This is a genomic window from Variovorax gracilis (genome assembly GCF_030317115.1).
Classification (GTDB): domain Bacteria; phylum Pseudomonadota; class Gammaproteobacteria; order Burkholderiales; family Burkholderiaceae_C; genus Variovorax; species Variovorax gracilis.
In genome coordinates this window covers 1-80,767 of the sequence record NZ_JASZYF010000027.1, presented here as the reverse complement: position 1 = coordinate 80,767, position 80,767 = coordinate 1, and the positions used below count along the sequence as shown (strand labels likewise).

68 protein-coding genes and 3 pseudogenes are annotated in these 80,767 nt (G+C 62.0%); 30 read left to right on the top strand and 41 right to left on the bottom strand.

The window, feature by feature from the left end; all coding sequences use genetic code 11:
• Nucleotides 1–357: 357 nt before the first annotated feature.
• The 7 genes and pseudogenes from QTH97_RS29985 to QTH97_RS29955 form a co-directional block, all read right to left on the bottom strand.
• The gene (locus QTH97_RS29985) at nt 358–516 is read right to left on the bottom strand and encodes a tripartite tricarboxylate transporter substrate-binding protein (protein WP_286572226.1); all 159 of its coding nucleotides are present in this window, start codon (nt 514–516) and stop codon (nt 358–360) included.
• An 86-nt stretch (nt 517–602) separates the two neighbouring features.
• A pseudogene (locus QTH97_RS29980) lies at nt 603–938 on the bottom strand (hypothetical protein); the annotation flags it as partial.
• 94 nt (nt 939–1,032) lie between these two features.
• Nucleotides 1,033–1,992: a Bug family tripartite tricarboxylate transporter substrate binding protein gene (locus QTH97_RS29975; RefSeq protein ID WP_286572225.1), complete on the bottom strand. Its 960-nt coding sequence runs from the start codon at nt 1,990–1,992 to the stop codon at nt 1,033–1,035.
• 51 nt (nt 1,993–2,043) lie between these two features.
• The gene (locus QTH97_RS29970; RefSeq protein ID WP_444813489.1) at nt 2,044–3,009 is read right to left on the bottom strand and encodes a Bug family tripartite tricarboxylate transporter substrate binding protein; all 966 of its coding nucleotides are present in this window, start codon (nt 3,007–3,009) and stop codon (nt 2,044–2,046) included.
• 164 nt (nt 3,010–3,173) lie between these two features.
• A pseudogene (locus QTH97_RS29965) lies at nt 3,174–3,329 on the bottom strand (ABC transporter substrate-binding protein); the annotation flags it as partial.
• 542 nt (nt 3,330–3,871) lie between these two features.
• Entirely contained in the window at nt 3,872–4,510 is a 639-nt protein-coding gene (gene maiA, locus QTH97_RS29960) for a maleylacetoacetate isomerase (RefSeq protein ID WP_286572224.1), read from the bottom strand.
• Between the two features lie 220 nt (nt 4,511–4,730).
• Complete coding sequence (locus QTH97_RS29955; protein ID WP_286572223.1) at nt 4,731–5,648, bottom strand: LysR family transcriptional regulator; 918 nt, start codon at nt 5,646–5,648, stop codon at nt 4,731–4,733.
• Nucleotides 5,649–5,776: 128 nt separating this feature from the next.
• On the opposite strand from QTH97_RS29955, the gene QTH97_RS29950 reads away from it, so the two are divergent.
• The 8 genes from QTH97_RS29950 (at nt 5,777) to QTH97_RS29915 (ending at nt 13,862) form a co-directional block, all read left to right on the top strand.
• On the top strand, nt 5,777–7,042 hold the full coding sequence (locus tag QTH97_RS29950; protein WP_286572222.1) for an aromatic ring-hydroxylating dioxygenase subunit alpha: 1,266 nt from the start codon (nt 5,777–5,779) through the stop codon (nt 7,040–7,042).
• Between the two features lie 4 nt (nt 7,043–7,046).
• Nucleotides 7,047–7,517: an aromatic-ring-hydroxylating dioxygenase subunit beta gene (locus QTH97_RS29945; protein WP_286572220.1), complete on the top strand. Its 471-nt coding sequence runs from the start codon at nt 7,047–7,049 to the stop codon at nt 7,515–7,517.
• A gap of 8 nt (nt 7,518–7,525) precedes the next feature.
• The gene (locus QTH97_RS29940) at nt 7,526–7,843 is read left to right on the top strand and encodes a non-heme iron oxygenase ferredoxin subunit (RefSeq protein ID WP_286572219.1); all 318 of its coding nucleotides are present in this window, start codon (nt 7,526–7,528) and stop codon (nt 7,841–7,843) included.
• Nucleotides 7,844–7,867: 24 nt separating this feature from the next.
• A complete protein-coding gene (locus tag QTH97_RS29935; protein ID WP_286572218.1) occupies nt 7,868–9,133 on the top strand; it encodes an NAD(P)/FAD-dependent oxidoreductase in 1,266 nt (421 codons plus the stop codon).
• 48 nt (nt 9,134–9,181) lie between these two features.
• Nucleotides 9,182–10,564, top strand: a complete 1,383-nt coding sequence (locus QTH97_RS29930) for an MFS transporter (protein ID WP_286572217.1) — start codon at nt 9,182–9,184, stop codon at nt 10,562–10,564.
• 33 nt (nt 10,565–10,597) lie between these two features.
• Nucleotides 10,598–11,305, top strand: coding sequence for a fumarylacetoacetate hydrolase family protein (locus tag QTH97_RS29925; protein ID WP_286572216.1), 708 nt, complete (start codon nt 10,598–10,600; stop codon nt 11,303–11,305).
• A gap of 16 nt (nt 11,306–11,321) precedes the next feature.
• Nucleotides 11,322–12,446 (top strand): cupin domain-containing protein, encoded by a 1,125-nt coding sequence (locus QTH97_RS29920; RefSeq protein ID WP_286572215.1) that lies wholly within the window; start codon nt 11,322–11,324, stop codon nt 12,444–12,446.
• Between the two features lie 63 nt (nt 12,447–12,509).
• Nucleotides 12,510–13,862: an amidohydrolase gene (locus tag QTH97_RS29915; RefSeq protein ID WP_444813491.1), complete on the top strand. Its 1,353-nt coding sequence runs from the start codon at nt 12,510–12,512 to the stop codon at nt 13,860–13,862.
• A 143-nt stretch (nt 13,863–14,005) separates the two neighbouring features.
• Here the strand turns inward: QTH97_RS29915 and QTH97_RS29910 are convergent, their stop codons facing one another.
• The 20 genes and pseudogenes from QTH97_RS29910 to QTH97_RS29820 all read right to left on the bottom strand — a co-directional run bounded on the left by QTH97_RS29910 (nt 14,006) and on the right by QTH97_RS29820 (nt 41,584).
• A complete protein-coding gene (locus QTH97_RS29910) occupies nt 14,006–15,007 on the bottom strand; it encodes a Bug family tripartite tricarboxylate transporter substrate binding protein (protein ID WP_444813488.1) in 1,002 nt (333 codons plus the stop codon).
• Nucleotides 15,008–15,063: 56 nt separating this feature from the next.
• Nucleotides 15,064–17,043, bottom strand: a complete 1,980-nt coding sequence (acs, locus tag QTH97_RS29905; RefSeq protein WP_286572214.1) for an acetate--CoA ligase — start codon at nt 17,041–17,043, stop codon at nt 15,064–15,066.
• Nucleotides 17,044–17,083: 40 nt separating this feature from the next.
• The gene (locus QTH97_RS29900; RefSeq protein WP_286572213.1) at nt 17,084–17,824 is read right to left on the bottom strand and encodes an ABC transporter substrate-binding protein; all 741 of its coding nucleotides are present in this window, start codon (nt 17,822–17,824) and stop codon (nt 17,084–17,086) included.
• 88 nt (nt 17,825–17,912) lie between these two features.
• Entirely contained in the window at nt 17,913–20,564 is a 2,652-nt protein-coding gene (gene acnA, locus QTH97_RS29895; RefSeq protein WP_286572232.1) for an aconitate hydratase AcnA, read from the bottom strand.
• A 45-nt stretch (nt 20,565–20,609) separates the two neighbouring features.
• Entirely contained in the window at nt 20,610–21,929 is a 1,320-nt protein-coding gene (locus tag QTH97_RS29890) for an MFS transporter (protein ID WP_286572212.1), read from the bottom strand.
• A gap of 96 nt (nt 21,930–22,025) precedes the next feature.
• Nucleotides 22,026–23,078 carry a lactonase family protein gene (locus QTH97_RS29885; protein ID WP_286572231.1) on the bottom strand — a complete coding sequence of 351 codons (1,053 nt, stop codon included), beginning with the start codon at nt 23,076–23,078 and terminating at the stop codon, nt 22,026–22,028.
• Between the two features lie 380 nt (nt 23,079–23,458).
• Nucleotides 23,459–24,139 (bottom strand): LysR substrate-binding domain-containing protein, encoded by a 681-nt coding sequence (locus QTH97_RS29880; RefSeq protein ID WP_286572211.1) that lies wholly within the window; start codon nt 24,137–24,139, stop codon nt 23,459–23,461.
• A gap of 36 nt (nt 24,140–24,175) precedes the next feature.
• Nucleotides 24,176–24,334: pseudogene (locus QTH97_RS37065) on the bottom strand (helix-turn-helix domain-containing protein); the annotation flags it as partial.
• Nucleotides 24,335–24,375: 41 nt separating this feature from the next.
• The gene (locus QTH97_RS29875) at nt 24,376–26,331 is read right to left on the bottom strand and encodes an acyl CoA:acetate/3-ketoacid CoA transferase (protein ID WP_286572209.1); all 1,956 of its coding nucleotides are present in this window, start codon (nt 26,329–26,331) and stop codon (nt 24,376–24,378) included.
• The gene (locus tag QTH97_RS29870; RefSeq protein ID WP_286572208.1) at nt 26,328–27,332 is read right to left on the bottom strand and encodes an alpha/beta fold hydrolase; all 1,005 of its coding nucleotides are present in this window, start codon (nt 27,330–27,332) and stop codon (nt 26,328–26,330) included. Before QTH97_RS29870 ends, QTH97_RS29875 begins: the two co-directional genes overlap by 4 nt.
• Nucleotides 27,311–28,414 (bottom strand): class III poly(R)-hydroxyalkanoic acid synthase subunit PhaC, encoded by a 1,104-nt coding sequence (gene phaC, locus QTH97_RS29865; RefSeq protein ID WP_286572207.1) that lies wholly within the window; start codon nt 28,412–28,414, stop codon nt 27,311–27,313. Before phaC ends, QTH97_RS29870 begins: the two co-directional genes overlap by 22 nt.
• A 10-nt stretch (nt 28,415–28,424) precedes the next feature.
• Nucleotides 28,425–29,192: a poly(R)-hydroxyalkanoic acid synthase subunit PhaE gene (locus QTH97_RS29860; RefSeq protein ID WP_286572206.1), complete on the bottom strand. Its 768-nt coding sequence runs from the start codon at nt 29,190–29,192 to the stop codon at nt 28,425–28,427.
• A 65-nt stretch (nt 29,193–29,257) separates the two neighbouring features.
• Nucleotides 29,258–30,385 (bottom strand): zinc-dependent alcohol dehydrogenase family protein, encoded by a 1,128-nt coding sequence (locus tag QTH97_RS29855; RefSeq protein WP_286572205.1) that lies wholly within the window; start codon nt 30,383–30,385, stop codon nt 29,258–29,260.
• Between the two features lie 36 nt (nt 30,386–30,421).
• The gene (locus QTH97_RS29850; RefSeq protein ID WP_286572204.1) at nt 30,422–31,891 is read right to left on the bottom strand and encodes an NAD-dependent succinate-semialdehyde dehydrogenase; all 1,470 of its coding nucleotides are present in this window, start codon (nt 31,889–31,891) and stop codon (nt 30,422–30,424) included.
• Between the two features lie 48 nt (nt 31,892–31,939).
• Nucleotides 31,940–33,571 (bottom strand): acetolactate synthase large subunit, encoded by a 1,632-nt coding sequence (locus tag QTH97_RS29845; RefSeq protein ID WP_286572203.1) that lies wholly within the window; start codon nt 33,569–33,571, stop codon nt 31,940–31,942.
• A gap of 593 nt (nt 33,572–34,164) precedes the next feature.
• Nucleotides 34,165–35,478, bottom strand: coding sequence for a CitMHS family transporter (locus tag QTH97_RS29840; protein ID WP_286572202.1), 1,314 nt, complete (start codon nt 35,476–35,478; stop codon nt 34,165–34,167).
• Nucleotides 35,479–35,644: 166 nt separating this feature from the next.
• Entirely contained in the window at nt 35,645–38,422 is a 2,778-nt protein-coding gene (gene acnA, locus QTH97_RS29835; protein WP_286572201.1) for an aconitate hydratase AcnA, read from the bottom strand.
• Between the two features lie 37 nt (nt 38,423–38,459).
• Nucleotides 38,460–39,425, bottom strand: a complete 966-nt coding sequence (locus QTH97_RS29830; protein WP_444813490.1) for a Bug family tripartite tricarboxylate transporter substrate binding protein — start codon at nt 39,423–39,425, stop codon at nt 38,460–38,462.
• A gap of 205 nt (nt 39,426–39,630) precedes the next feature.
• Nucleotides 39,631–40,512 carry a GntR family transcriptional regulator gene (locus QTH97_RS29825; RefSeq protein ID WP_286572199.1) on the bottom strand — a complete coding sequence of 294 codons (882 nt, stop codon included), beginning with the start codon at nt 40,510–40,512 and terminating at the stop codon, nt 39,631–39,633.
• 88 nt (nt 40,513–40,600) lie between these two features.
• Nucleotides 40,601–41,584 carry a Bug family tripartite tricarboxylate transporter substrate binding protein gene (locus QTH97_RS29820; RefSeq protein WP_286572198.1) on the bottom strand — a complete coding sequence of 328 codons (984 nt, stop codon included), beginning with the start codon at nt 41,582–41,584 and terminating at the stop codon, nt 40,601–40,603.
• A 195-nt stretch (nt 41,585–41,779) separates the two neighbouring features.
• Here QTH97_RS29820 and QTH97_RS29815 point away from each other — a divergent pair, with 195 nt between their 5' ends.
• The 4 genes from QTH97_RS29815 to QTH97_RS29800 all read left to right on the top strand — a co-directional run bounded on the left by QTH97_RS29815 (nt 41,780) and on the right by QTH97_RS29800 (nt 45,703).
• The gene (locus tag QTH97_RS29815; RefSeq protein WP_286572197.1) at nt 41,780–42,766 is read left to right on the top strand and encodes a lactonase family protein; all 987 of its coding nucleotides are present in this window, start codon (nt 41,780–41,782) and stop codon (nt 42,764–42,766) included.
• Complete coding sequence (gene prpF, locus QTH97_RS29810) at nt 42,763–43,959, top strand: 2-methylaconitate cis-trans isomerase PrpF (RefSeq protein ID WP_286572230.1); 1,197 nt, start codon at nt 42,763–42,765, stop codon at nt 43,957–43,959. Before QTH97_RS29815 ends, prpF begins: the two co-directional genes overlap by 4 nt.
• Nucleotides 43,940–44,695 (top strand): ABC transporter substrate-binding protein, encoded by a 756-nt coding sequence (locus QTH97_RS29805; RefSeq protein ID WP_286572196.1) that lies wholly within the window; start codon nt 43,940–43,942, stop codon nt 44,693–44,695. The genes prpF and QTH97_RS29805 overlap by 20 nt, the downstream gene beginning before the upstream one ends.
• A gap of 114 nt (nt 44,696–44,809) precedes the next feature.
• Nucleotides 44,810–45,703 carry an alpha/beta fold hydrolase gene (locus QTH97_RS29800; protein ID WP_286572195.1) on the top strand — a complete coding sequence of 298 codons (894 nt, stop codon included), beginning with the start codon at nt 44,810–44,812 and terminating at the stop codon, nt 45,701–45,703.
• Nucleotides 45,704–46,001: 298 nt separating this feature from the next.
• Here the strand turns inward: QTH97_RS29800 and QTH97_RS29795 are convergent, their stop codons facing one another.
• The 4 genes from QTH97_RS29795 to QTH97_RS29780 all read right to left on the bottom strand — a co-directional run bounded on the left by QTH97_RS29795 (nt 46,002) and on the right by QTH97_RS29780 (nt 51,038).
• The gene (locus QTH97_RS29795; RefSeq protein WP_286572194.1) at nt 46,002–47,486 is read right to left on the bottom strand and encodes an FAD-binding oxidoreductase; all 1,485 of its coding nucleotides are present in this window, start codon (nt 47,484–47,486) and stop codon (nt 46,002–46,004) included.
• Between the two features lie 48 nt (nt 47,487–47,534).
• Nucleotides 47,535–48,458: a LysR family transcriptional regulator gene (locus tag QTH97_RS29790; protein WP_286572193.1), complete on the bottom strand. Its 924-nt coding sequence runs from the start codon at nt 48,456–48,458 to the stop codon at nt 47,535–47,537.
• A gap of 92 nt (nt 48,459–48,550) precedes the next feature.
• The gene (locus QTH97_RS29785) at nt 48,551–50,032 is read right to left on the bottom strand and encodes a sulfatase family protein (protein ID WP_286572192.1); all 1,482 of its coding nucleotides are present in this window, start codon (nt 50,030–50,032) and stop codon (nt 48,551–48,553) included.
• Between the two features lie 34 nt (nt 50,033–50,066).
• Nucleotides 50,067–51,038: a Bug family tripartite tricarboxylate transporter substrate binding protein gene (locus QTH97_RS29780; protein ID WP_286572191.1), complete on the bottom strand. Its 972-nt coding sequence runs from the start codon at nt 51,036–51,038 to the stop codon at nt 50,067–50,069.
• Nucleotides 51,039–51,212: 174 nt separating this feature from the next.
• Here QTH97_RS29780 and QTH97_RS29775 point away from each other — a divergent pair, with 174 nt between their 5' ends.
• A complete protein-coding gene (locus QTH97_RS29775) occupies nt 51,213–51,527 on the top strand; it encodes a LysR substrate-binding domain-containing protein (protein ID WP_286572190.1) in 315 nt (104 codons plus the stop codon).
• Between the two features lie 21 nt (nt 51,528–51,548).
• On the opposite strand, the gene QTH97_RS29770 is transcribed toward QTH97_RS29775, so the two are convergent.
• The 8 genes from QTH97_RS29770 to QTH97_RS29735 all read right to left on the bottom strand — a co-directional run bounded on the left by QTH97_RS29770 (nt 51,549) and on the right by QTH97_RS29735 (nt 59,834).
• Nucleotides 51,549–52,586: an L-idonate 5-dehydrogenase gene (locus QTH97_RS29770; protein WP_286572189.1), complete on the bottom strand. Its 1,038-nt coding sequence runs from the start codon at nt 52,584–52,586 to the stop codon at nt 51,549–51,551.
• Between the two features lie 9 nt (nt 52,587–52,595).
• Nucleotides 52,596–53,876, bottom strand: a complete 1,281-nt coding sequence (locus QTH97_RS29765; protein ID WP_286572188.1) for a TRAP transporter large permease — start codon at nt 53,874–53,876, stop codon at nt 52,596–52,598.
• A complete protein-coding gene (locus tag QTH97_RS29760) occupies nt 53,873–54,460 on the bottom strand; it encodes a TRAP transporter small permease (RefSeq protein WP_286572187.1) in 588 nt (195 codons plus the stop codon). Before QTH97_RS29760 ends, QTH97_RS29765 begins: the two co-directional genes overlap by 4 nt.
• A 92-nt stretch (nt 54,461–54,552) precedes the next feature.
• Complete coding sequence (locus tag QTH97_RS29755; protein WP_286572186.1) at nt 54,553–55,581, bottom strand: TRAP transporter substrate-binding protein; 1,029 nt, start codon at nt 55,579–55,581, stop codon at nt 54,553–54,555.
• A gap of 52 nt (nt 55,582–55,633) precedes the next feature.
• Complete coding sequence (gene dgoD, locus QTH97_RS29750; RefSeq protein ID WP_286572185.1) at nt 55,634–56,782, bottom strand: galactonate dehydratase; 1,149 nt, start codon at nt 56,780–56,782, stop codon at nt 55,634–55,636.
• Between the two features lie 10 nt (nt 56,783–56,792).
• Complete coding sequence (locus QTH97_RS29745) at nt 56,793–58,040, bottom strand: enolase C-terminal domain-like protein (protein WP_286572184.1); 1,248 nt, start codon at nt 58,038–58,040, stop codon at nt 56,793–56,795.
• Nucleotides 58,041–58,047: 7 nt separating this feature from the next.
• A complete protein-coding gene (locus QTH97_RS29740) occupies nt 58,048–59,016 on the bottom strand; it encodes a tripartite tricarboxylate transporter substrate binding protein (RefSeq protein WP_286572183.1) in 969 nt (322 codons plus the stop codon).
• 47 nt (nt 59,017–59,063) lie between these two features.
• Nucleotides 59,064–59,834, bottom strand: coding sequence for an SDR family oxidoreductase (locus QTH97_RS29735; RefSeq protein WP_286572182.1), 771 nt, complete (start codon nt 59,832–59,834; stop codon nt 59,064–59,066).
• Between the two features lie 312 nt (nt 59,835–60,146).
• Here QTH97_RS29735 and QTH97_RS29730 point away from each other — a divergent pair, with 312 nt between their 5' ends.
• Nucleotides 60,147–60,878: a GntR family transcriptional regulator gene (locus tag QTH97_RS29730; RefSeq protein ID WP_286572181.1), complete on the top strand. Its 732-nt coding sequence runs from the start codon at nt 60,147–60,149 to the stop codon at nt 60,876–60,878.
• Between the two features lie 306 nt (nt 60,879–61,184).
• On the opposite strand, the gene QTH97_RS29725 is transcribed toward QTH97_RS29730, so the two are convergent.
• Nucleotides 61,185–62,153, bottom strand: coding sequence for a LysR family transcriptional regulator (locus QTH97_RS29725; protein ID WP_286572179.1), 969 nt, complete (start codon nt 62,151–62,153; stop codon nt 61,185–61,187).
• A 249-nt stretch (nt 62,154–62,402) separates the two neighbouring features.
• On the opposite strand from QTH97_RS29725, the gene QTH97_RS29720 reads away from it, so the two are divergent.
• The 16 genes from QTH97_RS29720 to QTH97_RS29645 all read left to right on the top strand — a co-directional run bounded on the left by QTH97_RS29720 (nt 62,403) and on the right by QTH97_RS29645 (nt 78,353).
• Complete coding sequence (locus QTH97_RS29720) at nt 62,403–63,290, top strand: NAD(P)-dependent oxidoreductase (RefSeq protein ID WP_286572177.1); 888 nt, start codon at nt 62,403–62,405, stop codon at nt 63,288–63,290.
• 88 nt (nt 63,291–63,378) lie between these two features.
• Nucleotides 63,379–64,824: an aldehyde dehydrogenase family protein gene (locus tag QTH97_RS29715; RefSeq protein ID WP_286572175.1), complete on the top strand. Its 1,446-nt coding sequence runs from the start codon at nt 63,379–63,381 to the stop codon at nt 64,822–64,824.
• 10 nt (nt 64,825–64,834) lie between these two features.
• Nucleotides 64,835–65,923 (top strand): glutamate cyclase domain-containing protein, encoded by a 1,089-nt coding sequence (locus QTH97_RS29710; protein WP_286572174.1) that lies wholly within the window; start codon nt 64,835–64,837, stop codon nt 65,921–65,923.
• A gap of 12 nt (nt 65,924–65,935) precedes the next feature.
• Complete coding sequence (locus QTH97_RS29705; protein WP_286572173.1) at nt 65,936–67,219, top strand: aminotransferase class I/II-fold pyridoxal phosphate-dependent enzyme; 1,284 nt, start codon at nt 65,936–65,938, stop codon at nt 67,217–67,219.
• Nucleotides 67,216–68,211, top strand: a complete 996-nt coding sequence (locus QTH97_RS29700) for a glutamate cyclase domain-containing protein (protein WP_286572172.1) — start codon at nt 67,216–67,218, stop codon at nt 68,209–68,211. Before QTH97_RS29705 ends, QTH97_RS29700 begins: the two co-directional genes overlap by 4 nt.
• A 56-nt stretch (nt 68,212–68,267) precedes the next feature.
• Nucleotides 68,268–69,101, top strand: a complete 834-nt coding sequence (locus QTH97_RS29695; protein ID WP_286572171.1) for a transporter substrate-binding domain-containing protein — start codon at nt 68,268–68,270, stop codon at nt 69,099–69,101.
• Between the two features lie 31 nt (nt 69,102–69,132).
• Nucleotides 69,133–69,786, top strand: coding sequence for an amino acid ABC transporter permease (locus QTH97_RS29690; RefSeq protein WP_286572170.1), 654 nt, complete (start codon nt 69,133–69,135; stop codon nt 69,784–69,786).
• A gap of 7 nt (nt 69,787–69,793) precedes the next feature.
• Nucleotides 69,794–70,435, top strand: a complete 642-nt coding sequence (locus QTH97_RS29685) for an amino acid ABC transporter permease (protein ID WP_286572169.1) — start codon at nt 69,794–69,796, stop codon at nt 70,433–70,435.
• 45 nt (nt 70,436–70,480) lie between these two features.
• Nucleotides 70,481–71,257 (top strand): amino acid ABC transporter ATP-binding protein, encoded by a 777-nt coding sequence (locus QTH97_RS29680; protein ID WP_286572168.1) that lies wholly within the window; start codon nt 70,481–70,483, stop codon nt 71,255–71,257.
• A gap of 41 nt (nt 71,258–71,298) precedes the next feature.
• Entirely contained in the window at nt 71,299–72,063 is a 765-nt protein-coding gene (locus QTH97_RS29675) for an amino acid ABC transporter ATP-binding protein (RefSeq protein WP_286572228.1), read from the top strand.
• Nucleotides 72,064–72,114: 51 nt separating this feature from the next.
• Nucleotides 72,115–72,990: a transporter substrate-binding domain-containing protein gene (locus QTH97_RS29670; protein ID WP_353655669.1), complete on the top strand. Its 876-nt coding sequence runs from the start codon at nt 72,115–72,117 to the stop codon at nt 72,988–72,990.
• A gap of 51 nt (nt 72,991–73,041) precedes the next feature.
• Nucleotides 73,042–73,704: an amino acid ABC transporter permease gene (locus tag QTH97_RS29665; RefSeq protein WP_286572167.1), complete on the top strand. Its 663-nt coding sequence runs from the start codon at nt 73,042–73,044 to the stop codon at nt 73,702–73,704.
• A complete protein-coding gene (locus QTH97_RS29660; RefSeq protein ID WP_286572166.1) occupies nt 73,701–74,363 on the top strand; it encodes an amino acid ABC transporter permease in 663 nt (220 codons plus the stop codon). Before QTH97_RS29665 ends, QTH97_RS29660 begins: the two co-directional genes overlap by 4 nt.
• 218 nt (nt 74,364–74,581) lie before the next feature.
• Nucleotides 74,582–75,934 carry an NAD(P)/FAD-dependent oxidoreductase gene (locus QTH97_RS29655; RefSeq protein WP_286572165.1) on the top strand — a complete coding sequence of 451 codons (1,353 nt, stop codon included), beginning with the start codon at nt 74,582–74,584 and terminating at the stop codon, nt 75,932–75,934.
• Between the two features lie 49 nt (nt 75,935–75,983).
• Nucleotides 75,984–77,165, top strand: a complete 1,182-nt coding sequence (locus QTH97_RS29650; RefSeq protein WP_286572164.1) for an aminotransferase class V-fold PLP-dependent enzyme — start codon at nt 75,984–75,986, stop codon at nt 77,163–77,165.
• A 360-nt stretch (nt 77,166–77,525) separates the two neighbouring features.
• Entirely contained in the window at nt 77,526–78,353 is an 828-nt protein-coding gene (locus QTH97_RS29645; protein WP_286572163.1) for a hypothetical protein, read from the top strand.
• Nucleotides 78,354–78,469: 116 nt separating this feature from the next.
• Here QTH97_RS29645 and QTH97_RS29640 read toward each other — a convergent pair whose 3' ends face one another.
• A complete protein-coding gene (locus QTH97_RS29640; RefSeq protein WP_286572162.1) occupies nt 78,470–80,314 on the bottom strand; it encodes a hypothetical protein in 1,845 nt (614 codons plus the stop codon).
• Between the last annotated feature and the right edge of the window lie 453 nt (nt 80,315–80,767).

Genomic DNA, 80,767 nt, shown 5'->3' with positions numbered 1-80,767 from the left:
ATCAAGGCTTTCTGATTGTCGGTGTAGTAGGTTCGCGTTCGGTACTTCATCTGCAACACTCCTTCTGCCTATGCAGTTCTCAGTGTGTTGCATCGACCGGTTGAATCCGCAGGCGCTGACCGGCCGCTCGGTCCGACTCGCAGGATTTCGGATTTAGTTGCGAACGTGGCAGGGCAGTGTTGGCTGCTCTGTGCCCGTTGCAGACATCTGCGTGAGCTTGTTTGACTCGAGCAACCCGGCCAACTCCGGTCGTTGGGCCGCACGAACTAGAAGACTGCTTAAGGCCAGATTGCTGTACTTGAAGTCTCAGCATGGACGCAGCCGGACCTTGACCCGAAGAACGGCGCCGTCTGCGCGCTATTTCTTGACGTCCGCACGATTGATAGCCTTGACGAACTCGCCATGAAGCTTGACGACGATCGCAGGCGGCGTTCCCTTGGGCGCGATGTACCCCGTCCAGTTGGAAACCAGGATCTGCTGGTAGCTTGCGTCGGCGAATTTCGGTACATCCGGCACGGTCGAAAGACGCTTTGTCGAGGTGTCACCGCAGTCGGGCGAAGCTTGCCCGTCTGGATGGAAGGAATCGCGGCGCCCATTTGTTCGAACATCAGATCGACCTGACCCGACAGCAATGCGGTCGAAGCGGGGCCGCCGCCCTTGAACCGCACACCGACCATGTCGATGCCTGCTGCACTCTCGAACAGCTCGGCAGACAAGTGGAGGGCGACGCCAGGCCCGGCGTTAGCAAGCGCGCGGGCCGTGTCTTGGCTGCCGTGACCACTTCCTTTGCGGTCTTGAACGGCTTGTCGGTGGGCGTGGGCAGTACCAAAGGAATCTTTTAGATCAGAACGATGGTCACGAAGCTCTTCGGATCGAAGCTTGGCGGGTGAAGCGGCACTTCCGCATGTGCGGGAGCTATCCGAGGCCGTCGAGCGCATGCCGAAATTTTCCACTCAGCGACAGTGCTTGCGCGAAGCCGATCATTGCACCCGGCTGGGGCTGACTATCGGTGCACCACGGAAGCCCCAAGCTTCAGATCATTCCAGCCTTGGTCATGGTCGCGCGCAAGCTCGCAAATTCGTCTTCAACAAACTTACCGAACTCGTCGGCCGTCAGCAACGCGGGTGTCCAGCCGTTTTGCTCCACGGCCTGCTGCCAGGCGCGTGTCTTTGTCGCCTTGACGATGCCCTCGATGAGCGCCTTGCGTTGATCGGGTGTGATGTCAGGTGCGCCGTGCACGCCACGCCAGTTCCCGATGACGACGTTCAGGCCTTGCTCTTTCAGCGTCGGCGCGTCGATGCCCTTGAGGCGGGCTTCGGAAGTCACCGCAATGGCTCGCATCTTTCCCGCCTTGATGTATTCGCCGAACTCGGTATAGCCGCTGCCGCCCACGGTGACGTTGCCACCGAGGATCGAGGAAACCGCTTCGCCGCCGCCGCGGAAGGCCACGTAGTTGACCTTGGCAGGGTCGACTCCCGCCTCCCGCGCGATCATCACCGCGGCGATGTGCTCGGTCGTACCGCGGGAGCCGCCACCCCACTTCACGCTGCCGGGGTCCTTCTTCATCTGCTCGACCACATCCTTCATCGTCTTGAACGGTGAGGTGGTTGGCAGCACGAAGACCTGGTATTCGCTCATGAGCCGGACCAGCGGCGTGGCGGTTTGCAACAGAGATGCCTGCTTGCTGGCAATGATGCCGCCCACCATGGTCGCACCCGTCATGATGATCGCGTTCGGATCGCGCTTGCTGCTGTTGACGAATTGCGCCAGACCGATGGTGCCGGAAGCGCCGCCCTTGTTCTCGTAACTCACCGACGCAGCGAACCCTGCTTCCTGCATGGCCTTGCCGAGTGCGCGCCCGGTGGCATCCCACCCACCTCCGGGGTTGGCCGGGATCATCGTCTTGATGTCGACTGCTGCCCAGGCTGGAAATGGAAGCGCGCCAGTCGCCGATAACGCTGCGAGGGCTTTCAGAAATGTGATGCGACGCATGTTGATTCCTTGAGTTGATGGGTGCGATGAAAGGGAGCGCTGATCGACTTCTCAGTTTTCGGGGGTGATCTTTGCAGCTTCGACGATGCGCCCGTACTGCACCGACTCGGCCTTGATGAAGGAGCGGAATTGATCGATGGTCATTGGCGCCGGCTCGCCGCCCTGGTCGCTCAGTTTCTTCGCCAGTCCGGGGTCGCGGAGTGCCTGCGTCACGGCAGTGTTGAGCTTCTGTTGCACGTCTGCTGGCGTCTTGGCGGGCGCGAACAAGCCGAACCAGTTGTCCAGGTTGTAGGCTGCCATCGGCTTGTATTCGGCGATCGTCGGTATGTCGGGTGCGAAGCTGGCGCGCTTTGCCGATGTGACGGCCAGAGCCTTCAGGCGCCCGCCCTTGATGAAGGGAGTGGCGCCGGCCATACTGACGAAGCTCAGATCGACATTGCCGCCGGCCACGTCGACCAACTGGCCGGCCGAGCCCTTGTACAGAATGTGATTCATCTGGATGCCCGCCAGCGAATTGAACAATTCGCCGTTCAGATGCTGCGGGTTGCCCACCCCGCTGGTCGCATAAGACAGTTTCCCCGGGTTCTTCTTCGCGTAGGCGATCAGCTCCTCGACGTTCTTGACCGGCAGCGACGGGTTGGCAACCAGGACGTTCGGCACGCGCGTGACCAGCGTGATCGGCGCCAGGTCCTTCTCGGGCGCGTACTGCATGCGGCCCTTGTAGACAAACGGGTTGATCGCTGTTTCACCGGCGGATCCCAGCAGCAGCGTGTAGCCATCGGGTGCGGCCTTGACCACCGCCTGCGCGCCGAGCATGCCGCTGGCGCCCGGCTTGTTGTCGATCACGATCGTCTGCTTGAACGTGGTGCGCAACTGTTCTGCCAGCAGGCGCGCGATGTTGTCGACGCCGCCGCCGGCGGAGAACGGCACCACGATCGTGATCGTCTTGGCCGGGTAATCCTGCGCTGCAGCAATGCCGCCCGCCAGTAAGCTTGCACCCGCGATCAACCCAGACAAGAGCACGCGGCTTGCGCGGAGGGGGGTGGGACGGGATACGGCCGCTTGAAGATGTCGCCGGGCGTGGCCGTCCCTCCAATCACGAGGTCCGGCCGTTGCGGCGACCAGGATGGGCAACGCGTTGCGTCGAATCGTATTCATGTGAGTCTCCGGAAAGTTGTGATTCAAGGAAGGGATGCGGGTGCGACCGACGCACCCTCGATGCCGTGGCGCGCCAGGGCAGCAGCGACAAAGCCGCTCGCCTTCGTTTCCTCGACGTAGGCCCGCAGGAAATCGGCGGCCGCCTCGCCGCGGCTGCGCGGGGTGCCCATGGCTTGCTGGACGGCATTTGTCTCTTCGTTGGTTGCAGTCGGTATGACTCAGACGACTCTTCGGCCGATTGAAACCAATGCTAAGGACGCAGCGCTGCTTTGAAAATTGAACGTTTGCCAAGCGTGCGTTCGCCGAAAGAGAACGCTTCTGCTTCTCTAAGTATTCAAGCGCGCTGCCGGAAAGTGACCCGGTCTTGAATGCACACTCGAGGTCGTCAGCGACGTGGCAACTGCGGTGTTGCCAGATTTTCCGTGCTACGCGGTGCGCACAAAAAAATCCTCGACCTGTGCGAAACCAGCGAGTAAAGGCGCGCAGTCTACATACCGAGACGGTTGGCGGCTGCGAAAGGGAGGCATGAGGGCCACAGGAGCTGCAAGAGCCAGGAAGTGTCAAGGCGAGAGCCATGTTGGGCTTCAGCTGGGGGGCAGTTTGTCGTGTCGCCTGAGATTGATCGAACGCAGGCGATCCCGTCGGCCAGCCGTCGAAGGCTGCGGCGTCGAGGATGTTAGAACTCAAAGCACGGATCCGCGCGAGCGGCGGTCGGCCTGGGTCACGACGCGTCAGGCTGCGCCACTGGTGCAGCACGCTGAAAGGCGTCAAGCTTCCCGCACGCTTCGTCGATGGCGAGCAGACGTGGCCACTGCGCCAGATCCACCTTGAAGCGCCGCGCGCTTTCAATCTGGGGGATGAGATAGGCGTCGGCGAGCGTCGGTGCATCGCCGAAGGAGAAGCCGTGGTCCGAGCCGCGGGCAGACAGCAACGCTTCGAACGCGCTGAAGCCACTGCTGATCCATGTGCTGCACCATTCGTCGATCGCCGCCTGATCAGCCTTGAAGCGATGCCGCAGCGCCTCCAGGATCCGCCGGTTGTTGACCGGATGCACGTCGCATCCAATGATCGCGGCCAGCGCACACGCGTGCGCGCGGTCGATAGGATCTTGCGGCAGCAGCGGCGCCTGCGGGTAGCGCTCCTCAAGCCATTCGATGATGGCGGGCGTTTGAGTCATCGTCACAGCATCGATGTCCAACGCCGGGACGAGTTGCTGGGGATTGATGGACCGATATTCGTCGCGGAGGTGCTCTTCCCGCCGCAGATCGACCGCGACTTGCTCGTAGGTCAGGCCCTTGAGGTTAAGGGCTATGCGAAGCCTGTGGGAGGTACCGCTTCGGAAGAAGCTGTAGAGCTTCATTTGGTGACGTCGTAAGGGATGTTGGGTCTGTGGTCCTAAGCCCACGCGAAGAGATGCTCTTCAAGCGCGACGGGTCGATCCACCGACGCGCGCTGTCAGGTAGCGCAACGACCGATCATTGCACCGCGCAACAGGTAGATCAATCGCATGCGCTGAATACGGCGAATGGATTTCGGCAATGTTCAGGCAGCTCGCAAAGGATGAAGGCGGTGGCGAGCGGCTACTGCTTGTCGGCAATCTCTCCGTGCAACTGAGTGACCAGGGAGCGCAGCCAGACATTCGCAGGATCCTTGTTGTACCGCTCGTGCCAAAAAAGGTTGATCACGATCTCGGGCAACTTGGCGGGGTGGTGAACGTATGACAACCCGAAGGGCTTTACCAACGCTTGTGCGAGGCGCTCAGGTACGGTGGCGACCAGATCGGAATTATGCAGGATATGGCCCACCGCGACGTAGTGCGGCACCGTCAAAACGACCTTGCGAGCAACCTTGTGGCGTCGGAGAAGTTCATCCGCCTGACCATGACCGGTCCCCTCCGAAATCACGACGACGTGCTCGGCCGCCGAGAAGTCGCTCAAGGAAATCCTGGGCTTGTCGAGCGGGTGGCCGAGCCGGAACATGCAGACATATCGCTGCTTGAATAGCCGCCGCTGGAAGTACCCCGCCTTCAATTGCGGCAACAGGCCCATCGCCAGGTTGACGTGGCCTGCTTCCATCTCATCTTGCAGATTGACCGAGGTGTTGCGTACTGTGCTCAGCGAGACGCCTGGCGCCACGCGCGCAAGTTCCTTCATCAGCTTAGGCAGGAAGTAGATCTCGCCGATGTCCGTCATGCCCACGGTAAATGCGCGCGCCGACGTTGCCGGGTCAAACGTGGCGCGCCGGTTGATGGCCGCATGGATGACCTGAAGAGCGCGGCCCGTCGGCTCTGCGAGTTGTTCGGCGAATGGCGTCGGCTCCATCCCCTTTGGCGTTCGCAAGAACAGGGGGTCGTCAGTGAGCTTGCGAAGTCGCGCCAGGGCATTGCTGACCCCGGGCTGGGAAAGACCAAGATTGGTCGCCGTTTTCGAGACGCTCCGGTCGATCAGCAACTGCTGGAACACGACCAGCAGGTTGAGGTCGATTTCATTGAGTTCCATCGCTTCCTCACATTCGCCAAATCAATTCGATCTATTGCCCACATTCTATTGAGCGATTGAGCCATGGCGAGGATCATTCGTTCACCCCACAACACCGGTCGTGAGACAACACGACACAGGAGACAAACATGGATGACGCAACAGCGGTCTTTCCCCAGCAAATCCACTGGGCAGACCAGGGTACGAGCCGCATACCCTTCATGGCCTACACCGAGGCCGACCAGCATCGTCGCGAACTCGAGCGCCTGTTTTACAAAGGCCACTGGTGCTATGTGGGTCTTGAAGCCGAGATTCCGGAAGCCGGCGACTTCAAGCGAACGGTGGTCGGTGAACGCTCAGTCATCATGATCCGCGACGCCGAAGGCGGAATCAACGTGGTCGAAAACGTATGTGCCCATCGTGGCATGCAGTTCTGCCGTGAGCGCCATGGCAACAAGAAGGCGGAAGGGTTCACTTGCCCCTATCACCAGTGGAACTACACGCTCGGCGGTGACCTGCAGGGTGTGCCGTTTCGTCGCGGTGTCAAGCAGGACGGCAAGGTCAACGGCGGCATGCCGGCGGACTTCAAGCCCGCCGACCACGGCCTCAACAAGCTCAAGGTCGCAGTTCGCGGCGGCGTCGTCTTTGCGTCTTTCGATCCCGACGTCGAATCGCTGGAAGAATTCATGGGCCCGACTATCCTGGGCTATTTCGATCGCCTCTTCAACGGCCGCAAGCTGAAGATCCTCGGCTACAACCGCCAGCGCATCCCAGGCAACTGGAAGCTGATGCAGGAGAACATCAAGGATCCCTACCATCCCGGTCTGCTGCACACCTGGTTCGTCACTTTCGGACTCTGGCGCGCCGACAACAAGTCGCAGTTGAAGATGGACGATCACCATCGACACGCCGCGATGGTCTCGACACGCGGCACCAGCGGCAAGGCCGACCAGGTCACGCAGGTCTCGAGCTTCAAGGAAAGCATGCAGCTTAACGACGATCGCTTCCTGGACATCGTGCCGGAGCCCTGGTGGGGCGGCCCGACGGCGGTGATGATGACCCTGTTCCCGAGCGTGATCTTCCAGCAGCAGGTCAACAGCGTCTCGACACGGCACATCCAGCCGAGCGGCCCGGGAGCCTTCGATTTCGTGTGGACGCACTTTGGCTTCGAAGATGACGACGAAGCCATGACGCAGCGTCGCCTGCGCCAGGCCAACCTCTTCGGGCCCGCCGGCTTCGTGTCCGCGGACGACGGCGAAGTGATCGAGCTCTCACAAAAGGGTTTCGAGCAAAAGCCCTTCCATCGCACGCTGGCCGAACTCGGCGGCCGCGAGGTCGCCGACACCGATCACATGGTGACCGAGACCCTGATACGCGGCATGTACGAATACTGGCGCAAGGTCATGGAGGCTTGAGATCATGAACTTCCAGGACCACTTCGAACTGAGCCAGCTTTACGCCAACTATGCCAGCGCCATCAGCGCCGGCGATTGGGATGCATGGCCAGAGTTCTTCACTGAAGACTGCAGCTACCGCTTGCAACCCCGCGAGAATTTCGAGCGCGGCTTTCCACTGGCCACGCTCTCGTTCGAAAGCAAGGGCATGCTCAAGGACCGCGTCTACGGCATTCGCGAAACCCTGTTCCACGACCCGTACTACCAGCGCCACGTGGTGGGTGCGCCGGTCGTCAAGAAAGCCGAGGCCGATCGCTTCGAATGCGAAGCCAACTACGCGGTGTTTCGCACCAAGCTCTCGGAGCTGTCGTCGGTATTTAACGTCGGCCGCTATATCGATGTCGTCGTGCGTACCGAAGCGGGGCTCAAGTTCTCTTCGCGCCAAGTCATCTACGACAGCGAAATGATCCCCAACTCCATCATCTACCCGATCTGAGGCGCACCATGACCGTACTGACCTGGACCGACGCAACGACCGTCGACGAAGTGCCTGCCGACGACGTCATCGGCATGATCGTGGCAGGGAAGGATCTTGCCTTGTACAGCGTCGAGGGTGAGATCTTCGCCACCGACAACATCTGCACGCATGGGCACGCGCGCCTGTGCGAGGGCTTCCTCGAAGGCCATGAAATCGAATGCCCGCTGCACCAGGGCAAGTTCGATGTCCGCAACGGCAAGCCCACTTGTGCCCCGGTGACCGAGGCGATCCGGTCCTACCCCGTGAAGATCGAAGGCGGCCGCGTCTGGCTCGCCCTCGACTGACGCACCGCTCCCAAGGAGAACCCCATGACTGCTGAGCGACATGAGGTCGCGGCCGCCGCATGCGCGGACGCCAGCGCAATCCAGAACATCGTGATCATCGGCGCAGGCCAGGCCGGCGGCTGGGCGGCCCAGACACTACGCGCCGAGGGATTCACCGGCCGGCTGGTGCTGATCGGTGACGAACCGCATCCGCCACACGAACGACCACCGCTGTCCAAGGCCGTTTTGTCGGGCGCGGCACTGCCCGAAACCACCCGCTTGATGAAACCAGAAGTCTTCGAAGCCCTGGGGCTGGACTGGCGGCCCGGTGCGCGGGTGCACCGCATCGATCGCGCCACCAAGCAGGTGTTGCTGGCCGATGGCGAGGGCGTCGCGTACGACAAGTTGATTCTTTGCACCGGAGGTCGTGCCCGCCGGCTCATGCTGCCTGGCTCCGACCAGGTGCCGTTGCACACCTTGCGCACCATCGAGGATGCGCAGGTGCTGGCAGCGGCGCTGGGCACCGGGCGCAGCGTGGTGGTGGTGGGCGGCGGCTGGATCGGCCTGGAGGTGGCCGCCACGGCGCGCCAGCAGGGCGCCGAGGTGGTCGTCGTCGAGACCCAGAGCCGGCTGTGCGAACGGACCGTGCCGGCCGAGATTTCCGAACACCTGCTGGCGTTGCACCGCGCGCAAGGTACACGCGTGCTGCTGGGCGCTGGTGTCAGCGGCTTAGCGCGGGCCGCGGATGGCCGCTCGGAAGTTCTGCTCGCCGACGGCAGCGCGTTGCTTTGCGACACGATCGTGCTGGGCATCGGCCTAGTGCCCAACGACGAACTGGCGCGCGAGGCCGGTCTGGAATGCGAGGGCGGTGTGCTCGTCGATGGCCGTTGCCACACATCCGACCCCGACATCCTGGCTGCGGGCGACGTTGCCGTGGCACCCAACACCTGGGCCGGACGGCGGCTGCGGCTTGAGTCATGGCAAAACGCGCAGGAGCAAGGGATTGCCGCCGCGCGCTCAGCCCTCGGCCACACAGTCGACTACCAGCCGCTGCCCTGGTTCTGGTCCGACCAGTACGGCATGAATCTGCAGATCTACGGCATGCCGGCCGCCGCGCACCGCGTGGTGCGGCGTGTCGACGAGGCGAGCGGCAATTTCGTGCTGTTCTACCTGGCAGGCGACGTGGTGCAGGCTGCCATCGGGCACAACGCGGCGCGCGACCTGCGCTTTGCGCGCCGACTGATCGAACAGCGCAAACCCGTGGATGTCGAGCGGCTCGCCGATCTGGCCACGCCGATGTCCAAGCAGTGACCAAGCGCTGAAAACTGTCCCCCTTCAAGATCCAACGAGACAAATACCATGCGCCAAATCGATGTCCATCAACTCGCGGACGATGCCCGCTTCAATCGCTTCCACGGCCTCGTGCTGTTCTGGTGCGCCCTGATCATCATCTTCGATGGCTACGACCTCGCGGTCGTCGGCATCGCGTTGCCAGCCATCATGAAAGACCTGGGCGTGGACCCCACGCAAGCGGGGTTCATGGTGAGCTCAGCCCTGTTCGGCATGGCGTTCGGCGCCATCTTCCTGGGCACCCTGGCGGACCGCATCGGCCGGCGCTGGTCCATCGTCCTGTGCATCACCTTGTTCAGCGTGTTCACGGCAGCCGCCGCGCTCGCACGGGATCCACTGCTGTTTGCCGCCTCCCGCTTCGTGGCCGGCCTGGGCATCGGAGGCGTCATGCCCAACGTGGTTGCCCACATGACCGAGTACGCGCCCAAGAAGGTGCGCGCCACGCTGGTCACCTTGATGTTCAGCGGTTACGCGGTTGGCGGCATTCTGGCGGCTTTGCTGGGCAAGGGGCTGATCGAGAGCTATGGCTGGCAGTCGGTGTTCTTTGCGGCTGCCGCGCCCGTGCTGCTGATTCCCTTCATCTTGCGGTCATTGCCGGAATCCATGCCTTTCCTTCTGGCCAAGGGACGTCACGAGGAACTCAAGCGCATCGCGGCGCGGATCGAGCCGAGCTACCGACCGCAAGTCAGCGACGAACTCACCGTGCCTGCACGGGACAAGGCGCACGGCGCCCCTACACGGCAATTGTTCGCAGAGGGCCGTGGATTCAGCACCCTCATGTTCTGGACAGCGTTCTTCACATGCCTGTTCATGGTCTACGCACTCAGCTCGTGGCTAACCAGGCTGATGGCCGCCGCCGGCTACAGCCTGGGCTCTGCGTTGACATTCGTGCTGGTGCTCAATGCCGGGGCCATCGTTGGCGCGGTCGGCGGCGGCTGGCTGGCCGACCGGTTCCACATCAAGGCCGTGCTGGCGTTCATGTACGCCCTGGCTGCCGTGTCGATCAGCCTTCTGGGCTTTGCCATGCCGCAGGAACTCCTGTTCATCGTGGTGGCGCTGGCAGGTGCCTCGACCATCGGCACGCAGATCGTGGCCAACGCCTACACCGGGCAGTTCTATCCGATGGCGATCCGCTCCACCGGCTTGGGCTTTGCATTGGGCATCGGTCGCGGCGGCGCGATCCTGGCGCCCATCGTGATCGGCGTGTTGGTCAGCCTGAAGCTGCCGCTGCAGCAGAACTTCTTCGCCATCGCAATTCCGGGCGCCATCGGCATGCTGGCCGTGCTGCTGATCGACCACCGAAAGTCTGCATCGGTGCAGCACGCGACGAGGCTGGCCTTGGCCTCGGAAGCGACCGCGTCGGCCGCACGCAATGCACACACCCACGCCTGATCCCCAACCTGCATCAACCACAAAGAAGACCCCATGACCGATACCACCTATCTCTGGACTCCTCCTGCCGTCAAGTCGCTGCCTGTGCGCGGCAAGACTGAGCGCCTGCCCATCAACCGCCTGTTCTTCGTCGGGCGCAACTACCACGCGCATGCCGTCGAGATGGGCAAGCCTGTCGACAAGAGCGTTGAGCGCCCCTTCTACTTCACCAAGGCGCCGCAGACGCTGGTCGAGTCGGGCGCGACCGTGGCCTATCCGCCAGAGACGAAGAACTATCACCATGAGATGGAACTCGTGCTGGTCATCGGCGCACCTGGATTTCGCGTGTCTCAGGAAGACGCGCACAAACTCGTCTACGGCTACGCGTGCGGCCTGGACATGACGCGTCGCGACCTGCAACTCGTGGCGCGCGACAAGGGCCGCCCCTGGGATCTGGGCAAGGACGTCGAGGAGTCCTCGGTCGTCTCGGAGGTCGTGCGTATGGAGGGCACGGTGCTTGAGAAGGGCGCTCTCGTGATGACAGTGAACGGCCAGCCGCGCCAGAAGTCCGACCTCGACAAGCTCATCTGGAACATCCGCGAAATCATTGCGGACCTGTCACTTTTCTATCATTTGCAGCCGGGCGACCTGATCTTTACCGGCACGCCAGAAGGAGTGGGTCCGCTGCAACCGGGTGACCGCATCGAAGGCAGCGTCGCGGGCGTGGGCGAGATCACGCTCAACATCGGCCCGGCCGAATAGGCGAAGGAGTACACCAATGACCGTCGAAGCCATGCCGTCCCCCGTGCGCCTGAAGGCGGTTGCCGCCAAGGGCCAGCCCGATCCCAGTCCTGCGCTGGAACAGCTCTACCGTGGTTTCGAGAGCGAGCTGCTCGTCCCGCTCTGGACCGAGATCGGCGACCTGATGCCGCAGAACCCGCGCAGCAAGGCCATGCCGCACCTCTGGCGTTGGGATCGGCTGGTGGAACTGGCCAGCGAAGCGGGCCGCATCGTGCCCGTAGGCCGGGGCGGTGAGCGGCGAGCCATCGCGCTCGCCAATCCAGGCCTGGGCGGACGGCCTTTCGCCACGCCCACGCTGTGGGCTGCCATCCAGTACCTGATGCCCGACGAGAACGCACCGGAGCATCGGCACACCCAACACGCCTTTCGCTTCGTGGTCGAGGGAGAGGGCGTTTGGACCGTCGTCAATGGCGATCCGGTGCGGATGTCGCGTGGTGACTTCCTGCCGCAGGCCGGCTGGAACTGGCACGCCCATCACAACGCCGCCAGCGCGCCGATGGCCTGGATCGACGGACTGGACATCCCCTTCTCGTACTACACGGAATCACAGTTCTTCGAGTTCGGGCGCGAGCGAATCGGCACTGTCGAGATGACCACGCCCGAGTATTCCCGCTCCGAGCGTCTGTGGGGGCATCCCGGCTTGCGTCCGCTCTCACAGCCGGATGCTCCTTCTGCCACACCGTTGCTGGCCTATCGATGGGTCGATACCGATCGCGCGCTGGCCGACCAGTTGGCACTGGAAGAGGAAGGCCATGCGGCGACGCTGAGCCCGGGACATGCGGCCGTCCGTTTCACGAACCCCAGCAACGGGCGCGACGTCTTGCCGACCATCCGCACCGAGATGCACCGAATCAAACGCGGCGCCAGCACGTTGACGCAGCGCGAAGTAGGTTCATCGGTGTACCAGGTCTTCGATGGCACTGGCAGCGTGACCGTGGGCGACAAGCAATGGGCAGTACAGCGCGGCGACATGTTCGTCGTTCCCTCATGGGCGCCATTTGGTGTAAAGGCCTCCGACGCGTCGAACCTCGATCTCTTTCGTTTCGGCGACGCACCGATCTTCGAAGCCCTTCACGCCTATCGCGTGCAAACCGATAGGTGAACAAGCGCCAATTTCCGCACAACCCAATCCTCTCGTAGTCAGCAAGGAATCAAGATCATGAACATGAAGAAGCAGGCTCATCGCGGGTGTCTCGATCAGCTATTTCGGCGCATTGTTGCCACGGCCGCATTCTCCGCCATGCCGTTCATAGCGGCAGCGCAGCCGAGCGACATCGCCGCTCGGCTGGGTCCTGACATCGACAGGCAAATCGCGGCCAGCTATGCGGAGTTTGATAGCCTCTACAAGGACATCCATGCCCATCCAGAACTCGCCCTCGAGGAGGTGAACACCGCAAAGAAGCTGGCGACGGCGATGCGTGCGCTTGGGTTTGACGTGACTGAAGGTGTCGCGAAAACCGGTGTCGTCGCGATGATGCGCAATGGTCCCGGACCGACCGTCATGGTGCGCACGGAGCTCGACGCGCTTCCCATGGAGGAAAAAACCGGTTTGCCTTACGCAAGTCGGGTCAAGACTATCTACGCTGGAAAGGAATCATTCGTCGCTCACTCTTGCGGCCACGACATTCACATGGCTGCGTGGATCGGCACCGCAAAGACGCTTGTCGCCATGAAGGATCGATGGCATGGGACGCTGATGTTCATTGCGCAGCCCGCAGAAGAAACGCTCAGCGGTGCGAAGCCGATGCTGGCCGAAGGGCTCTTCGCGCGCTTTGGCAAGCCGGACGTCGCCTTTGCGTTGCACACCTGGCCAATGGCCTATGGCGAGGTTGGCCTGAACTCGGGTCCGATACTCTCCGGAGGCGAGATTTTCGAAGCACGATTCCTTGGCCGGGGCGCTCATGGTTCCGCCCCCGACAAATCCATCGACCCCGTGTTGATCGCGTCTCGCTTCGTCGTGGATGTTCAGGGTGTCATAAGCAGAGAGAAGGATCCGTTCCAATTCGGTGTGTTTTCCATCGGTGCGATTCAGGGCGGAACCGCCCCCAACATCATCCCCGATTCGGTCGAGCTCCGCGGCACCATTCGAACCCTTGACAAGACGGTGCGAACCAAACTGCATGATGGTATCCGGCGGACCGCGAAGGCAACGGCGTTGATGGCGGGCGCTCCCGAACCGGAGGTCAAGATCATTCCCGGCGTGGATTCGGTGGTCAATGACGTTGCCGTGGTGGATCGCACCGAGACTATCTTCAAAAGCGCGTTCGGTTCGGCAAAGGTCAAGCGCATGCCGCCGGCGACCCCCTCCGACGACTTCGCAGAGTTCGTGAGCGCCGGAGTGCCATCGATGTTCTTCTTCATTGGCGTGTTGGACCCGAAGGACGTCGAGGCCTCCCGCCAGCCAGGAGGTAAGCCGCTTCCCAGCAATCACTCGCCGTTTTTTGCGCCAGTTCCCGAGCCATCGATCAAGACAGGCATCAAGGCCATGAGCTTGGCGGTGATGGGGACGATGCAATAGAGCTCACCGTACTCATTCGCCCGACAGACCAATCCCGTTCACACAAGAGCAATGCTCATGGAGCTGTGCAACTTCTTTGCGCATCGCAGTGAAACGTTCAACGCGATCCTGTTTGGCGGGCAACTGAACTGACTTGAAGCTCTTCACTCGATCTTGATGTCCCGTTCCTTTACAAGCTTCGACCACTTCGCGCTTTCGCTTTCGATGAACGTCGCGAATTCCTGTGGGGATCCTCCGCCGAGTTCATTGCTCTGCGACAGGATCCGCTCCTTGACGTCGGCGTGACCGATCGCCTTGACGAACGCGGCATGCAGCTTCGCGACGATGACGGGAGGCGTTCCCTTCGGAGCGACGTAGCCCATCCAGTTCGAAACCTGCACCTGCGGGTAGCCTGCCTCCGCAAATGTGGGGACGTCTGGCATGCTCGAAAGCCTCTTTGCTGAAGTCACGGCCAGGGGGCGAATCTTTCCTGCCTGGATAGAGGGAAGTGCAGCGCCAGTCTGCTCGAACATGAGATCGACCTGACCCGAAAGCAACGCCGTCGCGGCAGGGCCGCCGCCCTTGAAGGGGACGCCGAGCATGTCGATGCCAGCGGCGCTTTCAAAAAGCTCGGCCGACAGGTGGTGTGCGCCACCCGGGCCAGCGTTGGCTATATTGAGGGCGCCCGGCTTGGCCTTGGCGGCCGTGACCACATCCTTGACAGACTTGAATGGTCTGTCCACTGGCGTCGTTAGCACGAGCGGGCTCTTCTCGAGTAGCACGATCGGCACGAAAGCCTTCGGGTCGAAGTTCACTTTCGGATAGATCGAGGGATTCACCGCCAGTGGGCCAAAGCTGCCCATCCCGATCGTGTAGCCGTCGGGCGCGGCGCGCGCCGCCATCTCGGTTCCAATGTTTCCGCTTGCGCCCGGTCTGTTGTCGATGATGACCGGCTTGCCCAGAATCGAGCTGAGCTGGAGCGCGACCAGGCGAGTTTTCACGTCCGTGTTTCCGCCCGCTGCAAAGGGCACGATGATCGTGATTGCTTTCGTAGGGTAGTCGTTGGCCGTGCCCTGTGCTTGCGCCGGCAGGTGCAGTGAGGTTGCGAATGCGATCGCGGATGCCATCGCGGCGCAGGTAGAGATCTTGTGGAAGCGTGTATGCATGATGGGTCTTTGTTGAAGATGAAAAAGTGGGACGGGCCAATGCGACGGCTCGGTGCTCAGTTCGTTCGTGTGAGTTGTTCAATAACGGCGGGGTTCTCAAGCGTCGATATGTCTTGCGTAATCTCCTCACCGCGTGCGATCGAGCGGAGGAGGCGCCGCATGATCTTTCCGCTGCGCGTCTTGGGCAGGTTGTCGCCAAAGCGGATGTCTTTGGGCTTTGCGATCGGCCCGATTTCCTTGCCGACCCAATTTCGAAGGACTGCGGCGAGCCGCTTGGCCTCCTCCCCTTCAGGTCGCGGCCCCTTCAACACGACGAACGCACACACCGCCTCACCGCTGGTTTCATCGGGTCGTCCGACAACGGCCGCCTCCGCGACGTGATCCGTGCACGACACCAGTGCGGACTCGATCTCCATGGTGCCCATTCGATGGCCGCTCACGTTCAACACATCATCGATGCGCCCGCCAATAGTGAAGTAGCCGGTTTGCGCATCGCGACCGGCGCCGTCGCCCGCCAGGTAGTAGCCGCGCAGTTCGGGTGGGTAGTAGCTGGATCGATAGCGCTCTTCGTCATGCCAGACATTGCGAATCATGCTCGGCCACGGCTTCTTGATGACCAGGATGCCGCTCTGGCCATTTGGCACGTCCTCGCCCGTCTCGTCGACGATGGCCGCCATGATTCCTGGAAAAGGCAGCGTGCATGACCCAGGCACCAAAGCAGTCGCGCCAGGCAAGGGCGTGATCATGTGGCCACCCGTCTCCGTTTGCCACCAAGTGTCGACAATGGGACAACGACCGCCTCCCACTTGCTCGTGATACCACTCCCACGCAGCTGGATTGATGGGTTCGCCGACTGAGCCAAGAATTCGCAGACTGCTCAGATCGAACTCTCTTGGGTGCGATGCCGAGATGCCATCGGAAGCCTTGATGAGCGATCGAATTGCCGTCGGCGCCGTGTAGAAAATGGTCACCTGGTGCCTTTCGATCATCTGCCAGAACCGACCCGCGTCCGGGAAGATCGGGATGCCTTCGAATACGACCTGCGTTGCGCCAATCGCCAAGGGCCCGTAGGCAATGTAGGTGTGGCCCGTTACCCAGCCGATGTCTGCGGTGCACCAGAACACATCGTCGGGTTTGAGGTCGAAGGTCCACTTGGTTGTCAGGGCAGCGTGCAACAGATAGCCACCGCTGCTGTGCTGCACACCCTTCGGCTTTCCGGTCGAGCCGGAGGTGTACAGAAGGAAGAGTGGATGTTCCGCAGGAACCCATTCCGGTTCGCAGGCTGATGGTTGACTGCCAGCAAGTTCCTGCATCCAAAGGTCACGCCCTGGCACCATCGCAATGTCGGCGCCAGTTCGCCTTGTGACGACGACTTGCCGAACGCTGTCGCACCCTCCGAGTGCCAATGCCTCGTCGACAATTGCCTTCAAGGGCAGACTCTTCCCGCCGCGCACTTGTTGGTCCGCGGTCAACACCAGAACGGCGCCGGTGTCTGCGATGCGGTCGCGCAGGGACTGGGCAGAGAACCCACCAAAAACCACTGAATGGGTCGCGCCGATCCGCGCGCATGCCTGCATGGCGACAACACCGTCGATGGACATCGACATGTAGATGACGACACGATCACCTTTGCTCACACCGAGCGAGCGCAGCACATTTGAAGCTCTGCAAACGCGCTCGAGAAGCTGTGAATAGGTGACGGTGGTCACCTCGCCTCCGTCTGCCTCGAAGATGATCGCTGTCTTGTCGCCCGAACCTGCTTCAACTTGACGGTCCAGACAGTTGTACGAGACGTTCAGCGTGCCGTCTTCGAACCATTTGAAGAAGGGAGCCTCGCTTGTATCGAGCGTCTTGGTCAACGGCGTCTTCCACGCTACAAACTCTCGCGCAAGTCGCGCCCAGTACCCTTCGTAATCGGCTTCCGCCTCGGCGACAAGCGCTGCATATGCTTCGGGACCCGATACGTGCGCCGTTCGCGTCAGCTCCGCGTTCGGCGCGTAGTGCGTAGCACCTGCGGCTGGGAGAGTAGTCGACATCCAAGGCTCCTTAGTTCGGAAAGAAATCGGGGGATTCGGGCTAACGGGTGACCCCGGGTGCGACCGACGCGCCTTCGATTTGATGGCGACGGAGGGCCTCGGCGACAAATCCACTGGCCTTCATCTCCTCGACGTAGGCGCTCAGATAGGCTGCGGCCTCTTCGCCCCTGCTTCGAGGCGTGCCCATCGCCTGCTGAATGACCATGAAGCGTCCATCGAGCAAGCGCATTCCGCCGACGCGTGCCGCGTCCGCCTGCAATTGCTGCTTGACGCCCGCGGCCACATCCGCGTTCTGCGCCAGGAATGTGTCCACGACCGTGGGGGACGTGGGCGAACGAACGATGTGCGCGTGGTGCAGTTCACGGCTCAGGAACAGGTCGTAGGCGCTGCCTTTGCCGACGACCACGAAGTTGCCGGCATGGTCGACCTCTTCATTGCTTCGGATGGGGGCGTCCTCGCGGACCATGTAGCAGCCCTCGATCAGCACGTAGGGGCCCGTGAACGCAATGTCCACGCCGCGCTGCAGATCGATGGCGAAGAATCCGACATCGGCGCGCTCCGCCGCTACTGCCTCGACCGACTTGCCGGCAGCATCGAAAACGACCAATTCGATGTCGACGCCCAAGCGTTCTGCCAGGCCATGGGCGAGGTCGACGGAGACGCCCGTTGGCGCTCCCGTTGCTGGGTCCTTGTTCGCCAGGATCGGATTGCCGAGGTTGATGGATGCGCGCAGCTTGCCCGTGGGCGCGAACTTCGAGATCAAGGATGGGTCAGAGGTCATGTTCAACGTTGCGTTGGCACTTGCGAAGTGCAGCTATGGAAAAACGCAGTCCCTTCGAGGCGCGACGGCGTGAATGCAGATTCAAAAGTCAGGCGCCAACCGTGGCGCCGGATCCGCGCTCGGTCTGCTCGGCGATGGTCCTCTTGAGGATGGATGGGATCACCCCGCCGTCTCGAAGCAGATCGGCTTCAAGTTGGGTCTCGACAGCAGCGATGGCGTCGAATGCCTCTGTCGCACCTGACGCACGATGGACCGTGACCGGGATTCGGCAGCGCGGAGCGATAGCCGCAGGTTCCGCGTGAACCTCGATGCGATCCCCTGGTTTGAGCTTCAGAGTCTGAGGGCTGATGCCCTCAGGCATCCGCAGCGGCAGGATGCCCATTCCGATCAGATTCGAGCGATGGATGCGTTCGAAGCTCACGGCCAGCACCGCGCGGATGCCAAGCAGTCGCTGACCCTTCGCCGCCCAGTCTCGCGATGAGCCGGTGCCGTATCTCTCACCTGCGACCAGCACGACCGACTCGCCAGCGTCGCGGTACCGTTGCGCAACTTCCCAGATGGGTTGCACATCACCGCTCGGCACGTGCAGGGTATGGGCCACCGGCATGCCAGGCTTCAGCATGTTGACCAGCGCCTTGCTATGGAAGGCGGCACGCATCATGACTTCCCAGTTTCCACGGCGCGACGCGAACACATTCAAGTCATTGCGGTCGTCGCCACGGTCGACCAGGAAATCGGCCACCAGGCTGTCGGGCGGAATCGCGCTGGCCGGCGAGATGTGGTCTGTGGTGATGTCGTCGCCGACCACCAGGAGCGGGTAAGCGCTGTAGGAGCCCAACTGGCTTCCTTCCGAGGCTGACGCAAAGGGCGGGCGGCGCAGGGCTGTCGATTTGGGATCCCACGGGAAAAGGGGGGTGTCTGGCGCCTCGAGCGCATGCCAGAGCGGATTGCCGCTGGCGATCTTGAAGGCCCGGCCGAAATCGGCTGGATCGGCACCGAGCGCAAGGTGTTGTTGCACCTCCTCGCGGGTTGGCCAGAGATCCTTCAGATAGACCTTGCGGCCATCCGGTGTGACCTGGACCGGCTCGCAGCTGAGATCGATCTCGGCGTTGCCTGACAGTCCGAAAGCGATCACCAACGGGGGCGACATCAGGAATCCAAGATCGAGGTCAGGATGCACGCGTCCAGGGAAGTTGCGGTTTCCGGAGAGCGCTGCGACGGCACGCACCCCGCCTGCGGTCATGGCCTCTCGAACCATTTCAGGCAACGGCCCCGGATTGCCGATGCAGGTGGTGCAGCCATAGCCGACGATGTCGAATCCGACTGCCGAGAGATCGTCGGTCAGCCCGGCGCGCTCGAGGTAGCTCGCCGCCGCCGGCGAACCGGGCCCGAGGGACGTCTTCACCCAATGGGGCACCTTGAGCCCAAGCCTGCGCGCCTTTCGCGCGACAAGACCGGCCGCGATGAGCAAGCTCGGATCCGATGTGTTTGTGCAACTCGTGATCGCCGCGATCGCCACCGGGAAACGTGGCATGTCGGGATGCTTGAAGGTCGGAGTGAAATCCAGCGCCCCAAGCGTGCGGCGAGCTTCGGAGAAGTTGAGGAGGTCCTGTGGGCGCTGCGGTCCAGCGATGTGCATGCCGACCGCCGCGAGGTCGACATCGATCGTGCGTGTATAGCGCGGTTCGGCCACCGGATCGAACCACAGCCCGACCCGTCGGGTATATGCCTCTACAAGCTTGATGCCTTTCGCGCCACGGCCTGTTGAGTGCAGATACTCGAGCGTGCTCTGGTCGACGGGAAAATAGCCAGTGGTCGCGCCGTACTCAGGCGCCATGTTGGCCACGACCGATCGTTCGCCCGCGCTTAGAGTCGAGACGCCAGGGCCAAAGAACTCGACGAATTCACCGGAAACGCCGATTGCGCGGAGGCGCTGGGTGACGGTGAGCGCAAGGTCTGTCGCGAGTGAACCCGGCTTCAGTGCACCGGTCAGCCGAACCCCGATCACTTCGGGAACCCGCAGCATCGTCGGCATGCCGAACATCACGGTCTGGGCCTCGAGCCCGCCGACGCCCCAACCGAGCACGCCAATGCCATTGATCATTGGCGTGTGGCTGTCCGTGCCGATCATCATGTCGGGTACGGCCCATAGCGCTCCACCGCGTTCCTGCGTTGTCACAACCGTGGCGAGTTGCTCCAGGTTGATCGTGTGCATGATCCCCGTGCCCGGCGGGTTGACGCGCACGCCTCGCAGAACCTGGGATGCCCACTTCAGGAAGCTGTATCGTTCCTGGTTGCGCCGGATCTCGTGCCGCAGGTTGATTTCCGGCGCGTCGCGCCGGCCAAAAGCCTCCACCGCGAGCGAGTGGTCCACCGACACATCGACCGGTAAGCCGGGATTGAGGACCGATGGGTCGACACCGGCCTCCTGCAGGGCGTTTCGCATCGCCGCGATGTCGACGAGAGCAGGTGTGCTGGTCGTGTCATGCATCAGCACCCGGCCGGGCTGAAACTCGATCTCCGCTTCGCTTGTGCCGGTGTCCAGCCAATTGAAGATCGCATCAACCGCGGCGCGACGCTCTGCACCGCTCATGTTTCGAACCACGTTCTCAAGCAGCAACCGCAGAACGACAGGCAATCGGGTCAATTTGTCGCCGAACAAGGAAGGCAGGTCGACCAGCAGTGCTTGTCGTCCATCGACCTCAATGGCACCGGTCGGAAAGTCTTTGGCGTCGTTCATGATCATGAATGCCTGGTCAGTGGTTCGATGGGGGCGTCTGAAGGTTCAGGCGGCGACTGAGGCGAGGGGTTCTGGTTGATCGTTCTGGACCCGCATGAAGAGCGTCATCAAGAAAGCGATCACCAGCAGACCGGCAAGGAAGGCCAATGCGCCGGTCGCGCTGTTGGACGTGCCCTTGACCACACCGATCATGTAGGGGCCAACGAACCCTCCGAGGTTGCCGATCGAGTTGATGACCGCGATCGACACGGCAGCCGTGGAGCGCGACAGGAACAAGGTGGGGAGCGCCCAGAAGGGAGACTTGAAGGCGTACAAGCCAGACAGCGCGACGCTGATGAGGGCCACCGCAACCGCCGTGTTCTGGGTAAAGCCAGTGCACATCAGGGCCACTGCTGCAATTCCGAGGGGAATCGCCGAATGCAGCTTTCGTTCGTTGCGTTTGTCCGAACTGCGCGACCAGAGCACCATCGCTGCCGTGGCGATGATGTACGGCACCATCGCGATCAGCCCGATCTGCGTGTGGGTCAACGAGCCGGACAGCCCTTTGATGATCTGGGGCATCCAGTAGCCGACACCCAGGCTGCCGCACTGATAGACGAAGTAGATGAAGGACAGGTAAAGCACCTTGCTGTTCTTGATCGCCTGAAACACGCTCAGGTGCTTGACGTTCTTGCGCGACTTGCGATCTCGTTCAAGCTCCGCGACCAGCCAATCCTTCTCCTCTTGGGTCAGGAAGCGTGCGTCCTGCGGCTTGTCGGTCAGCCTGAAGAAGCAGACGACACCAAAGATCACGGCAGGAAGGCCCTCGAGGAACAGCATCCAGCGCCACCCGCTCCAGTTGAGCCAGGTGACGTTGTCCATGATCCAGGTGCTCAGCGGCGCGCCGATGATGTAAGAAACGGGAATCGCGGCGGTGAAGAGAGCAACCGTTGTCGCCAGTTCCTTGGACCGGAACCAATAGGTCAGATAAACGATGATCCCGGGGAAGAACCCTGCCTCGGCCACGCCCAGCAGGAAGCGAAGGATGTAGAGCTGGGTCGAGTTCTGCACGAACGCGGACAGCGTTGCCAGCACGCCCCACGAAATCAGGATGCGAGCAATCCAGACACGCGCGCCGTACTTGTTCAACATCACGTTGCTTGGCACTTCGAACATGAAGTAGCCGATGAAGAAGATGCCCGAGATGAATCCGAAGGACTCGCTGGTCAAGGCGAGTTCCGCGTTCATCTGCAACGCGGCATAACCGATGTTGGCTCGGTCGAGGTACGAGATGATGTAGAGGAAGAAAACGAAAGGGATGATCCGCCAGGTGACCTTGCGGACGATCGCCTTTTCGCGGGCTTCGTCGATGATGGGGGGGTGCATTCGCCTGTCTCCTTGAGCCGGTCAGTGCCGGCAAGTTATCGAAATGGTCGATGCTTCAGGGCCGGGGTGAGTCCTGCCGCGTCGGTGATGAAGGCATCAGCCCGAGAACACCATGCAAACGGGACTGCCACTCTTGACCGATGCTCCCGTGGGAGACAGGCGGCCGGTTGACGCATCCACGGAAAGCGCGACGATGGTGTCGCTGTCTTCGTTCAGTGCGTACATCACGCGCCCATTGGGCGAAAGCGTGAGGAAGCGAGGGGTGCGGCCTTCCGTCAGATCAGCACCCGAAAACTCGAGCAGGCCCGTGCCCGAATCGATGCGAAATACAGCAATGCTGTCGTGCCCCCGATTCGATGAGTAGAGCGTCCGTCCAGCCTTGTCGATCACAATTCCGGCTGCGCGGCTGTTTGCGGTAAAGGTGGATGGAAGCGCCGACAGAATCTGGAGCGCTTCCATGGCGCCCGTGTCGGGATTGAACCGGTAGGTGGTGACGGTCGAATCAAGTTCGTTGACCACGTATGCGTACGGCTTGCTCGGGTGGAAGGCAAGATGCCTGGGACCGGACCCTTCCCTTGCGATCACTTCGGGTGTCGCGGCCGGCGTCAGCACGCCACCTTCGAAGCGGAAGCTGAAGACCCGGTCGAGGCCCTTGTCCGGAACGACGACAAACTTGCCGGTCGGGTCGAACGGGTTGAAGTGCGGCTTCGCTTGCTTTTGCTCGATGCGATGGGGACCGATCGGCCCACTGAGCGCCACGAGTTGTGTGAGAGCACCCAGCGAGCCGTCCGCTGCGACTGGCAGGACGGCGAGGCTGGATCCGATGTGGTTCGTCACCACCAGAAAGCGACCCGTGGGGTCGAGCGCCAAATGGACGGGGTTTTTCCCCTGCGTGCTCTGCTTGTTCAGGAACTTCAGCTGACCGCTGGACTTGTCGACCTTGAAGGAACTGACTTCGCTCTCGTCGCCGTGGACGGTGTAGAGGAACTCGCCGTTCTTGCTGAGTACCAGGAACGAAGGGTTGACCAGATCCTTGACGACTTGCACCTGCTCAAGCGCACCCGTTTGCTGGTCGACGAGAAACACGCTGATGCCGTCACCGCGAGCATTGCGCTCACGGGTGGTGCGGCTACCGACATAGGCATACATAGGTTGACCTCGAGATGTTGACGTTGCGATGCGCCTTTGTGCTTCCTGCGCAGGGGTGTCGGCAGAGAACGCCCCGAGAAGCACCATTCCGCCAAGCGCGACACTGCGCTTGAGCAGATGGCGACGCTCCTCGTCGGCTTGCCCTTCGGCACGGTTGATGGGGAAGCCGCTCATGAGCGAGCGGACCAGAAGGCGTTGAAACTAGCGAAGTGCGCGTAGAGCGCTGTCTGAGCCATGGTTGTCTCCAAGTTCATCGCGCCACTTTCGACGCTGGAGGGATTCTTTGATCCCGATGAACCAATGTTAGGGAGCCACGGCCTCCTTGAAAATTGAACGATTGCCAAGCAAGCGTTCTTCAAGCGAGAACGCTATGCGCGGTTTCAGGCGCTCGCGATCGGTTCGCGCAGGTGCTCGATCAAGGCCCGGGTCGTGAACGGCATGTTGTCCATGTCGCGCACCACGATGACGATCTGGCGCTCCGCCCAGGCATCCTTCAGGCGTACGACAGCCAGGTGGCCCGATTCCGCGTGCGGGGCCAATACTCGTTCAGGCAGGAGAGCGATCCCCAATCCCGCTTCGACGAGCAAGCACATGCATTCGAAGCTGCTGACTTGGATGCTGGGCTCGATCTGCTTGCCCGAGCTCTGCGCAGCCTGCATCATCAGCGTCCAGAGCGAGCTTTCCGCGTGAGGCCCCACAAAATCAAACGCGAGCGCCTCGGAAAACTGAATGGTCTTTCGGCGCGCAAGCGCGTGCGTCTTCGGAACACCGAGCGCGAGCCGATCGCTGTGATACGGCAGTGCGGCCAAGCCCCTCAATGGCGTATGGTTGCCAAGGATCCCGATGTCGGCGGTTCCGTCGGCTACGGCGCGAACAATGGCCGCTCCGGTGCGCTCCTCGATCTGCAGCCGGATCATCGGATAGCGCTTGAGAAACGCGTGGAGCTCGGGGGGCAGAAACTCGACAAGTGCCGACGTGCTCGCGTGAAGGCGAATGACCCCCTTGAGTCCTCCTGCGTATTCGCTGAGCTCGCCGCGCATGCGCTCCATCAGTTGCAGCATCTGCCGCGCGTAGTGGAGCATCGACTGGCCGGCCGGCGTGAGGCTGACTCCACGCGCATGGCGCAGCAGGAGGGATGCACCGGCCAGCTCCTCGAGCTCCGTGATCCGCTTGCTGATGGCGGAAACGGCAAGATGTTGGAGTTCCGCCGCACGCGTCAAGTTGCCAGTCTCCGCGACCGCAACAAAGATCTCCATGCTGGTCAGGTCGTATCGCATCAAGAACCTCTGCTGTTTTTTTAGGCTGCCAGCTTGACAGTTTGAGGGCGACGTCGCAAGAACTCGTTGGCCTCTGCCCTGGTCTCGAAAATGTGCGGAGCAAGGTTTCGCGCCGGTAACGCCGCGCCCAACTTGGCGCGCATGAAGGCGCTGGTGGTGTAGCGTGTTGCCGTGCTGTAGTACCTGGCCTGCAGTCTGCCAACCATCTCGAAATAGGCGTCACTCAATCGCTCATCGAGCCGGAATCCGTCGTAATTGACGACCAGGACGACCTTGTGGCCGATCTGGCTGCAAAGGGTCTCGAACACGCGACGAACGCTATCGATGTCCGCGGTGCTGCGGATCGCCATCCCTTCGAAGTTCGCGAAGAGCGTGTTTCGTTCCGTGTCGTAGCTCAGGCGATCCGAAAGCTCCAGATCCAGCAGAACCTCCGCAAGGCCCATGGTCTTGGCCTGAAAGATGCGCTTATGCATCGTGGTGACCTGCTCGACCACGGGCCGAAACGCCATGTGGGCCAGGATGTCCCTGTCGACATCGATCCCAGGCGCGACCTCGATGAGTTGAAGACCCGCTGGTACCAGCTTGAAGACACATCGCTCCGTCACGTAAAGGACGGACTGGCCTTTCTGCGCCGCAAGTGCGCCGCTGAAGGTGATCTGCTCGACGGAATCCACGAACTTTCGCGTCCTTCCCTCGGTCTCGATGTGCACTTTGTCGCCCGCGACGGAGACGCTGAGTCCACCGGTTGTGAACGTCCCGGCGAACACGAGCCGACGCGCGTTCTGGCTGATGTTGATGAAACCACCCGCTCCCGCAAGACGCGGGCCGAACCTGCTCACATTGACGTTGCCCGCCTTGTCGACCTGCGCCATGCCAAGGCACGCCAGGTCAAGCCCGCCACCATCGTAGAAATCGAACTGCTGGTTCTGGTGCAACAGGGCCTGCGTGTTGACCGCCGCTCCGAAATCCAGCCCTCCCTGCGGCATGCCCCCGATGACGCCGGGCTCCGCGGTCAGCGTCAGGTGGTCCAAGACCCGCTCCTCGGCGGCAACTGCCGCCACCACCTCAGGCACTCCGATACCAAGGTTGATGACGCCTCCGAGAGGAAGCTCAAAGGCGCACCGGCGAGCAATCAGCTTGCGCTCATCCAGCGTCGGAGGCTCGATCTTGTCGACTGGCACCCGGATTTCGCCCGAATAGGCAGCGTTGTAGTCGGTTCCATAGGTCTGCACATGAGACGCGGGCGGTGCGACGACCACGCAGTCCACCAGCACGCCTGGAACAACAACCGACCGCGCGTCAAGTGTGCCCGTTGAGGCGATCCGTTCGACCTGCGCGATCACGAGTCCATTCGCGTTCCTCGCGGCCATGGCTGCCGCCTGTGCGTCGAGCACCAATGCCTCGCGCTCCATGGTGATGTTGCCTGCGGGATCCGCTGTCGTCCCGCGTATCAGCGCGACGTTGACCGGGAAGGTCTTGTAGAAGAGCCATTCCTCGCCATCGATCTCCATGATGCGCACCAGATCCTCGGTGGTGGACGCATTGATCTTTCCGCCGCCATTTCGAGGATCAACGAAGGTGCCCAGACCGACCTTGCTGATGGTGCCGGCCCGGTGGGCCGCTACATCACGGTACAGATGGGAGATGGTGCCGAGTGGCAGGTTGTACGCCTCCATACGGTTCTCCGTCGCCATCCTGGCGAGCTTCGGAACCAGCGACCAATGCCCGCCGATGGCGCGCTTGACGAGCCCTTCGTGTGCGAGGCGATTCAACCCACGATCCTTGCCGTCTCCGGGGGCGGCCGCGAATACGAGCGTGAGGTCGGAAGGCCCTCGAGTCTCTATGAATCGCTGCTCGAGGGCCTCGATCAAGGCGTCGGGAGTGCCGATTCCCACGAAGCCTGAGCAGCTCACCGCATCGCCGTCGCGAATGAGAGCGACAGCCTCTTGCGCACTGACAATCTTGTCTTTGATCATGATGCTCTCGCTAGAGGAAGTCGGACGGAGGAAGTCTTGGCACCAGGAGCAGCCCCTGGACGGCTCGCTGACTTGGATGTCTCTGGGAGCTGCAGGAAATCCTTGATGACCGCGATCTGCTGGTCGTCCATCAGGGCCGGTGCGTGGCCGCACTCAGCAATTTCCACGACGCTGACTCTGCCGAGCTTCGCCGCCGGGCCACGCTCGAGCATCTCATTGGTCGTAGCCGTGGTCAGAAGATCAGAGTCTTCCCCTCGAAGCACGAGCACCGGGCACGTGATCTTTTCCCAGAGATGCCACAGCACGATGTCCATGTAGATCGGGATGGCGAAACGCCGGGCGATGCCGGGATCGAAGTGGAAGCGAAATCCACCGGCTGGATCGCGCGCCGCGCTGTGATGCGCCAGATGCTTCCATTGGGCATCGGTCAGCTGTCCGAACGGTTCATGGATGTCACGAAGGTGGGCTTCGAGTTCTTCAATCGATTCGAAGCGCCAGCGCCTGCTAAGGTAGGCGCCGATCCGTCGCAGGGCTGCAGCCGACACCCTGGCACCAAAGTCGTTCAGGACGAGTCGGCTGATAGGCGAGCCGTGTTCCGCAGCCATGAGCATCCCGAGATGGCCCCCGAGCGAGGTTCCAATCCAATCCACGAGCTCCACGTCCAGCCTGGCGATCAAGGTGGAGAGCGCCCCGGTGTACGCACGATCCGTGTAGTGCGCAGGTGAGGCGAGCCATTCGCTACGACCGCGGCCCGGGAGATCGGGCACGATGACGCGCGCACCTGCCTCGGCAAGAGCGGCCGCGAGAACGTCGAAGTCGCGCCCCATGCGAGATACGCCGTGGACGCAAATCACCGTTCGCGGGGCCTTGGGCGGCCCCCATTCCAAATAGGACAGCCGGCGAAACCCTCCGTGCCCGAGCACCGAAACATGGCCGTGCCTTGGCTCGGCTGCGGTGCTTCGAGTTCGCGCCACTTCGTTCAGTCGCGCTTGCGCAGCCATTCGGAGATGCCCTTGCCAAGCACTCCTTGAGACTTACCGCTCACGAACACGCCGACGTGACCGCCTACCAGGCCGATCTCGCTGTAGTCCTTGCTTCCGATGACGTCGCGCAGCGCCTGCGTGGTCTTTGGCGGAATGATGTGATCGTCCTTCGCGAAGACGTTCAGGACCGGAATCTTGATTTCAGCGAGATCGACGGTCCTCCCGCCGAGCTGAAACTCACCCTTCACCAGTTCGTTGTTCTTGTAGAGGTTTACCAGCAACTGCTTAGCAGCCTCGCCCGGATGGTGCGGCCGATCGGCCAGCCACTTCTCCATGCGGAGGAAGTTGAGCAGCTTCTTTTCGTCGTCGAACGTATCGAGCAGCCCGATGTTGTACTTCGTCATCGTTGCGCCGGGGGTCAGCTGTGCGAAGACATAGCTCATCAATTCGCCGGGTAGATTGCCGTTCGCCTCGATCAGATGGTCGATGTCCTCCGCGCTCATGCCCCGAGTCCAGAGGTTGAGCAGCCCGTGGTTCGCCCGGCCTTCCGCCTGGTCCTGGTGAAAATCGACAGGCGTGATGGTCAGGATCAGGTTCTTCACACGATCCGGGTAGAGCGCCGCATAGCAGAGCGAGAAGAGCCCGCCCTCGCAGATGCCCAGCAGATTGATCGCAGGAATGTCGTGCTCCCGGCAAATGAACTCGACGCAGTCGTTGAGGTAGACATCGACGTAGTCCTCGAAGGTGAGCCATCGATCGCTGCGAGTCGGGCTTCCCCAATCGACGGCATAGACATCGACGCCGAGGGCCAGCAGATTCCGCAGCATCGAACGGTCCTCCTGGAGGTCTGTCATGGTGTAGCGGCCGATCTGGCCATAGGCGACGAGCACCGGCACGCCGAGGGAGCGCTTGGCGGTCGGCCTGTACCGATAGAGCGTCGTCTTGTCCTGGCGGAACACGACATCCTTGTCGGCCGTGGCGATCTGAACGTCGTCGTCCTTGATGCGCTTGAGCATCTTCTGCCCGCGTGCCATCTTCAAGTTGAATTCGCTGAACTCCTCGAGCGCTCGAGCGGCCGGAGATTTCTTCACTTCTGTCATGTTCGGCCCCTCAGGCTTTGGTCGTTCGGCGCGACCGGGATGTCGCAGGTCTTTGCGCTTTCGGTCGAGCAACGGCGCCGCCATCAGGCGCCGGATCTCGCCGTCGCTGCAGGCGTACCTGACGCCTCAAGTCGGTGACGGCGCGCTGCATCTCATCCATCTCGGTGCGTGTAGGGATGTGGCATGCGGCGCACCAGGCCTCAGCAAGCTCGCGTTCCTTGAGGCGGTAGTCCGACGCAGCTCGCAACATCCGGCTTTGCGCTTCGACGAATTCATCAGAGCGATGCGTCTCGATCAGCGTCTCATTTGCGACCTCGATCCATCGATCTGCCAAGCTGCGCCATGTCGCAGGCGTCTCGGTCCGGGTCAATGGCATCGTCTTGGCGAAGCGCTCGTAGGCGGTATTCCACGCGCGTTGGACAATGGTCTGGAAGGCGCGCGTCGCCTTGTCGCGTTCGGCAGCGCGTCGCTGGAGCTCGAGAACCTCGCGGTCCATGTTCCACAAGGTCGCGTACTTGGGTCCCTCGAGAACTTCTCGCAGCGCCGAGTCAAACGCGCCCGTTGCAGGGCCGCTCCAGTTCGCAGGCGCAAAGAGTTCACGGAGCGCCTCTGGTCGCAGGCTCGAAGGGTCGGCGCCCTCATTCACCAGCTGGGTCCACTTCTCGATCGAGTTCTTCCAGGTCTCGCTCAGTCCGGCGAAGTGTTCCTCCATTGGCAGCCTTGCATCCGTTGCTCCGAGAAACGCAAGAGTGGGGGTCGGAGGGAACATCGCCTTCATGAGGGGTTGCACTGTCTCGGCCCATGCGTTGACCCACGGCGCGTTCACGTCGGTAGCTTGCTTGCTCATTTGAACTCCACGACTTGTCGGATCGCCTTGCCTTCGTGCAGCAGGTCGAATCCATGATTGATTTGCTCCAGAGTCAGGCGTCCGGTCAGGAGCTTGTCGACGGGCAGGCGACCTTGCGAATAGAGGTCGACGTACCGGGGAATGTCCCGTGACGGCACGCAGGTGCCGATATAGCTGCCTTTGAGGGTTCTTTCCTCGGCAACAAGGCTGACTGCGGGCAGCGGGAAGACTGCCGTGGACGGAGGCAATCCGGCCGTCACCGTCGTACCGCCTCGCCGCGTGATGCGGTAGGCCAGTTCGAGTGCGCGCACGGAGCCCGCGAACTCGAAGGCGAACTCGACGCCTCCAGAGCTGATCTCGCGGATCTGTTCAAGTGCGTCTTGCTTGCCCGCATTCACCGTGTGGGTGGCTCCGAGCGCACGGGCCTGCTCGAGCTTGTCATCCGCGAGGTCGATCGCGATGATCTGCCTTGCGCCTGCAGCCGATGCGCCAATCAGCGCGGCCAATCCCACACCGCCCAAGCCGATCACGGCAACCGTCGCGCCGACCCGCACCTGTGCGGTGTTGACCACCGCACCGACACCGGTCAGGACAGCACACCCGAACAGCGCCGCATCGACGAGCGGCACGGCTGGGTCAATCTTGACAACGGAGCGTCTTGACACCGTGGCGTATTCGGCGAAAACGGAGCAGCCGAGGTGGTGATTGATGGGCTTGCCGACGTGCGATATTCGGCGTGCGCCCGACAGGAGAGTTCCCATGCCGTTTGCCGCTGCCCCGGGCTCGCACAGAGCGGGTCGGCCTTCGGCACATGGAGCACAGTGGCCACAACTCGGCACGAACACCACGACAACGTGATCGCCTGGCTTCAGGTCACTCACGCCTGCGCCCACTTCTTCGACCACACCGGACGCTTCATGTCCGAGAGCCATCGGCATCGGGCGCGGACGGTCGCCGTTGATGACAGACAGGTCGGAGTGGCAGAGACCTGCAGCGGCGATCTTGATCAGCACCTCGTCCGGGCCTGGGGGATCGAGGTCCACTTCTTCGATGCGCAGCGGCCTCGATGCCGCGTAGGGGTGTGACGCGCCCATCGCGTCGAGAACGGCAGCCTTGATCTTCATGAAATCTCCTTGTTGTGGGGTTCGTCGCCAAGAGCTTCAGGACAGCCCGCCCTGGCAGACGTACTTGACGTCCATGTAGTCGTCCAGGCCTCTTCGGGATCCCTCCCGGCCGTATCCGGACTCCTTGATGCCGCCGAAGGGTGCGGTTTCGGAAGAGATCAGACCTTCGTTGACGCCGACGATGCCGCACTCGATGGCGTTCGCCACGCGCCAGATGCGCGATACATCGCGCGAATAGAAGTAGGCGGCGAGCCCGTACGGTGTCCCATTGGCACTGCGGACGACCTCGGCTTCGGTGTCGAAGCGAAAAACTGCGGCCACAGGTCCGAAGGTTTCTTCGGCTGCCAGCAGCATCGAAGAGGTGGCGCCGCTCAAGACGGTTGGGGCAACATAGTTGGACTCTTCGTCGACCTCGGTCACACCCCCCGCAATCACCTTCGCCCCCTGCGCAACTGCATCCTGAATGTGACTGGTGATCTTGCGCACGGCCTGACGGTTGATCATGGGACCGATCTGCGAGCTCTCGTCGGTCGCGGGTCCAACTTTCAAGGCCCCCACCCGCACGCCGAGCTTCCGGACGAACTCGTCGTGGATCTCCCTCTGGGCGAATACGCGGTTCGGCGACACGCAGGTCTGGCCACCGTTGCGAAACTTGGCCGCCATGAGGCCGTCGACTGCAGCATCCACGTCCGCGTCGTCGAAGACGATGAAGGGTGCGTTTCCGCCCAGTTCCAGGGACAGGCGCTTGAGGGTCGACGCCGATTCGCGGGCGAGATGCTTGCCGACGGGGGTGGAACCAGTGAACGTGATCTTGCGAACGCGCGAATCGCCGAGCCAGACATCAACCACCTCAGCCGCTCTGGAGCGAGACGCTGCAACGATGTTGAGCACGCCAGGCGGCACGCCCGCTTCTTCAGCAAGGACAGCGAGCGCCAACGACGTCAGCGGCGTGTCCTCTGCTGGCTTTGCAACGACCGTGCAGCCGGCGGCCAGGGCCGGCGCAAGTTTTCGCGCCATCATCGCCGCCGGAAAGTTCCACGGCGTGATGGCCGCAACCACTCCGACGCCTTCCTTCACGACCAGCATCTTCCGGCCACGGACGGTCTCCGGAATTACATCGCCATAGGTTCGCGTCGCTTCTTCCGCAAACCACTCCACATATCCAGCCGCATAGAGGATCTCGCCTCGGGCTTCGGCCAGTGGCTTGCCTTGCTCCCGGGAAATCAAGCGGGCCAGGTCTTCCTGATTGCTCAGGATCAACGCGTGCCAGCGCTTCAAAACCTGCGCACGTGAGCGAGCTGTCGCTGCTCGCCAGGAGGGGAGCGCTGCGGACGCAGCGTCGACTGCGGCCTTCGCATCCCCTCCGTCGCTGTCGGTCACCTCTGCGATGAGGCTTCCATCCGCAGGATCGCGCACACCGAACGTCTCCTTGGTCGGCTCTGTCCAGCGACCTGCAATGAAGTTACCCGTCCGAATCAGGTCGTCGCGTGAAATGCTCAACGGCATGTCGTTCCTTGATGTGCCCCTTGGGGCGGGGATGAATGTCTCGGTGTTTCAGAGCGGCGACTTCATCTCTTTGAGCTTGGCCGTGAGCTTCATGTTTTCGGCATAGTCGACAGGACAGTCGATGATCACGACGGTGTCGTCGGCGATAGCCTGCTTCAAGGTGGGCAGAAGGTCTCCCGCACGCTCGACCCGATAGCCTTTGGCTCCGAAGCTCTCCGCGTACTTCACGAAGTCCGGGTTCTTAAAAGCGATATGGCTGGGGCGTCCAAAGTGACGAAGCTGGTGCCACGTGATCAGCCCATACTCAGAGTCGTTCCAGATCAGGATGACGAACGGCGTCTTCATACGAAGTGCGGTTTCGATCTCCTGGGAGTTCATCATGAATCCCGCATCACCAGTGACGGCGACCACCTTGCGATCCGGGTAGGCCAGCTTGGCCGCAATAGCACCAGGTACGGCAATGCCCATTGCAGCAAACCCGTTGGAGATGATGCAGGTGTTAGGACGCTCGGCCCTGTACATGCGGGACATCCACATCTTGTGGGCGCCGACGTCGGAGATTGCGATGTCGTCAGGTCCAAGCACCTCACGCAGGTCCCAGACGATCTTCTGGGGCTTAATGGGAAAGGCGGTGTCATCGCAGTATTCCGCTCGATCCGCAACGATCGCCTTGCGCACCGCTTTGAACGGTGAAGCGGCCTGCGGCTTCGCCTTCAGGGCAATCGAGCGCAAGGACGTATGGAGGTCGCCCAGCACGCCGACGGCCACGATATAGCGCTCATCCACCTCGGCCGGAAGCGCATCGATATGGATGATGGTCTTGTCGCCGTCGGGATTCCACATGTCCGGGTGGTACTCGACCATGTCGTATCCGACGCAGATCACGACGTCCGCCTTCTCGAACGCGAACCAGGGAAGGTCGCGGGCCTTCATGCCAATGGTGCCAAGCGACAGTTCATTCGTGAACGGGACCACGCCCTTGGCCATGAACGTATTGGCGACCGGGATTCGAAGCATTTCGGCGAAAGTGACCAGTGCGTCCGCAGCGCCTTGTCGAATGACGCCGTTGCCTGCCAGGATGACCGGCGCCTTGGCTGCAGTGATTAGCTTCGCGGCTTCCTCGACCTTGCGGCTCGGCGCCTCTGACGTGTAAGCCGTTTGAACTTCGATCGGCTTCTTGTCCACCTTCATTTCTGCAACGTTTTCGGGGAAGTCGATGAAGGTGGCGCCCGGCTTTTCGGTTTGAGCGACCTTGAAGGCCTTGCGCACGACTTCCGGCACGATTCCAGGATCGAGGATTTGCGTGGCGTACTTCGTGATCGGATCGAACATGCTCACCAGGTCCAGGATCTGATGGCTTTCCTTGTGAAGGCGAGTGGTGGCGCCTTGCCCTGCAATCGCAACGATAGGCGCACGATCCATGTTGGCGTCAGCGACGCCTGTGATGAGGTTGGTGGCGCCAGGGCCGAGCGTGGACATGCAAACGCCGGCGCGTCCAGTCAGACGCCCATAGACGTCCGCCATGAAGGCTGCGCCTTGTTCATGGTGTGTCGTGACGAACTTGATCGGGCTGTCGAGCAGCGCGTCCATCACGTCGATGTTCTCTTCACCGGGTATGCCGAAGATGAACTCGACCTTTTCGTTCTCCAGGCATTTGACGAACAGTTCTGCAGCTTTCATGGGATTTCCTATTTCAGTGTTGTTGCGCATCCAGCGGCGCGGCTATGCGAAGGCAATGTGCGAAGACATGCGCACAAAGGGTCTGCGTGATGCGATGACTCTGGCAGTTTGGCGAACTTGCGAAGTGGTGGAGCACCTCGAGAGTCGGTACCTCCAGTGGGAGCGAGCGAACCGATCGGATGCGCCGTCACGTGCACCCTGCGACCGCCTTGATTGCGAGCAGGTCATGCACGCGATGGGGGTCAGAAGTTCGCCGTGGGCTTGGTCGCCGTCGAGGTCTCTACGCTTTGCTCGGCTGAGAAGGACAGCGCATTTCATCATCGCTTGCAACATTTGTCTCCTAGTGGTCGGGACCCAATCTGGGTTCTCTGAGCGGCTCTGTGGCTGTTGAGATGAATGCTAGGGATGAAGAGCCATCGTGAAAATTGAACTATTACCAAGCAAGCGTTCTCTGTACACGAACGCTCCGCAGCATTCGACGTACTCGTTCTTGAGGCATTTCAGAACCAACTCAGCTACTTTCATGGCTATCTCCTGGTGAGGTCTTCAAGATTGGGAAGGGATGAATGTCAATCGCCTGTGGTGGGCGCTACTCAGAAAAGTGGCACGATGCCGAAGAGGCCTGCCGAAAGAATCATCACGACAACCAGCAGGAAGGCCCACTTCAAAGTGAACTTCTGGTGGTCACCAAATTCGACGCCTGCAACGCCTATCAACACATAGTTCGCCGCGACGAGCGGGCTGAGTTGGTGAATGGGTTGGCCGAGGAGCGATGCGCGCGCGATGATCTCCGGCGCGATACCGTAGGCCTTCGCGGCCTCGGCCAGGATCGGGACTACACCGAAATAGAAGGCATCGTTCGAAAGGAAGAATGTCATCGGTGCACTCAGCGCGGCGGTGATCAGTGGAAGAAAGTGACCGGCCGAACTGGGAATGGCGGAGACGACGCTGTGTGCGATGGCATCGGTCATCTTGGTACCCGACAGAATGCCCGTGAAGACGCCGGCGGCAAAGATCACCGCGACGACGGAGAGCGCGCTGGCTGAATGCTCGGCGATGCGTTCCTTCTGGTGCTTGATGTTTGGAAAATTGACAGAGATCGCAATCGCGAAAGCTCCCATGAAGAGCAGCGGCAGCGGCAGCACGCCCAACGCCAGACAGGTCATCAAACCGATGGTCAGGATCAGGTTGAAGAAGAACATCGGCCGGCTGCTGCGAGGCTTGTCCGACTCGTCCAGATCGACATCACCTCCAATGGGCGAATGCTCAAGATGTGCCGGCTTCCACTCGATCCGCTTGAGCCTGGCGCGCTCTTTTGTGCCGAGATACCACGCCACGCCGAGAGTGGCCAGGCAGGCCATCGCCATCGCCGGAATTAACGGCGTGAAGACCTGGTTGGCTTCCAGATGGAGCGCACTCATCACCCGTGCCGTCGGGCCACCCCACGGCGCGATGTTCATGATGCTGTTGCCCATCATCGTGACGCACGGGAGGATGAGCGGGTTGATGCCCATGCGGCGATGCAGCGGCAACATGGCCGTGATGCACAACAGATAGGTCGTCGACCCATCTCCGTCAAGGGAAACGATCATGGCCAGAAGCGCCGATCCGACCACGAGGCGTACGGGATCGCCTTTTGCGAGCTTGACGATCCAGCGAATGAGCGGATCGAACAGGCCCACATCGATCATCAGCCCGAAGTAGAGTATGGCGAAGAGCAGAAGCACGCCCGTGGGCGCGATGGCCCTGAGGCCGCTTATCACCATCGGCCCGATGTCGCCTCCAAATCCCCCGATCAAGGCGAACACGATGGGAACGACGATCAGGGCAATGAGCGCGGTCGCTCTCCCGGTCATGATCAACGCCATGAAGACGATGATCATCGAGTACGCCAGAATGGTCAGCATGTTGTCTCTCGTAGCTGGGACTAACCCCGGTGAAACCAATGCACGTGCACGTTGGTGTGTTGTGCTTCTCTGTTCTTGCGGCAACAGTCGACCGGGGCGCCGCCGCATGACGGCGCCAATCCTTTGTCGGTCTGAGAGGAACGAAGGGAGGGAGGCCTCCCTTGCGTCAGCCCATCGAGGCGCCTTGGGTAGCGCTCGGGACTTCGCTGCCTGGCATGGCGTCCGGCAGTTCGTGCTGCGGCCCGCCGACATCTGGCGCGATCTCCGCAGCAGAGTGAGACACGTGATCTTCAGACTTCCCGGAGACGTAGTCGCGCCACACGAGAGGAAGAATGCCACCATGGCGCCAGTACTCGACGTCTTCGCTGGTGTCGAGCCTGATCGTCAGCGGCACCCTTGTCGTCGTGCCGTCGGCGCGTCGCACGATTGCTTCAATGCGACCGGATACATCGAGGTTTTCCGCGAGCGCTGGGATGTCGATCGTCTCGCTTCCGTCCAGACCGAGGGATTCGGCAGTGGTGCCAGGTTCAAACTGCAGCGGCAAGACGCCCATGCCAACAAGATTCGTCCGATGGATGCGCTCGAAGCTCTCTGCGATGACCGCCTTCACCCCGAGCAATGCCACACCTTTCGCGGCCCAGTCGCGAGACGAACCGCAGCCATAGTTCTTGCCGGCGATGACGGCAAGTGGCACTTCGCGGCGCAGGTATTCCTCGGCCGCTTCGAACACCCGCATCTGTTCCCCCTCAGGCATCAGCTTGGTCACGCCCCCCTCGACGCCTGGCACGATACGGTTGCGCAGACGGATGTTGGCAAAGGTCGCCCGCACGGCGACATCGTGGTTGCCCCGGCGGGTCGTGTAGTTGTTGAAGTCTCGCTTCTCGATGCCCTTGGCGAGCAAGAAGTCAGCGGCTGGCGTGCCGAGACTGATGGCGCCCGAGGGCGAGATATGGTCGGTCGTCACCGAGTCGCCAAGGATCACCAGGGGGCGCATGCCGACGATGTCCTGGACCGGCGCAGCCTCCCGCGACAGGTTTTCGAAGTACGGTGGACGTCGTACGTAGGTGCTCGTTTCCTGCCAGGGAAAGCGCTCGCTTCGCTCCCCGGACAACGCGTCCCACGCTTCGCCGCCGTCGAAGAGATCCGCGTATTTTTCGCGGAAGAGTTGCGGCTCGTAGGAACCGGCCACGGCCTGGGCGATCTCAACAGCCGTCGGCCAGATGTCGCGAAGATAGACAGGCTGGCCATTGCTGCCGACGCCGATCACCTCTTTCGTCACGTCGACCGTCAGTGAACCGGTCAGTGCGTAGACGACGACAAGCGCAGGCGAGCCCAGGTATGCGGCGCGCACGTTCGGGTGGATGCGACCTTCGAAGTTGCGGTTGCCGGACAGCACCGCCGTGCCCACGAGTTTCTCCCGCTCGATGGCTTCAACCAGCGGTTCGGGCAACGGGCCAGAGCCGCCATTGCAGGTAGTGCAGCCAAAGCCGGCGATATGGAAGCCAAGGGTATCCAAGGCGCCTTGCAATCCAGCCTTTTCGAGGACCGCAGCGGTCACATGACTGCCTGGAACCAGCGAGGTCTTCACCCAGGGCTGCGTCTTCAGACCCAGCGCGACAGCTTTCTTCGCGACCAGACCGGCAGCCATCATGTTCACCGGGTTGGCCGTGTTCGTGCAACTCGTGATGGCTGCGATGAGAACGGCGCCATCGCGCAGCGAGAATTTTTCGCCTCTCACCGGGACGGAGCGGTTCGGATCGAGAGGTCGCCCCGCGATCTCCTGGTGGTGCTGCAAGAACGCCGTCGGAACGGTTTCGAGATCCAAGTGGTCTTCGGGGTTGCGAGGCCCAGCCAGGCAAGGTCGAATCGTGTCGAGATCCAGCGTTACAACAGTATCGAATTTCGGTGCGGGGGTATCGGCGCTCCGCCAGAGCTTCTGCGCCTTCGCATAGGCTTCAATCAGTTCAATCTGATCGTCCTCGCGACCTGTCATGCGCAGGTAGTCCATGGTGCGCTCGTCGATCGGGAAGTAGACGGCGGTAGCGCCGTACTCCGGCGCCATGTTCGCGATCATTCCGCGGTCTCCCAGCGGCAGGGCTTCGAGACCATTGCCGAAGAATTCGACGAACTTGCCGACGACGCCCAGGCTGCGCATCTGCTGTGTGATCGCCAGAACCAGGTCCGTCGGCAGCACGCCTTCGCGCAGTTTTCCCTTCACTTCGATACCGACAACTTCAGGAAGAGCCAGCGCGACCGGCTTGCCCACCATTACCGCCTCGGCCTCGATGCCGCCCACACCCCAGCCCAAAACGCCCAGTCCGTTGATCATGGGGGTGTGGCTGTCCGTTCCGACGCAGGTGTCGGGAATTGCGAGCTCCCCATCGGCGGTCTTCTCGGTCCACACGACCTTACCGATGTACTCGAGGTGGATCTGATGCATGATCCCCTTGCCCGGCGGTACGATGCGCACGCCTTCGAAGCTGCTGCTGCACCAGCGGAGGAACGCAAAGCGCTCTCCATTGCGCTCGTATTCGCGCTCGAGGTTGATGCGGCGTGCGTTCGGCGTTGCCCAGCTGTCGACCTGCAGTGAGTGATCGATGATCACGTCCACTGGCACCTTCGGGAACACCTGGAGCGGATCGCCCCCTGCGTCGGCGACGGCGTCGCGAATACCCGCCATGTCGACCAGCATCACCTGGCCGAGGATGTCCTGGCCATACACGCGAACCGGGTAGAAAGTGAGCCCGCTGCCGATGCGGCGTGCGAGCAAAGCATCGACTTCCGCGTGGGTGTCCACACCGCGGCTGGCCTGGCGCAGGAGGTTCTCAAGCAGGATGCGCATTGAGAACGGCAGGGAATCGATACCTTCCACCCCTGCGATCGAGACATAGCGCACCGAACGGTTTGCCAAGGGAAGTTGCTTGATGTTGGATTCGACAGTCATTTGTCTTCCTTGATGTGGGTGGACGTTTTGTTGTGGATCAGATGAGGCCGACATTGGTCATGACCGTGCGCAGGCGCGAGTGCTCGTCATCCACGAACTTCGAGAATTCGTCGCCGGTGATCACACTGGGCGACCAGGCGTTGGTCTTCACCGCGTCCTGCCAGCTCTTTGTCTTGGTGGCAGCGATGACGGCATCGGTGAGTTCTTTGCGCTGAGCCGCGGTCAAGTTGGCTGCGCCGTAGACACCGCGCCAATTTCCGATCTGCATGTCGTAGCCCGCCTCCTTCAGGGTGGGTGCATCCACACCAGCCATGCGTGTTGGCGAGCCGACGGCAAGGACTCGGAACTGGCCGGATTCCACATACTTGGCGAGCTCGGCGTAGCCGCCGGTGATCGCGGTGACATGGCCACCAAGCGTTGCAGAGACCACCTCTCCGCCACCACCGAACGGCACGTAGTTGACCTTGGCTGCCGGCACTCCGGCTTTCCCAGCGAGTTCGGCGGTACCGATGTGATCGACGGATCCCTTCGAACCGCCGCCCCACTTGACGCTGGCCGGGTTCTTCTTGAACTCGGTCATCAGGTCATCAATGGTCTTGTGCGGGGAATCCTTTCGGACCGCGATGATGTTGTATTCGGTGAAGAGGCGCGCGACGGGCGTCACGTTCGCGAGGGTGATCTGCGGCTTGTTCTGCACGATGCCCGTCACCATGATGGCGCCCATGACGCATAGCGCGTTCACGTCGCCCTTGGAACCGTTGGCGAACTGGGCCAGGCCGATCGTGCCGCCAGCGCCGTTCTTGTTGTCGTACATCGCGCTCTTGGCGACGCCAGCTTCCTGCAATGCCTTACCAAGGGTGCGGGCGGTCTGGTCGTAGCCGCCTCCCGGCGAACCCGGGGCCATGAAGCGCACTGTTTCCAGCGCCTGCGCCGACACAGTCCCTGCGAGCGCCGCAACCAACGCAGTAGCACGCAACAGCTTTTGGACCGAACTTCTCATGATGTCTCCTTCGTGGGGTGGTGGTTTGTGCCAAAGCGAATCTGAAAGAACGTCGTCTGGCTTGGTTTGTATGTTCTAATCACTTTAACCAATCGTGGGCGCGGGTTTACCCTGCAGCACGTTACGGGACGTAAGGTCGCGGGCGCGCACTGCCGCCGTTCAGGCGATCGTCGCCTGAGGATGTTTCTGGGAACGAGGGGGGCCGCCCTCAGGCGGCTTGGGAGAAGACTTCGGCGTCCCGCATCTTGTTGCGTCGCGCGCCGTTCAGGTGCGCCCGCATCAAGTTGGCAGCTTGCATGAAGTCCTGCTTCTCGATCGCATCGAGGATCGCGAGATGTTCAGCCGCCTGGGTGTGCCGCGGACCTCGCTTGGAGGCCTGGCGGTATTCCACGAGCCGCCGCAGTTGGTTGATGCGGCGCACGGATTGCAGGACAAAGCGGTTGTTGCCCCATTTCGCAAGGGTCTCGTGGAAGTGACTGTTCGACTCGAAGAGTTCGATGGGGGTCATGGTCTGGAACCCCCCGTCCACGATGCGTTGTTGCTCCCGACGTAGCTGTTTGAGCTCTGCAGGCACGAACATGAACGATGGGCCGAGGATGGCTCCCGGCTCGATGGACTGTCGGAAGAGGTAGCTCTCCTCGTAGGCATCCGGCGAATCGATCATCGACAGGAAGCGCCACCCATGTCCCATGCTCTGCTCGATCCAACCCTCTTCGGAAATGCGAGAGAGGACCTTGCGCAGGGTGCTGCGGGCCACCCCATAGCGGCGCATCAAGTCGGCTTCGGTCAGTTCATCAGGGAGGCGGTTCGATTGCCGGTCATCCGCGATTCGCAGGTACAACGGATCGTCGGTGGAGAGAAGGTCCGAAACGGAACCGTCCCAGTCCTTCGCGTCCATGCTCAAAAAGAACCCGCGGTTGGCGTCCTGCTGCAGGACTCCGAGGTGCGCAAGATGCCGCAGGGCCGCCTGGATCGGGGAGCGAGACGTTCCGATGTGCTGGGCCAGATGGATCTCCGGTAGGTGATCTCCTGCGAGGCGGTTGTCCCGACGCACCAATGCGACGATCTCCCTCGCCACCCGCTGCTGCAAGGAGGTCAGTTCCTGGGCCGAAGCCGTTTCATTTTCCGAAGCCATCTCTCGTAGTCTAGAGGCAGCGACAGGTCCGGTGCATAGGAGTTCAGTCAATCTTCATGCCGAACTGCTTGATCATCTTTGACCAGCGTTCGCCTTCACGCGAGATCAACTCCCCGAACTCCTTCGGCCCCGCACCAACCGGCTCGGTCATGCCGGCCGACAGCCGCTCCGCGACGCCCTTGTCCTTCAATGCCGCTGCGGCCGCCGAATGAACTTTCTGGATGGCGGCCTCGGGCGTTCCTTTTGGCACCGCCAGGCCCATCCAGGACACAAACTCATAGCCGGTCACTCCACTTTCGGCCACCGTCGGTACATCCGGCAACGTCTTCGAGCGCTTCTTGCCGGTGACGGCGAGCGCCTTTAGTTTGCCGGCTTTGATGTGGGGCAACGCCGCCAGCGGAAAAGCCACCACCGCGCTGATCTCTCCGCCCAGCAGCGCAATGATGGCGGGGCCGCCACCCTTGTAGGGCACGTGCGTGATGTCGACCTTGGCCATCGCCTTGAGCATTTCGCCAGCCAGGTGATTGGCACTCCCATTGCCGGCCGTTCCGTAGGTGTACTTGCCAGACTCCTTCCGAGCCAGATCGAGGAATTCCTTGAGGTTGTTGGCTGGCACGGAGGGGTGCGCGACGATGACCAGGTCGATGGACGTCAACCAGGTGACGGGAGCGAAGTTCTCTACCTTGAAGCCGGGATTGGGATAGAGCGTTGGGTTCAGCGCCATGGTCCCCTGATTCACGAATGTGACCGTATAGCCGTCCGGGGGCGCTTTCGCGCCCACCGCTGTCCCGATGTTTCCACCGGCGCCGCCGCGGTTATCGATCACCACCGGCTGGCCGAGCACTTCCTGCATCTTGGTCTGGAGGCTGCGGCACACCACGTCTGCATCCCCACCCGCAGGCTGAGGAACGATCAGGGTGATCGGCTTCGACGGAAATTTGTCTTGGGCGAAGGTCAGACGGCTAACCGCGCTGATGAGAAGGGCGACCGCACTGGCCTGCAAAAGGGAACGGCGAGAAATGGGCATGGGGTTGTCTCCAGATGAATTGAAAGGGGATGCGTCGAAAATTGCGTACTGTCGAAAGTGATCATATAATTCAATCTAACAAACGGTCAAGAGATGGAGACAAACCCCCGCTCAAGCAAACCCGATCGCGCCTTTCGCGCTTTCATCGGCTGCCGAACCACGACTGCCCGACAAGCGAGAGGTCGCGGCATTGGCGTGTTCGACGTGACGGCCGCTGGGACGTGGACCCATCTGCACACCGTGGCTGCTGGCGAGAATCCTTCGTACCTGCTGATCGACGAGTTCCGGCAAGCCCTGCACTGCGTGCACGGCGATGGATCAGCGCTGAGCACTTTTCGTATCGAGACCAGCGGTGAGCTCGCCCCTCTTGGTTCACGCCCCACTCAGGGGACCAATCCGGTCCATCTCGCACTCAGCGCCAGCCGTCGCTGGCTCCTGGTTGCGAATTACGCCTCGGGCAACCTGGTGTCGCTACCCGTGAACGACGATGGCTCGCTGGGGAACGCGGCGCACGTGCTGGCCCTGCCAAACCGTCCTGGTCCTCATAGAACCCAGCAGCGCGGTGCGCATCCTCATCAGGTTCTGCTGGATCCTTCAGGCCATTGGCTTCTCGTTCCAGACAAAGGCGGCGATGCGGTGCACACCGTGGCCATCGACGAGCACTGTGGCGAATTGCGCTTGGTGTCAACGTTCAGTACCGCGCCTATGAGCGGGCCGAGGCACATGGCCTTCAGTGCGGACGGAAGCCGCGCCTGGCTTGTGCTGGAGCTTTCCAGCCAGGTGCTTGCTGTGCGCTTCGATGCGACGAGCGGATCATTGCGTGCCGTCCAGCGAACAAGCAGCGTTCCCGATTGGTTCACCGGAGAGAACACTGGCGCTGGCATTGCACTCTCCCCGGACGAAAGTTTTTTGTACGTCACGAATCGAGGGCACGGGAGCGCTGTGCGATTCGACATTGACCGCGAAAGAGGCACCCTCTCGTCGCCTGCCTGGACCAACGTTCAGGGCGAGGTCCCTCGCTTCATCACCATCCTTCCCGAGTGCGATTCAGTCGTTGTTGCGAACGAAGACGCCGACTCGATCGTCCACGTCGACGCGGGAAATTTGAAGGCCACGCAACTGGCCACCACCGGCAGTCCCGTCTGCATAGCGTTCACCTCTCATCCCAAAGGAACTCCATGAGCACGAAATCTTCCCAAATTGGTATCCGCGCTACGCACATGCGCGGTGGTACGAGCAAGGGCGTCTTCTTCGCCCTCGACGATCTGCCGGTAGCCGCGCGCGAGCCCGGCAATGTCCGCGATGCATTGATGCTGCGAGTGACTGGCAGTCCCGACCCGTACGGCAAGCAAATTGACGGCATGGGCGGCGCTACCTCCAGCACCAGCAAAGTAGTGATCGTCGGACCCAGCACGCGCGACGACTGTGATGTCGACTATCTGTTTGGCGCAGTCGCCATCGAGTCGCCTGTCGTGGACTGGAGCGGCAACTGCGGCAACCTCACATCCGCCGTTGGTCCGTTTGCGATAGAACGCGGATTGGTGAAAGCGCCGAGCGATGGCATCGCCACGGTCCGCATCTGGCAGGCCAACATCCAGAAGAAGATCGTTGCCCACGTCCCGATGCGCGGCGGCGAAGTCCTGGAGACCGGGGACTTCGAACTCGACGGCGTGACTTTCCCCGCAGCCGAGATCAAGCTCGAGTTCCTCGATCCGGGAGCGGATGAGGACGGCGAAGGCGGGTCCATGTTTCCGAGCGGTCGCATGATCGACGTCATCGATGTGCCCGGCATCGGCGTTGTTGAAGCCACCCTCATCAACGCTGGCAATCCCACCATCTTCGTCGATGCGGCGACCTTGGGACTTAAGGGAGCCGAGCTTCAGCCTGAGTTCAACTCGGATGCCGCGCTGCTCGCGCGCTGCGAAGCCATCCGCGCCCACGCAACCGTTGCGATGGGTCTTGCGAAGACCGCAGCCGAAGCCACCGAGAAGCGCCCCCATACACCGAAGCTAGCGTTTGTCGCGTCGCCAACGGAATATGTCGCGTCAAGTGGCAAGCAGATCCGACCTGAAGACATGAGCCTGTCTGCCCGCATCCTCTCGATGGGCAAGCTGCACCACGCAATGACCGGCACCGGCGCCGTCGCGATCGCAGTGGCAGCCGCGATCCCAGGCACGCTGGTGTCGCGCGTCCTCGGCGGTGGCCGGCACGACGAGATCCGGTTTGGTCACCCATCCGGAACCATGACCGTGGGTGCGAATGCTTCAGAAAGCGACGGGACCTGGACGGTCAACACGGCGCTCATGAGCCGAAGCGCTCGTCGCCTGATGGAGGGTCAAGTGTTCGTGCCCTTCGATGCATCGCTCGCCAATTGAGGAAGTGCCCGTGAGCTACTCCCCCCATGACGTCGAAGCCCTGGCGCCAAAAGGCGTGCTTCGGGCAACGATCAACCTCGGCAATCCCATCCTCGCTCGACAGAACGAAGGTCAGGGGCCGACTGGCGTCTCCGTAGATCTCGCCCGCGCGCTTGCCTGCCAGCTGGGAGTGCCACTTGAGCTCATCGTCTTGGACGGCGCCGGCAAGGCGGTAGACGCCGTTGCGAGCGAACAGGCAGATGTCGGTTTTTTTGCGATCGATCCGATTCGTGGAAAGGGCATTGAGTTCACACCGCCGTACGTTCTCATTGAAGGTTGCTACTTGGTCCGCAATGCGTCGCCGATCCGAGCCAGTGCGGAAGTGGACCGCCCGGGCGTTCGCGTCGGCGTCGGTAAAGGAAGCGCTTACGACCTATTCCTGACGCGTTCCCTTCACGAAGCCGAGATCGTCCGCGCGCCGACCTCGCCCGCTGTCGTCGACACGTTCATCCATGCCAATTTGGAAGTAGCGGCCGGCGTAAAGCAGCAGTTGGAAGCCGATGCGCTGCGGATTGGAGGGTTGCGACTGTTGCCGGAGCGCTTCATGGTCATCGAGCAAGCGATGGGATCGGCCAAAGGCCGTGGCTCGCTCGCCTCCTTTTTGCTCGCAGGTTTTATTGCGCATGCGAAGGCATCAGGCTTCGTCCATGAAGCATTGAAACGAAACGGCGTCGAAGGCGCCGCGGTGGCCCCTTAAGTCAAGCACTCACAACGCAACAGATCAGTTCCACTCGAACACGGCTGCGCTCAAGGCTAAGCTTAAGTTCTGAAGACCAAGTCTCATCGGAAAAACCAACGACAAGGAGACTCGATGACCTACGTCATGAACAAGGGATGCGCAATCCACTACGAGACAAGAGGCCCCCTGGAAGGCCAGCCCATCGTGCTGATCGCCGGGATGGGCGAGCAGATCGGCAGCGTGGAATACCCGGATGAGCAATGCGAGCAATTTGTTCGCGCGGGGTATCGCGTGATCCTCATGGACAATCGGGACTGCGGTCTCTCGGTTCCGATGCCAGACTATCCGTGCGTCGACGTCCTGGCGACGCTGGCTGCCGCGCGGGCAGGCGTGCCTGTGTCCTGCCCCTACACCCTGCCAGACATGGCCGACGACGTCGCTGCCGTTCTGGATGACTTGAAGGTTGAGCGTGTCGATGTCGCTGGTGCATCGCTCGGCGGGTTTGTTGCTCGTTGGGTGGCCCTCCGGCATCCCAAGCGCGTGCGAAGCCTCACGGTCGTGATGAGCGGAAGCGGGGGCCAAGTTGAAGATCGGCAGGCAGGAAAGGAGCGGCTTGGCGCATTGCTGCAGATGACCGTGCGCCGAGACCGCAGTGCTGCCATCGAGCAGGGCGTAGCCGACTGGCGGTGGATGTGGGCAGACCGGTTCTACTTCGACGAAGCGTGGGTTCGCGCGCGCATCGCCTACGCGTTCGACCGCTCGTATCGCCCCGAGGGCATGGGCCGTGCGATCTTGGCCGTGGGAGTGTCGCCGGACCTGTTTGAAGCGCAGAAGGCAATTACCTGCCCCACCTTGATCATTCATGGAAGCGCCGACCCGGTGTTTGCTCCGGAGCAGGCTCGACACATGCAACAACAGATCAGGAACTCCGAGCTATGGCTGGTCGAGGACATGGGACATTCCATGCCCAGAGAGATCTGGCCAGAGATGGTTCGACGCATTGCCGAACTCGGAGTATCAACATGACCACCGCCAGTGCTGCCGCGCAAGACTTGGCCAGCATCTAGTCTGCGGGCGGACGCCTAGGTCGTGCGGAGACAACGATACCCTGGGCTGCGACCAGGTTCGCCGTGTAGACCCTAGGTAAGGCTGCATCGCAGCGATAGCAGCCGATGGCGAGGGCAGGACGGAACCGCTGCATCGTGCCCAACTCGGTCCTTCGCATGTGAGGGACGAATGACTGCAACTGTCTTTTAGCTGAAGCGCGACGTTGACTTTCTGCGTGCATCAGGCAGTGCGCAACGGCGAGATTTATCCTTCGGCATCATTCGTCAACTTCCGGGAAGACGCGTCCCACATTGAGGATGCCACGGGGATCTAGCATCGACTTGATGGCTCGCATCAGGTCCAGCTCTTCCTTGGAACGACTGAAGTGCAGGAAATCCTTCTTCACCACCCCGATGCCGTGCTCCGCCGAGATCGATCCACCCGCGCGCCCGGTCGCGGCGTAGACCACCCTTTCAACTTCGTGCAGGCTCGTGGGTGATTCGTGCGGGCCCGAAAGCACATGCAGGTTTCCGTCGCCGATGTGCCCGAAGAAAAGGTGCCGCTGATTCGGAAAGAGGCGTTCGAGTTCGGCGCCCACGGATTCGACGAAAGCGTCCATGGCAGGCATCGGGATGCCCACGTCGAATGCGGCGAAAGGCTTGAGCCGCCCCAGCAGCTCGCCGATGGATTCACGATAGGCCCACAGGCGCTTTGCATCGTCCAGCGATTTCGCAATGATCACGTCGGCCACGACGCCTGATTCCAGCGCGGCCTCCAGGTTCGTCTCCAAGGCGGTTTGCTCGGCATGCTCGTCCGTGCCAAGCGTCTCCAGCAGTACATAGACCGGATGTGCGTCATCAAAGGGCAAGCGCAGCCCACAGACTTCCGCGCCGGTTTCCAGGTAGTCGGCCCACATCACTTCGAAGGCCGAAAGGCTCGGCAGCGAGCGTCGCAGGTCGCGAACGAGCCGCGTGGCCGCGTCGAAAGACGGCAGTGCGCACAGTGCGGTAGTGGAGGCGGTTGGCAGCGGCGACAACTTCAGCACCAGCCGGGTGATGACCCCGAGCGTGCCTTCGGCGCCGATGAACAGATGCTTGAGATCGATGCCGGTGGTGTTCTTGGTGACGCGATTGAGCATGGTGAGCAGTCGGCCGTCCGGCAACGCCACTTCCAGACCCAGGACCAGTTCGCGCATGGTGCCAAAGCGGATCACGCGGTTGCCACCGGCGTTGGTGGCCGCGTTCCCGCCGACCTGGCAAGAGCCGCGTGCGCCCAGGTCGAGCGGAAAGTACCAGCCGGCGGCTTCCACGTGGTTGGCCAGTTCTTCCAGGATGGCGCCGGCCTGGACCAGCACGGTGCCGCCCACGGTGTCCAGATCCTCGATGGCATTCAGCCGGGCGAGCGACAGGACGATTTCCGAGGTCATCGGCGTCGCGCCGCCGGCCAGGCCGGTGAGGCCTCCCTGCACGACCAGGCGCTGGCCATGCTCCGAACAGATCTTCAGCACGGCCGCCACCTCGTTCGGCGTGCGCGGATACGCCACAAGCCCCGGGGTGGTGCGTGGGGCCTCGCTCCAGTCGCCGGCGTGCGCCTGCGCCGTCGCAGGATCTCGAACGTTCTGACCGGGCGCCAGCGCCGAATTCAGCGCGCCTTCAATGTGGTCCAGATTCGCAGTGCCACGAACGACGTCCAGCATGGTGTCTCCTTCAAGTCGATGCCGCCACGGGTGTGGCCGGGTAATACGGAGACTGTAGTGACGCAACACCGGCGCGAGAAATACTGATTGGGTCGCGCTGCCATGAGGGAAAGCTTATGTGAGCAGCCGGGCCTTGAGCGTGCCGTCGTTCACCATGGCCTTGACCAGATCGAGCAGCCCCTGGCGCACCGCTTCACCCGCTGGCGTCAACGGATGGTCGATCAGGGAGACGATCGATTGCGTGCGCTCCATTGCCGGCTCGACGATGTCCCGCGCGACCACCTCCTCCTGGTCGGCCAGGGGAAAGGCATTGCGTGGCATGACGGCAAAAGCCATACCTTCGCGGACCATGGCGCGCAAGAGCTCCGAGTTGTTGATTTCGTAGCGCACGTTGAGCACGCAGTTTTGTGCAAGAGCCGTCCGCTCCATCAGCTTTCGCATGTCGTGGTCACGGTCCGGCGCCACCAGCGGCCGGTCGCCGATGTCGCGAAAGGCAATGGTGGCCGCGCGCCCCTTCAAGAGCTTGCGATGACCGAAAAGGCAGAAGCGCTCCTCGAAGACCGCGACAGTCTGAAGTCGGGTGAGCTCAAAGGCTGTGGGCAGCAACGCCAGCTCCACCCGGCGCGCCTCCACCAGTGCCTGGGCCTCGCGCGACATGCCCGTGCTGAGCTGCAGCTGCACCTCCGGCACGCGCTCCTCCAGGAGCTTGAACAGTGGAATCGCCAGCAACGGCGCCACCGAGCCTACGATGCACAGGTTGACAACGCCGCGTGGCGAGGTAGAAGCATCGCGCACGTCATCGCGCAGGCGATCCATTTGGCGCAGGATGGCGGCTGCGCGGTCCAGGAGGCGCTGCCCTTCAACGGTCAGTTGGACACCACGCGCATGGCGTTTGAGCAGGGAGACTCCCAGTTCTTCCTCCATGGCCGCGAGATGGTGGCTCAGCGCGGGCTGGGCGATGTGCAGCGTGCTTGCGGCCGTCGTGATGCTGCCTGTGCGTGCGATCTCGATGAAGTACTTGAGCTGACGGGGCGTCATGCGCGCACTCTAGCGGAGTCGGGCGGCGCACGGAGGGCCCCAAACCCCGTCCACATCGCGCGTCCTGAGCGTCACATCAACGCGTTCGCCCTTCAGGCTGCCTTGGCCGCCAGTGGCGGGGTCGATTTACTCGGAGTCCCCTTCGGCACCGGGGTGGCACCCCCTGCGCCCATCGTTGCCGCCGCCTGAACGCCGCCCAGTCGCTCGATCATGGCGCGCTGGTCGCTCTTGGCCAAGGCATCGACGGCCTCGGGATCGCAGATGCACCGCAACTCGGCTTCCATCTCCGCTACCACTGCGGCATGGCGCGGGTCGCTGGCCAGATCGCACAGCTCTTCGGGGTCGGCGTCCAGGTCGAACAGCTCGGGGCGGAATCGCACGTAGTAGTGAAACTTCCAGCGGCCTTTGCGGACCATGAAGCCGGCGGTGTTGCTGCCCGCTGCGTGGTATTCGCTGAACACGACGCGCTCCGGCCGGTCGGTCGCGGCTGCCAACTCATACAGCGACTGGCCTGGGCGATCGGCCATGTCGGGCGCAGGGTCGAGGCCAACGCCCTGCAAGATGGTCGGATATAGGTCGAGCAGGTCCACCGGCGTCCGGCACACGCCGGGCTCGATGCCAGGGCCCGCCACGATCATCGGCACGCAGACGCTTTCCTGGTAAAGGGTGGATTTTCCCCATAGCCCCCGCGTCCCGAGGTTGTCGCCATGGTCCGAGGTGTAGACAACCGTCGTCTCGCCTTCGAGTCCTGCGTCGCGCAGCGCCAGCGTGATCTGGCCGACGTTGTAATCCAGAAAGCTGCACAGGCCGTAGTAGGCGGCGAAGGCCTCCAGGCGCTCCTGAGGGCTCTTGAACTGCTCCTCGTTCTTCATGAAGTCGGCATAGGCCTGCACCCACGGATGGCGCTCGTAACCGTCGCTCGGGTGCAGCTTGGGCGTAGGCAAGCCCTCCAGCGGATAGAGCGAGAAGAATTCCTGCGGTGCAATCAGCGGGAAGTGCGGAGCAACAAGCCCGACGTACAGGACGAACGACTCGTCGACTCGTGTCCCTGCGTCGCGGATCCAGTCCACCGCGCGCGCCGTGACTTCGCGGTCGTAGTCGGTATAGGGAGACTCGCCGGCCCCGACGCGCTCGCCGAGCATGCGCTTATCCGAAGGGCTGGACACGTACGGATCTCGGATCGACGCCCACACCATGCCGTGCCCGCCGACCACGTGCATGGGAATGTGCTCTTTGTCGAAGCCCGCCGGGTCTTCCTCGGCACGGTAGTGCAACTTGCCGATGCTCTCGACGCGAATGCCTTCGCGCTGCAGCACGTGTCCCCAGCCGCGCGGGTCGCCAACGTAGGGCATCGCGTTGTCCCAGTGGCGGGTCTGATGGACACGCAGGCCAGTGGCGAAGGCGGCGCGGGCGGGCACGCAGATGGGGCTCGGCGTGTACGCGTTGGCGAAGCGCGTGCCGCGGGCCGCAAGGGCGTCCAGGTTCGGGGTCTTCGCGATGGGGTGGCCAGCGCATCTCATGATGCGGGGATCATGTTCGTCCGACATGATCACGATGACGTTGCGACGGGGCATAGGTCCTCTTGCGTTCGATGTTGCAGTGGCAGGCTCAGTCTTCCGGCGTGTAGCCTGCCGCCTTCGCGACGGCGCTCCAGCGGGCGTATTCCTCACGCAGTTGTTTGTCCAGCGCTTCGGGCGTCGACGCCTTGGGCAGGTATTCCTGCTTCTGCAGCAGGGAAGCGACCTTCTCGGACTTCACCGCCTGGGTGATGCTTTGGTTCAGCCGTGCGATCACCGGCGCCGGCGTGCCGCTGTGCGCGAAGAAGGCGAAGGTCTCGGTCACCCCCAGGTCGGGGTAGCCGAGCGACTTGAAAGTCGGCACACCCGGCAGTGCGGCAAGCTGTGTTTCATCGGAGATCGCCAGGATGCGCAGCTTGCCGCTGCGATGCATCGGCAGCAGATTCGGGAGCGTGGTGATGACGGCCGGCAGCGTGCCACCGATGGCATCGGTCACCGCGGCGGAGCCACCCTTGTAGGCCACGTGGGTCAGCGGAAGCTTGGCGCTCTTGGCCAGCAGCTGCCCGATGAAGTGCATGGCGGTGCCGGCGCCCGGCGTGCCATACGCGGCCAGCGCGTTGTCCTTGCGCGCCATGTCCAGGAATTCGCCCAGCGTCTTCGCAGGACTGTTGGCGCCCACCGCCAGTGCAAAGCTCATGGTGCAGGCAGTGCCCACGCCGGCAAACTGCTTAAGTGGGTCATAACGCAAGGACTTGAAGACGTGCGGGTAGAGGGTCAGGTTGCCCATGGGCGTCAGGAGGAGCGTCGTGCCGTCGGCAGGCGCGGCAACCAATGCCTCGGTGGCTAGACGGCCGGCGGCGCCGGCCTTGTTCTCCACGATCGTGGTGTACCCGCTGTCGCGCATGCCTTCGGCCACGATGCGCGCCACGTTGTCCGCGGCGCCACCTGCCGCATAGCCCACCAGGACACGCAGTGTCTTGTCTTGGGCCAGTGCGAAACCAGAATTCAGCGCAACCGCCGAAATGCCCAGGTATCCGGCGAACTGCCGGCGGCTCATGTTCATGCTTGTCTCCTTTGGAGGAATGTCGTGCCATCGAGAGGCACCCTGAGTATCGAGAGATGCCAGTTACAGGAGAAATACCGTTTGAACGCGAGAGCCATGCAGATTTCCTAATGGCTGCCTCACGGGTCGGCACATGTGGACTACGCCTCGACGCAGGTCCCCGGCTTGCACGCCATGGTGATGCTGGTTTTCCAGCAAGCCGGGCTGACACCGCGCATTTCGCAGGAAGCGACCCAGGTGCAAACCGTGATCAGCCTGGTCCAAAGCGGCATGGGGGTGGCGCTGGTTCCCTCGGTCAGTGCGCGATTGGCAGCGCGCGACGTGGTGTTCCGGCCGGTTTCGGGGCTCCCGGCATCAGCAGGCATTTCATTGGCGATGGCCACGCGCGACGACACGCACAATCCGGCGGTGCTTCGGTTTCGGGAACTGGCATTGCGTCAAGCCTCGCGAATGCGAAGTGCGCCGTCCAACCCGCGGGCGGCGGGTTGATTGGTCGAGCTACCTTGCCCCTCAATCGAAACTCAACAGCACCTTCATCGCCTGCGAGCGGTCCGCAGCCAGCGCAAAGGCGCGGGCCGAGTCGCGGTAGGAAACGGTGGCCGAAATCAGCGGCTTCACGTCGACCAGGCGCTTGTTGAGCAGCTCCACCGCCGTAGCAAATTCCTGGTGGAAGCGGAACACGCCACGCAGGTCAAACTCCTTGGCCACGATGGCATTGATCGGCAGCGTCATCTCGCCCCCCGACAGGCCCAGCTGCACGATGATGCCGCGCGGTCGCAGCACCTCGAAGGCGCCGCGCAATGCGCGCTCGTTGCCGCTGGCTTCGAACAGCACGTCGAACTGACCCTTGTCCACCGCAAATCGCGCCAAGCCATCCGGTTCTTCGGCAATGTTGACGACCTCGTCGGCGCCGACCTTAAGCGCCTTACTCAAGGGATGAGCGCCCATGTCGGTCGCCACGATATGCCCCGCGCCGGCGCGCCGCGCCGCGATGATGGCGAGCGCGCCGATCGGCCCGCAGCCGGTGACCAGCACCTTCTTGCCCAGTAGCGGCCCGGCACGGTTGATTCCGTGCAGCGCCACCGACAGCGGCTCGGCCATCGCGCCTTCCTGGTCGGTGAGGTGGTCGGCCAGCCGGTGCGCCTGGTAGGCGTCCACCACTATCTGTTGGCGGAAAGCACCCTGCACGTGCGGGTTCCGCATGGCGCTGCCGTAGTAGCGCATGTCCAGGCAATGGTTCTGCAGACCTTCCTGGCAGAAGCGGCACAGGCCACAGGGCCGGCTGGGGCTCACCGCGATGCGCTCGCCGGGCGCATAGGCCGTCACGCCTTCGCCCACGGCTTCGATGACGCCGGCCACCTCGTGGCCAAGCACCATCGGTTGCTGGATGCGAACGGTGCCGAAGCCGCCGTGCTGGTAGTAGTGCAAGTCGGATCCGCAGATGCCGCCACAGCGCACGCGCACGCGCAACTGTCCGGGGCCGAGTTCGTCCGTGGGAAATTCCTCAACGCGCAGGTCGCCGGGGGCGTGGATTACAAGGGCTTCCATCTCAACTCCTCATCGGGTCATCATTCGAAGCGGCCACATCACGATCTCCGGGAACACCACAAGCAGCAGCATTACCAACGTCTGCGCGATCATGAAGGGCATCACGCCCTTGATCGCGCCGCTCATCGGGATCTTGGCGATCCCGCACACCACGTTCAGCACCGTCCCCACCGGCGGCGTCACCAGGCCGATGGCGTTGTTCATGATGAACAGCACGCCGAAATACACCGGGTCGATGCCGGCCTGCTTGAGCACCGGCATCAGCACCGGCGTCATGATCAGCACCGTGGGCGTGAAGTCCAGCGCGGTGCCCACCAGCAGCACCAGCATCATCAGCGCGAAGGTGAGCAGCATCTTGTTGCCCATGAGCGGCTCGACCAGGTCGGCCAGTTGCTGCGGGATGTTCGCGGTGGTGATCAGCCAGGCCGAAACGCCCGCGGCCGACACCAGGAACATGATCACCGCTGTGGTCTCGGCCGCCCGGTAGAACAGGTGGAAGAGCTGGCTTGGCTTGATCTCGCGATATACCACCAGCCCGACGATGAGCGAGTACACGGCCGCGATCACCGCCGCCTCGGTCGGCGTGAACCAGCCGAGCTTGAGGCCGCCGACGATGACGATCGGCAGCACCAGCGCCCACAAGGATTCGCGCGTGGCGGTGCGCCGCTCAGCCATGCTTCGCTTGGGTTCGCCCTTGACCTTGTCGCGCTGGATCGACCAGCGCCACGCCACCATGATCGCCAGGCCCATCATCACGCCCGGCACGATGCCGGCAATGAAGAGCTTGGTGATCGACACCCCGCCTGTCACGCCGTACAGGATCATGCCGATCGAGGGCGGGATCACCGGCGCGATGATGCCGCCGCAGGCTATCAGGCCGCAGGAGCGGTTCACGTCGTAGCCGGCGTTGCGCATCATCGGCACCAGCACCGCGGCGAGCGCGGCCGTGTCGGCCACCGCCGAGCCGGAGAGCGAGGCCATGATGACGGCCGCTACCACCGCCACGTAGCCCAGGCCGCCGCGGATGTGACCGACCCAGGACATCGCCATCGTGATGATGCGGCGCGTCATGCCACCGGCGTTCATGAACTCGCCGGCCAGCATGAAGAAGGGCACCGCCAGCAGCGGAAAGCTGTTGGCGCCGTCCCACATGTTCTGGATCACGATCTGAGGATCGGTGACGCCCAGGTAGAACATCATCGAGAGGCCACATCCGATCAGGGCGAAAGCGACCGGCATGCCCAGCGCCATGAGGGCCAGTAGGGATCCAACGAAAACGAAGATGGTCATGGCTTGCGCCCTCCTTCGATACGGGCGCGTTGTTCTTCCATCTCGTGCTCGGTCTCGAGTGCCTCGGCCATGCCCTCTTCGTGCACGTCGATCAGCTCGTCGTCAGACACCTTTCCGGCGAACAGGCGGACGAGATTGGACAGGCAGATCAGGCCGATCGCCGTGCCGGTGAGGTAGCTCACGCCGAACACCCACAGCGTGCTGATCTGGGCCACCGGCGAGGCGGTCTCCTTGATGATGTCGTGCTGCAACCAGGTGCCGTAGACGATGTAGATGCAGCACACCAGCATGATTGCCTGGCTGATGCCCCAGCACACGCGCCGGCCGAACACCGGCAGCGCCTGCACCAGCATGTCCACCCCCAGGTGCGCCCGGCGCCGCATGCCGACGATCGCCCCCAGGAAGGTCATCCACACGAAGGCGTAGCGCGGTATCTCTTCTGACAGGTCGATGCCGGTGTTGAAGAACAGCCGGAGCACGACATTGCCGAACACCATCACGAGCATCACGATCATGCATAGGACCATGACGACCTCCAGCGCGCGCGTCAGTGCGTCTGCCAAGGCTTTAAGGGGCTTAGTCATAGGAATCCCGATGGGGTGGGTGAGAACGGGTGGCCGGCCGGCGAGGCAGTCGCAGCCGCCGGCAATATGCAGGCGCGTATCAGGCGGCCGGACTACTTGCTCGCCGTGCGCGCCTTGGCAATCTCGTCGTAGAAGCCCTTGACGAACTCGTCGCCGATGATGGGCGAGAACTTCGCGACCACCGGCTTGACCTTGTCCTGGATGCGCGCGAGTTCAGCCGGGCTCACTGTGTTGACCGTCACGCCGTCAGCCTTGAACTTGGCTATGACGTCTGCGTTGCCCTGGTCCAGCAACTGGCGCTGGTAGAGGCCGGCTTCGACGGCAGCCTTCTGCACGCCGGCCTTGTCGGCGGGCGAGAGGGTTTCCCAGAACTTCTTGGACGCCACCAGCGCCGACGGCGTGTAGACGTGGTTGGTCACCGAGATGTACTTCTGCACTTCCTGCATCTTGTTGGCGTACATGTGCAGCAGCGGGTTCTCCTGGCCGTCGAGCGCCTTGATTTCAAGGGCCGGGAAGACCTCGGCAAAGGCCATCGGCACGGCGTTGGCGCCAATGGTCTTCCAGGTGTCCAGTGCGACGGGGTTGGCCATCACGCGGATCTTCAGGCCGTTGACGTCTTCCAGCTTGGCGACGCTGTGCTTGCTGTTGGACAGGTTGCGAAAACCCATGCCGGTCCAGGTCAGGCCCACCAGCCCGGTCGGTTCGAGCTTCTGGAAGATCTTCTTGGACGAAGCGCCGTCGAGCAGCGCGTACACCTCGCGTTCGTTCTGGAACATGAAGGGCAAGTCCCAGATTTGCACTTCCTTGACACGTGTGGACAGCGGCGCGAGCGTGCCGATGTAGAACTCCTGCGTGCCGGCCTGTACCGCCTGCAGTTCCTTCTCGTCACTGCCCAGTACGCCGCTGGAGTAAGTCTGGATCTTGACGTTGCCATTGGTGTAGGTACTCGCGAGTTCGGCGAACTTCTTCATCGCGACCGATTGCGGATGGCTGTCGGGCATGGCCTGGCCGAGCTTGGCCTTGACCTCGGCGAAGGCGCCGGTGGCACCCATCGCCAATGCAGCGACGGCGGTGATGGCGAGGCGGCGCACGGCCTTGAAAGAATTGCGTTGGATATTCATGGTGTGTCTCGGCTTGGGTTGGGTGGTGTTTCAGGTTGGGGGCGAAGAGGGCTCACCACTCGGCGACGCTGCCATCGGCGTGGCGCCAGACCGGGTTGTGCCAATCGGGCGGGTTCTGGCTGGCGTGGATCACCCGCTCCTCGTCGATCTCCACGCCCAACCCCGGCTTGGGAAGTGCGCGGATGTGGCCTTCGTCGATGCGGAAGTCGTCCTTGTTGATGACGTAGTCCAGCAGTTCGGCGCCGCGGTTGTAGTGGATGCCCATGCTCTGTTCCTGCAGCACCGCGTTGTGCGCGACGAAGTCGATCTGCAGGCAGGCGGCGAGGGCGACCGGGCCGAGTGGGCAGTGCGGTGCAAACGCCACGTCGTAGGCTTCCGCCATCGAAGCGATCTTGTGGCACTCCGTGATGCCGCCGGCGTGCGAGAGATCGGGCTGCAGGATGGCAATGCCGCCTTCCTGCAGCACGCGCTTGAACTCGAAGCGCGAATACATGCGCTCGCCGGCCGCCAAGGGGATAGAAGTTGCGGCCGCGAGGCGGGGGTAGTGCTCGGCCTGTTCGGCCAGCACCGGCTCTTCTACAAAGAGCGGCCGATAGGGCTCCAGAGCTGCGAGCAAAGTCTTGGCCATCGGCGCGGACACGCGACCATGGAAATCCAGGCCGAAGCTCACGCTCATGCCGAGTGCATCGCGCACAGCGGCAATCTTTGCCACGGCTTCATCGACCGCACGCGGCGAGTCGAGCAAGCCCATCTCTTCACAGCCATTGAGCTTGAAGGTGTCGATGCCGCCTTCGAACAGGCGCTGCATGTCGTTGACGATGTCGCCCGGGCGGTCGCCGCCGACCCAGCTGTAGACCTTCATTCGGTCGCGCACCTTGCCGCCGAGCAGCTCGTACACCGGTACGCCCAGCGCCTTGCCCTTGATGTCCCACAGCGCCTGGTCGATCCCTGCGATGGCGCTCATCAGGATGGCACCACCGCGGTAGAAGTTGCTGCGGTACATGGTCTGCCACAGGTCGTTGATGCGCTGCGGGTCCTTGCCGATCAGCGTCTCGCCAAACTCCTGAACTGCCGTCTCGACGGTGCGCGCACGGCCTTCGATGACGGGTTCGCCCCAGCCGGTGATGCCCTCGTCGGTTTCGATCTTGAGGAACATCCAGCGCGGCGCGACGCGGTAGGTGGTCAGGCGGGTGATCTTCATGGGCGTGCCTTCAGGGCGTTTGCAGCGTGCCGTCCGCGAGGCGCGTCTGGGTCCACTTCGTCACGGCGTTCTCGCAGGGGTACTTCGCGGCAGCACGTTCGTCGATGTCGACCCCCAAGCCCGGCTTGTCGTTGGCATACACGTAGCCTTGGCGGAATTCAGGCAGGCCAGGGAATACCTCGAGCAGTGCATCGCGCGGGCCTTTGAGGTCCTGGATGACGAAGTTGGGCGGCTCGGTGCCCGACCACTCCTGCACGCCGAAATTGCGCGCCGCCAGGTCGATGTGGATGTTGGCCGCATGCGCCATCGGCGACATGTCGCCGGGGCCGTGCCAGGCGGTGCGTACGCCGAACTGCTCGGCAAAGATCTGGAGCTTGCGCCCCGGCGTGATGCCGCCGATCTGGCTCAGGTGCACGCGGATGTAGTCGATCAGCTGCTCGCTGATCAGCGTCTTCCACTCGCTCGGGTTGTTGAACAGCTCGCCCTGCGCCAGCGGGATCTTCGTCTTCTCGCGCAGCTGGCGCAGCCATTTGCCCTCTTCTAGCGGAATCGCATCTTCGAGGAAGAACAGGTCGAACTGCTCCATCTCGCAGGCAAAGCGGATCGCGTCGATTGGCTGCAGGCGCTCGTGCACGTCATGGCACAGCTGCACGTCGAAGCCGACCTTGCTGCGGATGCCTTCGAAGAGCTTGAGCGTGTCGCGCATGTACTTGCGGCTGTCGAGGTAGACGCCGTCGGCCGAACCTGCTGGCGCGCTGGATGGCGCCGCCCCAAACCCACCGCCACCATAGCCGCCGCTCTGGCAGCGCACGTGCGTGATGCCCTGTGCGCGGTACTTCTCGATGTTGTCGCACAGCTCGCTCAGGTCCTTACCGTCGGCATGGCGATAGATCGGCACGCCCTCGCGCACCTTGCCGCCGAACAGCTGGTACAGCGGCATGCCGGCCATCTTGCCCTTGATGTCCCACAGGGCCATGTCGACGCCGGAGATGGCGTTGTTCTCCACGGGGCCGTTGCGCCAGTAGGCGTTCTGGTGCATCAGTTGCCAGAGTTCCTCGATCGCAGTCGCATCGCGGCCGATGAGCAGCGGGCGAATGTATTCCTCCAGCAGGCACTGCACCACGCGGTGGCGGTAGGCGAAGGTCGCGCAGCCCAGGCCGAACAGACCCGGCTGGTTGGTCTCGACCTTGACGACGATCAGGTTGATGCCTTCGGGCGCCGTCAGGATGACCTTGACGTCGGTGATGAGGGTGGCCATGACGCCCTTACTTCTGGATGGTCAGGCCGCTGAGCAACTTCTTGAAGTAGTCAGACTGGCTGTTCATGAAGGTCTTGAACTGCTCGCCGTCCATGTAGGCCGGCTGCAGGTTGGCCTTGAGCAAGGCTTCGCTGAAGGCGGGGTCTTGCGCCGTCTTGCGGGTGGCTTCGCGCAGGTAGGTCACCACTTCCGGCGGCGTGTTCAGGGGAACGCCCAGCCCGCGCCAGGTTCCGATGACGAGGTCCGTTCCCTTCTCCTTGAAGGTGGGCACCTTGTCGTAAGGCGCCGGCAGGCGGCGGTCCGCCATCGAGATCAGGACGCGCAACTTGCCCGCTGCGACGAAGGAGCCGATCTCCGCCGGGCTGACGGCGATGGCATCCACATGGCCGCCGGCCAGCGCCATCACGCTGGGCGCGGCGCCCTGGTAGGGCACATGGTTGAACTTGACGCCGGTCTTTTCCTCGACCGCCGCCGCGGCGAGGTGCCAGATTGTTCCGCTGCCCGCGTTGCCCATCGTGACGCTGCCGGGCGTCTTTTTGGCCTGGGCCAACAAGTCGTCGATGGACTGGAATGGCGAATCGGCACGCACGGCGATCAGGCCCGGGTCGCCGTTCAGGCGTGCCAGCGGGATGAAATCGTTCGTGGTGACCTTGGTCATCGCCAGGTGCGGAATGATCGCCAGTTCGGAGATCAGCACGCCGACCTTGTAGCCGTCTGGCGCCGCGCGCTGGACTTCGGTCATGCCGATGCCGCCGCTCGCACCTGGCTTGTTGCTCACCACGATGGGTTGGGTGATGTACTTCTTGGAGACTTCCGCGAAGAGGCGCGCCATGACGTCCGTGCCGCCACCGGCGGAGGAGGGCACCACCATCTCGATCGGATGGTTGGGATAGTCGGACGCGGCCGTTGCCAAAGGGGCCTGCATGACGGCCGCCGTGGTGAGGATGGCGGCAAGCGCCACGCGAAACTGCTTCATGGGAGTCTCCGTTTGTGTAGAAGATGAAATGGGCCTGGGGACGCGCTTCAGAGCACGGCCAGCATGCCGCCGTCGACATAGAGGATCTGGCCATTGACGTAGTCAGAGGCCGCGGATGCAAGGTAGATGGCCGTGCCGCCGAGTTCATCGGGCCGGCCCCAGCGGCGCGCCGGGGTGCGGGCCTTGACCCAGGCATCGAACTCGGGGTTCTGCAGCAGGGCTGTGTTCATTTCGGTCGCCATGTAGCCCGGGCCGATGGCGTTGGCCTGGATGCCGTGCTGCGCCCACTCGGCCGCCATGGCACGCGTGAGCATCTTGATGCCGCCCTTGGCCGCGGTGTATGGCGCCACGGTGGCGCGGGCGGCTTCGCTCGTCAGCGAGCCGATATTGATGACCTTGCCGCCGGACTGGCGCGAGATCATGCGACGGGCGGCTTCGCGGCCGACCAGGAAGGCGCTGGTGAGGTTGGTGCGCAGCACCTTGTCCCACTCGTCCACCGACAGATCGACCAGGAGCTTGCGAAGCTGGATGCCGGCGTTGTTGACCAGGATGTCCACCGCAATTGCGCGCGCGTCGAGTTGTTCGAAGGCTGCGCAGACGGCGGCGTCGTCGGTCACGTCGAAGGGGGCCGTCTCCACTTGGTGGCCCTTGCCGCGCAGCGATTCGGCGCTTTGCGCCAGTCGCTCCAAGTCGACGCCGTTGAGCACGATGCGTGCGCCGGCCTGTGCCAGGGCTTCGGCAATTCCGTGACCCAGTCCGCGCGAGGAACCGGTGACCAGGGCCGTGCGGCCGGAGAGGTTGAACAGTGGGTGGGACATCGGGCGTGTGTATTGGTGTGTGGTGCGTTCGTCGAAGAATACTGTGATATTTCACGATATGTTTAGGCGTTTTCCCTGACGCAAGGCGGTGAACTGATTCCAGGCGGTTTCCCCATGAATACACCTGAAACCGGCCTGAAATCAGTGAATTTCATTGCATATCACGATATGCTTGACGCCTTGAAGAGGTCGCGGCATGTCGCCGCTTCCTGCGTCGGAACCACCCTTATGGCAACGCCCAAGCGCCCTAGTGCGAAACCCCGAATTGCTGCCAGTGAAGAGCTCGCCAGTCATGAGCCCCATCGCCGCCGCATGCCGGTCAGCCTGTCGGATGCGTCCTATGAGCGCATCGAGGAATTGCTGGTGTGTTGCGAACTGAAGCCCGGCCGCTTCCTTGCAACGCACGACCTGCAGAAGTTGACGGGCTTCGGCCGCACGCCGGTGCTCCAGGCTGTCAACCGGCTGGCGGCGGACACCTTGCTCATCGTCGCGCCGCGCCATGGTGTGCAGATTGCGCCGGTCGACCTCACGCGCGACCGTGTGCTGTTGCGCTTGCGGCGTGACATGGAGCGTTTCGTGATTCGTCTGGCCACTGAGCGATCAGGTGCATCGCAGCGCAACCAGATGCTGCACCTCAAGCGCCATTTGATCGAGCGCCGCGGCGAGCTGAACCTCGACCAGTTCAACCTGGTCGATCGGCGGATCGACAAGCTCTTCATGGCGGCTGCTGGCGAGCCTTTCGTGGAAAGCACGCTGCGTCCGCTTCACACCATCTTCAGGCGATTGGGTTGGATCTATCACACCCAGACCGGACGGGGCGTGAACCTGAACGACACGGTCGACGGCCATGTTGCGGTCATCGAGGCCGTTGCCGACGGCCAAGTCGACAAGGCCATCGCAGCATCCGACCATCTCATGGACTTCGTGGAAGGCATGTTCGATGTGCTGGAACGTGAAGTCTCGCCCACGCTGCTGGATTGCAGCCTGGACATGCTGGACGACACCTTCATGGAAGGCGCGGCACTCGCACGCATCGAAGCTTGAAAAAGTTGGGCGGCGGACGGCGCGGGCCGCGATAAGCGCACCGGGCCGCCGCCGGTGTCGGACCATGCTCGCGACGCTGAGCTCATCCCGAACGCAGGGCTCGTGTCGGTGTGCCAGCCATCGGATTTCGCGAGATGGGCCGAATTCTCGGCCTGTACATCGCGCCGCTCGACCCACCCGTCACGCGAAACATTCTCATAGCGACGCCCAAGGGGCTTACAAGCGCCCTAACGCGAAGGCGGTCACAGTCTCCTGTGCGAAGCCGTAGCGAGCCAGCCGCTGCTGCCGCCGCCGAAGCGTGCCGACCTAGTCTGAGAGCACGCCTTCGGTGCGCTTGGCCCTCGCCTCGGAGTTGAGCGATTGCGTCGTCCCCGCGAACCTGGGAACAACGCCGTCAAGCGCGCGCAGTACGGCGGCAATTGCTGGTCGCCTGAACGTCCCTTGGACCATCGCCACAAAAATTCGGCGCACCATCAGTGGTGCAACCGGCACCACCGCGAAGGCTGGGTCGGCTGCCGCCGCCCGGAGCGCCAAGGCAGGGAGAACAGTGACCACGTAGCCAGTGCGAACCATCTCGAGTGTTGCCGCCATGTTGCGGCAGCTGGCCACGACGCGTGGCGTGTAGCCAGCCTCATGGCATGCGTTGACGATTTGCGCCTTGTAGGTCTGCGCGTTCTTGTTGATAGCCCAGTTCTCAGACGACAACTCCGAGACCTGAATCGATGCTTCCTTGGCTAATCTGTGATTGGCTGCCATCACCACTGAGAAGTGGTCTTCATAGACAGGTCGGAAGTACAGCATGCTCGAGAGCGCTTCTGCGCTAATCGAGTCGTCGACCAACGCCAAATCGACCTGTTTTGCTGCCGCAGCTTTCAGGCTTTCGCCAGGCTCTAGCTCTTCGAAACGCAAGTCCAATTGCGGGAACTCACGCAGTAGGTCTTCAAATACCGCGGGGATGAAGGTGGTCGCAACGGACCCGAACGCGGAAATTCGAACTTCCCCGGCCACCGCGCCCTTGGCGGAGGCCAAGTCCGCTTCGATTTCGTTAACCAGGTCCAAAACCTTGGCCGACCGAGCGACAAGGCTCTCCCCGGCCAGAGTTAGCCGGACGCCGCGGCCGGACCGTTCGAAAAGCACCGCTCCTGTCTCTTGTTCGAGGATGGCGAGCTGCTGGGAAACAGCCGGGCGGGTTAGGTTTACGGCTTCAGCGACCTTGGCGATGGTGCCCAGGACGGCGAGTTCGCTTAAAAGGTGAAGCCGGGAGAGATTCAGCATAAGGCGACAGAAAAACTAACGTTGTTTTACGCCTCTCAAGGCCCATGGCACCCGCTACTTAGGGTTTGCCCCAAGGAAAAATAGGCGAAGGTTCGCTGCATGCAAATAGCGCGCCAGGGCTGCAGGCGGCTACTCGTGCCGGTTCAATAGGAAAGAAAAGCTAACGTTCTCCGTAAGCATCTGTGGTCTTATCTTTCGAGACCCTTCTCCATAAAGTTCACTCATTCCAAACAGGAGCGATTGAAAGTTATGAAGAACGTTGCATTCATTGGTGTGGGCAAGATGGGCGCGGAAATGGCTTCCCGCCTGGTCTCCGCAGGCTTCAAGGTCACCGTATTTGACCCAAACGACGCTGCAGTCAAGGCGCTGGTTTCGAAGGGTGCCGCTGCCGCCTCAAACCCGAAGGCTGCTGCGGAGGGCGCCGACGCCGTCATGTTCAGCCTTCCCACGCCGGCCATCCTTCGCGCTGCGGTGACTGGCCCTGAAGGCGTGCTCAATTCCGTCAACAAGGGCGCTGTCCTGGTTGACTTCAGCACGGTCGACCCTGAAACCACGAAGGAACTCGCCAAGGCTGCTGCCTCGAAGGGCGTCGAGTTTCTGGACTCGCCGGTCAGCGGCGGTGTGGCCGGTGCGGCAAACGGCAAGCTCGTCCTGATGGTCGGCGGCGATGCTGCCGTTCTCGAGCGCGCAACTCCGATGCTGAACAACCTGGCCGGTCGCATCGTTCATTGCGGCCCCATCGGCGCCGGCCAACTGACCAAGCTGAGCCACAACCTCATCGTTGCCATCAACACCGTTGCACTCGGTGAAGTCCTTGCCGCAAGTGTCAAGGCTGGCGGGAATCTCGAAGTGCTGTGTGACGTTCTGACCGCTGGCATGGCGGGCAGCAAGATGCTCGACTGGTTCCACAAGACGCTGTTCACTGCGGAGCGGCCGGCGTTCTTCGCCATCGACCTGATGCACAAGGACATCGGCCTGTGCCTCGACGAGTTCTCGAACTACCCGATGCCCCTGGGCCAGTTGGTCAAGCAGACCTACAACGCCGCACGCGCCAAGGGCCTCGGCGGCAAGGACTCCACCAGCATTTGCGAAATCTACGAAGAGCTGCTGGGCGTGCGCCTGCAAGCAGCCGCCTAAGTCTTCAACCCATCCCCTTTTGCGAGAGATTCACGTGAGCAACTCTACTCAATCCAAATACGGCGACGTCAAGCTGCCGAGCGCCGGTTTGGCTGGCAACTTCATCAATGGTGAATGGTCAAAGCCGATTGGTGGAAAGACCTTGGCGGTCATCAATCCCTGCCGTCTGGACACCATCGCCAACGTCGGAGCGGCTGATGCGCGGGATGTGGACGCTGCAGTGGCCGCAGCCAAGGCGGCGTTCCCTAAGTGGCGTCGCAGGGCCGCTCGTGAGCGCGGCGCGATGCTCATCGAGTTCGGCAACCGCATCACGGCCAACGCCGAGGAAATTGCCAAGATTCTGGCCGCCGAAACAGGCAATGCCCTGCGCACCCAAAGCCGCCCGGAAGTCGCAAGCACTGCCGAGGTCCTGCGCTACTACGGCGGCGTCATCGCCGAGCAGAAGGGTGAAACCCTCCCACTGGGCCCGGGCCTCTTCAGCTACACCACTCGCGAACCCTTCGGCGTGGTCGGTGCGATCATTCCCTGGAACTCGCCGCTGGTGCTTGCCGCCGTGAAGATTGGCATGTCGCTGGGCACGGGCAACACGTTGGTCCTGAAGCCCGCCGAAGACGCGCCGCTGGCCGTCATCCGCATCGCCGAGCTGGCCGCCGACATCTTCCCGGCTGGTGTGTTCAACGTCGTGACCGGTGAAGGCCTGGAGGCGGGCGCTCCCCTGAGCCAGCACGCCGACGTCGCGAAGGTCTCGTTCACCGGCTCCCATGAAGTGGGCCAGAAGGTGGCTCACGCCGTCGCCGACCGCATCGGTCACCTGACGCTTGAGCTCGGCGGCAAGAGCCCCTGCATTGTCTATCCGGACGTGGCGGGCGACTCCCAGCTCGACACGACCGTGAACAACATCATTGCGGCGATGCGCTTCGCCCGCCAAGGCCAGTCGTGCACGGCCGGCTCCCGCTTGTTCATCCACGAATCGGCCTGGGGCAAGGTCATGCCGCGCCTCGTCGAGAAGGTCAATGCGCTGAAGGTCGGCGACGCTCTTGACGAATCTTCCGATATCGGTGCGGTCATCAACGCGGAAAGGTACACCGCCGTCTGCGGCTTCATCAAGGAAGCCATCGACGCAGGCGCCAAGGTCGAAACCGGCAAGCTGCCGCCCGCAGTTCAGGATGCCAAGGGCTATTTCCCGACGCCTGTCATCTTCAGTGGCGTGGACAACACCTGGCGCATTGCGAAGGAAGAGGTCTTCGGTCCCGTCCTGGTAGCAATCCCATGGAAGGACGAAGCCGAAGTGCTGGCTATGGCAAATGACACCCACTACGGCTTGGCTGCGTACGTCTTCACCAACGACATCAACGCCGCAATGCGCGCCACCGAAACGTTGGACGCCGGCTGGATTCAGGTCAACCGTGCAGGTGGTCAGATTCCGGGCATGTCTTACGGCGGTGCCAAGCAGAGTGGGATCGGCGCTGAGTACTCGATTGAAGGTGCACTCGAGAGCTACACCAGCCGCAAGAGCGTGACGTACGGCATCTGAGGTGACCAAAATGGACGTGACAACCTCGTCGACCACAGCGAGCGCCGCGACCGGCGTCGCCCTGACATCGGAGCAGGTTGAATCGGGCAACCGAATCGACCGTCTGATGACCCTGGAAATCCGTCCGCTTAGCGGCGGACTTCCCCCAGGCATCGTTGTGCCCATGTACGAGGTCTGTCGCGCCCATCAGGGAGCGCCACTCTCGATGGCGGCCGCCGCCGCCCTGAAGGCCAAGGTCCGCCCTGGCAGCACCGTCGTCATCGCGACTGGCGCCGGCGTTGCTCCCAAGCTGCCCTTGGGCGAAACCGACGGGCCCGTCGGCGCCGCGGCGCTGGCCGCGGCTATCGTCAAAGGTCTGCATGCCAAGGTCGTCTTTGTGACCGAAGACGCGCATCTCCCACCAGTCGTCGCCGCTGTCGAATTGGTCAACACCAAGCTTGCCACTTGGGCCGAATCCCAACCTGGTCGGACCTACGAACCTATCACGGTCGAGTCGTTCCCTATCGGAATGAACGCAGGGCAGACCCGCTCTCGCGAACTCATCGAAAGGCTCAATCCCAGCGCCGTCGTGTTCGTCGAACGGGATGGACCAAACGTCGAAGGTCAGTTCCATGGTGTTCGGGGCGATTGCCGCGACCCGCTCACCGTCGGCTATGTCTACCTGCTCGCGTACCACGCCGCTGAAGCAGGCGTCCTCACCATCGGCATTGGCGATGGCGGCAATGAAGTTGGCTTCGGGGCGGTCCGCGAGGCAATTCGCGACGTACTTCCCATGCGCGGTCGTTCGCTCGCCGGCCACGCCTCCGGCGTTGTGACCGTCGTCCCGACGGACGTGACCGTGAGCGCCGCTGTATCCAACTGGGGCGCGTGTGCGGTCGCGGCAGCCTTGGCAGTCTTGCTCTCGGACACCGAACTGCTCCATGACGCCGACACCGAGCACGAGCTCATTGCCGTCACCGTCGCCGCAGGTGCACGAGATGGCGCCACTTCGAAGCAGAGCATGGTCGTCGATGGCATCGACTTTTCGGGCCATCTCGCCTTCGTCTCCCTTCTGAGGGTCGTTGCCGGAATCTCCATCCGCACCTCGTCCGCCGCGTAAGTAGGAACTCGCATGCAACAGAAAAAATCCACAGACTCCTTCGGAAATCCGCTCGACCCCATCGTCGGATTCGCAAGGGGCCGCATCATTCAATCCAGCGTCGACGAAGCTCGACGTCTTCGCCAGGGCCAGAAGGTCGCGGCCGAACGCGTCCGCAAGCTCGGCCCCCAGTCGATTGGCGTCTTCACCGGCAACCAGCGTGAGTTCCCACTCAAGGTCGAAGATCTAAACACTCACTGTGAAGAGTGGGTCGGGCCAGGTCTCTTCGCCGAGGAGCTTAGGCAGGCCGCTATCGCTCACATGGGGGGGCTTCCGACCGACGGAGTCGCCACCGTGAACCGCACGAGCGCCGGCATCATCGCTGCCATCGCCGCGCTGGCAGAGGGCCGCAGCGTCGTTTCCGTGGTGCCGCCTGGCGGTCGTTCGCACGCATCGGTCATTCGTGGTTGCGGCATCGCACGAGTCGAACTCCACGAAGTGCAAGGTGACAAGGACTGGGCTGCGGCCATCGAGCAGCACAAGCCTGCGCTGGTCGTCATCACCACCGTGACCAGCAGCCTCGAGTTCCTGGACGATGCAGTTGCAATGGATGCCGCAGGCGTTGCGAAGGCGAGCGGAGCCAAGGTGCTGCTCGATGAAGCCTACGGTGCTCGCATGAGGCCCGTGCTGCGGTCTGGCGTTCTCAGCCTCAAGCTTGGCGGCGACCTGGCAATCACCAACTGCGACAAGGCCGGTCTGTCTGGTCCACGTTCTGGGCTTCTGGTGGGGCGTCCTGAGTTGGTGACGCGAGTCTCCGCCAAGGCCTCGGAGTTCGGGATGGAAGCCCGGGCCCCTATTGCGGCAAGTGCCCTTCGCTCGATTCAACGCTTCTCCCCGCAAGACCTCATCGACGAGGCGCAAGCCGGGCAAAAACTGGCTCATGCACTGCAAGAGCGTCTCGGAGCAGAACTCGTCGCCGTCAGCGACCTCGGGCCGATGATTGAAGAGGACCTGGCGCTCAAGGAGGTCTTCCGCCGTGCAGGCAGGAGCACCGACAACGCCGGCGTCACGCCCGCCGAAGTGACCTCTGCCCTGGGCATGGTCCTTCTGCGTGACCACGGCATCTTGACAGTCAACACGCATGGTCAACCAGGCGCCCGTGTCTCTGTGCGCCTCAAGCCGACTCATGGCGCCATCGAGCGCGTCGGCGGCATGGCTCGCGTCATCGAGGCGATGAACACTTCGTTCAGCGAGGTCGCCCGTTACGTCGCGAAGCCCGAGGACCTGGCCCAACTCATCTTGGGGGACACGAAATGACGGTCGACCGCGAAGTGCTTGAATCCATCGACGAGCGACTCGACAAGTTGTTGAGCTTGGACATCGGCGGCCGCGGCGTCGAACACCTCTACGTGGCTGCTCGGGCACGCCAAGGCGGCTCCCTGGTCGGCGCGGCAGCAGATGCTCTGCTGGGCGTGCCGGACGGCGCAACCGTCTTTGTGACCACAGGCTCGGTCTCGCGTGCCTGGATTTCGACCGAAATCGGCGAAAACGATGGACCTGCCGGCGCCGCTATCGTGATTCGCGCCCTGTCCATCGGAAAGCGCGTCCATTGCGTGCTGCTTGCAGAAGAAACTCTGCTTCCGGGCATGAAAGCCATCCTGACCAGCGCCGGCGTGACAGTGCTGCCGTTCGAGCAAGCGCAAATCGCATGCAAGGATGGAAGCCTCGCAGTTTGCTCGCTCTTGCCGTTCACGACCAAGGACGAGGACGCCAAGGCCGAGGCGAAAGCCTTGCTCGCCAGCTACAAGCCCAGCCTCTTCTTCTCGACTGAGCGGGTCGGACGCGCGAGAGATGGCGTGTACTACAGCATGCGTGCCATCGACTACGGCATGGGGCGGGCGCGCATCGACGTTCTGTTCGACGAAGCGCTTGCTCAAGGCATTCCCACGGTGGCTGTCGGCGATGGCGGAAACGAAATCGGTATGGGAGCTATCACCCAGGCAGTCGCCGACCACGTGAAGTTTGGCGCAACCATCGCCGCAGTGACGCCAGCAGATGTGTTGGTCACCGCTGCATGCTCGAACTGGGGCTGCAACGCAATCGCCGCGGCAATCGCTGCGCGTCGAAAGGATGCGCGCCTGCTAAACACCCCGGAGTTGGAGCGTCAATTGCTGATGCGCGGCGTGGATATCGGCCTCATCAACTCCGTGCAGAACGTCGTGGACGCCAATGTCGATGGCATGCACTTGGACACACACATCGCCTTCACCGAAATGCTGCGCGCTGTCGTCAAGCCGGCGCTCACCTGACCGGCTGCCCACCAATCCTTCCCATCAACCCATCCCCACCACAAGAGGAGTTCTCCATGCGCAAACTTATTGGTGCAGTCTGCATGCTCTTTGCAGGTCTGCTCGTCTCGCAAACTTCTGCCGCCCAGGAGAAGTCCAGGCTCGACGAAGTGCTCGCCCGCGGCAAAGTCATCGTGGGCGTCAGCAGCGAATCTCCGCCCTTCGGCTTCGTGAATGAGAAGGGTGACCTGTCTGGCTTCGACATCGACGTGGCCAAGCTCATCGCGAAGGGGCTGTTCGGAAGCGACGACCCGAAGCACATCGAGTTCGTCAAGCAGAGCTCGGCTGCTCGTTGGGAGAACGTCAACAGCGGCAAGGTGGACTTCGGGATCCACGTGGCAACGGTTCTTCCAGACCGCATCGCGCGTGTCGCATTCACCCGCGGCTACATCGACTCTTCGATTGTTGTCATCGTGAAGGCCGACTCGAAGTTCAAGACCTTCGCAGACCTCAACAACGACAAGGTGTCGACGGCCATCCTGTCGACTCCTGTGCAGGCTGAGCGTGCCAAGCAGTTCTTCCCGAAGGCCAAGACTACGACGCTGGACTCCATCGGCGCTCAGTTCACTGCGGTCAAGGGCGGACGAGTCGATGCAGCCCAGCTGGACGAGCCGGTGGCCCTCTGGTACGCCGCGCAGAACAAGGACGTGCGAATCCTCGATGAGCGGATGACTGCGGTCACCAACAACGCCATCTACATGAAGCAAGGTGACTTCAAGTGGTGGCTGGCCCTGGATACGTACGTCAATGAAATGCGGGCGGGCTCCATGTTCAACGACTACTCCGCCAGCTACAAAAAGTGGTTCGGCAAAGACGCGCTGAACACTAAGTACTACGTGAACGCCAAGTGAGCGTTTGGCGCTGCACAGAGGGACAGCAATCATGAACTGGCTCAATCTAGCCGCAGGATGGCTGCCGGAGTTCTTCGACGGCTTCCTGGTGACGCTCGCGCTCGTCGCGATGTGTCTGCCAGTTGCGGTGGTGCTGGGCGTGCTGCTGGTCCTTCTGCGCGTCTCAGAGAGGGCGGTGGTCTGGGTTCCGACCTACGCCGTGATCGAGTTCCTTCGGAACGTTCCGACGTTCCTTCTCATTCTTGTCGTCTATTACGGCGCTCCTCTTCTAGGCTCCAGGCTAGACGGTATCTACTGCGGCGCCATTGCAATCGCTGTGCAGCACACAGCGTATTTGGCGGAAGTCTTCCGAGGGGGCGTGTCCGCGGTGCCCCGGACCCAGTGGGATGCCGGACGTGCAATCGGGTTAAAGCCGGCGGGCGTGTTCTTCCGCGTCGTGCTGCCCCAAGCGGTGCTCAAGGTAGTGCCGGCGATTGGCAATCAGGTCGTGGTGCTCATCAAGGACACGTCACTTGTGGCCGGTATCGGCGTCGTGGACCTGACCTTGAGCGGCAAGCTTGTCATGGAGCGCACCGCCTCATCTTACGAGGTGTTCGTGGTCATCGCCGCGTTCTACCTCATCCTGACCACCATCGCCAGCGCCCTGTTCCGTTGGCTCGAGATTCCTGCTGGCAAGCGCCGCTGAGGTTCACATGGACGTTGCAATTCTCAACCTCGGTTATCTCCTCAAGGCGGCGATTGTGACGCTTGAGATGGCCGCAGCGACAGTGGTCTTCAGCTTCCTGCTGGGGACGGCACTCGGCGTGTTCGCCGCTCTCGGTGGCACCGCGGTGCGCTCGGTGCTGACGGTGTACGTGTACATCGTTCGCGGGGTGCCCGTTCTCGTGCTCATCTTCATTGCTTACTTCGGCTTGCCCCGCATGGGCCTGGATGCCCCGAACTATGTGGCGGCGACTATTGCCCTGGTCATCTACTTCGCTGCGTTCGTGGCCGACATCGTGCGCGGCTCGATTCTCGCCGTCCCCAAGACGACCGTAGAAGCGGGCATGTCTATCGGGCTGCGCAAGGCGCAAATCCTGACGCAAATTCAACTCCCTCTCGGCATGCGTCTGGCGCTGCCACCCCTCGTGACGACGGCGTCGATTGCTGTCAAGAGCACGTCGTACGCATCCATCGTGGGTGTCTGGGAGCTGACCTACGCCTCGCGTGAAGTCGTGGAACGCACGCTCGCAGCGTTCCAAATCTTCTTCGCTGTGATGCTCATCTACTTCTGCATCTGCTACCCCATCTCGCTCGGCGCAACGTACCTGCAGCGCCGTCTCAAGACCTCCTGAAGGCAAACGATGAACTTAGCGCACTCCCCAACATCTCGGCGGACCATGATTGAGGTCAAGGGCGTATCCAAGAGCTTTGGAAGCAACCAGGTCCTGAAGGACATCTCCTTTGACGTGAAAGAGGGCGAAGTTGTTGTCTTGGTGGGCCCCAGCGGTTCCGGCAAGTCGACCCTGCTTCGCTGCATCAACTTCCTTGAGGAATTTCAGGCGGGCGAGATTCTGGTTGACGGCGATGCTGTTGGCTACAGCGGCGGCACAAGCGGCCCCTCGCGGCGCCGCCAGTCTGAAGCAGACGTAGCCAACCTAAGGACCAAAGCTGGCATGGTCTTCCAGAACTACAACCTCTTTCCGCACAAGACGGCCATCGAGAACGTGATGATGGGACCGGTCCTTGTGAACAAAGACTCGAAGGCGGATGCCCGCGCGCATGGTCTGGAGCTCCTGGCCAAGGTAGGCCTAGAGGACCGGGCAGACCACTTTCCGTCTCAGTTGTCCGGCGGTCAGCAGCAACGCGTGGCAATCGCGCGGGCGCTCGCCATGCGTCCCAAGGTGATGCTCTTCGACGAGGTGACGTCGGCGCTGGACCCAGAGCTGGTTGACGAGGTCTTGAAGACGCTGCGGGACCTCAGCAACGAAGGCATGACGATGATTATCGTGACGCACGAGATGCAGTTCGCACGTGACGTCGCCGACCGGCTTCTGTTCTTCTATCAGGGAGTAATCATCGAAGACGGTCCCCCCGCTGAGGTCTTTGCCAATCCGAAAACGGAACGCTTCCAGACCTTCGTGAAGCGCTTCCAGGCAAACAGCCACCGGGGTTGAACAGGAGAACTGTCGTGAAAATACTAGAAGGTGCCACCATGATGAGCTCGTCTGCAACGAGGGCCGCCGAACAGCCCATTCTCGAGTTGAGGGACATTCACCTCGCATTCGGGAACAACGTGGTCCTGAAAGGCGTTGACCTCGCGGTTCAGCGTGGTGAGGTAGTTGTCATCGTCGGCCCGAGTGGTGGGGGCAAGAGCTCTCTGCTTCGGTGCGCTAATCTTCTTCAGCGCATCGACTCTGGGCAGATTCTCCTAGAGGGTGTAGACCTCTCATCCGGTTCGCTGAACGAGAACCAGATTCGGCAGCGAGTCGGAATGGTTTTCCAGCACTACTATCTCTTTCCGCACCTCAATGTGCTAAAGAACCTGACGCTGGCCCCGCGCCGCGTTCTCAAGGAATCGCCGGCCGACTCGGAGGCAAGGGCCCGGGAGTACCTCCGAAAGGTTGGCTTGGCCGAGAAGGCCGACCACTACCCCGACCAACTCTCTGGTGGACAGCAGCAGCGCGTCGCAATCGCTCGAGCACTCATGATGCAGCCGCACGTGATGCTCTTCGATGAGGCGACCTCAGCTCTAGACCCTGAACTCGTCGGCGAGGTTCTGGCGGTCATGAAGGACCTAGCCAAATCCGGGATGACGATGCTTGTCGTCACGCACGAAATGGGCTTCGCTCGCGAGGTCGGTGACCGTGTGGTGCTGATGGCCGGTGGAAACATTGTTGAGCAAGGCCCGCCGTCGGAGGTTCTCGACCATCCGAAGCAGGAACGAACCAAGCAGTTCCTTTCGCGTATGAAAAAGCACTGAGCACGCGGCTGTGCACTCCCCATCCGTTCTCAATCACAGTGAAAGTAAACCATGAATCGCATTCTCTCTGCCTCGATTTCCGTCGCCGTCGCATCGATGTCGTTCGCCAGTGCTGCCGCGTCGAAGGTGAACGTTCCTCTTCCCCCTGAGGTGAAGAGCGCGGGCTTTCTCACCGTTGGCATCAACTGCACGTACCCGCCCGCGGGCTACGTCGGCATTGACGGGAAGCCGGCCGGCTACGAGTACGCGATGGTGAAGCGCATCGCAGAGTTCGCGCTCGGTACCGGCGACGGCCTGAAGACACAGTGCGTGAACGACAGCAACCGCATCCCGTTCCTGCAGTCGGGCAAGATTGACATGATTCTGGCGTCGCTCGCATACACGCCGGCGCGAGCGGAACAGCTGGACTACTCGAATCCGATTTGGGTGAGCAATTTGCAACTCATCGTTCCGAAGGACTCGAAGGTGGCCGACTATGGCGACCTGACCGGCAAGACCGTCGTGACGCCAACCGGCAGCACCTATCAAACGTGGCTGCAGAAGTGCTATCCCCAGGCGAACCTGGTCACGTCGCAGACGGCGGCAGAAGGCTCGACGATGCTGACTCAAGGCCGGGCGGATGCCTTCGCGTACATCGACGTGTACGGGTTCAACTTCGCCCAGATGCAAAAGAACTACAAGGTTGTCGGGACTCTCGCAGCGACCGCCGTCCAAGGCGTTGGCGTGAAGAAGGGCAACAAGCCGATGCTCGATTGGGTGAATGCTGTGCTGGAAGAGATGCGGGCCGAAGACGCTTTCTACAAGTCGTTCTCCCAGGAGGTGAAGGACCCGACCTTCGCGGCTAAGTATCGCCAGTTGGTCCCGGGCCCGAACCTGAAATTGGACTACTCCAAGAGCGGCGCCCTTGACTGTCTGAAGGCTTCCTGAGGAAGAGTTCGGACGTACTGCTGAGCGTGTACCGGCGATGAAGAGGAAAACATGTTTACATCAACCCTGAACGAGCTGCAGGTCTTGCTCGGCGGACTTGGCCGAACACTGCTTATAAGCGTCATCGGAATTTCGATGGGAATCGTCCTCGGGATGCTGATGGGCGCGGCTCGCCACGCTCGAATTCCCGTGTTGAGCCAAGTCATCGCCTGCTACGCGAACCTGTTTCGATGTACTCCGCTCTTGGTGCAAGTGGTGATGCTCTATTTCGCGCTGCCCGACCTCGGAATCAAGCTGACGCCGTTCGATACCTCGTGGTTGGCGCTCGGACTGTGGGGTGCCGCCTATCACACGGAGATTTTCCGAGCTGGGTACGGCGCGGTGAATCCGAATGAAGTGGTCGCAGCTCGTGCGCTCGGCATGTCCGCGCCGAGTGCGTTCCTGGACGTCACGCTTCCGCTCGGCGTCCGTGCATCGATTCCGGCGGCCACGACGATGGCAATAACCCAGTTCCGCTCCTCGTCGTTCATGATTGCCGTGGGCTACCAGGAGCTCACTTACGTGGCGAACCGAATGGTCGCCGATACCTTCAAGGTGTTCGAGATCTTCGGCATTGCCGCTCTCGCGTACCTAGTTGTGTCCAACATTATCGCCATTGCGTCTCGCCGGCTTGAACGTGCAGTCGCAGTTCCGGGTCTGGGAGCTGTGAAATGAACCAGGATTGGATTGGACCCGTTGCGTCCCACATGCTGAGTGGCCTCTATGTGACGTTGTGGGTTTCCTTGCTCACGACGTTGCTGGCGACAGCGATTGGTCTGTTCATCGGGTCGCTTTCTGCCAGTACGACGAAGTGGGTGCAAGTTGCCGTCCGGCTTTACATCGACATCTTCCGAGGCGTGCCATCTCTTATTACGCTGCTCTTCGTCTTCTTCGCGCTCCCGCATGTCGGCATCACGACCGGTCCCATTACTGCCTCCGTACTGGGACTTGCTGTCTGGGGTGGGGCGAACATTGCCGAAACCGCTCGTGGCGCATTGAAGTCCATCTCGTCACGTCAGACGGAAGCGGCAAGAGCACTTGGATTGAGCAAGGTTGAGGCGCTCGTCTTTGCCGTTATGCCTCAGGCCATCCGCCGGTTTCTCCCACCGTACATCGGCCAGTTGACCGTCCTCATCCAGGCGAGTGCTTTGACATCGGTAGTCGGCGTCACCGACCTACTCGGGTCTGCGCGTCAGATGATTGAACGGCTCGCCTACGTCAGTACCGACGCGCACGCAGTGCCCATCTACTGTGGTGTCTTGCTCGTCTTCTTCGCCATTTGTTATCCACTTACTCTGCTGGCTAGCTACCTCGAAAGCAAGCTGCGCAGCTAACCTATCATGAACATGCAATCGCAAATTCGTCTCGTCGCCGAGGCTGGCTCACTGCACCCTTTGAAAAGCCACTTGCTCCAGTGGACAGGCCCGACTGAGGGCAATGGCTCTGACCATAGCAGTCTCGCATTGACGGTGCGCGCTATCCCGCCGGCCAATGATGCCCGTGAAGTGGACCTCCGCAACGTAGCGGTCCTTGGCTACAACTGAGGTTTGCCATGACCAGGCATACGCCAGCCACTTTGCCCGGGCGAGACCAGACGTCGGATTCCGCCGGGCGACATCGCGTCGTGATAATTGGGGGCGGCGCAGCCGGGCTCGAACTCGCTACTCAACTTGGCAGGCACGAGCGGCTCTCGGTGACGCTCGTCGATAAGGCGCGCTCCCACATCTGGAAGCCGAAGCTGCATGAGATTGCAGCGGGCAGCATGAACATGGGGCGGCACGAGGTAGGCTACCTGGCGCACGCACGTGACCACCGCTTCGTGTATCGAATGGGCGAGATGACTGGCCTTGACCGGGAGTCTCGCGAGGTAGCAATTGCGCCCTTCGTCGACGGGGAGGGCGAGCAGATTACGCCGGCTCGCACGTTTCCCTACGACACGCTGGTCCTTGCGGTTGGAAGCCAAAGCAACGACTTCGGAACTCCAGGTGTCAAGGAGCACGCGCTCAAGCTAGAGTGTCTTAGCGACGCGGCGCGGTTCAATCGCAAATTGATGAATGCGTGCTTTCGTGCACAGGCTCAGGAGGGCGTTCTGGCAGCGGCGCAGTTGAGGGTTTGCATCATCGGAGCGGGGGCCACTGGCGTCGAGTTGGCGGCCGAACTGCTTCGGACCGGGCGTGAAGTGCTTGCGTACGGCGCTTCCGTTTCGACCACCAACAAGGGGCTCGAGATTCATCTTGTCGAGGCGGCGGACCGGATACTGCCCGCGCTTCCTCCCAGACTTTCAGCGGCCGCACACAAACTTCTCACGAAGCAGGGCATTTCGGTTCACGTCGGAGCCAAAGTGGCGAGAGTTCACCAAAATGGCGTCGAGTTGAGTGACGGTGAGTTGCTCCCCGCGGAAATCACGGTCTGGGCTGCCGGGGTCCGGGCTCCAGACTTCTTGCGGAGCCTTCCCGGCTTGGAGGCGAACCGCATCAATCAGCTGGTCGTTCGCCCGACCCTGCAAACGACCAACGATCCGAGAGTGTTTGCTATTGGGGATTGCGCGGCCTGTGCAAAGCCTGACGGCCAAGGCTTCGTGCCTCCGCGTGCCCAGGCGGCGCACCAGCAGGCCGCCTTCTTGGCGCGACATCTGCCCACGCACGTCGAGGGCCGCCCGCTTCCCAACTACACGTACCGCGACTTCGGCTCTCTCGTCTCCCTCGGCTCCTACAGCACCGTCGGAAACCTGATGGGCGGGGTGGTAGGGAAGAGCATGTTCGTGGAGGGTGTCTTCGCGAAGTTGATGTACCTCTCTATGTACAAGATGCACGAAGCCGCACTGCACGGATGGCGGCGTGTGACGCTCGAAACGCTAGCCCGTTGCCTTGAGCCCTCAAGCGGCTCGCGGGTCAAGCTGCACTAATTCCACCCTGGTGCCGTTGGTGGCACAAGCAGCAATTACGAAGGACGAAATGAGCGCTTCCCTTGACATCAACGCCGTTCGGCAGGAGTTCCCTGTGACGAAACGGTTGCTCTACCTGGATTCGGCCCATCAGACGCCCATGCCGAACTGTGTTCGAAGCGCATTGAGCGAATTCTTGGTTGAGGGCAACGAGATGGCTGGCCCCAAGCCGGTTTGGATGCGTCGAGTCGAAGTCGCCCGCGAAAAGGTGGCGGAGCTTTTGCATGCCTCGTCCGAAGAGATTGCGTTCACAAAGAACACGTCTGAGGGGCTCAACATCGCCGCGAACGCAGTGCCATTGCAGCCCGGGAGCACTGTCCTGATGCTTGAAGGGGACCATCCGAACAACGCCTATGCCTGGCTTCACCTCAAGCGCAAAGGCGTGAAGGTTAAATTCGTGAGCCTTCCGGATGACCAAGTGGCGAACGCAGATACGTTTGCCGACCACATTGACGAGTCGTCCCGTGTCATCTCACTTTCGCACGTGACGTTCCACGCCGGTCAGCGCCACGACATCGAGGACATCGGACGGCTCTGCGCGAAGAAGAACATCTACCTAGTGGTCGATGCCATGCAATCCGTCGGGGTCCTACCCGTTGATGTCAAGAAGCTGGGCGTTTCCGTCTTGGCCGCCGGATGCCATAAGGGACTGCTGGTGCCACAGGGCACAGGGATTTTGTACGTGAAGCAGAACCTCCAGGAGCTGCAACCTGTGTACCTTGCCATGAGTAGCCTGGCCAACCCACCCGAGGACTATGTGGCAAGACCGGCCGAGATGACAACCCGCCGAGATGCTGGCCGCTTCGAGTTCGGGAATTTCAATCTCCCAGACCTGCATGCGCTCACGAGGTCGATTGAGTTCATTCAAAGTATCGGCGTCGCGAGCATCGAAGAGCACGTGCAGATGCTCGGAGACCGACTCATTGAGGGATTGGACGAGTTGGGCGTTGCCCTGGTGGGGCCGCGACAGCGAGGCCAGCGAGCTCACATCTACGTCCTGGCTCTTCCTGTGGCGAAGTGGGTGAACTACCTCACGCAGAACCTGGTCCGTGTTTCGCCCGAGCGAGGTGGCGTCCGCATCTCGTTTGGCGCCTTCAACACTCCGGATGACGTTGACCAGCTCCTCGGCCTCATTTCATCGCGCATGCGCAAACGGGTCGATACCGACGGCCCGTCCGGCGCGATGGATTGAGATCCCATGTGAGTTGGAAGGTGCCGGCGCTCCACTGCTGCGCTGTCGTTGGGGGCATCTGAACTGAACATATGGAGATAGCCGCTTCGTACGGCGCCGAAGCAAACTGTCGCCTTGAACGGCCACTTTTCTAAGGCCGCTAGTTCCGCAAAGGGCACCGACCTGACCTCGTCAGTTGGACCGTCTAGGTCGGCAGCGCAGCGAAAGCCGCCCTTCCCAGCTTGCGACGCGAGCGCCTGCAGTCCGGCGCTTTCCCGTCCTACCCGTAGCCCCAAGCCGTTTGGCAAGGTCAACAGTCGAGTTAGGGCCCAAGTACTTCGCCGCCTCCGACGGCTGCGATTCTTGCGTAGGGCGATCGGAATGCTTGCCCAAGAGGGCGGCGGCTATGGGTCCGCTGTTTTGCGTAGTATCGTGACGATGATCATCTCCAATGCGCAACCAGCCATCCCAGACTTTCAAGAGGCGTTTTTAAACTACTGGACCAAGTCTCTTTTCTCAACGGGGCCCGCCGACGATCAGATCACATCTGTATTTGTGAGCACCTACATGCGGCTGGTCGAGTCATGCGTGAGCGAATACCGGTCCGCTGAACTCATGGTGGAAAGTTTCTGGGCAGAGAGTTCCAGTTTCAAGCTGAGCGCGATGCATAGGGCCGTTACCCATTACGAGACCTGCATCACCAATGCGCAGCGGGCGATTCGAAGTTTCAACAAGCTTCGCAGAAGTAAGCACCTTAGGCCGGAAGTCCGCGCGGCATTGGCTGCACACAAGCACACTTTCCACAAGGACCAAGTCTCGCGACGACTCGGTGACATTCGGGATTTGATCCATCATTTTGACGAGGCACTCGGCAAGGGCGAGGTGACGAAGGGCGAACCCGTCTTGTTGCAGCCTACAGGTCCGGAAGCACCCGTAGACACCAATCCCGGTCAGACGGTCAAAACCATTGATCGCCTGAAGATCGGGCCGCACGAGATCCTGTTGGCTGATCTCGCGCAGTTGCTTACCGAGATGGGCGAATGCGCTGAGATCATCAGTCAGTTTCGCGTTGACCAACCGCACGTGTTGAGCGGCTTTGTAAGGGGTGACTTAACGAGTCATGCAGGAAGAGCGCCGTCGCCGACCATCCGCCGATGGCGAGCCCCAGCCTGCTCGCCCGTGGTCAGGACACGCGATAACGAGGGCTGAAGTGCTCGCCTACTGAAGATGTTGATCAGCGGGTTCTGGCTCGGCGGCCTGCCAGCCCTGTCCACCTCGCTCTATGCCAGAGAGACGATGCTTCGTGCACTTGACGCGCACAGCTTTCATGTGGCGGCTTCTGTCCCGCCTGCCTCGCCATGCGAACGCCCTTGCGGAGGCACCATATCGTCCGCGATCGTGAGCACTGGTGTCAGGCCGTCGCCAGAGAAATTCTCGACGAGGTCTAAGTACGCGTCGCAGAAGACTCGGTATTCGTGCGTGCCGTACCAGAACAGCATGCCCGGCGAGTCGTGGCCCTTGATTTCGATCTTGTCGTTGGGATAGCTCGGATCGTGCCGCATCGACGTCTGATAGATGTAGGGACCAATTGCCAGCAAATGGTCTTCGATTAGGATGCCTCGTAGAGTGGCGCGCGGAAGATACTCGAATATCCTGCAGGTCCCATGGTTGTTATGGCGCAGTAGCACCTTGGGCAAGTGGTTCTGCTGCACCGCGATCCGAACGGACTGCATCTTCATCTCGGTCTGAGCGATCTCTGGCGATTGGACGTAGAGGTCGATGTCCGCCCCCTTGGCCATCAGTTCGATCAATACATCCTCGACCTTCACCGCGGAGTACTGCACGAGGATCGCCCGGCGGACGTCATGGCCCTTGATGTAACGGATTACCTCGGCATAGACTGACTGCTGATCAGCGTGGACCCGGTTGCACCTGAAATCGGACGGTCTGCGGACGCCTTCCGCTGGAGCTAGGTCAGGCATGTTTGAAAGGCGGCGAGCGTTGTCAATCGCACGCGTGAGTTCAGGATAGTCGCGCTCCACGGATTGCCCCGTGGGTTCGTCCGAATACTGATCGATCTTTCTGTCACGGAACCGTTCCAGGACGACGTCGCAATTCTCCCCGTAGTCGAACAGCTTTCTGAAGTCGCTCTTGAAGCAATCGTAGGGCGCCTGCTCGCGCGGTCGATCCTTGGCCTCGATCTCGGTAATAGACAACGCGCCACCTTCGCGCGACGGCAGGTAGTGCTCGACGAACATGCGCTGCTCCGTCATGAGCATGCAGTAGGGAACCGCGAAAGTTCGAAGCAACTTGACCTCAACGCGCCGCTCGGTTGAATGAGGGGCCAGCAAGGCCAGCACTTGGTAGATTGCCTTGCGCGCCTCCTGGATGCCGTGCAACGGCTCCCGCGCGGGGTTGCGCGCCCGGGGCACTGTGCGGTCCTTCTCGATGTCCGTTTGCGAGGCCTCTAGTATCGGGTCGAATGGGTTAGCGAGCAGGATCTTGAGCGTGAAGTCCTGCCGGGTCCTGAGCTTGGCCTCAAGGTCCTGGACGAGCCAACCCTTGCCTTCGTCCTCTGCCCCCAGCATCTCTTTGTGCGTCCGCCCGACGATCCAGCAGTGCTGCACGGCGCTGCGCAGCGCCGTGCAAAGCACGTCCTTGAAATCCTTGCTCCGTTCGTGAAGAGCGACCACGCCTAGAGCCCCTGATCGGGAGAGCAGCGAGAAGCCCGCCACCATCTCCTCGTACTGGTTTTTCAGCGAGGCATCGCGCCGCTGCACGTCTTCGATCCGGTGCGCCAGTTCTTCCTGCATGTGCGACACCGTTCCTTGGACGGCCATCTCGGCGATGCGCGTCATTTCGAGGAGTTCCGTTGTCGTTTTGTGCACCGACTTTTCGAGTGCAACTAAGGGCTCGTTCACCATCTTCTGGTGATAGGCCTTGTCGAACAGGGATGCCACGACGACGGCGATCACGAGGGCAATGCCGAGGTCGCGCAGTACAAACTCGGCGGCGGCTTCCATGAGGACGTCGGCCTCCGTGTGATGCAGCAGGCGGTAGCCCGCATAGGCTACAAGCAGGAATAGCCCTGCCACGCCGGTGATCACGTGCCATGTCCACTCCTGCTTCGGCGCCCCTTCGCTGCCCTCTTCTTTTCCGAGTGTCGTCACGAGAATTCTCCTCGAGCTAAGCCGCGGGGCAAGGATACGATCAATCGAGGCGCGGCGGTATGTCCGGAATGGGGTATCTCTCAAAATGACGGCCGCCATCAATTTGTCCGGCCAAGTTGGGTCTAGCTCTACCCGTTGTGCCCGATCTCATCCTCGACAAGCACGGCCCGGTGCGTGAACTGTAGCGCGTGGGTCGCGTCGTGGGTGGAGCGAACTTCGACGGCCGTCATTTGGCAGAGAGTCGGGATGGCGGGTGATTCACAGGTGATGGCCGCACTGAGCCGCAGGAGTGCAGCGACAGCGGACCTAAAGCCGATCACGATTGGACGTCCGGTCGATGGCTGCGGATTCAACCGGTCGATGCAACGGTTTGGCTGAACATTTCAGCGGGTGTATGGAAGTCTAGAGTCTTCCTTGGACGCTCGTTCAATTGCCTCGCAACAGCATTCAGCT

Bases quoted from the DNA above. Each gene is read 5' to 3' on its own strand.
- QTH97_RS29860 (WP_286572206.1), bottom strand. From the start codon at position 29,192: ATGAAGGCGATGTTCCCTCCGACCCCCACTCTTGCGTTTCTCGGAGCA.
- QTH97_RS29740 (WP_286572183.1), bottom strand. From the start codon at position 59,016: ATGAAGCAGTTTCGCGTGGCGCTTGCCGCCATCCTCACCACGGCGGCC.
- QTH97_RS29880 (WP_286572211.1), bottom strand. From the start codon at position 24,139: ATGCTGCAACTGATGGAGCGCATGCGCGGCGAGCTCAGCGAATACGCA.
- acnA (WP_286572232.1), bottom strand. From the start codon at position 20,564: ATGAACGACGCCAAAGACTTTCCGACCGGTGCCATTGAGGTCGATGGA.
- QTH97_RS29720 (WP_286572177.1), top strand. From the start codon at position 62,403: ATGAAGAACGTTGCATTCATTGGTGTGGGCAAGATGGGCGCGGAAATG.
- QTH97_RS29650 (WP_286572164.1), top strand. From the start codon at position 75,984: ATGAGCGCTTCCCTTGACATCAACGCCGTTCGGCAGGAGTTCCCTGTG.
- QTH97_RS29940 (WP_286572219.1), top strand. From the start codon at position 7,526: ATGACCGTACTGACCTGGACCGACGCAACGACCGTCGACGAAGTGCCT.
- QTH97_RS29760 (WP_286572187.1), bottom strand. From the start codon at position 54,460: ATGACTAAGCCCCTTAAAGCCTTGGCAGACGCACTGACGCGCGCGCTG.
- QTH97_RS29655 (WP_286572165.1), top strand. From the start codon at position 74,582: ATGACCAGGCATACGCCAGCCACTTTGCCCGGGCGAGACCAGACGTCG.
- QTH97_RS29670 (WP_353655669.1), top strand. From the start codon at position 72,115: ATGAATCGCATTCTCTCTGCCTCGATTTCCGTCGCCGTCGCATCGATG.
- dgoD (WP_286572185.1), bottom strand. From the start codon at position 56,782: ATGAAGATCACCCGCCTGACCACCTACCGCGTCGCGCCGCGCTGGATG.
- QTH97_RS29820 (WP_286572198.1), bottom strand. From the start codon at position 41,584: ATGCCCATTTCTCGCCGTTCCCTTTTGCAGGCCAGTGCGGTCGCCCTT.
- QTH97_RS29665 (WP_286572167.1), top strand. From the start codon at position 73,042: ATGTTTACATCAACCCTGAACGAGCTGCAGGTCTTGCTCGGCGGACTT.
- QTH97_RS29725 (WP_286572179.1), bottom strand. From the start codon at position 62,153: ATGCTGAATCTCTCCCGGCTTCACCTTTTAAGCGAACTCGCCGTCCTG.
- QTH97_RS29680 (WP_286572168.1), top strand. From the start codon at position 70,481: ATGATTGAGGTCAAGGGCGTATCCAAGAGCTTTGGAAGCAACCAGGTC.
- QTH97_RS29945 (WP_286572220.1), top strand. From the start codon at position 7,047: ATGAACTTCCAGGACCACTTCGAACTGAGCCAGCTTTACGCCAACTAT.
- acs (WP_286572214.1), bottom strand. From the start codon at position 17,043: ATGTCGACTACTCTCCCAGCCGCAGGTGCTACGCACTACGCGCCGAAC.
- QTH97_RS29790 (WP_286572193.1), bottom strand. From the start codon at position 48,458: ATGACGCCCCGTCAGCTCAAGTACTTCATCGAGATCGCACGCACAGGC.
- QTH97_RS29805 (WP_286572196.1), top strand. From the start codon at position 43,940: ATGCATCGCTCGCCAATTGAGGAAGTGCCCGTGAGCTACTCCCCCCAT.
- QTH97_RS29930 (WP_286572217.1), top strand. From the start codon at position 9,182: ATGCGCCAAATCGATGTCCATCAACTCGCGGACGATGCCCGCTTCAAT.
- QTH97_RS29660 (WP_286572166.1), top strand. From the start codon at position 73,701: ATGAACCAGGATTGGATTGGACCCGTTGCGTCCCACATGCTGAGTGGC.
- QTH97_RS29785 (WP_286572192.1), bottom strand. From the start codon at position 50,032: ATGCCCCGTCGCAACGTCATCGTGATCATGTCGGACGAACATGATCCC.
- QTH97_RS29800 (WP_286572195.1), top strand. From the start codon at position 44,810: ATGACCTACGTCATGAACAAGGGATGCGCAATCCACTACGAGACAAGA.
- QTH97_RS29870 (WP_286572208.1), bottom strand. From the start codon at position 27,332: ATGGCTGCGCAAGCGCGACTGAACGAAGTGGCGCGAACTCGAAGCACC.
- QTH97_RS29920 (WP_286572215.1), top strand. From the start codon at position 11,322: ATGACCGTCGAAGCCATGCCGTCCCCCGTGCGCCTGAAGGCGGTTGCC.
- QTH97_RS29845 (WP_286572203.1), bottom strand. From the start codon at position 33,571: ATGAAAGCTGCAGAACTGTTCGTCAAATGCCTGGAGAACGAAAAGGTC.
- QTH97_RS29695 (WP_286572171.1), top strand. From the start codon at position 68,268: ATGCGCAAACTTATTGGTGCAGTCTGCATGCTCTTTGCAGGTCTGCTC.
- QTH97_RS29710 (WP_286572174.1), top strand. From the start codon at position 64,835: ATGGACGTGACAACCTCGTCGACCACAGCGAGCGCCGCGACCGGCGTC.
- QTH97_RS29855 (WP_286572205.1), bottom strand. From the start codon at position 30,385: ATGAAGATCAAGGCTGCCGTTCTCGACGCGATGGGCGCGTCACACCCC.
- QTH97_RS29875 (WP_286572209.1), bottom strand. From the start codon at position 26,331: ATGATCAAAGACAAGATTGTCAGTGCGCAAGAGGCTGTCGCTCTCATT.
- QTH97_RS29770 (WP_286572189.1), bottom strand. From the start codon at position 52,586: ATGGAAGCCCTTGTAATCCACGCCCCCGGCGACCTGCGCGTTGAGGAA.
- QTH97_RS29730 (WP_286572181.1), top strand. From the start codon at position 60,147: ATGCCGGTCAGCCTGTCGGATGCGTCCTATGAGCGCATCGAGGAATTG.
- QTH97_RS29755 (WP_286572186.1), bottom strand. From the start codon at position 55,581: ATGAATATCCAACGCAATTCTTTCAAGGCCGTGCGCCGCCTCGCCATC.
- QTH97_RS29775 (WP_286572190.1), top strand. From the start codon at position 51,213: ATGGTGATGCTGGTTTTCCAGCAAGCCGGGCTGACACCGCGCATTTCG.
- QTH97_RS29645 (WP_286572163.1), top strand. From the start codon at position 77,526: ATGCTTGCCCAAGAGGGCGGCGGCTATGGGTCCGCTGTTTTGCGTAGT.
- QTH97_RS29745 (WP_286572184.1), bottom strand. From the start codon at position 58,040: ATGGCCACCCTCATCACCGACGTCAAGGTCATCCTGACGGCGCCCGAA.
- QTH97_RS29700 (WP_286572172.1), top strand. From the start codon at position 67,216: ATGACGGTCGACCGCGAAGTGCTTGAATCCATCGACGAGCGACTCGAC.
- phaC (WP_286572207.1), bottom strand. From the start codon at position 28,414: ATGACAGAAGTGAAGAAATCTCCGGCCGCTCGAGCGCTCGAGGAGTTC.
- QTH97_RS29935 (WP_286572218.1), top strand. From the start codon at position 7,868: ATGACTGCTGAGCGACATGAGGTCGCGGCCGCCGCATGCGCGGACGCC.
- QTH97_RS29705 (WP_286572173.1), top strand. From the start codon at position 65,936: ATGCAACAGAAAAAATCCACAGACTCCTTCGGAAATCCGCTCGACCCC.
- QTH97_RS29685 (WP_286572169.1), top strand. From the start codon at position 69,794: ATGGACGTTGCAATTCTCAACCTCGGTTATCTCCTCAAGGCGGCGATT.
- QTH97_RS29900 (WP_286572213.1), bottom strand. From the start codon at position 17,824: ATGACCTCTGACCCATCCTTGATCTCGAAGTTCGCGCCCACGGGCAAG.
- QTH97_RS29955 (WP_286572223.1), bottom strand. From the start codon at position 5,648: ATGGAACTCAATGAAATCGACCTCAACCTGCTGGTCGTGTTCCAGCAG.
- QTH97_RS29890 (WP_286572212.1), bottom strand. From the start codon at position 21,929: ATGCACCCCCCCATCATCGACGAAGCCCGCGAAAAGGCGATCGTCCGC.
- maiA (WP_286572224.1), bottom strand. From the start codon at position 4,510: ATGAAGCTCTACAGCTTCTTCCGAAGCGGTACCTCCCACAGGCTTCGC.
- prpF (WP_286572230.1), top strand. From the start codon at position 42,763: ATGAGCACGAAATCTTCCCAAATTGGTATCCGCGCTACGCACATGCGC.
- QTH97_RS29690 (WP_286572170.1), top strand. From the start codon at position 69,133: ATGAACTGGCTCAATCTAGCCGCAGGATGGCTGCCGGAGTTCTTCGAC.
- QTH97_RS29780 (WP_286572191.1), bottom strand. From the start codon at position 51,038: ATGAACATGAGCCGCCGGCAGTTCGCCGGATACCTGGGCATTTCGGCG.
- QTH97_RS29885 (WP_286572231.1), bottom strand. From the start codon at position 23,078: ATGTATGCCTATGTCGGTAGCCGCACCACCCGTGAGCGCAATGCTCGC.
- QTH97_RS29850 (WP_286572204.1), bottom strand. From the start codon at position 31,891: ATGCCGTTGAGCATTTCACGCGACGACCTGATTCGGACGGGTAACTTC.
- QTH97_RS29840 (WP_286572202.1), bottom strand. From the start codon at position 35,478: ATGCTGACCATTCTGGCGTACTCGATGATCATCGTCTTCATGGCGTTG.
- QTH97_RS29975 (WP_286572225.1), bottom strand. From the start codon at position 1,992: ATGCGTCGCATCACATTTCTGAAAGCCCTCGCAGCGTTATCGGCGACT.
- QTH97_RS29925 (WP_286572216.1), top strand. From the start codon at position 10,598: ATGACCGATACCACCTATCTCTGGACTCCTCCTGCCGTCAAGTCGCTG.
- QTH97_RS29675 (WP_286572228.1), top strand. From the start codon at position 71,299: ATGAGCTCGTCTGCAACGAGGGCCGCCGAACAGCCCATTCTCGAGTTG.
- acnA (WP_286572201.1), bottom strand. From the start codon at position 38,422: ATGACTGTCGAATCCAACATCAAGCAACTTCCCTTGGCAAACCGTTCG.
- QTH97_RS29910 (WP_444813488.1), bottom strand. From the start codon at position 15,007: ATGCATACACGCTTCCACAAGATCTCTACCTGCGCCGCGATGGCATCC.
- QTH97_RS29765 (WP_286572188.1), bottom strand. From the start codon at position 53,876: ATGACCATCTTCGTTTTCGTTGGATCCCTACTGGCCCTCATGGCGCTG.
- QTH97_RS29735 (WP_286572182.1), bottom strand. From the start codon at position 59,834: ATGTCCCACCCACTGTTCAACCTCTCCGGCCGCACGGCCCTGGTCACC.
- QTH97_RS29950 (WP_286572222.1), top strand. From the start codon at position 5,777: ATGGATGACGCAACAGCGGTCTTTCCCCAGCAAATCCACTGGGCAGAC.
- QTH97_RS29915 (WP_444813491.1), top strand. From the start codon at position 12,510: ATGAAGAAGCAGGCTCATCGCGGGTGTCTCGATCAGCTATTTCGGCGC.